We start from the raw sequence: 94,719 nt of genomic DNA, 5'->3' as shown, positions 1-94,719 counted from the left end.
CAATCTAACGGTCCAAGCCAGAGGTCTCTCAACTACTATGTAGAACTCGTCCAGTCCTCCACCGTAGGTGGAGGTTTATTTACTTCATAAAAAACCCGCCTTCCGGTGAAGAAGGCGGGCCTCTATTATGCGCCTATCCGTTTAGTGGCGGAAGTGGCGCATGCCGGTGAACACCATGGCGACGCCATGGGCATCCGCCGCATCGATCACTTCCTGATCGCGCATCGAGCCGCCGGGCTGGATGACCGAGGTGGCGCCAGCCGATATCATCGAGAGAAGACCGTCCGCGAAAGGCAGGAAGGCTTCCGACGCCGCCGCCGACCCACGGGTCTTCGGTTCCGCCCAGCCCGCCGCTTTCGCCGCATCCTCGGCCTTGATGGCGGCGATGCGCGCCGAATCGACTCGGCTCATCTGGCCGGCGCCGATGCCGGCGGTCTGTCCATCCCTGGCGTAGACCACGGCGTTTGATTTCACATGCTTGGCGATCGTATAGGCGAATTTGAGATCCTCGATCTCTTGAGCGGTGGGGGCGCGCTTGGTCACGACCTTCAGCGTCACATCGTCGATCACCCCGGCGTCACGCGCCTGCACCAAGAGGCCGCCGGATACGGTCTTGGCCGTCAGGCCGGGATGGCGCGGATCGGGCAGTGCGCCGGTGGTCAAAAGTCTCAGATTGGGCTTGGCGGCGATGATCGCCTTGGCCTCGTCGGACACGTCGGGAGCGATGATCACTTCGGTGAACAGCTTGACGATTTCCCGTGCGGTTTCCGCGTCGAGCAGCGAGTTCAGCGCGATGATGCCGCCAAAAGCCGAGGTCGAGTCGCAGGCCAGCGCCTTGAGATAGGCTTCCCGCAGCGAACCGCCGGTGGCGACACCGCAAGGATTGGCGTGCTTGATGATGGCGCAAGCCGGACCCTTTTCAGGCGCGAATTCCGCCACCAGCTCGAACGCCGCGTCGGTGTCGTTGATATTGTTGTAGGAGAGCTGCTTGCCCTGCAGAAGCGCGGCAGTGGCGACGCCCGGACGGTTTTCGCCGGTCACATAGAAGGCCGCCTTCTGGTGCGGGTTCTCGCCGTAACGCATTTCCTCACGCAATACGCCGCCGATGGTGCGGTAGCGCGGCGCGTCAACGCCGAGATCCCCAGCCATCCAATTGGCGATGGCCGTATCATAGGCAGCGGTGCGGGCGTAAGCCTTCTGCGCCATCAACTGCCGGAAGCGGTAGGGCGTCGCGCCCTCGGCCTTCAGATGTTCGACCAGCGTGGCGTAATCGGCCGGATCGGTGATGACGGTGACATAGGCATGGTTCTTGGCCGAGGCGCGGATCATCGCGGGGCCGCCGATATCGATATTCTCGACGCTTTCGGGATAATCGGCGCCCTTGGCCCGGACCTCTTCGAAGGGATAGAGATTGATGATCGACAGATCGATCGCGGAAATTCCGTGATCCGCCATCGCCTTCTGGTGATCGACGTCGTCGCGGATGGCGAGAAGGCCGCCATGCACATTGGGATGCAGCGTCTTGACGCGACCATCCATGATTTCCGGGAAGCCGGTGACCTGGGACACGTCGGTGACGGACACGCCCGCCTCCGACAGCGCCTTGAACGTGCCGCCGGTCGACAGAATGGCGACCCCGAGCGCAACCAGCTCGCGGGCGAGCTCCACCACGCCTGTTTTGTCCGATACCGAGATGAGCGCGGTCTTCACCGTGACCAGATCCGGCGCGGGAATTCGTTTCGATTGCACGGCCATGCCATGATCCCCCTGAAAGCGATGTCTGCCGCGCCGTTAGCACAGGCGGCGCGTGGTTTAAACCCCGCTTTCGGGCCAGTCAGGTCTTTCGACGGTCAGCCCGGGCCGCGATGGGTCAACACCCACTGGATTTCCGGCAGAAGGCCGGCGGTATAGGCAAGCTCCAGCATCCGACAGGCGCGCACGCCGCTCGGATCGGCGAAGAACACATCGTCCTCAATCAGCACTTCCGCGTCCATGCAGACGAAGGTCCACTGTTCGCCATCCGGCGCAAGCAAACGCACTTCGTTCTCGTCGATGCGGCGGATGTCGATCTGCGGATGGATATGGAAGCGGATCGACACCTTGTCGAGCCGGTCCTCGCCGACATCTGCGCCGTCGGCGGTCTTCAGCCGGTCCTTGCCACGCAACAACGCGCCGGTGGAATTGATGCTGATGGTCCTCTCATGCACCAGGCCGAACGGAGCGACATAGCCATCATGCGAGGCGGCCACCGCCTGGCCGCCTTCTTCGGCGTCATGACGGCGCAACGCAACCGCGCTCGGTCCCTCGAGAAAGGGCGCGCCTTCCGTCTTCTTCCTGACCATGCGGGCCGACGAGGTGTCGTTCAAGGTCAACGCCGAATGCGCCGCTGTGGCGCGGGCGAGCTGCCGATAATGATCGCCGGCGAAATGCGGCGAGCCGGAATTGATGATGAAGCGGTTTTTCCCAGACGACAGCTCGAAGGACAGACAGCCGGCATGCGCCTCGCGCGACATATCAGCAGAAATCGGCAAGCCGACATCCATCAATACCACCGCGCTGCCCGCGGACAGCCGCTGATAGCCCATATGCGGCAAGGCCCTGAACGGCGCGCCCGCCGTCTCGTCATAGCGCAGCGCCGACATCAGTTCGCGTGCGAGCGTCGAAGTCGCGCCGTTGAACAAGGCGAGTTCCCCGCCCTGATGACGAAAGAAACGCAACGCCGGAAACATTCGGTCGATGGTCGGCACGAGCCTTGCCGGCAAATCATGGCCGAGATTGACATAGGTCTGCCTGAGCGGCAGCAAGTCGAGCAAGATTTCGAGGCCTGCGCGCGGATTGCGGGAGATATGACCGCCATCGGGCAGGATCTGCCGTTCCAGCTCGGCGTCCAGGAGTTCTGCAGCCCGCGCCACCCGTTTGTCCGAGGTCGGCGTCGCCAGCGACGCCATCGCAAGCGCGATGCGCGCCGTCAGCCGCGGCATTCCGTCGGCGCTCGAAGGCGCCATGGCTTCGAGATAGCGGACGTGATCGGATATCGATCGCAGGAACCGCCTATAGAATGCCATGTCGGTGTTCTTAAGCAGCACTGTGGAATGAGACAACCAGGCAATCAGCCTTTGGGCGGCAAGGCCCGGCTCCCAGACGAAACCGGAAATCTGGCGGCCATGCGCGGCCAGCCATTCATCGGTCAACCGCCGGGCGACAGCAGCATGCGCATCATTCTTGGAGGCTCGGACATGCCGAAGCCAGGAAAACCCATGCAGGCGATTGGCGAATTCCTTCGACGGCAATTCGAGCAGGAACGGCGATCGTCCCTCGCTGACCAGCAACCGCCCCGCCAGGGGAAAACGCCCTTCGGCGATTTCCTCAGCGACGAAGGGATCCGCCGCGCGAAGATCGGTCGGCGCCACCAGCAGTCGATCCGGCGGACGGCGCAGGCTCGGAAGGGCGGCAATTCTCCAGGCGGTCAGCCGCCCCAAAGCCCGTCGCATGCGCTCACTCATGACCGAGGCGGCGTCCCATGTTTTTCCAACAGATGGTGATCCAGCATTCAGCCAATACAATTTTCCTAATACAGCGCGATGTAAAGACCTCGCTCCAATTTTTGGAAGATTCAGGCCCGATTCGAATGCTTACAGAGCCATGGACCGCGCCGCCATCGGCAAGATCAGTTATTCAGCCCTTTCGATAACGGCGGCATAGAAGCCGTCAACGCCGTTCATCATGTCAGGCGTGGTGCGAATCTGGCCGTTACGTATTATTTCGGTGGGAATATTCGGAAATTCTTCGGGGTTTACAGGGCGCATCCGGGCGGATGGCGTTTCCCTGAGAAAGCCTTCGATCAATTCCTCGCCCTCGATCGGATCGAGAGAACAATTGGCGAAGACCAGACGCCCGCCCTTTGCAAGCATTGCAAATGCGGCGTCGAGCAGGCGGCGCTGAACCGAAGCGAGCTTGGCGACATCGTCGAAACTCTTGGTCCAGACGACATCGGGATGCCTGCGAATGGTGCCGGTCGAGGAGCAGGGCGCATCGAGAAGGATGGCGTCGAAAAGTTCTTCCGGCTTGAGATCTTCGAGTTTCGAAACCACGAAATCGGCTTCGAAGCCAAGACGGGCGAGATTTCCCTTGAGCCGTTTCATGCGGCTGGCAGACTGTTCGACCGCCGTCACCTTTCCGCCTGCGAGAACGAGCTGCGCCGTCTTGCCCCCAGGGGCGGCGCAAAGATCAGCCACCCGCTTGCCGGATATGTCGCCCATCAGCTTGGCGGGAATCGCGGCTGCGGCGTCCTGCACCCACCAGTCTCCCGCGTCAAATCCTTGGAGTTCGGTAACGGCGCCATGGAGTTCGGTCAGCCGTACACTGCCTGTCGGCAAAACGGCGCCGCCCAGCTTTTCCGCCCAACCCTGCGGATCGGTCTTTACGGTGAGATCGAGAGGCGGCAGCGTGATGAAATTGCAGCCGATCTTGCGCGCCACATCCGCGCCATAGGCAGCGATCAGTCGTTTCTGAAACCAGGCGGGAAAGATCGGAACGTCGGCCGCGACGCGGGCAAGCGCCTCATCCTTTTCACGGCTCAGCCGTCGCAGCAGCGCGTTGACGAGATTGGCGAAACGCGTCGATCGCGGATCGAGGCGGGCCTGCTCGACCGCCAGATCGACGGCGGAGTGATCGGGCACGTCGAGAAACAGGATCTGGGCGGCGGCGACCGCGAGCACATAGCGCAAATGCCGCGCTCCATCTGGCAACGGCGTTTGCAGATAGCTGTCGAGAATGGCGTTGATCCAGGCGAGATGGCGAAGACCGGAGTTGAGAATGGCGCGAACCAGCGCCTTGTCGGCGCCTGACAAGGCGCGAAAGGCGGGATTTCCGTGATCATCGTCGATGACGCCATCCATCGGCGTCTTCTGGTCGACGATGGCCGCCATCATCTTGGCCGCCGCGGCGCGGGCGGCGTAACCCGGCTTGTCCGAAATTTCGGCCTCCTGTCTGTAGGACGTCTTGCGGGGAGGGCGGCCGGATGTTTTGGTCAAGAATAAGGTCCTTCGGGAGGTTTGCGGTCGCCGCGCCCCCAGGTGATGTTGGGCACGGAGCGACCTTTGCGACCGGGATTATCAGGCGCGGGCCGATCCGTCGAGGCCCCCCAAGGGCTGGGGCGCTGTTGCGATGGCTGAGCGGCGGGTTCCTGGCGCGGCGGGGAGGGCTGCGGACGCTCGGGCGCGGCCCGCATTCCCCGCGCCAACTCCTGCAAGGCTGCAATGCGGTTTTCGGTGTTGGGATGAGTGGAGAAGAGATTGTCCATCCGCTCACCCGACAGGGGATTGATGATGAACATATGCGCAGTGGCCGGATTGGCTTCCGCTCGCGGATTGGGAATCTGATGCGCCGCCGTGGCGATCTTTTCGAGCGCGGAGGCGAGCCAAAGGGGGTTTCCGCAAATTTCGGCGCCGCGCCGGTCGGCGGCATATTCGCGTGTGCGGCTGATCGCCATCTGCACCAGCATGGCGGCGAAAGGCGCGATGATCATCGTGGCCAACACGCCGATGAAGCCGAGAGGATTGCTGCGCTCGTCGCGATTGCCGCCGAACAGGAAGGCAAAATTGCCGAGCATGGAGATCGCCCCGGCCAGGGTGGCGGTGACCGTCATGATCAGCGTATCGCGATTTTCGATATGCGCCAGTTCATGCGCCATCACGCCCGCGACCTCTTCCGGCGTCAGCCGTTGCAAGAGACCGGTGGACGCCGCCACGGCGGCGCTGTCGGGGCTGCGGCCGGTGGCGAAGGCGTTCGGCTGGTCGGAATTGATGATATAGACGCGCGGCATCGGCAGATTGGCGCGGGCGGCGAGATCGCGGATCATCCGATGGAATTCCGGCGCGCTCGACTCATTCACCTCCTGCGCGTCATAAGAGGACAGCACCATGCTTCCGGAATTCCACCAGGAAAACAGGTTCATGCCGGCGGCGACCACCAGAGCGATCATCATGCCGCCACGTCCGCCGATCATGAAGCCGACGCCCATGAACAAGGCCGTCATGAAGGCGAGCAACATGGCTGTCTTGACGTAATTCATCCGTTTCTCCTTGATGCGGGTCTTGAATTCCGCCTGCGTGCAATGACATGGGAAGAGACGCGATAAAATTCAATCCGGGTAGAACCATGACCGAAGCCGATAATGACAATGACGAAACCGGCGGCAAGCCGCTGTCACCGGCGGCGCTTAGAGCCCTTCAGGAAGCCGAGGAACGCCGTAAGGCGGCCGAGGCGCAGGCGCAGCCGCCGGAAGTCGGCGGTCGCGGCGGCGCCGATCCCGCCCGCTTCGGCGATTGGGAAATCAACGGCCGCGCAATCGATTTCTGATCTGAAAGAATTCCTATTGATTGCGGTCTGAATTCGGAATATTTTCCTTTCATGTTCAGATCGCTTCGACTGCTCGTTCCATCACAGGTTCTCGCGCTCGCTCTGTTGGGGGCGAACTCTACACATGGCTGTGCGGAAGGCAGCCGCCGCTATCATGTCGACGGTCCTGTGGCGGCAGAGCTTGTGTCGGTCATCGATGGCGACACGGTGCTGGTCAATGCCCGCCCCTGGCCGCAGCAGACCATTTCTGTGATGGTGCGCTTGCGCGGCGTCGACACGCCAGAGCTGAAAAGCCGCTGTCCTGAAGAGCGGGACAGGGCGCGCGCAGCGCGCGATTTGCTCGAAGAGCGTCTGCAGGCTGGGGATCTGCAACTTTCCGATATCGACGCCGACAAATATTTCGGTCGGGTGGTGGCGCGCCTCACCTTCGGCGAGACGAGTGACGCCTCCGATCTCCTGCTCGCCGCCGGTCTGGCGCGGCCATACGGCGGCGGAAAGAAAGCACCGACTTCGTGCTGAGGTTGCGGCGCGTTGGTGGATTGTTCGCTTTTGGTGGTTAAGGCTCCGGCAGGAGTCCTGTCATGCCGTTGTTTCTTATCTTGTCTCTGTCGCTGATCCCGCAGCCCCTTGCGATGACCGCGCGCCCGCCGCAGCCCACTGTTCAAGCGATCAGACTAAGCTGTAAACAGATGTCGTCCTGCGAAGAGGCTGTCACGCTGTGGTGCGCGGGTTATCGTCGCGCTGATGGCGACAATGACGGCATACCCTGTGAGAATGTCTGTCATTCGATCGAACAGGTCGAAGAGATCGTTAGCCGGCAGGGTTGTTGAAAGGGGCCAGCGCAAAAACGCCAGCCCCTCTTCTATGTCATGACGCCTTTTTCATCTGCCGGTTCTGTCGATTGGCGATCAACTCGTCGACGACGCCGGGATCGGCGAGCGTCGAGGTGTCGCCCAACGCCCCGAAATCGTCCTCGGCGATCTTGCGCAGAATCCGGCGCATGATCTTGCCAGAGCGGGTCTTGGGCAGGCCCGGCGCGAACTGTATCTTGTCAGGTGAGGCGATCGGGCCGATTTCCGTCCTGACATGCTTGACCATCTCGGCCCGCAGAGCGTCATTGCCCTCGACGCCCGACATCAGCGTCACATAGCAATAGATCCCCTGGCCCTTGATATCATGCGGATATCCGACCACGGCGGCTTCCGAAACAAGATGGTGCGACACCAGCGCCGATTCGACTTCCGCCGTGCCGAGCCGGTGGCCCGAAACATTGAGCACGTCGTCGACGCGGCCAGTGATCCAGTAATAGCCGTCTTCGTCGCGCCGGCAGCCGTCGCCGGTAAAGTATTTGCCCTTGTAGGTGGCGAAATAGGTCTGGATGAAGCGGTCATGATCGCCGTAGACGGAGCGGGCCTGACCAGGCCAACTGTCGGTGATGCACAGATTGCCGTCCGCCGCGCCCTCGATTGGATTGCCGTCATTGTCGACCAGTTCAGGCTTGATGCCGAAGAACGGTCGCGTCGCCGAACCCGGCTTGAGGTCTGTGGCGCCCGGCAGCGGCGAAATCAGGATGCCGCCGGTTTCGGTCTGCCACCATGTGTCGACGATCGGGCATTTTCCTTCGCCGACGACATTGTAATACCACTCCCAGGCTTCCGGATTGATCGGTTCGCCGACCGAACCCAGAAGTTTCAGCGTCGAACGCGACGAGCGCTTCACAAAGTCGTCGCCAGCGCCCATCAGCGAGCGGATGGCGGTGGGCGCTGTGTAGAAGATATTGACCTTGTGCTTGTCGATCACTTCCCAGAAACGGCCCTGATCCGGGAAATTCGGCACACCTTCGAACATCAGCGTCGTGGCGCAATTGGCCAGCGGCCCATAGACGATATAGGAATGGCCGGTGACCCAGCCGACATCCGCCGTGCACCAGTAGATGTCGCCGTCATGATAATCGAACACATATTCATGCGTCATCGAAGCATAGACCAGATAGCCGCCGGTCGTGTGCATCACGCCCTTCGGCTTGCCGGTGGAGCCCGACGTATAGAGGATAAAGAGTGGGTCTTCGGCGCGCATCTTCACCGGCGGGCAGTCCGCCTTGACGGTGGAGACCTCCTGGTGATGCCAGAGGTCACGGCCCGGCGCCCAGCCGATCTTGCCGCCGGTGCGGCGCACGACCAGCACCTTGTTGACGATCACGTAGTTCTTCGCCGCGATATCGATGGCGATATCGGTGTTTTCCTTGAGCGGCACCGGCTTGCCGCCGCGCACGCCCTCATCGCAGGTGATGACGAAGGTGGATTCGCAGTCGACGATGCGGCCGGCCAGCGCTTCCGGCGAGAAACCGCCGAACACGACCGAATGGATCGCACCGATGCGGGCGCAGGCGAGCATCGCATAGGCCGCTTCCGGGATCATCGGCATATAGATGGTGACGCGATCACCTTTCTTGACCCCATGCTTCTTGAGCACATTGGCCATGCGGCAAACATGCTCGTAAAGCTCGTTATAGGTGATCTTCTTGTCGATATAGGGGTTGTCGCCTTCCCAGATGATGGCGGTGCGTTCGCCATGCGTCTTCAGGTGACGGTCGATGCAGTTATAGGAGACGTTGGTCTGTCCGTCTTCGAACCACTTGATCGGCACTCGTCCCTTGAACGAGGTGTTCTTGACCTTGGTGTAAGGCTTGAACCAATCGATGCGCTTGCCATGCTTGCCCCAGAACTTGTCGGGGTTCTCAACGCTTTCCTCATACCATTTCTGGTATTTTTCATCGTCGATCAGCGCGCGCGTTTTTGCCGGCTTTAGCACCGGATACACTTTGGCGGACATTGGCTCCTCCCAATTCGTTCGCTCGGAACCGCAACTCTTTTGCGGTTGGATGACAATAACATAGCACCGGAAATGGCCGCGGCAATGAGACTTTGGTCAACGGATTTGCAAACAATTGCAATTTCGCGACGCTTGGGCTATAAGCGCCCAATTCCCCGGACATTGTGGCAAACACAAACGGCCTGCGACCCCGGCGCAGGCGGCTCAGAAGGATTGTATCCATGGCTCAACAGCTGCTCATGCCGAAGGCGACTGCGATCTGGCTGGTCGACAATACGGCGCTGTCGTTCGACCAGATCGCGCAGTTCTGCAAACTGCATCCGCTCGAAATCAAGGCGATCGCCGATGGCGAAGCAGCCCAGGGCATCAAAGGCCTCGATCCAATTTCGACCGGCCAGTTGTCGCGCGAGGAAATTGCCCGCGCCGAAGCCAATCCTAACCACAAGCTGAAGCTTTCCGAACCCAAGGTTCGCGTTCCCGAATCCAAGCGCAAGGGCCCGCGCTATACGCCTGTCTCCAAGCGCCAGGATCGCCCCAACGCCATTCTCTGGCTGGTGCGCAATCATCCGGAGCTTAAGGATGCGCAGATCTCGCGCCTGGTCGGCACCACCAAGAACACCATTCAGCAGATCCGCGAGCGCACCCACTGGAACTCCACCAATCTGACCCCGATGGATCCGGTGACGCTGGGCCTCTGCTCGCAGATCGATCTGGACATGGAAGTCGACAAGGCCGCCCGCAATCGTCCGTTCCAGACGGAAGAAGAGCAGGGCGCCACGCTCGAATCGGCTCGCGAGACCGAACGCGTCGCCGACCACGACGATTTCAAGGAAATCGACGCCGACGCCGTCTTCGCCAAGCTCAAGTCGCTTTCGGCGAACCGCGTCGACGAAGACGACGATCAGTACTGATCGAAGACAATCACAGAAATTTGAAAAGGCCCGATCCTGGCGCGACGGGCCTTTTTCTATGCGTGCAATAAATAGTCGCCTCAAGCTCAGTGACCATGCGCCCTCAGCGCCGCCTCGATTTCGCCGAGAATGGCGGGATCGTCGATGGTGGCGGGCATTTTCCAGGGCTGACGGTCGGCGATCTTCTGCATCGTGCCGCGCAGGATCTTGCCAGAGCGGGTCTTGGGCAGCCTTGCGACCGGGATCACCATCTTGAAGGCGGCGACAGGGCCTATTTCCTGCCGGACGAGATTGACCACTTCCTTTTCGATCGCCGCGGCTTCACGTGAAACATTGTTCTTGAGCACCAGGAAGCCGCAGGGAATCTGCCCCTTCAACTCATCGGCCACGCCGATGACGGCGCATTCGGCGACATCCGGATGTGTCGCGCAGACCTCCTCCATCTGTCCCGTCGACAGGCGATGGCCGGCGCAATTGATAATGTCGTCGGTGCGGGCCATGATGAAGAGATAGCCGTCCTCGTCGCGATAGCCGGCGTCGGCGGTCTTGTAATAGCCCGGAAATTCCTCAAGGCAGCTTTTGCGGAACCGGTCGTCGGCGTTCCAGAAGGACGCGAGACAGCCCGGCGGCAAAGGCAGCTTGATGACGATATTGCCGAGCACGCCGTTGGCAACCGGATGGCCGGCGTCATCGACCACATCGACCTGATAGCCCGGCATCGGCAGCGCCGGCGACCCGTGCTTGACCGGCAGGAGATCGAGGCCGAAGGGATTGGCGGCGATCGCCCAGCCGGTTTCCGTCTGCCACCAATGATCGATCACCGGCACGCCGAGATGACGCTCGGCCCATTTGAGGGTTTCGGGGTCGGCCCGCTCACCGGCAAGAAACAGCGCCTTCAGCGCCGGCATCGGGTACTTGTCGACGAAATCCGCCTCGGGGTCTTCCTTGCGAATGGCGCGGAACGCTGTCGGCGCTGTGAACAGCGCAGTGACGCCATGTTCGGCGATCACCCGCCAGAAGGTGCCGGCATCCGGCGTGCCGACCGGCTTGCCTTCGAAGACGATGGTGGTCGATCCGTTGATCAGCGGCGCATAGACGATATAGGAATGGCCGACCACCCAGCCGATATCGGACGCTGACCAGAACACCTCGCCCGGCTTGACGCCATAGATGTTCTCCATCGACCAGGCGAGCGCGACCATGTGGCCGCCATTGTCGCGCACCACGCCCTTCGGCTGGCCCGTCGTCCCCGATGTGTAGAGAATATAAAGCGGATCTGTTGCCAGAACCGGTTCGCAGGCGATCTGGTCGCGCCCGGAGGCCTTAGCCTCTGCGCAGGCGGCGGCGAAATCCACATCCCGCCCCTCGACCATCTCGGCTATCGCCTGCGGCCGCTGCAACACCAGCACATGATCGGGCTTTACCGTGCCATCGGCAATCGCCTGGTCGACCATCGGCTTGTAGGGCACCACGCGGCCGGGCTCCAGCCCGCAACTCGCCGTGATCACCAGCCTGGCTTCAGAATCCTCGATGCGATGCATCAGTTCATGGGCGGCAAAGCCGCCGAACACCACCGAATGCACCGCGCCCAGCCGCGCGCAGGCCAGCATCGAGAACACCGCCTCTGGGATCATCGGCATATAGATGACCACCCGGTCGCCTTTGCCGATCCCGAGACTGCTTAAAACACCTGCGATCGCCTTCACCTCGGCAAGCGCTTCGGAATAGCTGTAGCGCGTGACGGAGTTGGTCATCGGGCTGTCATGGATCAACGCCAGCTGGTCCCCGCGCCCATCCTCGACATGGCGGTCGAGACAATTGTAGCAGGTGTTGGTCACACCATCCGGATACCAGCGGCCATAGACTCCCAGGCTCTTGTCGAATATCTTGGTGGGCGCGCGGAACCAGTCGATCTTCTCCGCAGCCTGTTTCCAAAAGAACAGCGGATCTCGCTCCCAAATCGCATAAACATCCCTGTATCCGCCCGTCATCGTTTCCGCCTCCCGATCGAAACCGCCTATTGCGCAATTATCGTGAAGGAGCGGATGGGGACAATCCGACCAAAGGGTTAGATGCGGCGCGATACAATCGTTTGAATTGACAAAGCGCAAGGCTGGAATGGCAAGCGCGCCCAGGAGGACATCATGAACACACTTTCGCGCAGCTGCTGGATCGCATCCGCACTCTATCTCACCATCGGCATGGTGCTCGGCATCTATATGGGCATCGCGCAGGATCACACGCTGGCGCCGGCGCACGCCCATCTCAATCTGGTCGGTGGCGTGCTTCTGGCGCTGTTCGGCTGCTACTACGCGCTGACGGCGGGGTCAGGCACGCGCCGCCTGGCGGTGATCCAAGTTATCGTCGCCAATCTCGCGGTTGTGATCTTTGCGCCCGGAATTGCGCTCGCGGTGCAAGGAGAGGGGGAGGGGCTGGCGATTGCCGGCAGCCTTCTGGCGCTTCTCTCCATGCTGCTGTTTCTGACGGTGGTGGCGACCCAGCCGCGACCAGTTTCAGCGTGAACCGAAGATCGCCGAGCCCACACGGACGCTCGTCGCCCCCATGGCCGTGGCGATCTCAAAATCGCCCGACATGCCCATCGACACTCTGTCGACGCCATTTTCCCGGGCCAGCTTGGCGAGCAGCGCAAAATGCGGACCGGGATTTTCGTCCGCCGGGGGAATGCACATCAATCCCTCGATAGCGAGGCCCAGGTCGTTGCGGCACAGGGAAAGGAAAGCGGGCGCGTCATCCGGGGCGACGCCCGCCTTTTGCGGCTCGAGCCCGGTGTTGATCTGCACATAGAGGCGAGGGCTGCGGCCTTGTTTGTCCATCTCGGTCTTCAGCGCCCGGGCGATCTTTTCGCGATCGACGGTCTCGATCACATCGAACAGGGCGACAGCGTCTTCGGCCTTGTTGGACTGCAACGGCCCGATTAGCCGCAACTCGATGTCCGGGAACTCCGCCCTCAGCGCCGGCCATTTCGCCTCAGCCTCCTGAACCCGGTTTTCGCCGAAGACACGATGGCCGGCCTCGATCACCGGTCGCACCTCTTCACCGGAAAATGTCTTGGTCACGGCCACCAGTTGTGGCGCGGCTTTTCCGGCCTCGTCAGCGGCTTTGGCGATGCGGGCGAGGATCTCGTGATAGCGGTCGACGGTCGACATGAACGGCTCCTTCTTTGATGCGCCTACCTAGCCTCCGCCCCCTGTCTTTGCCAAGAGCGGGAGGCGCTTCCAGCCGCCTAAAAACTTGACGCGACCCCGCTTTCATGATGAAGGTCACCCCCGATTTGATCGAGAATTCAGGGTCCCGGACAAGAAAAATGGCGTCAGAACGTTACAATCCGCGCGCGGTCGAACCCCGCTGGCAGCAACGCTGGAACGAAGAGAAAGTCTTCGAGACCGACAACAACGACCCGCGCGAGAAGTATTACGTCCTTGAGATGTTCCCCTATCCGTCGGGCCGCATCCATATGGGCCATGTGCGCAACTATGCGATGGGCGATGTCGTCGCACGCTTCAAGCGCGCCCGCGGCTATAATGTCCTGCATCCCATGGGTTGGGACGCATTCGGCATGCCGGCTGAAAATGCGGCGATGAAGAATAAGGTCCACCCCAAGGACTGGACCTACGAAAACATCGCGTCAATGCGCAAGCAGCTGAAAAGCATGGGCCTTTCACTGGATTGGTCGCGCGAATTCGCGACCTGCGACGTCGCCTATTACAAGCGCCAGCAGCACCTCTTCCTCGACATGATGGAAAAGGACCTGGTCTATCGCAAAAATTCCAAGGTCAACTGGGATCCTGTCGATATGACCGTGCTCGCCAATGAGCAGGTGATCGACGGTCGCGGCTGGCGCTCCGGCGCATTGGTCGAGCAGCGCGAACTGACCCAGTGGTTCTTCAAGATCACCGACTTCGCCCAGGATCTGCTCGACAAGCTGGACACGCTTGAGAACTGGCCGGAAAAGGTCCGGCTGATGCAGAAGAACTGGATCGGCCGCTCCGAAGGCCTGACCGTTCGCTGGGACGTCGTGGCGCATGACGGCTTTGCCGATCTCAAGGATATCACCGTCTACACCACCCGTCCGGACACGCTGTTCGGCGCTTCCTTCCTGGCGATCTCCGCCGATCATCCGGTCGCCAAGGCGGCCGCCGCCAAGGATGACAAGATCGCAGAATTCTGCGACGAATGCCGACGTGCCGGCACCTCGCTGGCTGCGCTGGAAACAGCGGAAAAGAAGGGCATGGACACGGGTCTGCGTGTTCGCCATCCCTTCGACGCAACTTGGGAAATCCCCGTCTACATCGCCAATTTCGTGCTGATGGATTATGGCACGGGCGCGATTTTCGGCTGCCCCTCGGGCGACCAGCGCGACCTCGACTTCGCCAACAAATACGGTCTGCCCGTTACGCCCGTGGTGATGCCGGACGGCGCCAATCAGGATGAGTTCCGCGTCACCGACGAAGCCTATATCGGCGACGGCGTGATGATCAATTCGCGCTTCCTCGACGGCATGAGCACAGAGAAAGCCTTCGACGAAGTGGCCAACCGCTTGGCCGCCACCGATCTGCATGGCGCGCCGCAGGCAGAGCGCAAGGTGAATTTCCGCCTGCGCGACTGGGGCGTTTCCCGCCAACGTTATTGGGGTTGCCCGATCCCCGTAATTCATTGCGAAGTCTGCGGCGTCGTGCCGGTTCCGAAGAAGGACCTGCCGGTGCAGCTGCCGGATGACGTGACATTCGACATGCCCGGCAACCCGCTCGATCGTCATGCGACCTGGCGGCATGTCGCCTGCCCGCAATGCGGCCATGATGCGCGACGTGAAACCGACACGATGGATACGTTCGTCGATTCATCATGGTATTACACCCGCTTCACCGCGCCCTGGGAAGATGCGCCGACCGATCCCGCCACCGCCGACGCCTGGCTGCCGGTCGATCAGTATATCGGCGGCATTGAGCATGCGATCCTGCATCTGCTCTATTCCCGCTTCTTCACCCGCGCCATGCGCGAAACAGGCCATGTGGGTCTGGACGAGCCCTTCAAGGGCCTGTTCACCCAGGGCATGGTGGTGCATGAAACCTATAGCCGCGGCGAGGGCGCCCAGCGCGAATGGATCGAGCCGGCGCAGATCCGCATCGAAGAGGTCGAAGGCTCGCGCAAGGCCTATCTGCTCGAGGGCGGCGCCGAAGTCGCGATCGGCTCGATCGAGAAAATGTCGAAGTCCAAGAAGAACGTCGTCGATCCCGATGACATCATCGCTTCCTATGGCGCCGACACCGCACGCTTCTTCGTGCTGTCGGACTCGCCGCCGGATCGTGACGTCATCTGGACCGAAGGCGGCGTCGAAGGCGCCCATCGCTTCGTACAGCGCGTCTGGCGCCTGATCTCTGAAGCCGCCGAACAGCTGAATACCGTCGAGGCGACTCCGGCTAAGCAAGGTGATGCGCTGGCGGTTTCCCAGGCCGCCCACAAGACCTTGAAAGCGGTCGAGGGCGATTATGAACGGCTGGCCTTCAACAAGGCCGTGGCCCGTATCTATGAACTGGTCAACGCGCTGGCCCAGCCGCTGACCACGGTCGCAACCGGGAAGGCGGATGCCGTTTATCTCGCGGCGGTTCGCGAGGCCGCCGAAATTCTGGTGCATCTTATCGCGCCAATGACGCCGCATCTCGCCGAGGAATGCTGGACTGTTCTCGGCAAACAGGGCCTGATGGCTGAAGCAGCCTGGCCTGTCTTCGACAAGGATCTGGTGGCGGAAAACGAAATCACCCTGCCGGTCCAGATCAACGGAAAGAAGCGCGCCGATTTGACAATCGCCCGCGATGCAGATCAAACTTCGATCCAACAGGCGGTGCTGGCGCTTGACGCGGTCCAGGCTGCTCTCGAGGGCAAAACGCCGAAAAAAATCATTGTGGTGCCGCAAAGGATCGTCAATGTCGTCGTCTGATAGGAAACTCGCCACGCCCCTGAATCGGATTTTTTCCGCTGCAGGCCTCGGTTTGTTGCTCATTTCGGCCGGATGTCAGGTCCGGCCCCTCTACGCCACAGGTTCGGGTGTTGACGAGGCGCTGAAATCGATCGAATTTTCAGAAGCCGATGACAGGATCGAGCTCGAAGTTCGCAACAACCTGATCTTCCTGACATCGGGCGGGGCAGGGGAACCGGCCAAGCCTGATTATGAGGTCGACATCGACGTGAAGACCCGCAATGTCGGCGTTCTCGTCGATAGTTCCGCCGATCAGGACCGTGCCGGCAGAATAGTCCTGAAGGCCGATTTCACGCTGACGAAGAAATCATCCGGAGAGGTCCTCAAGACGGGGCACCGCTCCGCAGTGGCGCTGGTTGACTTCAATACCCAGGAATACGCCAAGATCCGCGCGACGCGCGATGCGGAGAACCGCGCCGCCCGCGAACTGGCCGAACTCATTCGCGCCGATCTGGCCGCCTGGCTCGGCCGGTGACATGGCCGAAATCAAGGCGCATGAATTCGACGTCTTTATAAAGCGGCGGCTGGGCGACCACCGCCTCTTTCTCATTTACGGTCCGGATCGGGGCCTGGTGTCGGAGCGCGCGGACGCAGTGGCAGCCGCCACGAAAGTCGATACCAAGGACGCCTTTTCTTTCATGCGCCTGGACGCCTCCGCTTTGTCAGGAGATCCGGGACGTCTCTATGATGAAGCGCGTTCCACGGGCTTGTTCGGTGGCGAAAAACTTATCTGGATCAAAGGCGCCGGCGCAGACAAGGGCCTGGCGGACGCGGTCACCAATCTGGGGGGTGACAAAGACCTTTCCGCCTGGATCATCATCGAAGCCGGAGATCTCAAGAAAGGCGCAAATCTTCGGAAGGCGGCGGAATCGGCCTCTTCCGCAGTCGCCATACCATGCTACGCCGACGACGCGCGGGCGCTGAATGGCCTGATCGACGAAGAACTGGCTTCCTTCAGCCTGAAAATCAGTTCTGACGCACGCGCTCTTCTGGCTGACTCGCTTGGCGGCGATCGTTTGGCCTCGCGCGGTGAAATCCGCAAACTTGCTCTCTATGCTTGGGGACGCCAGACCATCGAGGCCGATGACGTGGTTGCGGTGATTGGCGACGCAAGTGCGATCTCTACCGATGACGCCGTGGATGCGGTGTTAAAGGGCGACCGCGATGGCTTTCTGCACGCGACGCAAAAGGTTATCGCCTCGAAAACCCCGGTTTTCCTGATCATGCAAGGCGTGATGCGGCAATTGCAACTGCTCGACCTGATGCGCTCCGATATGGAGGAACGCCGCTCCAGCGCCGCCGATGCGATTGCCGCTCACGGTCGGCATCTTCATTTCCGCAGAAAACCGATCATTGAAGCTGCTTTGCGCGCCTGGACCGGAGAGCTCATCGCACGTGAACTCAACCGACTTCATTTCGCCATTCTACAATGCCGTCGACGCAACAGTCTTGAAGATACCATCGCCCTGCAGACATTGCTCGCCACCACGCTGATCGCGGGTCGCGGCAAGCAGTCACGCAATTAATTAGCCGGATTCAATTTCTCTCCAGCAACCGGCACAGGTCTTCGAGCTGATCCAGGGTCTTATAGGCGATCATGATGCGACCGCCTTCTCCTTTATGCGCAACCTTGACCTCCAGGCCGAGCTTGTCGGTAAGGCTCCGCTCAAGCGCCAATGTATCCGCATCGGGTTCCACCGGCTTCGGCTTGTCTGAACCGCCATTCTGCCCCTTAATGTCGTTTTGGGCCATTCGCTCGGCATCGCGGACGGACAAGCCTTTGGATACGATCGCCCGCGCAAGACCCACCGGATCGGATGTTGGGATCAAGGCGCGAGCATGTCCAGCCGACAGTTTCCCGTCATAGAGCATGTCGCGAACGGGATCGGGCAGCTTCAACAGCCGCAAACTGTTGGCGACATGGGAACGACTCTTGCCGATGATTTCACCGAGGTCATTCTGAGTGTAGCCATGTTCCGCAATCAGCTGATCATAACCCATGGCTTCTTCGATCGGATTGAGATCCGATCGCTGCACATTTTCGACAATAGCAAGTTCGAGCGCCGTACGATCATCCACATCCCGAATGATGACCGGAATATCGACCAGTCCCGACAATTGGGCAGCGCGCCACCGACGTTCACCCGCAATAATCTCAAATTTGCCATCCGGCATCGGCCGCACCACAACCGGCTGGACAATACCGTGTTGGCGGATAGACGATGCAAGATCCTGAAGTTCTTCCTCGAGAAAATTCTTTCTTGGATTTCGAGGATTCCGCAGGACCATTTCGATCGGCACGCGCCGGTCGGAACCGACGATCGGTTTGCCTTGCTGAACCGACAGGGGTTGGTCCATTTCGCCAATCAAAGCAGCTAGACCGCGTCCCAGACGACGCTTTGAGGGATCTTCGTTCATATCAACACCAGACTATTTCGAAAACGAAATGTTATGCAGCACGGCTATGCTGCCGCTCCCGCTGAATGACTTCCGACGCCAATTGCAGATAGGCCTGGCTACCTGCACATTTCAGATCATAGAGAATCGCCGGCTTGCCATATGAGGGGGCTTCGGAAACTCGCACATTGCGCGGGATCAGCGTATGATAGACCTTTTCACCCAGGTGTTCGCGCACATCAGAGACAACCTGCTGAGCCAGATTGTTTCGAGAATCGAACATGGTCAACACAATGCCTTGAATGTCCAAACCGGGATTCACGGATCGGCGCACCTGATCGACTGTCTCCAGAAGCTGGCTTAAACCTTCCAAGGCGAAGAACTCGCATTGCAGCGGCACCAAGACAGATTGAGCGGCCGCGAGTGCATTCATCGTCAACAGGTTAAAAGACGGCGGGCAGTCGATAAGGATATAATCATATTGGCCAGCTTCTGGGCTACTTAGCGCCTGACGCAGGCGATACACACGGTCTGGCTGTTGACCAATTTCCATTTCGACGCCGAGGAGATCCATGGTTGACGGGGCAATCGCCAAATTGGGAACAACGGTCGGCATGACGACGTCATTGACACCGTGAGCGCCAACCAGAAGGTCATATGTGGAAAGCCGGCGGCTGCGTCGATCGATCCCCAGACCGGTGCTGGCATTGCCCTGCGGATCGAGATCGACGATCAAGACCCTCTCGCCGATAGCAGCCAATGCGGTCGCCAGATTGATCGCGGTGGTGGTTTTTCCCACTCCGCCTTTCTGGTTGGCAATGGTGATGATGCGATGCTTCGGCTTGTTCATTTGGCCCACCAAAAATGAGGTCAGGAGTTCTTTTGAAGCCGTCGAATTTCAAGGACCACGGAATCCGGCTCCACAATGCTGGTGTGTTTTACCAGATCATAGCACCAGCGCCTACGCGATTTTTCCACCTCACCGAGGTAATCCCGGCCTTTGTGCAGATAGCAGACAAGATCTGTATTCCTCAACGCCCAGGGATGGGCGTAGTCGAGAAGCAAATCCAGCTCGGCAAGGGCACGTGCCGACAGGAAGTCGCAAGAACCAATGAGATCGGGCGCCGTCTCGATCCGAACAGCATGCACTGAGCCACGCCCCCCGGTCGCCGCCAAAGCGGCGCGAAGGAAAGCCGCTTTCTTGTTGTTGCTTTCGACCAGATGCACATGACCTTCACCGAATTCAGCCAGAAAAATTGCGGTGACGACACCCGGAAATCCACCGCCGCTCCCCAGATCCACCCAAATGCCGGGCTTTGACTGGATCGTCATCAATTGTGCGCTATCCAGGATATGACGCTCCCATAACTCTGAAAGCGTCGAAGGCGCGACCAAGTTGATCGCCGAAGACCATTTTGTAAAGACTTCAGCAAAGGTGGACAAGCGATCCAGCGTTTCACGTGAAACACCCATACCGATCAGTTTGGCGCGGAGACTCTTCTGCATTGCAACCAAGGATCAACCAACTTTCCGCAATATTTCGCGCTTTTTGATTATCGTGAGGATGAGTGTGATAGCCGCTGGCGTCATGCCGTCAATTTTGGCAGCCTGGGCGATGTTTCTCGGTTTGAATCGGATCAACTTCGATTTCAACTCAGCAGACAGGCCGGGCAAATCGCTAAAATCCAGATCATCCGGAATAATCCGCTCTTCTTCGCGGCGTGTTTCTGACGCTTCCGACGCCTGACGATCAAGATAGACCGCATAGGCCGCTTCAATTTCAATCGCTTCGCGGCTCTTCTTTGACGTCGAATTCAATTCGGGCCAAATCTCTCCAAGACGATCCAACGTCACATCCGGATATGACAACAGCTCGTAGGCTGTACGTCGCTGTCCATCTTGATTGATGCGCAGTCCATGTTTAGCCGCTTCATTGGGAGTAAGCGCGTGCTCCTTCAGCTGAAAACGAACTGTATCAAGATCCCGCATGAAAGCGTCGAACCGATGGCGTCTTTCATGACCAACAAGCCCCAGTTCAATCCCCACAGGCGTCAACCTCTGATCGGCATTGTCAGCGCGAAGCGATAGACGGAACTCGGCGCGGGATGTGAACATACGATATGGCTCGCTGACACCGCGCGACGTCAGATCGTCAATCATGACGCCGATATAGGACTCCGTACGACTGAAGATATAGGCTTCCCGACCGCCGACCCGTCGTGCTGCGTTCAGTCCCGCAACAAGACCTTGTGCGGCAGCTTCTTCATAGCCGGTGGTTCCGTTGATTTGCCCCGCCAGGAACAGGCCTGGCAACCGCTTCACTTCCAGGCTCGGCAACAATTCGCGCGGATCAACATGGTCATATTCAATTGCATAACCGGGCTGAATGATTTTCACCGACTCCAACCCGGGAATGCTCCTGATAAAGGCGTCTTGAACATGTTCCGGCAGGGAGGTCGAAATCCCGTTGGGATAAACAGTCGGATCATCCAGGCCCTCGGGCTCCAGGAAGATCTGATGACCATCACGTTCCCCGAAACGAACGATCTTGTCTTCGATCGACGGGCAATAGCGCGGACCAACGCCTTCAATCTGACCCGAATACATTGCCGACAGATGAATATTGTCTTGAATGATTTTGTGCGTTTGCGGCGTTGTCCGAGTCACCCCGCAGTCAATCTGCGGATTGGTGATGTCATCAGTCATGAAAGAAAATGGCGACGGGTCTTCATCGGGGCCTTGCCGCTCCAGACCCGTCCAATCGATTGTCCGGCCGTCAAGTCGCGCCGGCGTGCCAGTCTTCAATCGCCCCAATGACAACCCCAATTTGGCGAGCGTCCCCGAAAGACCGATAGACGGATCTTCGCCCACTCGTCCGGCGGGGATCTTTCGATCGCCAATATGGATGAGCCCCCTCAGGAATGTACCTGTTGTCAGGACGACGGACCCGCAAGCCAACGTTTCTCCCGTGGCCAGAGAAATAGAGGACACGCCGCTCGCGTCATAAGTGAGATCAACGACATCGCCCTCGATAACTTCGAGATTGGCGTGATTCACTATCTCTGCTTGCATCGCCTCCCTGTAGAGCCGGCGATCGGCCTGAGTTCTGGGCCCACGTACAGCCGGGCCTTTACGCCGGTTCAGCATCCGAAATTGAATGCCGCCTTTGTCGGCGACGCGACCCATCAAACCGTCCAAGGCATCGACTTCTCGGACGAGATGCCCTTTTCCAAGGCCACCGATCGCCGGATTGCAGGACATGGCCCCAATCGTTTCGAATTTGTGCGTTACCAGGGCGGTTTGAGCACCCTGTCTGGCCGAGGCCGAAGCAGCTTCGACACCCGCATGTCCGCCACCAACCACGATGACATCATATCGGCGATGCATGTGAGTCTCCGTTCATTGCGCCTCCGAATCGGTTGCGCGTCAGTGTTTCACGTGAAACGTGAGACTCGCAATGCGAGAATCACCTTTCACTTACCAATGCAAAATTCCGAGAAGATTACACCTAGCAGATCATCGGGATCTACAAAACCAGTTATTCGCCCAAGCTCTCTTGCTGCGAGCCGTAAAGCTTCAGAACGGATCTCCAGTGGAAGATCTACCGATGCCCATGCCAGGTCGATTTGAGACAGCGCCGAAGCAAGGAGACTACGATGCCGCGCCCGCGCTGGAGCAAGATCAAACCCACCATCGCCCGCAAAGTTCCTGATGCGTTCAGCAATGACATTGGTCAAACGGTCCAGTCCGTATCCCGTCACGACAGAGATCGACAGCGCCTCGGGGTCGTTCGAATTATCGTCAGCCTTCGTTCGAATGTTTAAATGTTCCACATCCGAATCGACATGTTCATAAGCGCCTTGATCGGCATGTTCCCGAAGGCTTAACACCAGATCAGCCTGTTGTGCAGATTCCCGGGCGCGCTTGATCCCCTCCGCTTCCACCACATCTGGAGCTTCACGCAATCCCGCTGTATCGGTCAAGCGCACCAGATAGCCCTCAACATCGAGATCAACCGTAATCAGATCCCGCGTCGTTCCAGCGATATCAGTAACAATCGCGGCTGGGCGTTTTGCCAACGCATTGAGCAAGCTCGATTTTCCGGCATTTGGTCTGCCAATGATGGTGACGTGGAAGCCATCCCGCACCATTTCCGCAGATTTTCCCCTCGCCAGAAGGGATTTTATTTCGGTTCCGATTTGATTTACGTCACGCCAAACCTGATCGCTGATCGCACCCGGGATGTCATCTTCATCCGGAAAATCGAGTTCGGCCTCGATCAATGCCCTTGCCCGGGTCAACCGCTCCATCCAGTCACGATACAGCCGTGATTGGTCCCCTCTTGCCTGGGACAAGGCAAGCCTGCGCTGCATCTCGGTCTCAGCGGCAATCAGATCGGCAAGTCCTTCGGCCTCGCTCAGATCAAGCCTGTTGTTTTCGAATGCCCGGCGAGAAAATTCACCCGGCTCCGCATGCCGACATCCTGGGATAGCCGACAGTTCATCGAGAACCGCGCGCACGACGGCGCGGCCGCCATGCAACTGCAGTTCCAGCACGTCTTGCCCCGTAAAGGATCGTGGACCGACAAAGTAGAGAATGACCGCAGCGTCAATGAGATCGCCGCCAGGCCGCTTTACCGGCCGAACCAGAGCCCGTCTCGCTTCGAGATCGTCCAGGCAAAAGTGATCACGTACCCGATCCACGCCAGGCCCGCTGACACGCACCACCGCGACGCCGCTGGGAAGCGACCCGGAAGAGAGAGCGAAGATCGTATCGTGGGACGACGTCATATCCAGCCTGTGTAGAAAAATAGGGGCGCAAATAAAAACCGCCGGGCGCGCCCGGCGGTTGCCATACTGTATTTTTCAATGTTGCTCAAGCACGGGCAGGCAAGCGTGCCCCGCTGGGCTTGCTCAGGTGTTCATCGAATCGAAGAAGTCGCCGTTGTTCTTCGTCTGCTTGAGTTTGTCGATAAGGAATTCGATCGCGTCGGTGGTGCCCATCGGGGCGAGAATACGACGAAGCACGAAGACTTTTTGCAGGTCCTGGCGCGGCACAAGAAGGTCTTCCTTGCGGGTGCCGGACTTGAGGATATCCATAGCCGGAAAAATGCGCTTGTCCGCCACCTTGCGATCCAGCACGATTTCCGAGTTGCCGGTGCCCTTGAACTCTTCGAAGATCACTTCGTCCATGCGGCTGCCGGTATCGATCAGAGCAGTCGCGATAATGGTGAGGGATCCACCCTCCTCAATATTGCGGGCTGCGCCGAAGAAGCGCTTCGGCCTTTGCAACGCATTCGCGTCGACGCCGCCAGTCAGAACCTTGCCGGAAGAGGGCACCACCGTGTTATAGGCGCGGCCAAGACGGGTGATAGAGTCGAGCAAGATCACCACATCGCGACCATGTTCGACCAGCCGCTTTGCCTTCTCGATCACCATTTCGGCAACCTGAACGTGGCGCACCGCCGGTTCGTCGAACGTCGAGGAGACGACTTCACCGCGGACCGAACGCTGCATGTCCGTGACTTCTTCCGGACGTTCATCGATCAACAGCACGATCAGATAGCATTCCGGATGATTGGCGGTGATCGAATGGGCAATGTTTTGTAGCAGCACGGTTTTACCGGTGCGCGGCGGCGCGACGATCAGACCGCGCTGGCCTTTGCCGAGTGGAGCCACCAGATCGATCACACGGGGCGACATATCCTTGGTGGTAGGAATGTCGAGCTCCATCTTGAACCGTTCATTGGGGTAGAGCGGCGTCAGATTGTCGAAGTGGACCTTGTGGCGAATCTTTTCCGGATCATCGAAATTGATCGTGTTGACTTTCAGCAACGCGAAATAGCGTTCGCCTTCCTTCGGGCTGCGAATTGGACCTTCCACCGTATCGCCGGTTTTCAACGAGAAACGACGGATCTGCGAAGGTGAAATGTAGATGTCATCAGGGCCAGGAAGGTAGTTGGCATTGGCGGATCGCAAAAATCCAAAGCCGTCCTGAAGGAGCTCGACGACGCCCTCGCCGATGATCTCGACCTCTTGCGCTGCGAGATTCTTCAAGATCGCGAACATCAGTTCCTGCTTGCGCATGACGCTGGCGTTTTCGACAGCCACGGATTCGGCGAATGCCAGAAGATCTGTGGCGGTCTTGTTCTTGAGGTCTTGGAGTTTCATCTCGTCCATGAAGGGAACCATCAGAGCGTTGGGAAAAGAATAACCGGAGCGGTCAGGGGATCGGCATGTGGGAGGGAGAAAGCATGCCGCGATGCAGAATGAAGCAGAGTTGTCGCGTCATTGAGCGTGCGATTAGTGCTCTGCCAGACTCGAAGCGCTTTTTCAAGTCAAATCAGAAGGGCTTTACGATTACCAGCAAAACGATGGCGATCATCAACAGCGCCGGAGCCTCGTTGAGAAATCGCCAGCCGCGCTCGGTCATCGGCCGTTCATCTCGACCGAACGCCCGCATGGCGCGGCCGAAATAGACATGCACCCCCGTCATCGCCGCGACGGCGGCGATTTTGGTATGCAACCAGCCGCCGGTAAAGCCGAAACCATCCCAGGCGAGATAGAGGCCGAGTCCCCAGGATATCATCATCGCGGGGTTCATAATCACCCGAAACAGACGCCGCTCCATGGTCTTCAGCGTCTCGGACGTGCCGGAACCGGGCTGAGACTGATGATGATAGATAAACAACCGCGGCAAATACAACAGCCCGGCCATCCAGGAGATCACCGCGATCACATGCATCGCTTTGATCCAGAGATAGGCGTTGTCGGGTGCGAAAAAGAAAACCGCGCCAACCAGAAGCAGGAATACCGCGAGCGCCACGGCCGCCCGCCGCCCCGCCCCGGTTCCCGAATTCCTTTTCGCCTCAGCCATCGTTTTCTCCAGAGCCGCCGCGGATGATCGCCAGCAGCCGCGTAACATTTTCCGGGTCGGCTTGTGGCGTGATGCCATGGCCGAGATTGAAGATCAGCGGTCCATTGCCCAAACGATCCAGGATCCTCTTCACGCGACTGTCCAGCGCATCCCCGCCGGCAACCATCAACAGCGGGTCGAGATTGCCCTGAACGGCCCCATCCTTCTGCAATTCCGCTGCGAAATCCAGCGGCAATGTCCAATCGAGCCCGATCGCGTCAGCGTCGACGCCGCGACGATAGGTGCGGAGATTGGCCCCTGCGCCTTTCGCGAAGGCGATGACTTTCGCCGAAGGGCGCGCAGCTCTCAGCGTATTCACGATACGACGAACTGGCTGTACTGCATAGCGCTGGAATTCCTCATCGCCGAGCACGCCCGCCCAGGAATCGAAAATCTGCACGGCGTCGGCGCCGGCGTCGATCTGGCGGATCAGGTAATCAGCGGAGGCTTCGGCGATCACCGCCAAAAGCCGTTCGAAGGCTTGGGGGTAACGATAGGCAAAAAGCCGCGCCGGCGCTTGGTCCGGCGTGCCGTGACCCGCGATCATGTAGGTCGCGATCGTCCACGGCGCTCCGCAAAAGCCGAGCAGCGTCGTTGATCCCGGCAGGTCTCTCCGCAATCGGCTGACAGCCTCGAAAACCGGAGCGAGGCGCAGGGCAAGATCCGGGACGTCCAGAGCCTCGATTTCCTCAACTGAAATCGGGTCCATTTGCGGGCCTTCACCCTCCACGAAACGCACGTTTCGTTCCATGGCGTCGGGGATGACGAGAATATCCGAAAACAAGATCGCAGCATCGAAGCCATACCGCCGTATCGGCTGCATTGTCACTTCCACAGCGAGATCAGGCGAATAACAGAGATCGAGAAAGCCTTTCGCTTGCTGTCGGGTCTGCCGATACTCCGGCAGGTATCGTCCCGCTTGCCGCATCAACCACACCGGAGGCGGGCTGACGGTTTTGCCCGACAGAACGTCCATCACTTTGCGCGCCGTCTTTTCCACATCCCGCCCCATAAAAGAATAGATAGATAGAGATTGCTATTTCTTAAGAGTCGGTGGGTTTCAAGGATTATCAAAGCTCAACAGCTTTTTCATCCCGCGACCCAAGCGCACAGCTGGATGCGAGCTCATGGAGCCTTTGTTGTGGATAAATTGATTGAAGACCGATTCCAAACGTGATTCCAATATGTTGCGATCGATCTTGCGAAATCGGGTCTGTGGATGACGGATGGAGAAGATCGGGTAACCGTCAAGTCATGAGTCTTTTCCACACCCAGCCAATTCCGCTGTCCGCTCAGGCTTTCTCTGTGGACAAATCGGGGGTTTTCCCAGACAGCTAATCACGCCCGGCCGAAACAGGCCCTTTGTCCACACTGATCAACAGGGGGCCTCAAAACAGTGGAAAACAAGAAGAAATTCTTTCACTTGCACCTGATCTCCGATTCGACCGGAGAAACATTGATCGCCGCTGGTCGGGCCGCGGCGGCTCAATTCGGCGATTGCCTCGCCGTGGAGCATGTCTATCCACTGGTGCGCAGCCGCAAGCAGGTCAGCGATGTGCTCGCGGCCATCGATCAGGAACCGGGCATCGTGCTTCACACGATTATTGATCGGGAGATCGCGGCCGTCATAGATGAGGCCTGCCGAGAGATGGGGGTTCCCTGCGTTTCGGTCATCGAGCCGGTGCTTGAGATGTTCCAATCTTATCTCGGCGCCCCCAATCGTCGTCGGGTCGGCGCGCAGCATCAGCTGAACGCCGGCTATTTCGCCCGTATCGAGGCGCTCAACTTCACCATGGATCACGACGACGGTCAGTTGCCGCACAATATCGACGAGGCGGATGTCATCCTTCTCGGCGTGAGCCGGACTTCCAAGACTCCCACCGCAATCTATCTCGCCAATCGGGGTATCAAGACCGCCAATATTCCGCTGGTGGTTGGCGCCAAACTGCCGGAGAAACTGTTCGCCGCAAAACGACCGCTGATCGTCTGTCTCGTGGCCAGCGTTGATCATATCAGCCAGGTGCGTGAAAACCGAATTCTTGGATCCACCTCCGGCTATCAGGACAGCTACACCGACCGGGCGACCATCTCAGAGGAAATCAAATACGCGCGGCAACTTTGCGCCCGCAATAGCTGGCCGCTGATCGACGTGACGCGCAAATCGATCGAGGAGACAGCCGCAGCCATTGTTGCTCTTCGGCCGAAGCTTCGCTAACCCTCTGGCGGACAGAGGGAGATGATGTGATGGCCAAACTGATACTGGCGTCCAAAAGCGCATCGCGGCAGTCGCTGATGTCCGGCGCGGGACTCGATTTCCAGGCAATCAGCGCCGATATCGATGAGCGCGCCGTGGAAGAACCTTTGCTGACGCAAGGCGCGCGACCGGAGGATGTCGCGCGTGGTCTTGCTGAGGCAAAAGCGGTTTATGTATCGGCGCGTCATCCCGACGCCTATGTGATCGGTTCCGACCAGACCTTGTCGCTCGGCGAACGGATTTTCCACAAGCCGAGAGACATGGCTGAAGCCGCCGATCATATCAGGGCGTTTTCGGGCGCGACGCATCATTTGAATTGCGGCGTGGCGGTGGCGCACGCCGGTGAGGTTGTCTGGTCTGACGTCTCGATTGCACGGATGACGATGCGCCCAATTTCCGAGGACTTTCTGCGCCGCTACCTGACGATGTCCGGTGACGCCATTCTGCAGAGCGTCGGAGCCTATCAATTCGAAGGGCCGGGCGTTCAATTGTTCGACGCGATCGAAGGCGACTATTTCACGATTCTCGGCCTGCCGATGCTGAGGCTGTTGACGGGACTTCGAAATCTGGGAGCGATCGATGGCTGATTCACGTGAAACATCGTTAAACAAAGCTTTCGTCTGTGGCTTCCCAATTAAGCATTCGCGCTCGCCGATGATCCACAGCCATTGGCTGAAGATGCTGGCACTGGATGGATCCTATCAAGCGGTTGAGGTTGCGCCGGAATCATTCGCCGACTTCATCTCCACTTTGAAATCGGGAGAATCCGGCTATCGAGGTGGAAATGTCACCATTCCGCACAAGGAAGCCGCCTATGCGCTCTCCGATGCGCCGGACGAATTGGCGCGGGAACTCGGCGCGGCCAACACGCTCTATCGGGAAGAGGGGCGCCTGAAGGCGACCAATACGGACGGTTATGGCTTTCTGGCCAATCTCGACCAGCGGGCTCAGGCCTGGGACGCAAAGCGTGATCGGGCCGTCGTGCTTGGCGCCGGCGGCGCGAGCCGCGCCATCCTTCAGGCATTGCGCAACCGAGGCTTTGCCGAAATCCATGTGTTGAACCGAACTTTGGCCCGCGCCCAGGAGTTGGCCGATCGCTTCGGCGCAAGGATCCATGCGGCTCCGATGGAGGCCCTGGCTGAACGGCTTGTCGGCGCCGATCTCTTCGTCAACACGACGTCGCTCGGCATGGATGGGGCGGAAGCGATCGAGATCGATTTCTCCATGATGGCCGGAAGCGGCTTGGTCACAGATATCGTTTATGCGCCGCTGATCACGCCGATCCTCCAAATGGCCCAGGCGCAGGGACGGCCGATCTGCGATGGACTTGGCATGCTGCTGCACCAGGCCGTGCCGGGCTTTGAGAAGTGGTTTGGCCGCCGGCCAGAGGTGACCGATGAATTGCGCGCCCTGGTGATCGCCGATCTGGAGAAACATTGATGCTAAGGCTCGGTTTGACCGGATCGATCGGCATGGGCAAGTCGACCACGGCGGATATGTTCCGCGCCGAGGGGGTTCCTGTCATCGACGCTGATGCGATCGTGCACGATCTCTATCAGGGTGAGGCGGTCGCTCCACTCGCGGCGGCCTTTCCAGGTTGCGTGATCGATGGCCGGGTCGACCGCCAAAAACTGTCCGCCGCGCTGGCTGGGAATCCTGACCGGTTCCGCGAACTGGAATCGATCGTGCATCCGATGGTCTGGAAAAAGGAAAAGGCTCTTCTCGACGCATACTCGGAATCCGGCGAAACACTTGTCGTCATCGATATACCCCTGCTGTTCGAGAACGGGGCTGAGGCAAGAGCAGACAAGGTGGTGGTGGTGACCTGCAATGCCGATATCCAGCGCGCGCGGGTTCTTGCCCGACCGGGCATGAGCGAAGAAAAATTCGAACTCATCCTGTCCCGCCAGACGCCCGATGCGGAGAAGCGCAAGCGGGCGGATTTCATCATCGACACCGGACTCGGCCTGGATCATGCTCGCGCCGAGGTCAGGCGTGTCCTGTCGACGTTGCGAATGGGAGATCAGTGATCATGCGGGAAATCATTTTCGATACGGAAACCACCGGCCTCGATTCGCGCGAAGATCGCATCATTGAAATTGGCGGCGTCGAGTTGAGGGATCACTTCCCCACCGGGCGCACCATCCATCTCTATATCAATCCGGATGGCCGCAAGGTTCATCCCGATGCGCTCGCGGTTCACGGCATCACCGATCAGTTCCTCGTTGACAAGCCAGTTTTCGCCTCCCTCGTCGACGAAATTCTCGAATTCTTCGAGGGTGCGCATTGGATCGCCCACAACGCCAATTTCGACATGGGCTTCATCAATGCTGAACTGGCGCGGATCGGCCGGCCGGCTATTCCTGCGGAAAGAGTGGTCGACACGCTCCAGATCGCCCGCCGCAAGCATCCGATGGGTCCGAATACGCTCGACGCGCTGTGCAGACGCTACGGAGTGGACAATTCCCATCGTCTGAAGCATGGCGCTTTGCTCGACTCCGAACTTCTCGCTGAAGTCTATATTGAGTTGATCGGCGGACGACAGACCGCGCTTGGTCTTGCCGGCCCTGAAAGATCGCGCGCTCTCGAAGTCGCGGATCAATCCGACATCGTCGCGCTTACCCGGTCTCAGCCCCTGCCGTCGCGTCTCTCGACGCAGGAAGCCGAGGCCCACAAGGCGCTGGTCAAAAAGATGGGCGACAGGGCGATCTGGATGAAATATGGCCTCGGCGGGGAGCCGGGAGGACAATAACAAAACGCCCGGTCTAAACCGGGCGCTAGCTGTTACGAAGATCTCTGAGTTCTCGACGATCAGTTGTTGGCGGCCACGCGCGCCTTGGCTTGTTCTTCGGCCATGCGCTGATGGAACATCACTGCGAAATCGATCGGGTCGATCATCAACGGCGGGAAGCCGCCATTACGGGTGGCGTCGGCAATGATCTGGCGAGCGAAGGGGAACAGCAGGCGCGGGCATTCGATGAACAGCACCGGCAGCATATGTTCCTGCGCGAAACCCTGGACGCGGAACAGCCCGCCATAGGCAAGCTCGGCATGAAACACCACCTTGTCGCCTTCTTTAGCGGAAGCATCGAGCGTCAGCACCACGTCGAAATCGGTGTCAGACATCGGGTTGGCGTTTACATTCACCGAAATGTTGATCGCCGGCGCCTTGTCGCGGGCCTGCAGCGAACGGGGCGCGCCCGGGTTTTCGAAGGAAAAATCCTTCACATATTGCGCGAGAATGTTGATCGCGGGCTGAGCTTCGGCGCCATTCGCGTTTTCATTCGACATAATTTTTTCCTCATCGCCAGGGCGAAACGCATGGCCTCGCCGTCACAGATTCCATTGTCCGGGGTTCACGGCGACGGGCCGGCGGTGAAGTTCGACTTCTTTGACCGAAGCATAGGGCGCTGAGCCCCGGGGCTTGCCATCTAGCATTTAGCCCGGATGCTTACAACCCTCGGCGCCTCAGTCGGGTCGGTCGAGCCGGGTGACGTCGGGGTGATCGTCGCGATGAAAATCGTCCGGAGAAAGATCGACGAAATCGCCTTTCGACCGCCTGCCGCTTCTGTTCGGATCGGATTGTTGGCCAGAGGTGTAATAGGTCCGCATCTGGATGGAGCTTGCCCAACGTCGCCAGATAAGTTTCCGGATCGGCGGCAGAAGCAGAAACAGCGCGACGATGTCAGTCAGGAAGCCGGGGATGATCAGCAGCATGGCCGCCATCGCGATCAGGAAACCATCCGCCAATCCCTCTCCGGACAGGCTCTCCCGGCGCAGATTTCGGTTGAGTTTCTTCAGTGCCCCCAGGCCCTGCCGCCGCAGAATCAATAGGCCGGTGAAACCGGAAATCAGCACCAGAACAAGCGTCAGGCCGACGCCGATTCGTTGTCCGACCAGAATGAAAGTGGCGATCTCCAGGATCGGCGTGGCGAGAAACGCCAGAAGCGGCAGAGTGGTGCGCATTGTAATTCCCTTGTCTCCTCCGTTTGAATGATATTCATAGGACGACTATATGGGAAGCGAAGCAGGCAATTTAAGAACCGAGGGCACAGCCAGCCATGGGCACAGACAGTATCATCACCCTGTTTTTCCTGATCGTCGCGGCGTTGATTTTTCTAAATCTCCGTAGCGTTCTCGGAAAACGCACCGGGCATGAGAAGCCGCCCTATGATCCGCTTTCTCCGCGCGAAACTGCTCGCGAGACGCAAAAGCCGCAGTCGTCGGCTGAGGATGGCAAGGTCGTCACGCTGCCCCGACGCGGCGCGGCCGAACCTGAAAATCGCTACCATGCCATCGACGCCTTTGCGCCGCCGGGTTCGCCGTTGAACGAAACGCTGCGTCGCGTTTTCGACGCCGACCCGTCTTTCGATCCGCAACAATTCGCTCAAGGGGCTCAAGCCGCCTATGAGATGATTGTGACGGCTTACGCCGAGGGCGATCGCAAGACGCTGAAAAATCTGCTCTCCAGCGAGGTCTATGAGGGCTTCAACGCCGCCATTGCCGAACGGGAAAAGGCGGGCGAGAAGGTGAAGTTCAGCTTTGTCGGCATCGACAAGGCTGAAATGGTCGGCGCAAGCATCGAGGGCGCCGAAGTGACGATCACCATGAAGATCGTCAGTCAATTGATATCCGCCACCTATGACAAGGCCGGAACCCTGGTGGATGGCAATGCGGACGATGTCTCGGAAGTGAAGGATCGTTGGACCTTCTTGCGCGACACCCGATCGCGCGACCCCAACTGGAAGCTGGTCTCGACCCAGTCAGAAGGCTGAGCGCGATGAATTTCGGCCTGACCCCGGCGGCGTATTCCGATCTGCCCGGTTGGGCCGAAGACGATCCCACCGATCTGTTTTCGCCGATGCGGCGTTGTCTGGACCATATCAGCAAGGTCAAGCCCTATCGAACCGGGGCGCTTGGCCTGCGGTCCGAGCATCTGGCCTCGGCTTTCGAAGAGTCCCTGGCCGTACAGCCGAAGACCGCCGCCGAAGCGCGGCGGTTTTTCGAATCCCGTTTCAGGCCATTCCGGATCGACCCGCACAAGGGCGCCGGCTTCGTCACCGCATATTACGAGCCGATCGTGGATGTCTCGGACCAGCCGGATGAGCTTTTCCGGTTTCCCTTCCACCGCAGACCCGACGATCTCGTCGATCTTGATGAGTCCAACCGTCCGTTCGAACTCGATTCCTCCTACGCCTTCGGTCGTCGACTGCCGGAGGGCGGTATTGGCTCCTATTTCGATCGCGCCGACATCGACCGCGGCGCGCTCGCGGGCAGGGGGCTCGAAATCGCCTGGGCGCGGTCGCGCGTCGATGTTTTCTTCGTCCATGTCCAGGGCGCGGCGCGGCTGCGCTATCCGGATGGCGCCATTCGGCGCATTACATATGCCGCCAAGGCCGGGCATCCCTTCACCGGTATTGGCCGGCGTCTGATCGATCTCGGAGAGATCGCCGAGGCGGATGTTTCCATGCAATCGATTCGCGCCTGGCTCGCCGCGCATGAGGAGCGTCAGGACGAGATCCTTTGGACCAACCGCTCCTATATCTTCTTTCGTGACGCGGAGGTCAGCGATCCGACATTGGGGCCGGTGGCGGCCGCCAAGATCCCATTGCAACCGATGCGGTCGATCGCGGTGGACAGGCTGCTGCATACGTTCTCGTCGCTGTTCTATCTCTCCTCGGACAGTCTCACCCATCTCAGCGGCGGCAGGCCCTTTCGCCGGTTGATGATGGCGCTGGACACCGGCACCGCCATAGTCGGACCGGCGCGGGCGGATATTTTCACCGGCTCCGGCGATGAGGCGGGGGAGTTGGCGGGAAATGTTCGCAATGACGCCGATTTCTTCATCCTGCTTCCTGTCGAGGCTGCGCGGGAGCTCGGCCATGGCGACTGACAAGAAGCTCTCCACGGAGGATCGCATTCTCTGGGGAAAGGTCGCCCGGACCACCCGCGCTCTCCCCGGACGCATCCAGGAAATCGACGCGTTCGAGGCGTTGATGCGCGAGCAGGAATCGAACGAAGCCAACGCTCCTCCGGTCTTGATTTCGGCTCCTTCAGGCGGTGGTGAAGCCGCGCCTCCGCCCCGTCTTCAGCCAGCCCGGCATCATCCGCTGGAAAAACCGGTCAAGCGAAAGCTCGCCAAGGGACGGTTGGAGCTCGAGGCGCGGATCGACCTGCACGGCCTTTTCCAATCCGAGGCCCACGCCATTCTGCACTCCTTTTTGATTCGCGCCTATGAGCGCGGCCTCAGGCATGTGTTGGTGATTACAGGCAAAGGCGGCTCGATCGGCAGTGACGGCGCGCTCAGGCGCGCCGTGCCGATGTGGTTTTCCAAGCCGGATTTTCGTCCGCTGATATCGTCCTATGAGCCGGCCGCGGCCAATCATGGCGGCGACGGCGCGCTGTATGTCCGCTTGGCGCGGAGCCGTGGGGAGCGCGCATGACGCCGTTCGGCGAAGCGGTGCGCCGGCTCCGCCGGCAGCGTGGCGTCAGCCAGAAGCAGATGGCGGCGGCGCTGAGCGTGACGCCCGCCTATCTCTCGGCCTTGGAAAACGGCCATCGCGGCCGGCCAAGCTTTGATTTTCTTCAGCGGGTGGCGGGCTATTTCAACATTATCTGGGACGAGGCTGACGATCTCTTCCGGTTGGCCGCCCAGTCCCATCCCCGCGTCGTGGTCGACACCACCGGTTTGCCTGCGGAATATACCGCCTTCGCAAACCGGCTGGCCTGCGAAATTCGCAGCCTTTCACCCGAGGGACTGGCGGAACTGGCGCAATCGCTCGACCAGCTCGTTTTTCTCAGGGAAAAAGCCCGGTAACAGCCCGTTTTCCGCCTGAATTCCATGGGCAAGCTTTGGCCTTTCGGGGAAAAATCCTATAGTCGGTCACCTTCTGAAAAGTGATTCGCAAGGCTGATTTTTCGCCTTCGACGATTTTACAAGACAGCCAAGAGAAAGCCATCCATGACCGGACCCACCGAAGACGACGCACCGGCCTCCGCCGGCGAATATGGCGCCGACAGCATCAAGGTTCTCAAGGGCCTGGACGCGGTGAGAAAACGTCCGGGCATGTATATCGGCGACACCGACGATGGCTCGGGTCTTCACCACATGGTGTATGAAGTCGTAGACAACGCCATCGACGAGGCGCTGGCCGGTCATGCCGATCTGGTGACCGTGACGCTCAACCCCGATGGCTCATGCACAGTGACGGACAATGGTCGCGGCATCCCGACCGGCATTCATCACGAAGAAGGCGTCTCCGCCGCCGAAGTAATCATGACCCAGCTGCATGCCGGCGGAAAGTTCGACCAGAATTCCTATAAGGTTTCCGGCGGTCTGCATGGAGTCGGCGTCTCTGTCGTCAACGCGCTGTCGATCTGGCTCAAGCTGAAGATCCGCCGTGAAGGGAAAGTCCATGAAATGAGCTTCAGCCGCGGCGTTGCGGATGCGCCGCTCGCGGTGATCGGCGACTCCCCGAAGGAGACGGGCACGGAGGTGACCTTCCTTCCCAGCCCCGAAACCTTCACCAAGACTGTGTTTGATTTTGCGACGCTCGAACACCGCCTGCGCGAACTCGCTTTCCTGAATTCCGGTGTCCGCATCCTGCTGACCGACAAGCGCCATTCCGATGTGCGCCAGGAAGAACTGCTCTATAGCGGTGGCCTTGAAGCCTTCGTGGCTTATCTCGATCGCGCCAAGAAGCCGCTGGTCCAGAAGCCGATCTCTATTGTGAGCGAGAAGGACGGCATTACCGTCGAAGTCGCGATGTGGTGGAATGACAGCTATCACGAAAACATGCTGTGCTTCACCAACAACATCCCCCAGCGCGATGGCGGCACCCATCTCGCCGGCTTCCGCGCTTCGCTGACTCGCCAGATCACCAGCTATGCCGATAGCTCCGGCGTGCTCAAGAAGGAAAAAGTGTCCTTGACCGGCGATGATTGCCGCGAAGGCCTGACCGCCGTTCTCTCGGTGAAAGTGCCGGATCCCAAATTCTCGTCGCAGACCAAAGACAAGCTGGTGTCCTCGGAAGTTCGTCCGGTCGTGGAGAATCTCGTCAACGAGGCGCTCAGCCGCTGGCTTGAGGAACACCCGGCCGAATCCAAGATTCTTGTCGGCAAGGTGGTCGAAGCCGCCGCCGCGCGCGAAGCCGCCCGCAAGGCGCGGGAACTCACGCGCCGCAAGGGCGCGCTCGACATCGCCTCGCTGCCGGGCAAACTCGCCGATTGCTCCGAACGCGATCCGTCAAAATCCGAATTGTTCCTGGTCGAGGGTGATTCGGCAGGCGGTTCCGCCAAGCAGGGCCGCTCGCGCGAAAACCAGGCGATCCTGCCGCTGCGCGGCAAGATCCTCAATGTCGAGCGCGCTCGCTTCGACAAGATGTTGTCGAGCCAGGAAATCGGCACGCTGATCACTGCACTGGGCACCGGCATCGGCAAGGACGAGTTCAACGCCGACAAGCTGCGCTACCACAAGATCATCATCATGACGGACGCCGATGTCGACGGTGCCCATATTCGCACTCTGCTGCTTACCTTCTTCTTCCGGCAGATGCCGGAACTGATCGAGCGCGGTCATTTGTTCATCGCCCAGCCGCCGCTCTACAAAGTCAGCCGCGGTAAGTCCTCGACCTATCTCAAGGACGAGAAGGCGCTGGACGACTATCTCATCGACGCTGGACTTGAAGATGTGTCGTTGCGTCTCGGCGGCGGCGAAGTGCGCATCGGCGCCGATCTTCGCGACGTGATTCACGATGCGTTGCGTGTGCGCGCGCTGATCGACGGCCTTCATTCCCGCTATAACAGGTCGCTCGTCGAACAGGCGGCGATCGCCGGCGGCTTGAACGCCGAACTGATGAGCGATCGCGATCGCGCCGAGGCGGTCTCCACCGAGATCGCCCGACGGATGAATGTCATTGCCGAGGAAACCGAGCGCGGCTGGACTGGCGAGATGAGTGATGCCGGCGCTCTGCGTTTTGAGCGCATGGTGCGCGGGGTCAAGGAATCGCTGGTGATCGACATGGCGCTGATCGGTTCTCAGGACGCGCGCATGATCGACCAGATGTCGTCGCGTCTCGGCGAAATCTATGGCGTGCCGCCGGCGCTGGTCCGTCGTGAAGGCGAGACCGAAATTGCCGGGCCGCGCATGCTGCTCGAATCGGTGTTTACGTTTGGCCGCAAGGGCCTGTCGATGCAGCGATACAAGGGTCTTGGCGAGATGAACGCCGAGCAACTCTGGGAAACCACGCTTGATCCGAATGTGCGCTCGCTGCTCCAGGTCAGGGTCAATGATGCGACGGACGCTGATGGACTATTCTCCCGTCTGATGGGAGACGAGGTGGAGCCGCGTCGCGATTTCATCCAGGAAAACGCCCTCAGCGTCGCCAATCTCGACATTTGACCCCTCCACTGTCATGTGGTGCGTTAACGAACGCCCCTGACGACCGAAATCAAGCCGCCCGCGACAGGAATGTCGCGGGCGGTTTTTCTTTCAGCGGTTGCTAAGATCGAACACCACGCACGCTCGTTCTTCGGGGAATCCCCGTGCCCGATAACCTCGAAAACGTGGAAATCGGCGGCAAGCCCCAATTGACAAATTTTGAAAATTTGCCCTCCTTGTCGTGTCTCGACCTCAACTGGAAAGAGACATCCATGCACACATCCTTCTATGCGTCCCAGAGCCTCTACTCGGATCCCGGGCCCCATCGTGAAACACTGAGTCGAGCCGGCGATGAGCCAAATGCGGTCGCCCGGTGGATCAATTCTTGGATGCAACATCCGCGCGGCCCCGAATCCAGGCGGTGGGGTTTCCAGCCAGAACAGTTTGCGGATCTGGAACTTCGCTCTGTGGCGGAATTACTGTCTGCCGCTGTGAGCAGAGAACTGCTGGACGGGCCGCAGCACCGCAGCGCAAAAGTCGGTGGCTTATGCCGCGATTTCGCCCTTCTAGCCGTGAGCAGATTCCGTCTCGGCGGCGTGCCGGCTCGCTTGTGCGTCGGGTTTGCCGATTATCTTGCGCCCGGCTACTGGGAGGATCATTGGCTTTGCGAATGGCGCGACGGCGGGCGGTGGAAGCGCCTCGACGTTGAATTCGCCGGTCTTGAGGGAATTCCATTCGATGCCCAGGACGTGCCGGGCGAGCGGTTCATGACTGCGGATGAGGCATGGCTCCGATTGAAAGGCGAGCCGGGGATTGCCTTGCAGTTGGGGGTGGCGAGTCTTGGTCTTGCCGGTGAGTGGTTCGTCGCGGGCAGCTTGTTTCGGCAGATGGCGGCGCTACGCAAATTGGAGCTGAAACCATGGGACTATTGGGGTCTGTCTGCCGATCTTTCCCGGGATTCTCGCTCGTGGCCGCAAGAGGCGCACAAGACTCTCGACCAGCTTGCCGCACGGCTTACAAATGCGCATGTCGCCGGTGTTGGGGAACCGCGATCCGTTACCGACTGGTCTTTGCCGGGGAAGGTCGTAAGCTTTCCGAGAGGAGAGCCCGTAGAGGTGTTGATCGACGCTGGACATAATTGGTGCAACCGAGCGCCAGCGGAAAGATGAATTGGCTGTCGAGCCAGGCGGTCGCACTGGTTCACGCATAAGGCAGCGTTTCCCATGCCGGCGCTCTTCACAAATGCAGAAAACGCCGGGTTATCCCCGGCGTTTTCTCGTGATTCACGTGAAACATTCAGGCTTTCTTAAGCCTTGAATTCGCCCTTGAAGGCAAATTCGGAGATGGGCAGGCGATCGCTCTTGACTTCGCGTTCCTGGAGTTTTTCCGGCAGAGCGTCCTTGGGACCGAGCTTGCCGATCGCGATCGCGCTCTCGACCTTGTAGCCTTCGGGAATGGAAAACACGTCCATCGCCTTTTCGCCCTCGACGCCCCCCATCGAATGGGCGTGATAGCCAAGCGCTTCGGCCTGCAGCGCGATGGCGAGAGCGGCGGCGCCAGCGTCATAGGAATGCCAGCGCAGCGGGCTGACGGCGCCGTCGGCGTTCACCGCCTGGGTCTTCGACACCACCAGCAGCAGCGCGCCGGCCTTGGGCGCCCAGACCTGGTTGAAGCCCATCAGCACCGAAACCAGTTTGTCGAATTCAGGCGTGCCGTTCAGGCCGTAGACGAAGCGCCAGGGCTGGGTATTGCTGGCCGAAGGGGTCCAGCGCGCAGCTTCGAGTATGGTCATCAAAGCGGATTCCGGCAAAGCGTCGCCGGTGAAAGAGCGGGGCGACCAACGTTCGACGAACATCGAAGCTGCGGGATGGTCGGCGTGGCGGCTATCGGACATGTCTATTTCCTTATCAATATATTCTTCCGCGCCCGTTCCGGGGCGCAGTGAAGCGTTGACACTCGCACCGGGCCTGGCGTCGTGAGGCCCATGCGTCGGGGTTGGATCCCTGGGAGGATGACGCGCGGGCAAATACGACAGTCCTCAGCCTCGTTGAAAACTGAAGGCGAGGAATGTCCCGGATGCGGCTGCGATAAGAGTCGAGCCGGCGAAAAACTTCAACAGCCGGAACGGAGGACGCAGCATTTATTGAACGTTTTGGTCGGCTTTTCGGATCATATTTTCGAGAGTGGGGGCGCTTGCGCCCGTCCAATCCAGAAAACCACCGGCACGCCGTCGGATCTTTTCCAGGTGATTCTGTGCGATATCGGAAAGCCTGTGATCGAGGAACGGATTGCGGAAGCGCTCGATCGTTTGCAGTGCATAGGCCTCCGCCGCCTCTTTCATACCGCGATGGGCGAAGCCCGGAATAATCTCTTGGGCATAGAAATCTTCGAGGAAATCGAGATAGTCGGGTCGGGCCAGAAGTTCGCGCACCACCATGTCGCGCGGCAAATCCGAAGCCAACCATGTCTCGGTCAACACCGTGTGGCCGAGATTAAGGATGAACAGTTTCAGTCGCTCATAGGACGAAATGTCTGCGGCCGCCACGATGTCCGGATGAAGGCATGGAAGGGTCTGGCCGGGCCGGGTCTCGATAGCCCAGAGAGCATAGGGCTCGGCCACCGCGCCCGCCGGCTCGATTGGTTCGGAGACGATGCGATCGACCAGCGTGTTGGAAAACACCACATCTTGGTCCAGCCAGTCGCGAAAGGCCTGGGGAAGACGCCAGCGCCGCGCCAGCCCGATAACGATTGTTTTCAACGCATCGCCGTTGCGCGAGATCAGTTCGGCGGGAAGGATCGTCAGGGCCGCGCCGCCTTTCTCAAAACGGTCGAGCAGCAATTTTGTCAGCTTGCCGGGAAAGCTCTCTGGAACTCCGTCCGGCAGCCCGTTGGCTTCGGCGCCGATGTCATAGCCGGCGTCGCCGGTGTTGCAGATCACCACCAGCGCCTCATCCGAGAAAATCCGCGCCGTCTCCGTCCAGTCGTCATGGATCGACAGCGCCCGCCTCACCGAGGTCACGCGCCTGATGTCGTCGACCGTTTCCCCCTTGCTTAGTCCGCGAATGCGCACCGGAAAACCCTCTGGCGCGGCAAGCGCCGTCAGCCGCCGGCTGCGTTCGCCGGAGCGCGTGGTCTGAACGATGGTGATCGACCCGAGCGCCTCGCCGCGCTCCAGCGCCTCGCTGACGAAGAGATCGGCATGGGCCTGCAGAAAACGGCTGGTGCCAAATTGAAGAATGGGTGTGGTCATGGATGGTCTCAATGGGGAACGGAGGCGATCAGCGTTTCACGCGCTGAAGCAAGATGGATGCGGCAAGCGGCCTCGATCCGGGCGCAATCGCGAGAGCGCAGCGCGGCGATATAATCGAGATGTTCGAGCAGCGCCCGTTCGTTGCGCGCGCGAGCATGCGTCTTGTTCCACTGATAGTGATAGTGGAAAATGAAGGCGATTACGTCGTGAAAATCGATGACGAAGCGGTTGCCTGACGCGCGATGCACGAGCAGATGAAACCGTTCGTCGAGCGCGGAAAAATCCAGAAACCGCTTTTCGATGTCACCGAGAAGCGTGTGATGTTCGGCCTCAATCGCGTCGAGCTCGGCCCAGGCGGGGTGGTCGTCCGGCAGCGTCACAAAGGCCGCCGCCGATTTGACCTCGAACATCTCGCGCACCTCGCTAAGTTCAAGAGCGAAATTCAGGGTGAAGCCTTTGAGAACCCAATGGCTGTTGGGTCGCTTTTCGATCAACCCGAACCGGGAGAAGCGGATGAGGAATTCCCGCACGCTGGTCGTGCCGGCGCCCACGTCGCGAGCGATTTCCGCTTCGCTGATCTGAGCTCCCGGGCTGGCCTCGCCGGTCAGAATGCGCTTCATGAAAGCGCGTTCGATGATTTGGTTGAGCGAGTTGGTCTCTTCGTCGGGAAAGAAATCGTCGTCCTTGGGCGGCCGCAGCACGATCTTGTTGCGCTTGTCCCAGACGATCAGCCCATTGTCGCGCATACGGCCGAGAATTGCCCTGACCGTGGTGCGGCTGATGCCGTATTTTTCGCCGAGTTCCGGCTCTGATGGCAGGTTTGCCTGCTCCTCGATGTCACTCAGGCATCGGTTATAGGCTTCCTTGAACAGCGTGTTCTGCCGCGCCATGCGCTCTCCCGTCTGCGATCGTCGCCGCAAGCGGCGACCTGTCCTCCCATTGCGCAATCTGTATATTGTAGATAAAAGACAAAAGCAAATCGCATGACGCCGCAAGCAGCGGCGAGGGGAGGAATGATCATGAAAGCGATCCTGTGCGCCGAGCCGGGCCGTCTCGAACTCGTGGAGCGCGCCGAGCCAGCAGCCGCCAAGGCCGACGAGGTCAGGCTGAAGGTCAGCCATATCGGCATCTGCGGCACCGATTACCACATCTATGAGGGCAAGCATCCTTTCCTCGCTTATCCCCGCGTCATGGGTCACGAGATTTCCGCGCATGTGGTGGAGGCGCCTGCTGGCTCCGGCCTCGAGCCTGGCGATCTCGTCGCCGTCAATCCCTATATCGCATGCGGCCGCTGCATCGCCTGCCGGCGCGGAAAGCCCAATTGCTGCATGGCGATCGAGGTGCTCGGCGTTCATCGCGACGGCGCCTTTTGCGAAGAGATCGTCGTGCCGTCAGTCAATGTTTATCCGGCGAAGGGCCTGTCTCCGGAGCAGGCGGCGACGGTCGAATTCCTCGCCATTGGCGCTCATGCCGTGCGCCGCGCCGGCGCGGTCGAACCGGGCGCTCGGGCTTTGGTGGTCGGCGCCGGCCCCATTGGTCTGGGAACTGCGCTTTTCGCCCGCATCGCCGGCTTCCAGGTGACGTTGATGGATCTGAGCGAGGAACGCCTCGCGGAAGCAAATGGTCGTTTCGGCCTTGCGTCGTCGATCATGGTCGGCGCGTCTGCGCTCGATCAGGCCAAGACCATCACCGATGGCGAAGGCTTTGAGGCGGTGTTCGACGCCACCGGCAATGCGGTCTCGATGATGGCGGCGCTGCCGTTTGTCGCCCATGGCGGCGTCCTCGTCTATGTCAGCGTCGTCAAGGACGATATCAGCTTCGCCGATCCGGAATTCCACAAGCGGGAAATGTCGATCATCGGCAGCCGCAACGCCCAGAAGGCCGATTTCGACCACGTCATCGCCTCAATCCGCAGCGGAGCCATCGACACCGAGCAACTGATCACCCATCGCACCGATTTTTCCGGCGCGATCACCGACCTGCCGCGCTGGGCGCATCAGAAATCCGGGCTGATCAAGGCGGTCATCCAGGCGCAAGGCTGATGGGCGACACTCATCACGCGGATGGCCTGTTTTCCGCAATTCGTCACCAGATGTGATGAATTCGATCCACTTGGCGTAATCGCGTTTCTTGTCCATTAAGTCGGAACTGTTAGTGTCGATCACGAATTAGGATGCGTGACCGGCGGTCCGGCCCAGGAAGAGGTGCAGGTTTTACATGTTCTATCACATCTATGAGTTTGGCCATGCGGCCATGGCGCCCGCCCGGGCGACGGCCGAGTCAATGCGGATCGCTTGTTCCAATCCCTTCAACCCGCTCTCCTACACCGCCATGGGGCGGTCCATGGCGGCTGGTCTCGAAGTCTTCGAACGCGCCACCCGGCGCTATGGCAAACCGTCCTTCGATCTGCCGACCACGATGATTTCGGGCCGGTCAGTATCGGTTCACGAGCATGTGGTTCTGTCCAAACCCTTTTGCGACCTTCTGCATTTCGAGCGCGTTGTGCCATCAGGCCATGGTCGCGATCCCAAGCTGTTGATCGTCGCGCCGATGTCCGGCCACTACGCCACTTTGTTGCGCGGCACTGTGGAAGCCCTGCTTCCTCAGGCGGACATTTATATCACCGACTGGAAAGACGCCCGCATGGTGCCCCTGAGCGAGGGCTCCTTCGATCTCGACGACTATATTGATTACGTCATCGAGATGATCAGGTTCCTCGGCGAAGACACACATGTGCTCGCTGTCTGCCAGCCCTCGGTGCCCGTGCTCGCCGCGGTGGCCCGCATGGAAGAAGACAATGATCCCCTGGCTCCCGCCTCGATGACGCTGATGGGCGGGCCGATCGACACCCGCATCAATCCCACAGCCGTCAACCAGCTCGCCCAGGACAGGCCGCTCAGCTGGTTCGCAGACAATGTCGTCATGCAGGTGCCATGGCCGCAGCCGGGTTTCATGCGCACCGTCTATCCCGGCTTCCTGCAGCTGTCGGGCTTCATGTCGATGAATCTCGATCGCCATATGATCGCGCACAAGGATTTCTTCTTCCATCTCGTCAAGAATGACGGCGATTCCGCCGACAAGCATCGCGATTTCTATGACGAATATCTGGCGGTGATGGATTTGACGGCGGAATTCTATCTGCAGACGGTCGACACCGTTTTCATCAAACATTCCCTGCCCAAGGGCGAGATGATGCATCGCGGCTCCCGCGTTGATTGCTCCAAGATCCGCCGCACCGCGCTCCTCACTGTCGAAGGGGAAAACGACGATATCTCCGGCGTCGGCCAGACGCATGCCGCTCAGACGCTCTGCTCGTCGCTGACGGACGCCAAGCGCGCCCATTACGTCCAGCCGGATGTCGGCCATTATGGCGTCTTCAACGGTTCGCGTTTCCGCAAGGAAATCGTGCCCCGCATTGTCGCCTTCATGCGCGAACACGGCGTGAAGACGGAGGCGGTCAACTCCAATACGCCGGCGAAATCCGCCGCGCCCCGGTTGAAATTGCCGCGGCGTGCGCCGTCTTCATCTGCGAAGGTCTGATCCTCGCGTCTTGCGTGTTTAAGCGACTGTTGAAAAACGCAAGACGTTTCAGGCTCTTGTCCGATTTCGACGCAATTCTGCTTGAATGCGTCACACGCTTTCCCACATCGATTGCAATGGTCCGCGCTTTTGCGGGCCAGGCAATCGTGAGGAAACGACATCATGTACCGCACCGCCCCTCTCATACGGCCCGAATGGACGCCGGCCACCATCGCACTGATGGTCCTCGGTTTTGTTCTTTTCTGGCCGCTTGGATTGGCCATGCTGGCATATATCCTGTTCGGCGATCGTCTGAGCGCCTTCAAGCGCGACGCCACTCAGCGTTTTGACGGTTTCACGAGCGCCTGCCGCTCCGGCCGCTGGCGCGAAAAGGGCTTCCAGTTCGCCTCCGGCAATATGGCCTTTGACGACTGGCGCAAGGCCGAACTGGACCGTATCGAGGAAGAGCGCCGCAAGCTCGACGAGATGCGCGAGGAATTCGACTCCTATATGCGCGAATTGCGCCGGGCCCGGGATCAGGAAGAGTTCGACCGTTTCATGCGCGACCGTGAGGCGCGCCGTAACCAGGTCGATACGCCGGATCAGGGCTTTCCCGCCTAACCCGTGAACATCTCGATAAATCGAGCCGGCGCCCCTCGCGCCGGCTTTTGCTTTGACGCGTGAATCTGCTAGACGTCATTGCATGTTGTCGCGGCTGTCCTTCCTGCAAAAACCCGAGCGGCCCAATGCGCCGTCCACCCGCACCCATGAAGTCGCGGGCCGGTCGCTGCCGCTCACTGTCAAGCCTGATCGTCGCGCCCGCCGCATCACGCTGCGCATCGAGCCGGGTGGTCAGGCGCTTAAGCTGACTGTGCCCTTTGGCTTGAAGTCGCGCGAGATCGACGATTTCCTCGCCCGCCATGAAGGCTGGCTGATGACGCGGCTTGCCCGCTTTCCGAGCTCCAACGCCTTGACCGAAGGCCGCTATCTGCATCTGCGCGGCGTCGCCCATCGCATCAAGCGCACCGGAAAGCTGCGCGGCCTCACCGAAACATCCGCGATCGACGGCGAAGCGGTCATCCTGGTCGGCGGCGCGGAGGATCATCTCGCCCGCCGGCTGCGCGACTATTTCAAGGCCGAGGCGCGCAAGGATCTGGAAGCCCGCGCCGAGGCGCATGCCGCCACAGTCGGCGCGACGATCAAGAGCATCACGCTCAAAGACACCAAGAGCCGCTGGGGTTCTTGCTCGCATGACGGCGCGCTCAGCTTTTCCTGGCGCATCATCATGGCGCCGCCTTACGTGCTCGATTACCTGGCCGCCCATGAAGTCGCCCATCTCAAGGAGATGAACCATTCGGATCGCTTCTGGGCGGTTTGCGCCCGCCTTTGCCCCCGTATGGACGAGGCGCGTCATTGGCTGAAGCGCAACGGCGCCATGCTGCATGTGCATGATTTCGGCTGATTGCGCCGCATTTCCGGCGCGGGGATGGCGTAAAAACGGCTCGACTCTTACTCCATTTCATGCGAGTTGGGCCGGATGAAACTCGACATCAAAATCTGCGGATTGAAGACCGAAGAGGCTGTGGATCACGCCGTCCGTCTGGGCGCGACCCATATCGGTTTCATCTTTTTCGAAAAGAGCCCGCGCCATATCGAGCCCGCCGACGCCGGCCGTCTGGCCGATCGCGTCCGTGGCCGCGCCAAGATTGTCTCCGTCTCGGTCAATGCCGATGACGATGATCTCGACGAACTGATCGCCATGATCAAGCCCGACATTTTGCAATTGCATGGAACGGAGAGCCCCGACCGGGTTCTCACCGTAAAAGCCATGACGGGCCTGCCGGTGATGAAGGCATTGTCGGTGTCGACGTCGGAGGATCTTGCCCGGATCGAGGCCTATGACGGTCTTGCCAATCGCTATCTGTTGGACGCCAAGCCGCCCAAGGATTCCGATCTGCCGGGCGGCAATGGCGTGAGCTTCGATTGGTCGCTTCTCGCGGCGCTTGATCCCTCGGTGGATTATATGCTGTCCGGCGGCTTGACGAAAGACAATGTCGGCGACGCCATCCGCATCGCCCGTCCCAGGGGCATCGATTTGTCGTCCGGCGTCGAATCCGCGCCCGGCGTCAAGGACCTGGCGAAAATGGACGAATTTTTCGCCGCTGTGCGTCGCGCGACGCAGGCGGCCTGAGGAGAGAACGCGTGAACGAGATCGCAAAGCCCAATTCCTACCGCGCCGGACCGGACGAAGATGGTCGCTTCGGCATTTTTGGCGGCCGCTTCGTGGCCGAAACCCTGATGCCGCTGATCCTCGATCTGCAGGCGGATTGGAACAAGGCCAAGACCGATCCCGAATTTCAGGCTGAACTCGCCAATCTCGGCACGCATTATATCGGTCGCCCCAGCCCGCTCTATTTCGCCGAACGCCTGACCGCCGAACTCGGCGGCGCCAAGGTCTATTTCAAGCGCGACGAACTCAATCACACCGGCAGCCACAAGATCAACAACTGCGTCGGCCAGATCCTGCTTGCCAAGCGCATGGGCAAGACCCGTATCATCGCTGAAACCGGCGCCGGCCAGCATGGGGTCGCCTCGGCCACGGTTGCGGCCCGCTTCGGCCTGCCTTGCGTCGTTTATATGGGCGCGACCGATGTCGAGCGTCAGGCGCCCAACGTCTTCCGCATGAAGCTGCTCGGCGCCGAAGTGATCCCGGTCACCGCCGGCAACGGCACGCTGAAGGACGCCATGAACGAGGCGTTGCGCGACTGGGTCACCAATGTCGACGACACCTATTACATGATCGGCACGGCGGCCGGTCCGCATCCCTATCCGGAAATGGTGCGCGAATTCCAGTCGGTCATCGGCCGCGAGGCGCGCGAGCAGATGATGGCCGCCGAAGGCCGCCTGCCCGACATGCTGGTTGCGGCCGTCGGCGGCGGCTCCAACGCCATCGGTCTCTTCCATCCCTTCCTGGATGACGAGTCGGTCCGCATCGTCGGCGTCGAAGCCGGCGGCAAGGGCCTCGACGGCGAAGAACATTGCGCCTCGCTCACCGCCGGTTCGCCCGGCGTGCTGCATGGCAACCGCACCTATTTGCTGCAGGATGGCGACGGCCAGATCAAGGAGGGCCATTCCATCTCCGCTGGCCTCGATTATCCCGGCATCGGCCCCGAACATTCCTGGCTGAAAGATATGGGCCGCGCCGAATATGTGCCGATCATGGATGACGAGGCGCTCGCCGCCTTCCAGATGTTGACCCGCACCGAAGGCATCATTCCGGCGCTTGAGCCCAGCCATGCTTTGGCCGAGGTGATCAAGCGGGCGCCGAAAATGGGCAAGGACGAGATCATTCTGATGAATCTTTGCGGCCGCGGCGACAAGGACATCTTTACCGTCGGCAAGATTTTGGGAATGGGGCTCTGATCGCGATGACCGCACGCATGGACAAGAAATTCGCCGACCTCAAGGCTGAAGGCCGGCCCGCGCTCGTCACCTATTTCATGGCGGGTGATCCGGATTACCAGACCTCGCTCGAGATCATGAAGGCTCTACCGGGCGCCGGCGCCGACATTATCGAGCTCGGCGCGCCCTTTTCCGATCCGATGGCCGATGGTCCGGCCATCCAGCTCGCCGGCCAGCGGGCGCTGAAAAACGGTCATTCGCTCGCCAAAACCATTCAGATGGCGCGCGAATTCCGTGAGGGTGACCAGACCACGCCGATCGTGCTGATGGGCTATTACAATCCCATCTATATCTATGGCGTCGAACGTTTCCTCGATGACGCGGTGGACGCCGGCATCGACGGGCTGATCATCGTCGATCTGCCGGTCGAGATGGATGACGAGCTCTGCATCCCTGCTATCCGCAAGGGCGTCAACTTCATCCGCCTGACCACGCCCACCACCGATGACCGCCGCCTGCCCAAGGTGCTCACCAATACGTCGGGCTTCGTCTATTACGTCTCGATGAACGGCATCACGGGGTCTGCGTTGCCCGATCCATCGCTGATCGCCGGCGCCGTGCGCCGCATCAAGAGCCACACCGATCTGCCGGTTTGCGTCGGCTTCGGCGTCAAGACCGCCGAACACGCCCGCCTGATCGGCGCGGCCGCCGACGGCGTCGTGGTCGGCACCGCCATCATCAACCAGGTCGCGACCTCGCTTGACAAAGAAGGCCACGCCACGGCCGATACGGTCCAGGCAGTCGTCACCTTCGTCAACGGCTTGTCCACCGGCGTGCGCGCCGCTCGTCTTGCAGCCGCCGAGTAAAACAGCCATATCGGGGCGGAAACGCCCCCGGTCAGGAGTTTGAGCCATGAACTGGATCACCAATTTCGTCCGTCCGAAGATCAATTCCATGCTCGGCCGGCCCACCGCCGACGTGCCAGAGAATCTCTGGATCAAATGCCCGGAGACGGGCGAAATGGTCTTCCACAAGGATCTCGAAGCCAACAAATGGGTCATTCCCAATTCCGGCTATCACATGAAGATGCCGGCTAAGGAACGTCTGGTCGACCTGTTCGACGATGGTCGCTACGAGGCGCTGCCGCAGCCCAAGGTGCCGCAGGATCCGTTGAAATTCCGCGATTCCAAGAAATATGCCGACCGCCTCAAGGACGGTCGCGCCAAGACCAGCCAGGAAGACACGATCCTGGCCGGCGTCGGCCAGGTGCGCGGCGTCAAGATGGTCGGCGTCGTGCATGAATTCGCCTTCATGGGCGGTTCGCTCGGCCTCGCCGCCGGCGAAGCCATCATCAAGGCGTTTGAGCGCGCCATCGCCGAGCGCTGCCCGCTGGTGATCTTCCCGGCCTCGGGCGGAGCCCGCATGCAGGAAGGCATTCTATCGCTGATGCAGCTGCCCCGCACCACGGTGGCGGTGGAGATGCTGAAGGAAGCCGGTCTGCCCTATTTCGTCGTGCTGACCAATCCGACCACCGGCGGCGTCACCGCCTCCTACGCCATGCTCGGCGATGTGCATCTTGCCGAACCCGGCGCGGAAATCTGCTTCGCCGGCAAGCGCGTCATCGAGCAGACCATCCGCGAAAAGCTGCCGGAAGGCTTCCAGACCTCGGAATATCTGCTCGAACACGGCATGGTCGACATGGTTATCCGCCGTCACGACATTCCCGAGACGCTGGCGCGGATGACCCGCATGATGCTCAATCTGCCCGACATCGCCGAAGCCGCCTGATCGATAAGGCCGGGGAGGGCTGATGAACGCGACGCAACCAAGCCGCGCCGAGCAGGAGATCGAACGCCTCCTCGGCATTTATCCGCGCGGCTTCGATCTGTCGCTGGATCGCATCCGCCGGCTTCTCGACGATCTCGGTCGCCCGCAGGACCGGCTGCCGCCGGTGATCCACATCGCCGGCACCAACGGCAAGGGCTCCGCCACCGCGTTTTCCCGCGCCCTGATCGAGGCCGCCGGCCTGAGCTGCCACGTCCACACCTCGCCGCATCTGGTGCGCTGGCATGAGCGTTACAGGCTCGGCGCGCCGGGCGGCGGTCGTCTCGTTTCCGACGAGAAACTGCTGGAGGCGGTTCTCCGCGCTGAGCAAGTCAATGCCGGCCAGCCGATCACCGTGTTCGAATTGCTGACGGCGGTGATCTTCATCCTGTTTTCCGAACATCCGGCCGACGCCGCCGTGATCGAAGTGGGTCTGGGCGGCGAATTCGACGCCACCAATGTCTTCGATCATCCCGCCGTGTCGCTGATTATGCCGATCGCGCTTGATCATCAGGCCTGGCTCGGCGACACGATCGAACAGATCGCCGCCGCCAAGGCCGGCATCATCAAGCGCCGCCCAGTGGTGATCGGCAAGCAAGAAGACGCCGCCGCGCTCGACGTTCTCGTCGGCAAGGCCGAGCGCGCCGGCGTCGAACCGGCCATCTATGGCCAGGATTATCTGGCCTATGAAGAAAATGGCCGCCTCGTCTATCAGGACGAGGACGGGCTGATGGATCTGCCGCTGCCGGCTCTGCCGGGCCGTCACCAGTTCGCCAATGCCGCCGCCGCCATTCGCGCCGTCAAAAGTGCGGGCTTTGCGCTGAGCGAAGAGGTGGTGGCCAGGGCGATGAAGTCGGTCAGCTGGCCGGCGCGCCTGCAGCGCCTCAGAAACGGCAATCTCATTGCTTTCGCCCCGCCGGGCGCCGAGATCTGGCTGGATGGCGGCCATAATCCGCATGGCGGCCGCGCGGTCGCCGAGGCCATGGTCTCCTTCGAGGAGCGCGAGCCGCGCCCGCTCTATCTCGTCACCGGCATGATCAACACCAAGGATCCCAAGGGCTATTTCGAGGCCTTCGACGGTCTTGCCCACAAGGTCTATACGGTGGCGATCCGCAGTTCCGATGCGGGCCTCGATCCCGCTGCGCTCGCCCATGACGCCGCCGAAGCCGGTCTTCGCGCCGAGCCTGCCGCTTCCACTGCAGCCGCGCTGAGCCAGATTGCCGTCGAGACGGAAACCGATCCGGTCCCGCCGCGCATTCTCATCGGCGGCTCGCTCTATTTCGCCGGCACGGTGCTCGAAGACAACGGCACGCTGCCGGAATGACAAAGCCCGGCGCGAGGCCGGGCTTCATCGTCACATCTGCAAAACAGTTTTCAGGCGGCGCCGGAGATCCAGGCCGTCAATGCGGTCTTGGGCGATGCGCCAACCTTGATGTCGGCCACTTCGCCTGCCTTGAACAGCGCGAGCGTCGGGATCGAGCGAACGCCAAACTGGGCGGCGAGCTGCGGATTTTCGTCGATGTTCAGCTTGGCGATCTTCACCTTGCCGGCAAATTCCGAGGAGAGTTCCTCAAGCGCTGGCGCGATCATCTTGCACGGGCCGCACCATTCGGCCCAGAAGTCCACCACGACAGGCTCGGCGGAATTGAGCACTTCTTCCTGGAAATTGTTCACGTCGACTTTGACGGTGGCCATCGGAAATCTCCTTCTTGGGGCGGATCATGTGTGGCCGCCCAGGCTGGTTCGACACATATGTGGTCATGCGCCGGGATCGGTTCAATGAGGTAAATCATCGGGCCGAAATATCAAGCAGGGCTTTTTCAACTTCGGCCTCGGTGAGAGAATAAAGCTGTGGTCCTTCGGTGTAGAGCAGCAGGCAGCGGACGGTTTCCCCCGGAAAAATGGATTCCAATACCGAGCGATAGAGCGCGAGCTGGGCGCGATGGGCAAAGGGAATGTCCTCTCGGCGCTCCGGCGGCGACAGATTGGTCTTGTAGTCGAGGATAAACACGCCGTCGGCATTGCGTCCCATCCGGTCAATCCGGCCCGAGACGGCGAAAGTTCGTCCCCCAAGGCTGATCTCACCCATGATCGAGACCTCGGCCTTGGTGTCGGCGCGATGCAGGAAGGCAAGTTCGGGATCATCCAGAATGTCGAGCGCTTGGACGGCGATCCGCATCCGTTCCGGCTCGCTCCAATCCGGCGCCGCCCGCGACAGATAGCGCTCCGCAGCCTCGTCTCTCTCCATCTCGTCAAGCTCGGGCAGCGTCTGCAGCAGCCGGTGCATGATCTTGCCGCGCGTTTGCGCGCCCGATCCCGAGCGCTTCGGGTCAAACAGCAGCGATGTCACCTTTTCGTCGCCGGCGCTGTCATCGATCACCGCATGCGCGCCCGAGGGCGCGAGTGGTCGCGGCAAATCGGCGAGCGGCGGCAGGGGAGCATAAAGCCCCGGCGGCGGCTCTCTCGGCGCCAGCGGTCGCGTCTCAGGCTTTTCCTCCGCGACAGCAGCCTCGGCTTCGGCTCCTGCGTGGCGCCGCCAGGTCCAGCCCTTCCATTCCTGCGCCCCGGCGCGAAAGGTCTCGGGCTGGCAATGGTTCTCATCCGCTGTCAGCGCGGTGCGAACGATCTCCGACCAGGTGCCGGCATTCTCCCGCTTCTTCCGGTAGCTCGCCAGCACCAGCCGGTCCGACGCGCGCGTCATGCCGACATAGAGCAGCCGCCGATATTCCTCCTCGGCGCTCGCGCCCAGTCTGGCTTCGTCGGCGGTGATCACGGGGCATTGGAAATCGCGATTGGGATACCAGAGCGGCAGGCGAGGCGAAGCCGTTGCGGGATCGACGATCCGCATGCGCGGCAACAGCGTCTTGTCGAACGGCTTGCCGCCGCTATCGACCAGAAACACCACTGGCGCCTCTAGCCCCTTGGAGGCATGCACGGTCATGATGCGGACTTCGTCGCGGCCCTTGTCCTGCTCGCGCTTGATCTCGGGGGAATCCTCCTCCATCGTCGCGAGGAAGGTGGCGAGCCCCGGCAGTCCCGCCTGTTCGTGATCGAGCGCGAAGCTCAGGAATTCATCCAGCACGTCGCTGACTTCGGCGCCGAAGCGGGCCAGAAACAGCCGCCGTCCGCCTTCCGCGCCCAGGAGACGGGCATAGAAATCATGCGGGCGCAGCGAACAGGCCATCTTGCGCCAGCTTTCCAGCCGGTCGCGCGCTGTCCGCCAGCGCGCGGACGCCGCAGCCAGCGCGTTCAGTCTCTGCCATAGGCTTTCCGCCGGGCCGCGATCCGCTGCCAGTTCATAGAGCGCGTCTTCGTTCTCATTGATCAGCGGCGATTTGATCAGCGCCGCCAGCGACAGATCGTCTTCGGTGAGAATGAGGAAGCGGCCGAGCGCCATCAGATCCTGGATGGCGATATGGCTGGAGAGCACCAGCCGGTCGGCGCCGGCCACCGCCACGCGGCCGCCCTTCTTCAATTCGCGCGACAAAGTCAGCGCAAAGGCGTCGCGCTTGCGCACCAGCACCAAGATGTCGCCCGGCCGAATGAGACGCACGCTGCCATCGCGCTCGACCACGCTCTGTTTGCCGGCCATGGCCTCGATCGAGGCCGCCACGCGCCGGGCGAGCTCCGCCGCCGCCGAGCGTTCGGCCACCCGGTCGAAGGGCGCCAGCCAGTCATCATCTTCGTCCGCGCTCGTCTCCTCGGCGATGGTTTCCCAGAGATCGACGCGGCCGGCCTGGCCGATGCGGTTGGAGACATGCACGATCGCATCGCCGAGCGCGCTCAGGCCCTTTGCATTGGCGGGGTCGGTGAACACCTGGTCGACCGCCGTCAGCACATCCTCTGTCGAGCGGAAGGAGACGCGCAGATTGATCGGCCTGAAATCACGTCCTCCTGCTGCGGCGCGGCGCTCGGTCAGGCTGCGCTCTTCGGCGAAGCGCTCGGGACGCGCGCCCTGGAAGGAATAGATCGACTGCTTTTCGTCGCCGACCACGAAGATGGTGCGGTTCAGCGCCCGCGCGCTTTCGCCGGCGAAGAAATCCTCGGTCAGCGAGCGGATGATTTCCCATTGCGCCGGGCTGGTGTCCTGCGCTTCATCCACCAGAATATGGTCGATGCCCTGGTCGAGCTTGTAATGCACCCAGGGGCCAATGCCCTCTTTCTTCAGCAGCGCTTCGGTGCGGGTGATGAAATCTTCGAAATCGAGGAAGCTGCGCTCTTTTTTGAGCACCTCGTAATTGTCGATCAGCCTTTCGCCGAGGATCAAGGCCGACAGCGTCGCCTCATAGAGACGGGCGGTCTTGTAGTCCTGCCAGATACGCGCCAGCCATCCTGTCGCGCCCAGCAGCCGGTCGATGAGGTCTGCGTCGCGGTTGCGCATATCCTTGTTGGCATAGGTGCTTTCGGCATAGGGCGCTTCATCCGTCGCCTTCAGCAGCCCCTCGCGCAGCATGATCAGCCGCTTGACCGGATCGTCCTCGCGGTCGGCAAGGCCCAGCGCATAGGCGCAGCCTTGCGCCTTGGACCCGCCTTTGTCATTGGCGAGATTGATATAGGCCATGACATCTGCGGGCGAGAATCCGGCTAACGGCCATGCGCGGGCTGCGGTTGACGCGAGCGTTGCGCCCGGCTCCAACCCCAGCGCCTCAGCGAGGACAGATTCAAAGCCGCCCCGGTCGCGGCTATAAGCAAGAAATCGCCGGATGGCCGTGCGGTTTTGGATCAGGTCGTTCAGCAGCCGGTCGAGGCCGCTTTCATCGCCGATCGACAAAGCGTCGTGAAAGGCCCGCGCCAGCGCCTCATCGCCCTCGGCCTGCGTCGCCGTCAACAGCAAGCGCCGGGCTTCCGACAGCAGGCTCGCCGCCGCCTTGTCATCAAGCACGCTGAAATGGCCGGCGACATTGGCCTCCAGCGGAAACTGGTGCAGCAGTGATTCGCAAAAGGCGTGAATGGTCTGGATCTTCAGCCCGCCCGGCGATTCCAGCGCCCGGGCGAAGAGCTTGCGCGCCTCCGCCAGCTTGAAGGCGGAGGGCGTTTCGCCCTCCATCGCCGCGATATCGCGCGCCAGCTGCTCGTCGTCGAGCGCCGTCCAGCGCGACAGTTTCTCGAACACGCGGTTCGACATTTCCGACGCCGCCGCCTTGGTGTAGGTCAGGCAGAGAATGGCCGAGGGCCTGGTGCCGTTTAGCATCAGCCGGATGACGCGCTGGGTCAGCACATGCGTCTTGCCGGAGCCAGCATTGGCCGACACCCAGACCGACATTCCGGGCGAGGATGCGGCGTTCTGGAGAAGCGTCGTTTCGCTAAGCGGCGTCTTGGCAATAGCCTCACTCATCGCCGGCCTCCTCGTCGCTGTCGGCGGAGGACCATTCGGCCACCCGGGCGAGATGGTCGTAATCGCCGCCATGATCGCTGTCGCGGAACGGCGCGACGCGGGATTTGAATCCGGCTTTGCCCGTCTTCAGCGCCGCCGTCAGCTTGGCGAGCTGCAACAGCGCTTCGGTGGCCAGCTCATCGGCCGTGCGCCGGTCTTCCGGCTTGGTCTTGGTGGATTTCTCGTTGTTGACGCAATCGACCTTGAAATTGCGGCCCGGCCTCAGCCGCACATACAGCAGATCCTCGGCCTGACGCGCCTTGAGATCGGCAAAACCGCCCGCTTTCAGCACCGCCGCCTCCAGCGCAAGCTGCGGCTCAAGCAGCGTGCGCGCTTCCTTGGGCGAGGGGCCGAGCCCGGTTTTGTAGTCGATAATGTCGGCGCGGCCGTCCTTGCGCAGATCGATACGGTCGGCGCGGCCCGACACGGTCAGCCCCGGAAGCCTATGCTCGCCGCGGATTTCCACGAAGGACTTATCGATCAGCGGCCGACGCTCGGCCTCGTGGGTGAGAAATTCCCGCGCCACTTCCAGAAAGCGTGGTCGCCAGACGGCTTCGACATGCGGGGGCAGGGCAGCTTCCGCAAAGACCTCGGTCGTGATCCGCGCGATCACCTCGAATGCGCCGGGCGCGCGCGCATCATGTCCGGCCTTGATGAAGCGCTCGACCACGGCGTGATAGAGATTGCCGCGCTCCAGCGCCGCCGGCTCGCGGTTGAACGGCTCCAGCGGATCGAGCTTGAGAATGCGCCGGGCATAGATCTGGTAGGGATCGCGGCGCAGTCGGCCCGCTTCGCTGAAGGAATAGCGCTCCGGCTGTTTCTCCGCCGGCGGAAAAGGTTCGGGACGCGGCGAAAACGGCTGTTCGTCGCCATAATCAAGCGATTCCGCCAGCGCCCGATACGCGTCGCCGCGCTGTCGCATCGCCTCCGTCACGCTTTGGCCTGCAGCGGATTGCAAGCGTTGCAGGAAGCGCGAGGCGACCGAGGGCGCGCCGCCCTGGCGGAGCGCGCGGGTCAGGATCACCTTCTGCGCCCCCAGTCCCATCACGAAATCATGCGCCGCTTGCCCGATGCGCCGCTCCGGCGGCTCAAGCCCGATCTCGGTCTTCATCATGCGTGAGAGGAAGGGATTGTTGGCCGTCTGCGCCGGCCAGATCCCCTCATTGAGACCGCCGAGCACGAGCGTGTCCACCTCCAGAAGACGCGCTTCCAGCGTGCCCCAGATCATCACGCGCGGATGGTCGTTGGATTTCGGCTTCACCCCGACCCCGGCGATCAAGGCCGTCAGCGCGTCGATCCATTGCGGCCCGTCGGCCTCCAGCACATCGCCGGTCTCCTGCAACTCGCGCAACAGCCGCGCCAAGGTCACGCCCGCTTCGCTCGACCACAGGCTTTCGAGACTGTCGCGTTCATCCAGGCAGAAAGCTTCCAGCGCCTGTCCCGTCGCCTGAGCCCAGGCGGGCAGGGAATAACGCTGGATCGGCCGACCAAAGTGGTCGCGCGTCGCCATCTTGGTCAGCGGCTCGACCGCCTGTTCGATCCGCCGCGACAGGGTGATCAGCATCTCCAGCTGATCCTCGATCAGCAGAAGCTGCTGCCAATGGGTCTTGTGCGGATTGTCCTTCAGCCGGGCGATGGCTTCGGTCACTCGGGGCGTCAGCGCCGAGGGATTGGCGGGCGCCGTGCCGCCGCGCAATGTCAGCAGTTCCAGCCGGTTGACCTGCGTGGTGAGCGCGGCGCGGTCCATGCCCAGCCGGATGATCGGATGTTTGAGCAGGCTGATCAGCGCTGCGGGGTCGCCGGGCCTGAGAGTGGCTTCCAGCACCAGCCGCGCCAGCGCTCCCTGCGGCGCGGTCATCAACGGCGCGCCCGCCGAATCATCGGCCTCGATGCCGAAGCGCTTGAGTTCAGAGGCGACGCGACGGGCGAGATTGCGGTCCGGCGTCACCAGCGCCGCCCTTGTCCGGGCCGCGCCGTCGGTGGCGTTCAGCGCCAACTTGAGCGCGATCGCCGCGGCCAGCGCCTCTTCGCGCTCATTGGCGGCCTCGATCAGCGCCATGTCCTCAAAGGCCTCGGCCAGCGCCGGCTCGCCGGTCTCGTCGCGCCAGGCGCGGTGATTGGCTTCGGCTTCCGCAGGCGTGAAAGCCTGGCTGACGGCGCGGCCGCGCAGGCGCAGTCCGTCTTGCTCCAGCGCCAGCGGCGCGACGTCGCGCCGCTCGGTCTTCAGCCGGGCGAGCAGATGATAAAGCCCATATTGTGGATGGCTGCGGCTGGCCGGATCGCCGTCCTTTTTGCCGTCGGCGGCAAGGGCGCCCGCCAGCCGCCAATGGGTCTCGGGCATGTCGAGATCGAGCCCCGGCAGCACCACGCGTCCGCAATCGAGCCCGTGTATCGCCTCGATCAGCTCGGCGGTCGCAGGGATCGAGCCGGTCGAGCCGGCCACGATCACCGGATGCGGCGTCTGTTCGCGCATATAGCGCCGGGCTTCGGCGCGGATCGCCTCGGCGCGGTGGGCGGCGGGCGAGGAGCGATTGAGTTCAGACAGCCGCTCCGGCCAGAAGGCGCGGGCGATCTTCAGGAATTCCCCGGTTAGCTGCTGCCAGATGGCGCGGTCGCCGAGATCGATCCGATCGAGCCCATCCCAGCCGGTCTCCTCGGTCTCGATCGCATCGATCAGCTCCACCAGGCTGCGGGCTAGCCAGATGGCGTCGGCCGGGCTTGCCGGCGCCACCAGCGGCGAATCCGTATGGATGTCGCGCAGCATGGCCGGCAGCTTGTTTCGCCAGGCGAGAATCAGGCGAGACAATTCAATGAGCCGGCGAACAGGCGAGATCGGCGGCAAGAGATCGAGCGCCGCATCCGGCGTCTCGTCGAAATAGCCGGCGTCGTCGTCGATCTCGCCGAGCGGACGGATGACCGGCAGGATCGCCGCGCGTCCCGCCATCAGGTCGACGAATTCCGACCGAAGCGCGCGCGCCGCCCGCCGCGTCGGCAGATAGATCGTCGCCCGCGACAAAGACAGCGGATCCTCAGGCGTCAGGCGGAAGGAGGAGACGAGTAGCCCTTCGACGAGCGCCCGCGCCAGCGTCTTCAGAAACGGTGCGCCGGGCGGAATGGTGAAGACGCGGGGGTCGCTCATCTCACTGGCCCGCGCGATGGCGGCGCACCACAGCTTCGGCGGGCGCAATCGCCTCGGGCGTGCCGGCGGTCGCCCAGTCGCCGTCGAGCAGCAGGCCCTTTAGCCTGCCCGCCTTGATCGCCCGGTCGAAATAGATGTTGAGATTGAAAGCGCCCTCCGGCGCATCGGCAAACAGTCTGGAGTCCAGCACGATCGCGCCGGCATAGATCACGCCTTGCCCGCCCGTCTCTGCGGTCGCCTCGCGGGCGCGGATCAGATCGCCATTCTCGACCAGCCGGAAGTCGTCGCCGCCGTCATGGCCGGTGGCCTTTTCGGTCGGCGCCAGCAGCATCGCCATATCCATGGTTGCGGGATCAAAGAAGCGCGCCAGCCTGGCGAGATTGCCCGCCTCGCCCTTGCCGTCACCTGCCCAGAACAGATCGGCGTTCATCACATAGACAGGCCCTTCGGGCAGCAATCTCAAGCCCTTGACCAGCCCGCCGCCGGAATTCAGCAGCGCCGCGCGTTCGTCCGAGATCAGGATCTCCAGCTCGGAATAGGCGCTGAGATGCGCTTCCATCTGCTCGGCGAGATAATGCACATTGACGACGGTCCGGCGCACGCCGGCCTCTTTCAGCGCATCGAGCGCATAGTCGATCAGCGGCTTGCCGGCGATCGGCACCAGCGGCTTCGGCATCGTGTCGGTGATCGGGCGCATGCGGGTTCCAAGCCCCGCCGCCAGCACCATGGCGTTTTCGATCGTCATGATCTCAATCTTCGGGTGATTCGGCTGCGGGGATTCCAGCCTTCCTGATCCAGTCGCGCAAGGGGGCGCACACAGGATGTTCGAGCGCCATGCTCAAATGCCAGAGCGTGCGCGGCATATGCCGCATGTAATGAGCCATACCGTCGCGCTTGAGCAGCCGCACCCAGAGCCCGTTCAGCCGGCAGGCGCGCTGCGCCGACATGATGGCGAAGGCCTTGAGGAAACTGTCGCAGTCGAAATCGCCTTGAGCTGCGCGATCGTCCATATAGGTCTCGATCAGCTTTTCCATCAGCGGTCGTTTTACCGTCACCCGCGCGTCCTGGGACAGCGACACCACGTCATAGGCCGAAGGCCCGATGATGGCGTCCTGGAAGTCGATCACGCCGATGCGCTGGAAACCCTGGCGCTCCGGAAGCCACAGAAGATTGGGCGAATGGTAGTCGCGCAGCGCAAGCCGCTTTTCGACAGTGGCCAGTTCATCGATCAGATGATCCCAGATGGCGAGATAGTCAGCCTTCTCGGTCTCGTCGACTGCTGTGCCCCGCCGCCAGGGAATATGCCAGTCGATCAACACCTCGGCTTCGAATTTCAGTGTTTCACGTGAAAATTCAGGCAGCTGATGCCATTCGCCCGGCTGGATCTCCAGCCGTTCGGGCGTCGGATGCCGGTGGTAATCCGCCAGCAGCTTGACCGCCTCGACATAGCGCTCGGCGATCGGTCGGCCATTGTCGTCGAGCACGCCTTGCGAGCCGAGATCCTCGATCAGCAACAGACCGGCATCCATATCGGCGCCAAAGATCTCCGGCGCCGAGACGCCGAGCGAGCGCAGATAGCGCGCCACCGCCACGAAGGGCTTCACATCCTCGGCCAGATGCACGAGCTGCGAATAAGGCTTGCCGTCGCGGATCGGCGGACCGTTGGAGCGCCGGGGCGCGTCCATCAGCACCAGCGCTTCTCCTGCCGGCGTCGTCACCCGTTCATAGGCGCGGAAGGAGGAATCACCGGTCAAGAAGCGACGACGGGCCACTTCGCCGCGCTGGTCTTCGAGAAAATGCCGGATTGCCAGAACACGCTCGAGACGCGTGGCGAATCGTTCATTGGTCGTCTCGATCGTCAGCCGCCGCCCATCGCCCTCATGGATGATTGCAATGCGGATGGCGTTCTTCGGCAGGCGCGCGCCGGCGCGGTCAGGCCATTCGATCAGCGCCACGCCATCGCTCAGCGCTTCATCGAGGCCGAGTTCGTCCAGTTCGCTTTCGTCGCCGAGCCGGTAGAGATCGAAATGATGGATGGGAAACCTAAGCTCATAGCTCTGCACCAGCGTGAATGTCGGACTTGGCGCTTCCAGCTCATCGTCATCGGCGACGGCGCGAATCAGCGCACGGCTGAGCGCGCTCTTTCCCGCGCCCAGATCGCCTGATAGCGCCAGGCAATCGCCCGGCTTCACGGTCAGGGCAAGGTCTTCGCCAAGCCGCCGGGTGGCGGCCTCATCGGGCAGGAACAGGCTGATCAACGTCATAGAGCGACCTTGTCGAGCCGCGCCGCTGTCGCCCTGCCGGCCGGAATCCGGCAGGTGATGCGCGTTCCCGCACCCGGTGCGCTATCGACGCTGATACCGCCGTGATGCAGGCTGACGAAACTGTCGACAATGGCGAGGCCGAGGCCGGCGCCGGATTTGCGTCCGCCATGATTGGTGGATTCAAAGCGATTGAAAATCTTTTCCACGGCTTCCGCGCTCATGCCTGGACCGGGATCGCTAACGGTGAACAGGAAATCCTCGCCGTCGCGCCAGCATTTCAGCCCGATGGAGCTGCGTTCAGGGGCGAAATTGGCGGCGTTGGTCAAAAGCTTGATGAAGATCTGCTTGAGCCGCTGGTGATCGGCATGGACGACGCCGAGATCGTGATCGGCGGTGATCTTCAGCGTAACCTGGTTTTCCTGCAGTTTGTGCGCCACCTGCAGCGCCACCTCGTCGAGCAGATCGTTGATCGTCACCGGCTCGTAATGCAGCTCCATGATGCCGGCGTCGACGGTGGCGAGGTCGAGAATATCGTTGACCAGCGTCAGCAGCACCGAGGAGGAGTTGGAGATGTGGTCGAGATATTCGGCCTGGCGCGATGTCAGCGGGTCCATGCCCTGGGTGCGCAGCAGATCGGTGAAGCCGATGATATTGGTCAGCGGCGAGCGCAACTCGTAGGAGACATGCTGGACGAAGGCGTTCTTGATTTCGTCGGCCTTGTGCAGCGCCTCGTTCTTTTCCTTGAGCGCCCGTTCCGCCAGTTCGCTCGCCGTCACGTTCACGAATGTGAGCATGGTCTGGGCGTTGGGCAACGGAATGACCGCGTAATCGAGCACCAGACCAGTCTTCAATTCGAGCTTGCCGGATGCCTGCATGCGCTGGTCGTTGAAGCTGGTGATGATCCGGCTGAAATTCTTCCAGCCGTCGGTCTGGTCGTAGGACGGCAGACAGGCCTTTTCGATATCCTTGATATGCGTGCCCGGGACCGCCTCTTCGCCGGTAATGTTCCACAACGCCCGGAAAGCCGGGTTCGACAGCGTGATGCGTCCGTCTGGCGCAAACACCGCCACGCCTTCGGCCAGATGGTCGATGGTTTCGCCCTGGACTTTCAGCAGCGTGTTGTAACGGGTTTCGAGATCCACCTGTTCGGTGAGGTTCTCGAACACCCAGGTCGCGCCGCCCTGCGGCCGCGCCGTGGCGAAGACGCGCAGCGTCTGACCGTTCGGCATGTGCCAGAGATCGGTATGCGGATCGATGGCGCGGTAGACCGACAGGATCGTGTCCTTCCAGGCCTTCCAGTTCAACTGTTCCGGCAGCCGCCCGGCCGCCCGCAGCCGGTCCAGCAATTCGGCATGGTCAGGCGTCGATTCGAGGAAGGGAATGTCGAGATTCCACAGCTGGCGGAACGCCTGATTGTAATATTGCAGTTTTTGCCGCTCGTCGAAAATCGCCACTGGCGTCGCCAGCATGTCCAGCGTTTCGGCATGGCTCTTGATGGTGCGGCGCAGTTCGTCGCGCGCCGCTTCCGAGCGCGACACGTCAACAGCGATGCCGGCCGATCCCTCGCGGCTGGCCACATCCACCACGTCGTAGAATGTGCGGTTGCCATTGACGATGGTCGCCACTTTGTCCCGGAATGGATTGTCGGGGGTGGTCGTGGCCTTGATCTTTTCGCGCGTCAGCGTTTCCAGCAATTCGCGGCTTTCGCGCACGGCGATGTCGGGGGAGGGCGCGGCGACAGCTTCGCCATAGGCTTCGTTCACCCAGGTCAGGGCGCCGGTTTTGTCGCGCTGCCAGCTCGGCATGTCCACGGCGTCGAGCAGGGTCTGGAAAGAGCGGATCGAGCTTTGCAGCCTCTCGCGCTCGATCTGCAATTCGGCCAGTTCGGCGCGAAGATTGTTGAGCGCCAGGAAACGCACGAAGGCGCGGCCGCCGGACACCCGGCCCTGCGCTTCCAGCACCTCGTCGCGGGCGGTTTCGACCACGATGTCAAAGCTCGTCGCTTCGCCGCGCAGCGCTTCGACGGCGCGCTCCAGTTCGCCGGCCGAACGCGGCTTCAGCCAGCGGCCGAAGGCGAGGAAATCGCGATCGTCGCGCGGCGCGCCGGTTTCAATCGGCAATTCGCCGAGCACTTCCGCCTGGCCGGTCATGCCGTCCCAGATCACGATACGCCGGTTCTTGTCAGCGATCAGCGCCTCATAGCGCGAAATCTTGCCATGGGCGTCCGACAACGCGGATTTGATCTGGCGATTTTCATGTTCCACGGTGGCCCGGCGCCGGAGGAGCGCGAAAGCGCCGATCAGCAGCGCCGAAACCAGCCCGCCGACCGACGAAAGGGCCACGACATGACCGCTGGTCAAAGCATGGCCGGGGGCTTCCGCCGCCTGGGCGGCGGCCGGAAAAAGGCTTGTCGCCGAATAGAACAGGCTTTTGGTGCGCAGCCGTATGCGTTTCTTGCCCATGCCAGGATTGGTTCTGGCCCGCGGAGCGCGCTCGAATAGCCTGTCGTATTCCATCATGATCTAGACAAGTCCCCGTCACCTGTTCCGTCATTGTCATGGAGCTCGGCATTGAGCCCGATCCAAATGGATCGTGAAGTCCGCCGCGCATGCGCAAAGCGGATCGACCCCGGAGTCATTCGGGACCCATGATGGAAACCGCCCGCCGCAAAGCGCCGTTTCCGTCACGTTTCGGTTCGCCGCCGCTCGACCAGCCGTTCCGTGACATTCGAATCATGTTCAAAAACAATACAATCTTGCAGTTTCCTCGCAAATAGATTTGACCAAAAAAGAAGCCGCGCGGCTTTTTAACCGCGCGGCTTCAACATCTTGTGTGGTTAACGGCGTCTTATCAATAGCGGTAGTGTTCGGCCTTGAACGGACCGGTCTTTTCGACGCTGATATAGCCTGCCTGCTCGTCGGAAAGCTCCGTGAGCCTTACGCCGAGCTTGTCGAGGTGCAAACGGGCGACCTTCTCGTCCAGGTGTTTCGGCAACACATAGACCTGGTTTTCGTACTGGCCCTTGTTGTTGAACAGTTCGATCTGGCCGAGAACCTGGTTGGTGAACGAGGCGCTCATTACGAAGGAGGGATGGCCGGTGGCGTTGCCGAGATTGAGCAGGCGGCCTTCCGACAGCAGGATCATGCGGTTGCCCTTGGGGAACTCGACCATGTCGACCTGCGGCTTGATGTTGGTCCAGCGCAGGTTGCGCAGCGCAGCCACCTGAATTTCATTGTCGAAATGGCCGATATTGCCGACGATGGCCATGTCCTTCATTTCGCGCATATGCTCGATGCGGATGACGTCCTTGTTGCCGGTCGCGGTGATGAAGATGTCCGCCGAGGAGACGACGTCTTCGAGTTTCACGACTTCAAAGCCGTCCATCGCCGCCTGCAGTGCGCAGATCGGATCGATTTCTGTGACCTTGACGCGGGCGCCGGCGCCGGAGAGCGAGGCCGCAGAGCCCTTGCCGACATCGCCATAGCCGCAGACCACGGCCACTTTGCCGGCCATCATCACGTCGGTGCCGCGGCGAATGCCGTCGACCAGCGATTCCTTGCAGCCATATTTGTTGTCGAACTTCGACTTGGTGACGGAATCGTTCACATTGATCGCCGGGAAGGGCAGCAGGCCCTTTTCAGCCAACTGGTACAGGCGATGCACGCCGGTGGTGGTCTCTTCCGTCACGCCCTTGATGGCGTCGCGCTGCTTGGTGAACCAGCCCGGCGAGGCGGCCAGGCGCTTCTTGATCTGCGCGAACAGGATTTCTTCTTCCTCGGAGCCGGGCATGGACAGCACGTCCTCGCCGGCTTCGGCGCGGGCGCCGAGCAGGATATACATGGTGGCGTCGCCGCCGTCGTCCAGGATCATGTTGGACAGGCCGCCATCGGTCCACTGGAAGATCTGGTCGGTATAGGTCCAGTATTCCTCAAGCGTCTCGCCCTTGACGGCGAAGACCGGAATGCCGGCCGCTGCGATCGCGGCGGCGGCATGGTCCTGGGTCGAGAAAATGTTGCATGACGCCCAGCGGACATCGGCGCCGAGCGCCACCAGCGTTTCGATCAGCACGGCGGTCTGGATCGTCATATGCAGCGAGCCGCTGATGCGGGCGCCCTTCAGAGGCTTGCTCTCGCCATATTCGGCGCGGGCGGCCATCAGGCCGGGCATTTCGGTTTCGGCGATCGAGATTTCCTTGCGGCCGAAATCGGCGAGCCCGTAATCGGCGACCAGATAGTCTTGCTTGGCGGTCATTCTGTGCGTCTCCAGATGAATGAGGGACATGCCGCGCTCTGGCGGCCGGGTCGCGCGGCGCGCGCCCAGGATTGCATGGCGCGTGGTGTAGCACCCGCGGCCGCGCAAGGCAAGAATGACATAAACAAATCTTTATATGTTTATGAAGCGGTGGTTACCACTTCGTCACATCTCTTCGCCGAATTTGTCGGCGATCAGCGCTTCGATCGTGGCCAGCGCCTCATCCGCCTGCGCGCCGCTGGCCGCCACATGAATGGTGGAGCCAGGTCCGGCCGCCAGCATCATCAGGCCCATGATCGAGGTTCCGCCGACGGTCATGCCATCCTTGCTGACGCGGATCTCGGCGTCGAAACCTTCGACGGTCTGCACGAATTTGGCCGAGGCGCGCGCATGCAGGCCGCGTTTATTGATGATCAGGATTTCGCGTTCGAGCATTCTCCCCCCAGACCGCTCTTATTTACCGTTCAGCACGCGGCTGGCGACATAGATGTATTTTCGTCCGGCGTCGGATGCTTCCACCAGCGCCTTCTGCATGTTGTTTTCGGCGCGCACGCCGGCGAGCTTGATCAGCATCGGCAGGTTCATGCCGGCGATCACTTCGGTGTTGCCGCGCGCCATGGCCGAGATCGAGAGATTGGACGGCGTGCCGCCGAACATGTCGGTGAGGATGATGACGCCATGGCCGTCGTCATTGTCGGCGACGGCGTCCATGATGTCCTGCCGCCGCAGATCCATGTCGTCATCGGGGCCAATACAGATCGTTGCGAGGGCTTTTTGGGGGCCGACCACATGCTCCAGCGCTGAGCGGAATTCTTCCGCCAAGCGGCCATGCGTCACAAGCACCAGTCCGATCATACTCGGTACAGCTCCTAATCGTGGATCGTAGGGCGGTGCTGTTACCGAATAATCCCGCGCCCGTCCACCGTCAGCGCGCCATCATGGCAAGGAAAGCCGGAAGTTCAAGCCCCAAATTACGATTTGAGACAATCACACGCCGAAGCCCTGTCCCGAGCCGGGTCTGTTGTCTCGAACAGACGCATCAGCACTCCGAACGGATCGGCCAGTGTCCGATCGAGCGAAAACAGCGGCAGCGACGCCCCGCCCGAGCTTGTCCAGCGGCGGTTCTCCTCCGGAATCCGGTTTTCTGCGTTCACCGTCACCGGGTTGAGCGCGATGTCCATCACCGCCGCGTCGAGAGCGTCCATCCTCAGGACGCCCGCGCCCCGCGATTCGATCAGGCCGCGGATCACGCTCGGGCCACTTGCGATCAATCGTCCGTGAACCGCCTCGATGCGTGTCTGGTCGTCGCTGACCAGGCGCGCAAACCGGCCTCTGAGCAGGGCGCCGTCGATCAACCGAAGCGCCAGAGCGCTCTTGCCGGACCCTGAAGGGCCGATGATCAAAATGCCGGTCGACCCGACCACCAGCGATGTGGCGTGGACGAGTTCGCCGCTCATGATGGGCCTTTTTCCGGCAGTGTTAGGATGAAGCGCGCTCCGATCCTGTTACCGTCGCCGTCGAGAATATTCTCGGCCGTCAGCGAGCCGCCATGCGCCTCGGCGATCTGGCGGCTGATCGACAGGCCCAGGCCGGAATTCTGCCCGAAGGCTTCCGCGCCCGGACGATCGGTGTAGAAGCGTTCGAAGATGCGGTCGATATTCTCCGCCTCGATGCCGGGGCCGTTGTCCTCCACCAGAATCACGCATACGCCGCCGGCCTTGCGCATCTTGACGCCGATGCGGCCGCCTTTGTCGGGCACGAAGGAGCGGGCGTTCTCAATGAGATTGCTGATGATCTGGCCCAGCCGCAATTCATGGCCGGTAACGCTGAACTTGCCCTTGCCGGCGCTTTTGAGATCCACATCAAGCGCGATCTCCACCTGCTTGCCGCGGGCGCGCACCTGCCGGGACACATCCACCAGGCTTTCGAGCAGCTTGACGAGATCCACCGGCTTGGAATCGGCGCGGGCCAGTTCGGCGTCCAGCCGAGAAGCGTCGGAAATATCCGAGATCAGCCGGTCGAGGCGGCGGACATCATGCTGGATGACGTCCATCAGCCGCTTCTTGGAGTCGTCGCTCTTGGCGAGCGGCAGCGTCTCCACCGCGCTTCTGAGCGAGGTCAGCGGATTCTTGAGCTCATGGCTGACATCGGCGGCGAAGCTTTCGATCGCGGCGATGCGGTCATAGAGCGAATTGGTCATGTCGCGGATCGCCGCCGAGAGATTGCCGATCTCGTCCTGCCGGAAGGAGAAGTCCGGAATCTCCTCGCGCGATTTCACCCCGCGCCGGACACGGATCGCCGCCGCCGACAGCCGCCTGAGAGGATTGGCGATGGTGGAGGACAGAAGCAGCGACAGGATGACATTGACCATGGTCGCCACGCCGAACACCCGCATGATGGCGAGGCGCTCGCTATGGACGATCTGGTCGATATCTCCGGCCTGGGTGGAGAGAAGCAGCACGCCGACCACGGCGCGAAACCGCTGCACTGGCACCGCAACGGACACGATCAACTCGCCCTTTTCGGTCACCCGCACCACCGCGCCGCGCACGCCGGTCAGCGCGTTCTTGACTTCGGGATAGATCATGCCGTCGCCGCCGGGGCTCTCTTTATAGACAGGCAGGTTGGACGGCTGCAGCAGCCGGTTGATCCAGGAGGCGAAACGGTCTGAAAGCCCGGTCGATTCGCCTTCGACAGGGGCGAGGTCGAAGCGCAGCACCTGGCCGCGCGAATAGAGAAAGCGCGAATCGAGAATGAGATTGGCGTCGGGATCGAAAATGCGCGCCCGCGTATGGGTGGGCGAGATCAGCCGGCGCAACACCGGCGCGACGCGTTCGGGATCGATCGGAAATTCGAGATCTTCGTCGTTCGGCACCGGCGTGATCGATTGGCCGGCCTGCAGTTCGAGCAGTTTTTCCGGATCGATGGTGATCGAATTGGTGTCGACTTGGGCCGACGCCGAAATCGCCGCCGAGATGATTTCGCCCTGGGTCAACAGGCTCTCGACCTTGGCGTCGATCAGTCCTTCGCGGAACTGGTTGAGATAGAGGATGCCCCCTACCAGCACCACCAGCGCCACGAGATTGAAGAACAGGATCTGCCGGGTCAGCGAGGAGAAGACCGCATGCCCGAGCAGCTTGCGCAGATAGACAAATGGGCGGGACAGGCGCAGCCGCTTGCGCTGCCGAGGCTTCGCCGCCGCCTGCGTCCTTGTCTTGTCGCTGCCGATGTCCTCAGCGGTCATCGCCTGGTCTTCCCGCCGCTGTGCCGTTCGGCCGCGCTATGCCAGCATTCGGCCATGGCCGCAAGTTCACGCGCCCGCAGATTCGCGGAAGCGGTAGCCGACGCCATACAGCGTTTCGATCATGTCGAAATCGTCGTCGACCGCCTTGAACTTCTTGCGCAGCCGCTTGATGTGGCTGTCGATGGTGCGGTCGTCGACATAGACCTGCTCGTCATAGGCGGCGTCCATCAGCGCGTCGCGGCTTTTGACCACGCCGGGGCGCAGCGCCAGCGCATGCAGGATGAGGAACTCCGTCACCGTCAGCGTGACCGGCAGGCCTTTCCAGGTGCAGGTGTGGCGCTCCTGGTCCATCGACAGCAGGCCGCGTTCGAGCGATTTGGTCTGGACGGCGCCCGGTTTGGCCACGGCGACCGGGCCGGCGGCCGCTGCGGCTTCCCGGCTCGCCACGCGGCGCAGCACCGCCTTGACGCGCTCAACCAACAGCCGCTGCGAAAACGGTTTGGTGATGAAATCGTCAGCGCCCATCTTGAGCCCGAACAATTCGTCGATTTCGTCATCCTTGGAGGTGAGGAAGATCACCGGCAGGTCGGATTTCTGCCTCAGCCGGCGCAACAATTCCATGCCGTCCATGCGCGGCATCTTGATGTCGAAGATCGCCAGATGCGGCGGGCGCTGCAACAGCCCGTCCAGCGCAGACGCGCCGTCGGTATAGGTTTCCACCTTGTAGCCTTCGGCTTCGAGCGCGATGGACACCGAGGTCAGGATGTTGCGGTCGTCGTCGACCAGAGCGATTGTCGCCATGAATGTCTCCAGTTCCAGACGCCAATTGTGGCGGCCTCGCCTCTCATGAGTATAAAGGTGGAACAAATTGTGGCAAAGGCTTTTTCACATCCTGTTTTCTACGAGAAGGTGTGGAGTAGCCCGCGTTTCTGCGAACCGATTTAGGGCAAAAATTCAAACGATTTAAATCGTATGACAATTTTTTAAATCGATTAATGCATTGATCCTATTGGCTTAATTCGAACATTTCCACTTGTGGATTTAAAACATTTATGTCTATGTCCAGCTCATCTACGCTCTGTCTCACTGGGAAAGGACATCGTCATGCAAGAGCTCGGAACAACCAATCCGGACAATCGCCTCGCCGCCCTCGGTTTTGAAGGTCTCGTTTCCGTCCGGTATAACTATTCCGAGCCCGAACTGGTTGAGGACGCCCTGCGCAACGGCGAGGCTGTGCTCACCGCCCACGGCGCGCTCCGGGCGCTCACTGGCCAGCACACCGGCCGCTCCGCCAAGGACAAGTTCGTCGTTGACGACGCCTCCACCCATGACAAGATCTGGTGGGACAACAATAAGCCGCTGTCGCCAGAGCATTTCGCACTGTTGAAGGCCGACATGCTGGCTTTCGCCGCCGGCAAGTCGCTCTATGTCCAGGATCTGATCGGCGGCGCCGACAGCGCCAATGCGCTTCCGACCCGCGTTGTCACCCAGCTCGCCTGGCATTCGCTGTTCATCCGCAATCTCTTGATCCGTCCGGAGCGCGAGGCTTTGGAAAGCTTCGTCCCCAAACTCACGATCATCGATCTGCCGGATTTCAAGGCCGATCCGGACCGCCATGGCTGCCGCTCGGAAACGGTGATCGCCTGCGATCTGACCAACGGCCTCGTGCTGATCGCCGGCACCTCTTACGCTGGCGAGATGAAGAAGTCGGTGTTCACCGTGCTCAACTACCTGCTGCCGGAAAAGGGCGTCATGCCCATGCATTGCTCGGCCAATATGGGTCCGGAGGGCGACACCGCCGTGTTCTTCGGCCTGTCGGGCACCGGCAAGACCACGCTGTCGGCCGATCCCAATCGCACGCTGATCGGCGACGACGAGCATGGCTGGGGCGAAAACGGCGTCTTCAATTTCGAGGGCGGCTGCTACGCCAAGACCATCCGCCTGTCGCGCGAGGCTGAGCCTGAGATCTACGCCACGACCGAGCGTTTCGGCACTGTGCTCGAAAACGTGCCGCTTGATGAAAACCGCCTGCCGGATTTCAACGACGCCTCGCTCACCGAAAACACCCGTTGCGCCTATCCGCTGCATTTCATTCCGAATGCGTCGGACACCGGTCTCGGCAATCATCCGCGCACCATCATCATGCTCACCGCCGACGCCTTCGGCGTGATGCCGCCGATTGCGCGCCTGACGCCGGATCAGGCCATGTATCACTTTCTGTCTGGCTACACCGCCAAGGTCGCCGGCACCGAAAAGGGCGTCACCGAGCCGGAAGCCACCTTCTCGACCTGCTTCGGCGCGCCTTTCATGCCGCGTCATCCGGCGGAATACGGCAATCTGCTGAAGGAACTGATCGCGCGTCACGGCGTGACTTGCTGGCTGGTCAACACCGGCTGGACCGGCGGCGCCTATGGCCAGGGCTCGCGCATGCCGATCAAGGCGACGCGCGCGCTGCTGACGGCGGCGCTGTCGGGCAAGCTCAATGACGCGATCTTCCGTCGCGACGCCAATTTCGGCTTCGAAGTCCCGGTTGCGGTCGACGGCGTGCCGACCAAGATCCTCGATCCCCGCTCGACCTGGATCGATGGCGCGGCCTATGACGCCCAGGCGCAGAAGCTGGTCGACATGTTCGTCGCCAATTTCGCCAAGTTCGAGAGCCATGTCGACGGCGCCGTGCGCGACGCCGCACCCGGCATCCGTCTCGCCGCTGAATAGTCAACGGTTTGGATTCACGTGAAACCCGGCGGCGCCCCTCCGCCGGGTTTTGCTTGTCTGGGCCTGCCTCCCGTGGCAAAGCGAAGCCAGGAGATTGACAGCCATGGCCGCCGAACCGCTTTATATTGATGACCGGATTGTAATCGCCGGCTGGGAGCTGACGGAAAGTTTCGTCCTCGCCTCCGGTCCGGGTGGCCAGAATGTTAACAAGGTCGCCACCGCCGTCGAACTGCGCCTCAATCTGATGAGTTCGCCTTCGCTGCCGGATCGGGTCAAGGCCAATGCTCGCAGTGTTTTCGGCCGCAAGCTGACCAAGGATGGCGACGTCATCCTTTTCGTCGACGCCTATCGCTCGCAGGACCGCAATCGCGAGGAAGCCCGTGAACGTCTCAAGGCGCTGATCCTCGAGGCCAACCAGCCCCCGCCGCCGCCGCGCCGCAAGACCCGCCCCACCAAAGGCTCGATCGAACGCCGTCTCAAGGCCAAGGCCGGCCGTTCAGAGGTCAAGAAGGGCAGGGGCAAGATCGATTCGGATTGACGCCTGTCACGCCTGCGCGCTGCCCATGCGCTGCATCATCCAGGCCGTCGCATAGCCGATCGGCGCGCCGATGACTGCGCCATTGGCTTTTACCTTCGTGTCATTGATACACGCCTGCCGTCCCCGACAGACCCCAACTCGCAGTCCGTATCCTGCCTCCGTCACTCTCTCGTCCGTCATGCTCGGGCTTGTCCCGAGCATCTGCAACGCTCTGATTTTGCTCGATGGTTCCGATCCTCGGCACAGGGCCGAAGATAACGGCGGATGGCCGAGTCCTATTCGGTTGACGTCTTGCTCCGCCCCTCATCCCCCTGCCGGGACCTTCTCCCCGCGCCTGCGGGGAGAAGGAGGATGTGGCAATGCCGGCGCTCCATCGCCCTTCTCCCCGCAGCCGCGGGGAGAAGGTGGCGGCAGCCGGATGAGGGGCCGCGCACGCCGTCAATCATCACCCAAAACAACCCGCAAAAAAATTTCCCCTTATTTCATCCCCCACCATCCCACGCCGCTTATCCTCATCTCGTCCCATCATCGGCTACACCGCGAGGCGTCGCGGCGAGATGGGGCCGGCGCTGGGGAAAGGGGGACGACGTGAACTCTCTTTCTCCGGGGCTTCGAGAAACGACGACCCCCGAAGACTGGGGACTTGGCGTGAAAGCGTCCCCCAGGGTGGCGTCTCGAAATGGACGTTACAGTAAGGCCCGCTTTAGAGGCGGATTACCCGCAGGCTCGACCTGCGGCGACGAGCGTCAAGTTCGAAGCACAAACCGCCGAATGCGGGGCGCGATGAGCGTCATACTAAAACTAAACAAACGAGGCGTTCTTCGCGCCCCGGCCGAGCCCTTATGGGCGAAGCGAGACAATGAGGCGGAACTCCGGGCGTGATAACGCGGCGGAGGGTTTTGGCGCGTCTTGTGGCCTCGCTCCCGCCAAGCCGCGTATCATGGCCGAGAGGAGACTGATTCTGATGCTCGTTCTGCCAAAAGGCATTCGCCATATTCCCGGCTTTCTGTCCCGAAGCGCGCAGGAAGACCTCGTTGAAGCGATCCGGCTGATCGTGGCCGAGGCCCCGCTGTTCACCCCCGAAATGCCTCGCACCGGCAAGCCGATGAGCGTGCGCATGACCAATTGCGGTCCGCTCGGCTGGGTGACGGATAAGGAGCGAGGCTATCGTTATCAGCCTGTTCATCCGGTCACCGGCCGTCCCTGGCCCGCCATTCCCGCCCTGCTGCTCGATCTCTGGCGGGACATGTCCGGATTTTCTGGGCCGCCCGAAGCCTGCCTTGTCAATTATTACGGCCCGGACGCGAAAATGGGCCTGCATCAGGACCGCGACGAACAGGAACTCGCCGCCCCCGTCCTGTCGATTTCACTGGGCGACGCCTGCCTCTTCAGGGTTGGCGGCCTCCGGCGCGAAGATCGCACCGTATCCTTCCGGCTCGACAGCGGCGATCTCGTGCTGATCGGCGGCGAAAGCCGCCTGGCCTTTCATGGCGTCGACCGCCTCTATCGCGGCACGTCAACGCTTCTGAAACGAGAGGGCCGTATCAATCTCACCCTGCGGCGCGTGACGCCATGGCGGGAATGACGTCACAGCCGCCGAAGCGACACTTTCTCCACCAGGTGATTCTCGCCCTTCTGCAGGATGAGATCCGCCCTGGGACGGGTCGGCAGAATGTTCTGCCGCAAATTCTTGAGATTGATATTGGCCCAGAGACCCTCGGCGATCTCCAGCGCCGCTTCTTCCGAGATCGTCGCGTAGCGGTGGAAGAAGGAGGAGGGATTGCGGAAGGCAGTCTCGCGCAGCCGCATGAAGCGGTTCACATACCAGCGATGGATCATGTCTTCCTGGGCGTCGATATAGATCGAGAAGTCGAAGAAATCCGACACCATCGGCACGATCCGTCCATCGGCGGGCAGGTCGCGCGATTGCAGCACATTGATGCCCTCGAAGATCAGGATGTCGGGCCGGTCGATATCCTGATGCTGGTCAGCCAGCACGTCATAGGTCAGATGCGAATAGAGCGGCGCCGGCACATGGCTCATACCCGCCTTGATCGCCGAAAGGAATTTCAGCAGCGCCGGCATGTCGTAGCTTTCCGGAAATCCCTTGCGCTCCATCAGCTTGTCCTTCTGGAGCCGCGCATTGGGATAAAGAAAGCCGTCGGTGGTGACGAGATCGACCTTGGGGCTGGAGGGCCAGCGCGACAACAGCTCTTTCAGAATGCGGGCGGTGGTGGATTTGCCCACCGCCACTGAGCCTGCGACGCCGATGATAAACGGCGTCTTCTGGTCGCCGGCCAGATTGAGGAAGCGCTTGCGCTGGGCAAACAGCATTTGCGAGGATTCAACATGCGCCGACAAAAGCCGCGACAGCGAGAGGTAAATCCGCCGGACTTCGTCGAGATCGATCGGGTCGTTGAGCGATCGCAGCCGCGCCACTTCGTCCTCGGTCAGCGTCAGCGGCGTGGCGGCGCGGAAACGCGACCATTCCTCGGCCGTAAAGAAGCGATAGGGCGAGTAGGCGTCGTCAGCCATATGGTCGAGCGCGGCGAGCGCCTGCTTCTCCGCCGGGCTCATGCAGGCCGGCTCGCTTTTTCCGTGAGGCCGGATTGGCCGGTGCGGGCTTCCAGCACCGCCATCACCGCCGAAAGCGGAATATCGGCGATCTTCAGCACCACCAGCAGGTGGTACAGCAGATCGGCGGCCTCATCGGTGAGGTTTTTTCGGTCGCCTGAGATCGCTGCGATCACCGCTTCCACCGCCTCTTCGCCCAGCTTCTTGGCGGCCTTGTTCTGGCCGGCGGCGAACAGTTTGGCGGTCCAGGATTCCTCGGGCGCGGCAAGCGCCCGGCGCGCCACGATGGCTTCGAGATCCGACAGCGTGAAGTTGCTCATGAGGAGTCCCCCGTCAGGCGCGATCGAGCCGCATCGGCACGCCGCGTTCGGCCATGTAACGCTTGGCTTCGCCGACCGTATAGGTGCCGAAATGAAAGATCGAGGCGGCCAGCACGGCGGTGGCATGCCCGTCGCGCACCCCTTCGACCAGATGATCGAGCGTGCCGACCCCGCCAGACGCGATCACCGGCACATGCACGCTATCGGCAATGGCGCGGGTCAGCGCGATGTCATAGCCGGTCTTGCGGCCGTCCTGGTCCATCGAGGTCACCAGCAATTCGCCGGCGCCGCGCTTGACCATGGCGGTGGCGAATTCCAGCGCGTCGATGCCGGTCGGGTTGCGGCCGCCATGGGTGAAAATTTCCCAGCGGTCGGCCTCGCCTTCGCCGGAGACCTTCTTGCAATCGAGCGAGACGACGATGCACTGCTCGCCAAATTTGTCGGCGGCCTCAGCCACGAAGTCGGGCGTCTTCACCGCCGCCGAATTGATCGACACCTTGTCAGCGCCGCAAAGCAGCAGCTTGCGGATGTCGGAGAGCGCGCGGACGCCGCCGCCCACCGTTACCGGCATGAAGCAGTGATCGGAGGTGCGCGCCACCACGTCGAAAATCGTATCGCGATTGTCCGAAGAGGCGGTGATGTCGAGGAAGCAGAGTTCGTCGGCGCCCGCCGCGTCATAGGCGATCGCCGCCTCGACCGGATCGCCGGCGTCGATGAGATCGACAAAGGACACGCCCTTGACGACACGGCCGTCCTTGACGTCGAGACAGGGAATGACACGAGCCTTGAGAGTCACCCGACATCCTCATATGGTTGCGCTAGCTGAGGGGTTCATACGCACTCGAATGGAAAATGGCGAGTATATTTTTTATGCGGATGAAAGCGGCGACCATTCGCTGACGACGGTTGATCGGGGTTTCCCGATTTTCGTGCTTTCCATATGTGGGTTTCGAATTCCCGACTATTGCCGAAAGGTTGTGCCGGCCTTCCAGCAGTTGAAGTTCCGGTATTTCGGGCACGATATGGTCGTCCTGCATGAGCGAGAAATCCGCAAGCAGACAGGTGATTTCGTTCTCTTGTCGGATAGGGCGCTGCGTGAGCGCTTCCCGGATTTCAAATTAGATTTGCAAATAAGAAATCGAATTCGACAGGAATGCAACTCGCTGATTTAACCGCACGACCGATAGGAATGCACTATTTGCGCCCCTTTCAGCCAAATCGGTCTTTCGACACCATTCGAGATAAAATTCACAAGCACAAGGACGTCAGGCGATTGAGAAGCGGCGTGCTGTCCGAGATATGAAAACGAAAGGCCCCGGACAATGCCGAGGCCAGACGCCGACCGGGAACCCCCAATCCATGTCCTTATATATAGAACTTGTTTGGGAGAAAATCCACTGACGAATCAATGTGGTAACTCAAGCCCCCGCAAGTGATTCGTTTCGTTGGATTTTTTATGTCGCCTTACGCCTTACTCAAAATCTCCAGCGCCGCCGCCGGATCGATCCGGCCGTCATAAAGCGCCCGGCCGGAGATCGCGCCTTCGAGAATGGCGGCGTCCGGTAGGGCCAACCGCCTGATGTCGTCGAGCGAGGCGAGGCCTCCCGAGGCGATGACCGGGATGGAGACGGCGCGGGCCAGTTCCAGCGTCGAGGCCCAATTGATGCCGGCGAGAATGCCGTCGCGGTCGATGTCGGTATAGATGATCGCCGCCACGCCCGCGCCTTCGAAGCGCTCAGCGAGTTCGATCACGCCGAGTTCGGAGGCCTCGGCCCAGCCTTCGACGGCGACCTTGCCGCCCTTGGCGTCGATGCCGACGGCGACCTTGCCGGGAAAGAGCTGGCAGGCTTCCTTGACCAGCGCCGGATCGCGCACGGCGATGGTGCCGAGGATGACGCGGGAGAGCCCTTTCGCAAGCCAGGCTTCGATATGGGCGAGCGTGCGGATGCCGCCGCCGAGCTGCACCGGATTCTTCGTCGCCTTCAGGATCGCCTCGACGGCTGCGCCATTGACGCTTTCGCCGGCGAAGGCGCCATTGAGATCGACCACATGCAGCCATTCGAATCCCTGGTCTTCGAAGGCGCGGGCCTGGGCGGCCGGGTCGGGATTATAGACGGTGGCCTGCTCCATGTCGCCGAGCTTCAGGCGCACGCATTGACCGTCCTTGAGATCGATAGCCGGGAAAAGAATCATGTCAGGGGTTCCAGCTCAAAAAGTTTCCGATCAGGCGCAGGCCGAGAGTCTGGCTCTTTTCCGGATGGAACTGCGCGCCGGCCATGTTGTCGCGGGCGACGAAGGCGGTCATCGGACCACCATAATCCGTTGTCGACACGACGTCGTCGGCGCGCTCGGCCGCTAAGTGATAGGAATGGACGAAATAGGCGTGCAGCCCGTCTTCGCCGGTGGGGATGCCGTCAAACAGCGCATGGTCGCGATGCAGCGTCAGCGTGTTCCAGCCGATCTGCGGGATCTTGAGCGCGGGATCGGCAGGTGTCATCAGCGTGACGTCGCCCTTGATCCAGCCAAGACCTTCGGTGACCGTCTTTTCCAGCCCGCGCGACGACATCAGCTGCATGCCGACGCAGATGCCGAGAAAGGGCTTGCCCTTGGTCTCCACGCTGTCGCGCAGGGCGTCGACCATGCCGGGCACGGCGTCGAGGCCGCGGCGGCAATCGGCGTAAGCGCCGACGCCCGGCAGCACGATGCGGTCGGCGCTGGCGACGCGGTCAGCCTTGTCGGTCAGTTCGATCTCGGCGTTGACGCCTGTTTCACGTGAAGCGCGCTCAAAGGCTTTCACCGCCGAGCGGAGATTTCCGGAACCGTAGTCGATGATCGCGACGCGCATCAGCGTCCTCCATAGGGTTCGATGAGGCCGAGCGCCACGCTGGGTCTGGGCGCGTCGGACTTCGCTGTCGGCATCATGGGGCGAGGCGCCGGCTGTGCCGGCGTCTTGTCGGCGCGGGCTTCGAAATAGATGGCTTCGGCGGTGTCGAGATCAGGGGCGTTGATCACGTCCTCGATCCGCCAGCCTTTCTTTTCCAGATGCATGGCGCGGAGATGACCGCCCTCGAACCCGGTCCACAGGGACAGGATCAGCCCGAAAGCGACCGACAATCCCTCCAGCTCGAACTCTTCCGCCGCGAGTCCCGCCGCAAAAAGCGCTGCGACGGAGAGGGCGGCGATAAGCCAGAGCCGGCGATAGAGCATCCAGGGCAGGGGCAACAAAAAAGCGCCCCAGGAAAAGCCGTCGCGGATGAACAGTGTCTCCACTGCCGGGTCGCGGCAGGTTTTCGGCGTCAAGGCGTAGAAACTGGCCATGGAACCTCAGAGAGCGCCCTTGGTGGAGGGAATGCGTCCCGCCTGGCGCGGATCGATTTCGAGCGCCGTCCGGAGCGTGCGGGCGACGGATTTGAAGCAGGTCTCGGCGATATGATGGTTGTTGGCGCCGTAGATATTCTGGATATGCAGGGTGATGCCGGCATTCATGGCCAGCGCCTGGAAGAATTCGCGCACCAGTTCGGTGTCGAAGGTTCCGATCTTCGGCGCGCTGAAGGCGACGTTCCAGACCAGGAAGGGACGCCCCGACACGTCGATGGCGGCCTTGGTCATCGTCTCGTCCATGGCGAGATCGAGCGAGGCGTAGCGGGTGATGCCGCGACGATCGCCCAGCGCCTTGGAAATGGCCAGCCCGATGGCGATGCCGGTATCCTCGACCGCATGGTGGTCGTCCACATGCAGATCGCCTTTGGTCTCGATCTCCATGTCGATCAGCGAATGGCGCGACAACTGGTCGAGCATATGGTCGAAAAAGCCGACGCCGGTGGAAATCGTGTTGGCGCCGGTTCCATCGAGATTGACCGAGACGGAGACCGAGGTCTCGTTGGTCTTGCGCGACACGCTGCCGATGCGTTGGGATTGTTGCTGGGACATGGTTCTACTCGCCGCCACCCGTTTGCCTTGCCGGCTCCATAACAGTCCGCTGGCCAAGAATCCAGCCGATAACGCCCTTGGCGACCGCCCGACCCGCCGGGATTGTATTTCAAAGCCTCTCGATTACATAAAGCCGGACAAGCGGCGCAAATTCGCGCCGGAGAGAAGAAGAACAAGAGACAGTTATGCGTGAAGACAATCCCTATCAGTCCATGCACGCCACCACCATCATCACCGTTCGCAAGGGCGGCCAGGTGGTCATGGCGGGCGACGGCCAGGTCTCGCTGGGCCAGACCGTGATGAAGAGCAACGCCCGCAAGGTGCGCCGCCTTGCCAAGGGCGAGGTCATCGCGGGCTTCGCCGGCGCCACAGCCGACGCCTTCACCCTGCTTGAACGGCTTGAAGCCAAGCTAGAGCAGTATCCGGGCCAGCTGATGCGCGCCTGTGTCGAACTCGCCAAGGACTGGCGCACCGACAAATATCTGCGCCGGCTGGAGGCCATGATGCTGGTCGCCGACAAATCGATCACGCTCGCCGTCACCGGCCAGGGCGACGTGCTGGAGCCGGAACATGGAACCATCGCCATCGGTTCGGGCGGCAATTACGCCTATGCGGCGGCGCGGGCGTTGATGGATAGCGAACATTCGGCCGAAGAGGTCGCCCGCCGCGCCATGACCATCGCCGGCGACATCTGCGTCTACACCAACCACAATTTCGTGGTGGAAACCCTTGAAGCCGCCTGACAAGGTCTATCGCTTCCGCCCAATGGAACGCGCCGATCTCGCGCTGGTCGGCGGCTGGCTGCTGGCTCCGCATGTCAGCCAGTGGTGGGGCGAGGCGGCGACGGCGCTGGAGGAGATTTCCGAGATTCTCGATCTCGGATTGGTCAGGCCCTATATCGGCGAGTTTCTGGGGCGTCCGGCCGGATACTTCCAGGCTTACGATCCTCATGAGGACTACGGCCATCCCTATGCCGACCAGCCGATGGGAACCTTCGGGATCGACCAGTTCATCGGCGCTTCCGAGCTGACAGGCCTTGGCCATGGCACGGCGATGACGCGGGCCTTCTGCCAGATGCTGTTCACGAATGGCGCGCGCCGTATCATCGCCGACCCTGACGCGGAAAACGCGGGCGCCATCCGCATGTATGAAAAGGCCGGCTTCTCGCGGCTCGACCAGAGAGACACAGAATATGGCGTGGTGCTTCTGATGCATCTCGACGCCCAACAGGAAACGGAAAGACAATGACGACATTCACCCCCAGGGAAATCGTCTCCGAACTGGACCGCTACATCATCGGCCAGAAAGAGGCCAAGCGCGCGGTCGCAATCGCGCTGCGCAATCGCTGGCGCCGCCAGCAACTGTCGGATGATCTGCGCGACGAGGTCATGCCCAAGAACATTCTGATGATCGGCCCGACCGGCGTCGGCAAGACGGAGATCTCCCGTCGCCTCGCCAAGCTCGCCGGCGCGCCCTTCATCAAGGTCGAAGCGACCAAATTCACCGAAGTCGGCTATGTCGGCCGCGATGTCGAACAGATCATCCGCGATCTCGTCGAAGTCGGCATCGGTCTGGTGCGCGAAAAGAAGCGCGCCGAGGTCAAGGCCAAGGCGCATCAGAATGCCGAGGAGCGGGTGCTCGACGCATTGGTCGGCGCAACCGCCTCGCCCGGCACACGTGATTCCTTCCGCAAGAAGCTGCGCAACAACGAACTCGACGACAAGGAAATCGAGGTCGAGGTTGCAGACGCCTCATCCTCCGGCCCGACGCTCGAAATGCCGGGCATGCCGGGCGCCAATGTCGGCGTGTTCAATCTTTCCGACATACTCGGCAAAGCGATGGGCAGCCGCTCCAAGAAGGTCAAGACGACTGTCAAGGACTCCTACGACCTGCTGGTCGCCGACGAATCCGACAAACTGCTCGACAATGACCAGATCGCGCGGGAAGCGGTGAAGGCGGTGGAAAACGACGGCATCGTCTTCCTCGACGAAATCGACAAGATCGCTGCCCGTGACGGCGGCGTCGGCGCGGGCGTATCCCGCGAAGGCGTGCAGCGCGATCTCTTGCCGCTGGTGGAAGGGACAACGGTGGCGACCAAATATGGGCCGGTCAAAACCGACCATGTGCTGTTCATCGCCTCGGGCGCCTTTCATGTTTCCAAGCCGTCGGATCTCCTGCCGGAGCTTCAGGGCCGTCTGCCGATCCGCGTTGAACTCAAGGCGCTGACCAAGGAAGACTTCCGCCGGATCCTGACGGAGACCGAAGCCAGCCTCATCCGCCAGTATATCGCGCTGATGGCCACCGAAGAGGTGACGCTCAATTTCACCGAAGACGCCCTCGACGCGCTGGCCGACGTTGCCGTACAGCTCAACTCCACCGTCGAGAATATCGGCGCGCGCCGCCTGCAGACGGTGATGGAGCGAGTGTTGGACGAATTGTCGTTCGAAGCGCCGGATCAGCCGAATCGCGAGCTCACCGTGGATTCGGCCTATGTGCAGAAGCATGTTGGCGAACTGGCCCAGAACGCCGATTTGTCGCGTTATATTCTCTGAAGCCTGGCAAGGGGTTGGGAGAAATCGGAGCCGGGCCTCGCGCCCGGCACTTGATTTTGACACGATTGCAGGCCATCGGCATGTGATATTTCCATCATACACACTGCGGAACCGTGACCTTGCGCCTGTTGCTGCTCTCTCTCACCACTGCCTTGAGCTTTACCTTCGCCGCGTCGGCCTATGCCGATGATGTGACGCTGGTGCCCAAAGGCAACCGCAATGCAGAGCAGCCGGACATTCCCGGCGCTTCCAAGCGCCGCACCAAGGCCGGTCGCACCACATTCGACGACAAATATGAGAAAGTGCGCGATCTGCTGGCCAATGATCGCAAGCTGATGGACAAGATCAAGGCGACGGCGCGCGAATATCGCATCGATCCGATCCATATGGTCGGCGCCATCGTCGGCGAGCACACTTACAATGTCGACGCCTATGATCGGCTGCAGTCCTATTATGTGAAGGCCGCAGCCTATGCCGGCAACACGTTTCGTTTCGCCTATGACGGCGTCAAGGTGGACGAATTCGTCTCCCGCGCCGAATTTTCGGCCTGCGCCGATGAGAAGGGGTCCTATGATCTCTGGACCTGCCGCGAGCGCGTCTGGGAAAAAAGCTTCCGCGGCAAGACGGTCGATGGCGTCGATTATCCGAACAACCGCTTTTCGGCGGTGTTCTTCCAGCCCTTCTATGCCGGCCAGACCTTTGGCCTGGGCCAGATCAATCCGCTGACCGCGCTGGAACTGTCCGACATGGTGAGCAAGACCTCGGGCTATCCCAAGCTCGACGAAAACGACGCCAACGCGGTCTATGAAGCGATCATGGATCCGGACAAATCGCTCGCCTATATGGCCGCCTCGATCCGCATGTCGATCGACGACTACCGGCGAATTGCAAAAATGGACATTTCCAAAAATCCAGGCGTGACCGCGACACTGTATAATGTGGGCAATTCCGACGAACGGGCCGCAAGGCTCGCCGCCAGGAACCGCTCGCGCGGCGAGGGCGTTGCGCCCATACTGCCGGAAGAGAATTATTACGGCTGGCTGGTCAACGACAAGCTGGCGGAACTCGAAAGCCTCCTCTGACGATTGCGCGGCGGGGGCGAGGAGACGATCATGGACATCCGCCCCGAACCCTTCGAGCCGCCGGCCCCGTTCCCGCGCACCGTGCCGCCCTCGCGGCTCGAGATCATCAAGGTGATGTTCCGCAATCCGCTGGAACTCTGGGGCGCGCCGAGCTATTCGCTGCCCTATATCCAGGTGAAATTCTTCGGCCGGCTCACCACCATCGCCAATCACCCCGGCCTCATCCGCCATGTGCTGGTCGAAAACGCCGCCAATTACGCCATGCAGCCGATCCGGCAGCTGGTGCTCAGGCCGATCCTGCGCGACGGGCTGCTGACCGCCGAAGGCGCGGTGTGGAAACGGTCGCGCAAGGCCATGGCCCCGGTCTTCACGCCCCGCCATGCCCGCGGCTTCGCCGGCAAGATGTTGCGGATCTCCGAAACTTTCGCCGAACGCTATGATGCGGCGGCGCGAACGGGTGAGCCGGTCAACATCGCCGTCGGCATGACCGAACTCACCTATGAAATCCTCGCCGACACGCTGTTTTCAGGCGAGATCGCCACGGGAACCGAAGGTTTCGCCGATCGCGTCGATTCGCTGCTTCATAATATGGGCCGGATCGATCCGCTCGATCTGCTACAGGCCCCGGCCTGGATCCCGCGCCTGACCCGCATCCCGGGAAAGCGGGCGCTATCGGCCTTCCGCAAGATCGTCTCCGACACTATGAACGCCCGCCGCGCCCGGATGACGGCCGATCCGGACGGCGTGCCCGACGATTTCCTGACGCTCTTGTTGCGGCTCGAAGGCCCTGAGGGTCTGACGCGCGACGAGATCGAGGACAATATCCTCACCTTCATCGGGGCTGGCCACGAAACCACGGCCCGGGCGCTGGCCTGGACGCTTTATTGCGTGTCGGAAAGTCCGCATTTCCGCTTGCTGATGGAAGAGGAGATCGACCGGGTCATGGCCGAAGGCCGCGATCCCGTCGAATGGCTGGAGGCGATGCCGCATGTCCGCGCCGCCTTTGAAGAAGCGCTGCGGCTTTATCCGCCGGCGCCGTCGATCAACCGCGCGCCCATCGAAGACGACCAGTGGACGGATGAAAACGGCCGCACCATCACGCTGCCTAAAGGCACATCGGTGCTGATCATGCCCTGGACGCTGCATCGCCATGTGCTCTATTGGGAAAAACCCCGGCATTTCATGCCCGAGCGCTTCCTGCCCGAACATCGCGACCGCATCGGACGATTTCAGTATTTGCCGTTCGGGGCGGGGCCGCGCATCTGCATCGGCGCGACCTTTGCGCTGCAGGAGGCGGTGATTGCGCTCGCCGTGCTGATGAAGCGGTTCCGCTTCGATGTGTTAGCCGGCGAAAGACCCTGGCCCGTTCAGCGGCTGACCACCCAGCCGCTCAACGGGATTGCGATGCGGGTTTCGGCGCGCCCGGCTTGACCTCGGGCCGGTCGATGGCCTTGATGCGGGCGCAGGCGCTTTCGCCGACATTGTCGCAGGGACGATAGGTGATGATCTCGCTGCCCGCGCCGTCGTCCCACACCGCCTGCACTGTCACCGTTTCGGCTTCGCCCGGCTTGAGCTTGAGATAGACATATCTGTTGTCGGGATCATCCGGCACGTTGAAGGGTTGCTGCGGATTGCAGGGGCCGAGCGGAAAGCGCTGGTCGAGCGCGGTGGAATTGATCGAATAGCGCACCTCCGACAGGCGGCAGCGCATCACCTGCAGCATGGTGAAATAGAGATACTGGCCGCCAGCGAAATTGCGGAACTGCACCCAGCCGCTCGGCTTGTTGGCCTCCAGCATCGCCACATAGATGCTGCGCTCGGGTAATTTCGGGGCGAATTCGTCCTCGCTCTGGTCCTGCGCGTAAGAGGATACGGCGACAGAGACAAGCGTCGCCATGAGCGAAAGACGGAGAAGGGAAGGGCGCAATGATTGGTCCTCGCTTGATTTTGCTCAAATTCACCGCGGATCTGCCGCAGCCTGACCTTTCGTTGACGGATGAAATCCCATAATCGAAGGCTCGGCGCAACTCGGCTTCAGGCGACCTTCGCCTGCTTATGGGGATGTAACGGCGTGACCTCGCAATTTCTTCTCGGCATCGATACCGGCGGCACTTACACGGATGCGGTCATCTTCAGCCCCGGCGACGGGGTGAAGGCCCGCGCCAAGGCGCTGACCACGCGGCACGATCTCGCCGAAGGCATTCGCGGCGCCGTCGACCGCGTGCTGGCCGAAACCGGTGTCGACGTTTCCGCCATCCGGCTCGCCTCGCTGTCGACCACGCTGGCCACCAATGCGCTGGTCGAGGGACAGGGCGGCCGCGTCGGCCTGATCATGATCGGCTTCGGCCCGGAGGATCTCGAGCGCGACGGCTTGAAGGCGGCGCTCGGCGCCGATCCGGTGCTCTTCCTGCCCGGCGGCCATAATGTGCATGGCCATGAGACGCCGCTCGACATGACCGCGCTTGAAGAGGCGATCGAGACGCTCGGCTCAAACGTGACGGCTTTTGCCGTGGCCGGCTATTTCGCCGTCCGGAATCCGGCGCATGAAATTCGGGTGCGCGATTTCCTGCGCGATCACACCCATCTCCCCGTCACCTGCAGCCATGAACTCTCCTCCAAGCTCGGCGGCCCGCGCCGGGCGCTGACGACGCTGCTGAATGCGCGTCTGGTGTCGATGATCGACCGGCTGATCGGCTCGTCGGAGGATTTCCTGAAAGCGCGCGGCGTGGAAGCTCCCTTGATGGTGGTGCGCGGCGACGGCGCGCTGATCTCGGCGGCGGAAGCGCGGCTCAGGCCGATCGAGACCATTCTGTCCGGCCCTGCCGCCAGTCTTGTCGGCGCGCGATTCCTCACGGGGCTCGATGATGCGGTGGTCTCCGATATCGGCGGCACCACCACCGATGTCGCCATTCTCGACAAGGGCAAGCCGCGGCTGGACGGCGAGGGCGCCGTGGTCGGCGGCTATCGCACCATGGTGCAGGCCGTGGCGATGCGCACCTTTGGCCTCGGGGGCGATTCGGAAGTGCATGTCTCCACGCGCGGCCTTGAGGGCGCCTTGACGCTCGGCCCCCGCCGCATTGTGCCGCTCAGTCTGGCGGCGCATCTGCATGGTCCCGAGATCAAGGAGATGCTCGATCGCCAGCTGAAAGCCACGCATGCGGGCCGGCATGACGGACGTTTCGCATTGCGCTCCGGCCTGCCGGACCGGTTTGCCAGCGGGCTCTCGGCTGCCGACGCTGGCCTGTATGAACGAATCACCGGAAAGCCGCAGGCGCTCAACGATCTGCTGCTGTCTTCGATGCAGCGCGCCTCGCTCGACCGGCTGGTCAGTCGTGGTCTCGTGCATGTCTGCGGCGTCACGCCCTCCGACGCCATGCATGTGCTGGGCCGCCAGGGTCAGTGGGATGCGGACGCCGCGCGGCTGGGTCTGGAACTCGGCGCTCGCGCCCGCACCGGGGCCGGCAAGCCCATCGCCGAGTCAGCCGAAGCCTTCGCCGAACTGATCGCCGACCGTATGACGCGACAGTCTTCAGACGTGATTCTCGCCGCAGCCCTCAGCGAAGACGGCGTTGACGGCGTGGATCCAACCCAGTCGGCTGCCGTTGACCGGGCGCTGAAGCGCAAGCCCGGCGTCGTCCGCTTCGCCGTCAGCCTTGACCGTCCGCTGATCGGTCTCGGCGCTTCGGCGCATGTCTATTATCCCGCTATAGCCGAGATGCTCTCGGCCGAATCGGTGATCCCTTCTGACGCCGGCGTCGCCAACGCCATCGGCGCGGTGGCGGGCGAAATCAGCCAGACGGTGCAGGTGACGGTGACCGCGCCTGAGGAGGGCGTGTTCATGGTGTCCGGCGGCGGCCAAACGGAGCGGCGCACCAATGAGGCCGCCACGCTCGATTACGCCCGCGACCGGGCCCGCGCTGCCGCCATCCAGGCCGCTATCGACAGCGGCGCGGACGAACCCGTTGTGCGGATGATCGAGGAGATCGACCGGCCAGACATCGAGGGCAGCCCCAAGCTCGTGGAAGCCCGCTTCATCGCCACCGCGTCCGGTCGACCCAAAATCACCTGAGATTATTTCCATAAAAGGAAATAATCCTGTCTCGCCCGATCCGATTGACGCTGGGCTGCTGTTACAGCACTGTTGCCGCGCCAGTTTTTGACGCGGGAGCATGCGCATGACCGACCGGATCGACATTCACGGCCTGAAGATGGCCGCCGACCTCCATGATTTCATCCGCAACGAGGCGGCGCCGGGGACGGGCGTGGATGTGGACGCGTTCTTCGCCGCCTTTGCCGCGATTGTTCATGATCTCGCGCCCGAAAATCGCACGCTGCTCGCCAAGCGAGACGCCATCCAGGCTGAGATAGACGCCTGGCATCGGGAAAACCGCGCGCCCAGCGATCTCGCCGCTTATGAAAGTTTCCTGCGTGAGATCGGCTATATCGTTGCCGAAGGCGGCGCCTTCTCGGTCGTCACCAGCGATGTCGATGCCGAAATCGCCTCCATCGCCGGGCCGCAGCTCGTCGTGCCGGTGATGAACGCCCGTTACGCGCTGAACGCCGCCAATGCCCGCTGGGGCTCGCTTTATGATGCGCTTTACGGCACCGACGCCATTCCGGAAACCGACGGCGCGGAAAAGGGCAAAGGCTACAACCCGGTGCGCGGGACCCAGGTCATCGCCTGGGCCAAAGCCCTTCTCGATGACGCCGTGCCGCTCGCCGGCGGCAGCTGGAGCATGGCGACCTCGCTGAGCATTGCCGATGGCGGTCTGTTCGTCGAAAACGACATCGGCGTCACCGGGCTCAAGGATCCCTCGCAATTCGCCGGCTCCTCTCTGGGCAAGACAAGCGAGCCGCGCATCCTGCTGCGGCACAATGGCCTGTTGATCGAGATCGTCATCGACAGCCAAAGCCAGATCGGCGGCTCCGATCCGGCCCATATCGCCGATGTCAGGCTCGAATCGGCCATCACCACCATCATGGACTGCGAGGATTCGGTCGCCGCCGTCGATTCAGAGGACAAGATCACCGTCTATCGCAACTGGCTCGGCCTGATGAAGGGCGATCTGACCGAAGAGGTCAGCAAAGGCGGCAAGAGTTTCACGCGAAGGCTTAATCCGGACATGGAGTTTACCGGTCCCGATGGCGAGCCGGTGCGCGTGCGCGGCCGCTCGCTGATGCTCATCCGCAATGTCGGCCACCTTATGACCAATCCGGCCATTCTCGACAAGAATGGCGATGAGGTTCCCGAGGGAATCATGGATGCGCTGGTCACCGCGCTGATTGCGCTGCACGATGTCGGTCCTGATGGCCGCCGCATGAACTCGCCCGCAGGCTCGATGTATGTGGTCAAGCCGAAGATGCATGGACCCGAGGAAGTCGCCTTCGCGGTGAAGATTTTTGATCGCGTCGAGCAGGCGCTCGGCATGCGCGCCAACACGATCAAGATGGGCATCATGGACGAGGAGCGCCGCACAACGGTCAACCTCAAGGAATGCATCCGCGCCGCCCGTTCGCGCGTCGTCTTCATCAATACCGGCTTCCTCGATCGCACCGGCGACGAGATCCACACCTCGATGGAAGCCGGCCCGATGATCCGCAAGGGCGACATGAAGCAGGCCGCCTGGATTGCGGCCTACGAGAACTGGAATGTCGACACGGGCCTCGAATGCGGCCTGTCCGGCCGCGCCCAGATCGGCAAGGGCATGTGGGCCATGCCCGATCTGATGGCGGCGATGCTGGACCAGAAGATCGCCCATCCCAAGGCCGGCGCCAACACCGCCTGGGTTCCCTCGCCGACAGCGGCGACGCTGCACGCCACCCATTATCACAAGGTCGATGTGATCAGGGTCCAGTCCGATCTGAAATCCCGCCCCAAGGCGAAACTGTCGGATATTCTCTCCGTGCCGGTCGCGGTGCGGCCCAACTGGACGGCCGAGGAAATCCAACGCGAGATCGACAACAATTGCCAGGGCATTCTCGGCTATGTCGTGCGCTGGGTCGATCAGGGCGTCGGCTGCTCGAAAGTGCCCGACATCAATAATGTCGGCCTGATGGAAGACCGCGCCACGCTGCGCATCTCCGCCCAGCACATGGCCAACTGGCTGCATCATGGCATCATCACCGAAGCGCAGGTGACTGAAACGATGAAGCGCATGGCGGCGGTTGTCGACGGACAGAACGCCGGCGATCCGCTCTATCAGCCGATGGCCGCCGATTTCGACGGCTCGATCGCCTTCCAGGCGGCGCTCGAACTGGTGTTCAAGGGCCGCGCTCAGCCGAATGGCTATACCGAGCCGGTTCTTCATCGCCGTAGGCTGGAACTGAAGGCGAAAAGCGCGGCGTAAGCTGCGCGCCACACGGGTCACCAAACGAAAAAGCCGCCTCGGTTTCCCGAAGCGGCTTTTTCAATGCCTTCGATCCATCGCGGGCGATGGATCTTCATATCCTGCTATAGAACCACCACGCGGGTGCCCTTGCCGGGACGGACGCGATTGTAGAGGTCGATCACGTCCTGGTTCATCAGGCGGATGCAGCCCGACGATGCGGCGGTGCCGATGGAGCTCCATTCCGGCGTGCCATGCAGACGGAACATCGTGTCCCGGCCTTCATCGTTGAACAGATACATGGCGCGCGCGCCGAGCGGGTTGGTCAGGCCAGGCCCCATGCCCTTTTCGACATATTTGGCGACTTCCGGCTTGCGCTCGGCCATCTCGGCCGGCGGATGCCAGGTTGGCCATTCCTGCTTCCAGGCCACATAGGCTTCACCCTTCCAGGAGAAGCCCTGCTTGCCGACGCCGATGCCGTAGCGCATCGCCTTGCCATTGCCCAGAACATAGTAGAGGAAGCGATTCTTGGTGTCGACGATGACGGTGCCACGCTTGCGGTCGGTATCGTAACTCACGACCTGACGATGGAACTTCTTGTCGACGCGGTTGATCGGGATGGCCGGCAGCGCATAACCTGAGTCGGTGGTCTTGCCGTAGGAGTCGGTGAAGATCTCTGCGGTTTCGACCGTGGCGGGCGCATTTCCGGCCGTCTTGGTTTCGGAGGTGGTGGTGCAGGAAGCAAGGCCCATGGCGAGGAGCAAGCCAAAAGCCGTAGTCGCAGTGCGAAAGCGCATCTTTGTCTCTTGTGTCGGTTCTCGGAGGAAGGATGGCGTTACGCCCACCATCTCTGTGGGCGTGTTATTTTCGATAAATCCGGGCATTGCAAGCGGCCCCAAACCCCTGTCCCCTACGCTGGCGGGCAAATAGAAACAGAATGGTTTTTTTGCAACATTCCGCAGGATCTGGACCAGGAAACGTCGATGTCGATCATATCCGTGCATGGGGATAATCCGCTGAAGGATGGGAGGCAGTCTCAGCGCGCGCTGTCGGTTCGACGCGGCATGCAGCGCCTGCTCATGGATATGAGGCACTCGACCTTGCCCGAGCTTGGATTGGCGAGCGGACGCCGCGCCGATCTCGTCTCGCTGACGCCGAAGGGCGAGATCTGGATCATCGAGATCAAGTCGTCGATCGAGGATTTCCGCGTCGACCGCAAATGGGGCGACTACCGCGCCTTTTGCGACCGGTTGTTCTTCGCCACCCTGCCGGATGTGCCCTCGGAGATCTTTCCGGAAGACTGTGGTCTGTTCGTCTCCGACGCCTATGGCGCGCATATGCTGCGCGAAGCGCCCGAACATCGGCTGTCGCCGCCGCAGCGCAAGGCCATGACGCTGTCGATCGCCCGCATCGCTTCTCACAGGCTGATGCAGGCGGAATGGGCGGCCGAACGGCTGGGACTCGCCGATCCGCAAGCCATGGGAGAAGACTTCGCCTGAACGCCCGCTTACTTCGGCGCGCGCTTGGCGAGGATGCGCTGCAGCGTGCGGCGATGCATGTTGAGCCGGCGCGCCGTTTCCGACACGTTGCGCTCGCAGATTTCATAGACGCGCTGGATATGCTCCCAGCGGACGCGATCGGCCGACATCGGGTTTTCCGGCAGTTCGACCTTTTCGCCCGCCCGGCGCGTCAGCGCTGCATAGACCTCGTCGGCGTCGGCGGGCTTGGCGAGATAATCGACCGCGCCGAGCTTCACCGCAGTCACGGCCGTGGCGATATTGCCGTAGCCGGTCAGCACGATCATATTGCTGTCGTCACGCTTGGCGCGGATCGCCTCGATCACGTCGAGACCGGAACCGTCGGCGAGGCGAAGATCGACCACCGCGTATTTCGGCGGCCGGGCCTTGGCCTTGGCGATGCCTTCGGTCACGGTTTCTGCGGTTTCGACCTTGAAGCCCCGCGTTTCCATGGCGCGGGCCAGGCGCTTGAGGAACGGCGCGTCGTCTTCCACGATCAGGAGCGACGCGTCGGCGCCGATGACGTCCTGTGGAGCCGTTTTGGATGCTGCGTCCATTGTTCTTGCCTTTTTTCAATCTCGGTCGCGCACTATCTCTACGAATATAATGCGCTTTGGGATTTGCCAAATGGTCTCAGGGGGTGAATCACGCCTTCTGATCCATGAATTCACGTTTCCAGATCACCGTGATGCGGGCGCCCGGCGCATTCTCGAATGTCAATTCGGCCCCCGAGCGCTCAAGCAGCGTCTTGGCGATGAACAGGCCGAGGCCGAGGCCGCCGGCCTTGTCATGCGGCGAACGCCTGGTGACATAGGGTTCGCCGATGCGCTGGAGAATGTCGGGCGCAAAACCCTCGCCATTGTCCTCGATCGACAGCCGCACGAAATCCTTGTCGTGATAGACCCGCACCACCACTTCGGAGCGGGCGTAGTCGACGGCGTTCTCGATGAGATTGCCGAGCCCATAGACCACCCCGGCATTGCGGCGACCGAGCGGCTCCTCGGCGCGCGGGCTTTCCTCGATGACCTTGATGTCGATGCCGAACTCGCGATGCGGCGCGATCACCTCCTCGATTAGCGACGACAGCGGCATGTTGCGCATATGCTCCTCACTGCCGGAGGAGAGGGTTGTCAGCCTCTTCATGATGTCGCGGCAGCGCTCGCTTTGCGAGATCAACAGATGCACATCGTCATGGAAGCGCTCGCCCTGGCCGATCTCGCGGCTCATTTCCTTGGCGACCAGCGCGATGGTGGCGAGCGGCGTGCCGAGTTCATGCGCCGCCGCCGCCGCCAGCCCATCCAGTTCCGACAGGTGCATTTCCCGCTGCAGCACCAGTTCGGTGGCGGCGAGCGCTTCCGACAACTGGCTGGCCTCGAGCGACACGCGATAGGAATAGAAGGCGGCGAACGACGTGGTCAGCACGATGGCGAACCACATGCCGGCGAGAAACAGCGGCTCGAACGGCACGGTGACGCCCTGATACCAGGGCAGCGGATAGGGCGTAAAAGCGAGCGCAGTGATGCAGAGGATCGCCACCGCCACCAGCGCCAGGCTGTAGCGCAGCGGCTGCGAGGCGCTGGAAATGATCACCGGCACCGAAATCAGCGGCGCAAAGGGATTGGACAGGCCCCCCGTCACATAAAGCAGCGCGGCAAGCTGCAGGAGGTCGAAGGCGAGCAGCGCCAGCGCCGGCTCCGGCGCCAGCCGCTGGGTCGAGGGATAGCGGATCTGCAGGAAAGCGTTGACCACGGCCAGAAGCGCGATCAGCGCCGCACTGATTTTCAGCGGCAGCGAGAATTGCAGCACCAGCGCGACGATCAGCACAGCGGCGGTCTGGCCGACCACCGACAGCCAGCGCAGCCGCACCAGCGTTTCCAGCCGCAGCCGGCGGCTGTCATCGCCTTGGGAAAAAGCTTCGATCGCCATTCTCTCTCCTTTCGCGCCTCATGTGCCTCGCGGCTTGGCCCGCGCGGTCGGAGCCGCCTCCGCCGGATCCTCCGGCCACGGATGTTTTGGATAGCGCCCGCGCATATCGGCGCGCACATCCTTCCACGAGCCTTTCCAGAAACCCGGCAGGTCCCGCGTCGTCTGTATCGGCCGGTGCGCCGGCGAGGTCAATTCCAACACAAGCGGTATACGGCCGTTGCCGATGGCGGGATGGTTCTTCATGCCGAACAATTCCTGCACCCGAATGGTCAGCATCGGCTCTTCACCCGTATAGTCGATCGGATGACGGTTGCCGGCGGGCGAATCGAAATGGGTGGGGGCGGCTTTGTCGAGATCGCGTCTGAGGTCGTGCGGCACGAGGCTCATCAATCCTTCATAGAGCGTGTCGGCCCCGATCGAATCGACGCCGCGTGGCTCGAGGACGAAGGGCATCAGCCAGTCGTCGAGTCCGGCGAGCAGCGCCTCCTCCGTCATGTCAGGCCAGGGCGCGCCGAGCATGCGATGAAGAAAGCCGATGCGATCGCGCAATTGCCGCGCCGCTTTCGAAAACGGCAGGGCGTCGAGCCCGAGCGCGCGAATGCCTTCGGCCAGCGCTTTCGCCGCCTCTTCCCCGCTCGGCCGCGGCAAGGGCTGTTCTTCCAGAACGATCGCGCCGAGCCGCGTCGCCTTGCGGGCGCGGACCTGCCGCGACGCCATGTCGAAGAAACACTGGGCGCCGGTTGTGATCGCATCCGGCAGTTCCTCCTCGATCTCCGCCCGGCTGATGCTGGCGGCCGAGAGAATGCGTTGCGCCGCAGCGCGGCCGGTGAGATCGGCGATCACCAGCATGTCCGAGCGCGCCAAGGCCTCGGTGTCGGCCAGTTCGCCGCCCCGGCCATTGGCCATGACATAACGGCCGCGCGCGCCGCGCTGAGCGGCGATGCGATCTGGAAAGGCGTGCAGCAGCAGCCGACCGGCCGTGACGGGCTGATCCGACGCCGCCGTCTTGGGAAGAGCCTCGGCGATTCGCCGGGCCAGACCCCGCGCCGCCTGCGCCCGTTCGGAGCGTTCCGAGCGGAACCGCGACAGCCGCGCGTCGAGATCCACGGCATTGCCGCCGAGCCCCTGTTCGGTGATCAGCACGGCGAGCTCCGCCGCCTGACGGCCCAGGCCCTGGGACGCGGCGCTCGCGGTCATGGCCGCCAGTCGCGGCGGCAGCGCCAGCCGGCGCATCATCCGGCCTGTTACGGTCAGGTCGCCCTGGCGATCCAGCGCGCCGAGCCTGACAAGCAGCGTCTTGGCCTCGGCAAACGCCGCCTCGGGCGGCGCATCGAGAAAAGCGAGCGTGGCGGGATCCTTGACGCCCCAGGCGGCGAGATCGAGCGCCAGCCCGGCAAGATCGCTGGCGAGAATCTCCGGCGGCGTGAAGGCCTCCAGCGCCGCATTCTGGCCGGCGAGCCACAGCCGGATGGCGATGCCCGGCTCGGTGCGGCCGGCGCGGCCGGCGCGCTGATCGGCCGAGGCGCGGCTGACCCGCCGGGTTTCCAGCCGGGTGATCTGCGTGGCCGGCTCGAACACCGGCAGCCGCTGCAGGCCGGAATCGACCACAATGCGCACGCCGTCAATGGTAATCGCCGTCTCGGCGATCGAGGTGGCCAGCACGATCTTGCGCTGGCCGGCGGGCGCCGGCTTGATGGCGAGATCCTGCTCGCTCTGGCTGAGCGCGCCATAGAGCGGCGCGAGGATCGTCTCCGGCCCGAACCGGTCCGTGAGCCGCTCGGCGGTGCGGATGATCTCGCGCTGGCCGGGCAGAAAGGCGAGGATCGAGCCCGTTTCGGACCGATGCGCCTCCGTGATCACCCGCGCCATGACATCTTCGATCGGCAAGGACGAGTCGCGGACCTGATGGCGGATGTCGATCGGAAAGCCGCGGCCCAGGCTCTCGATCATCGGCGCATCGCCCATCAACCCGGCGATGCGCGCGATGTCCAGCGTCGCCGACATCACCAGAATGCGCAGATCTTCGCGCAGCGCGCCCTGTACATCCAGCGCCAGCGCCAGACCGAGATCGGCGTCGAGCGAGCGTTCGTGGAATTCGTCGAAGATCACGCAAGCCGTGCCTGACAGTTCGGGATCGTCGAGGATCATCCGGGCGAACACGCCTTCGGTGACCACCTCGATCCGCGTCCGCGCCGAAACCTTCTGGTCGAGGCGCATGCGATAGCCGACGAGACCGCCGACCTCCTCGCCGATCAGCGAGGCCATGCGCCGGGCGGCGGCCCGCGCCGCGAGCCGTCGCGGTTCGAGCAGGATGATCCGGCCGTCGCCGCGCCAGGCCGCGTCGAGCAGATGGAGCGGAACCAGTGTCGTCTTGCCGGCCCCCGGCGGCGCCGACACCACTGCGCGGCCCGCTTGATCGAGCGCAGCTGAAATATCGTCGAGAACCTCGGAGACCGGATAATGCGGCAGGCTGAACGGCATGGCGGCGATCACAATTCCTCGGCGGCCTTGCGCTGGATCTGTTCGAGCGCCAGGATCGCGCCCGCCAGATCCTCGATGCTCGCGCCCACCGATTTGAACAGCGTGATGTCATCGTTATCTGTGCGACCGGAATGCTGGCCCGCGCACAGGTCGGCCAGATCGGCTTTGAGCGCTGCTCTATTGATGACGCCCGCCTTGAGCGGCTGCAGGATGTCGCCAGCTTCCGCAAGCGCTCCTTCATAGGTGTCGACGAACAGGCTGGCGCGAAGCACGGCCTGATCGTCGCTTTCGCGCATGCCCGGCTTGAAAGCGCCGACGAGATCGAGATGCGCGCCTGGCTTCAGCCAGTCTCCCCGGATCAGCGGTTCCTCCGACAGGGTCGCACAAGAGATGATGTCGGCCTGACGCGCCGCGCTTTCGAGATTGTCCACAGCCTCCACGCAAAGCCCGAGGCCTGCGGCGTCATGGGCGGCGACTTCCGCCTTGGCGCGGTCCCGGCCCCAGATCAGCACACGGCTCAAGGGACGGATGACCGCATGCGCCTCGATCAGATTGAGCGACAGACGACCGGTTCCAACCATCAGCATGGTGGAGGCGTCAGGGCGCGACAGATAAGAGGATGCGAGCGCCGAGGCCGCCGCCGTCCGCCGCGCCGTCAGTTCGCCGCCATCCATGACCGCCAGCAATTCGCCGGTCAGTCCCGAAGACAGAAGATAGGAACCGAAGATGGCCGGAAGCCCGCGCGCGCCATTGCCCGGAAATACCGACACCATCTTGACGCCGAAATAGCGTCCGGACACCCAGGCCGGCATCAGCAGCAGCGTTGCGGCAGCCTCTCCGGGAACCTCTATGTCATGATGATGACGGGGAGGGGCGTGGCCTCCGCCCTTGAACATGCTCCTGAGCGCGTCGATCAGTTGCGGGAGGGGGAGAGCATTGCGCGTTTCGGCGCTATCGAGAACCAGCATATCAGCCTCATTCCTATGCCGCTTGCGGCGGCCTTTTATATCCTGACGTCCAATAGCACTGGGCGCGCCTGCTTTCACCGCCGAAAAGTGGGAGGGCGATGTCTGAGCCGCCTGATATTTCGGCAGCTTCGGATCGAATTTTGAGCATTCATAGAACCGTCACGGAAACTTCATATAAATATCAATCACTTATCATCTTTCTTCATTGTCATGGAATTTTGTTATTGACGATAAGGGGGTCGGTTTGTATAAGCCGGGACATCGACGGGGGCGGCGGTTGCTTCTAGCGGCAGGCGCGCTCGTCTCTGAATTCGGATCGAAACTTCGGTTTTGGTGTTGGGTTTAGGATAGCAGAGAGACTGGCTTTCACGGATATGTGGGGTAGGTTTCGACCGGGTGGTCAGCTTTGGTTGTCCGGTGACGGTTTTGGCCGTCGGATCTTTGACATTGTTGGTTAAGAAGAAAGAGAGACGTGGACGG

87 protein-coding genes are annotated in these 94,719 nt (G+C 61.6%); 40 read left to right on the top strand and 47 right to left on the bottom strand.

Features of this window, described 5'->3' with window-relative positions; translation table 11 throughout:
• Window positions 1-141: 141 nt before the first annotated feature.
• The 4 genes from purH to htpX form a co-directional block, all read right to left on the bottom strand.
• Complete coding sequence (purH, locus tag M2360_RS23860) at window positions 142-1,755, bottom strand: bifunctional phosphoribosylaminoimidazolecarboxamide formyltransferase/IMP cyclohydrolase (protein WP_280777893.1); 1,614 nt, start codon at window positions 1,753-1,755, stop codon at window positions 142-144.
• Between the two features lie 95 nt (window positions 1,756-1,850).
• On the bottom strand, window positions 1,851-3,491 hold the full coding sequence (locus M2360_RS23855) for a heparinase II/III family protein (protein WP_280777892.1): 1,641 nt from the start codon (window positions 3,489-3,491) through the stop codon (window positions 1,851-1,853).
• Window positions 3,492-3,671: 180 nt separating this feature from the next.
• A complete protein-coding gene (locus M2360_RS23850; RefSeq protein WP_280777891.1) occupies window positions 3,672-5,033 on the bottom strand; it encodes an RsmB/NOP family class I SAM-dependent RNA methyltransferase in 1,362 nt (453 codons plus the stop codon).
• Window positions 5,030-6,073: a zinc metalloprotease HtpX gene (gene htpX, locus M2360_RS23845; protein ID WP_280777890.1), complete on the bottom strand. Its 1,044-nt coding sequence runs from the start codon at window positions 6,071-6,073 to the stop codon at window positions 5,030-5,032. Before htpX ends, M2360_RS23850 begins: the two co-directional genes overlap by 4 nt.
• Before the next feature lie 86 nt (window positions 6,074-6,159).
• On the opposite strand from htpX, the gene M2360_RS23840 reads away from it, so the two are divergent.
• The 3 genes from M2360_RS23840 to M2360_RS23830 all read left to right on the top strand — a co-directional run bounded on the left by M2360_RS23840 (window position 6,160) and on the right by M2360_RS23830 (window position 7,190).
• Window positions 6,160-6,360 (top strand): DUF1674 domain-containing protein, encoded by a 201-nt coding sequence (locus M2360_RS23840; protein WP_280777889.1) that lies wholly within the window; start codon window positions 6,160-6,162, stop codon window positions 6,358-6,360.
• A gap of 51 nt (window positions 6,361-6,411) precedes the next feature.
• Window positions 6,412-6,879: a thermonuclease family protein gene (locus M2360_RS23835; RefSeq protein ID WP_280777888.1), complete on the top strand. Its 468-nt coding sequence runs from the start codon at window positions 6,412-6,414 to the stop codon at window positions 6,877-6,879.
• 62 nt (window positions 6,880-6,941) lie between these two features.
• Window positions 6,942-7,190 (top strand): excalibur calcium-binding domain-containing protein, encoded by a 249-nt coding sequence (locus tag M2360_RS23830; RefSeq protein WP_280777887.1) that lies wholly within the window; start codon window positions 6,942-6,944, stop codon window positions 7,188-7,190.
• Window positions 7,191-7,227: 37 nt separating this feature from the next.
• Here M2360_RS23830 and acs read toward each other — a convergent pair whose 3' ends face one another.
• The gene (acs, locus tag M2360_RS23825; protein WP_280777886.1) at window positions 7,228-9,192 is read right to left on the bottom strand and encodes an acetate--CoA ligase; all 1,965 of its coding nucleotides are present in this window, start codon (window positions 9,190-9,192) and stop codon (window positions 7,228-7,230) included.
• A gap of 221 nt (window positions 9,193-9,413) precedes the next feature.
• Here acs and M2360_RS23820 point away from each other — a divergent pair, with 221 nt between their 5' ends.
• Window positions 9,414-10,103, top strand: coding sequence for a DUF1013 domain-containing protein (locus M2360_RS23820; RefSeq protein WP_280777885.1), 690 nt, complete (start codon window positions 9,414-9,416; stop codon window positions 10,101-10,103).
• 86 nt (window positions 10,104-10,189) lie between these two features.
• Here M2360_RS23820 and M2360_RS23815 read toward each other — a convergent pair whose 3' ends face one another.
• Window positions 10,190-12,094 (bottom strand): propionyl-CoA synthetase, encoded by a 1,905-nt coding sequence (locus M2360_RS23815; RefSeq protein ID WP_280777884.1) that lies wholly within the window; start codon window positions 12,092-12,094, stop codon window positions 10,190-10,192.
• Window positions 12,095-12,247: 153 nt separating this feature from the next.
• Here M2360_RS23815 and M2360_RS23810 point away from each other — a divergent pair, with 153 nt between their 5' ends.
• Window positions 12,248-12,625, top strand: coding sequence for a hypothetical protein (locus M2360_RS23810; RefSeq protein WP_280777883.1), 378 nt, complete (start codon window positions 12,248-12,250; stop codon window positions 12,623-12,625).
• On the opposite strand, the gene M2360_RS23805 is transcribed toward M2360_RS23810, so the two are convergent.
• Window positions 12,617-13,270 (bottom strand): YggS family pyridoxal phosphate-dependent enzyme, encoded by a 654-nt coding sequence (locus M2360_RS23805; protein ID WP_280777882.1) that lies wholly within the window; start codon window positions 13,268-13,270, stop codon window positions 12,617-12,619. The two genes, M2360_RS23810 and M2360_RS23805, sit on opposite strands and share 9 nt — an antisense overlap.
• 158 nt (window positions 13,271-13,428) lie before the next feature.
• Here M2360_RS23805 and leuS point away from each other — a divergent pair, with 158 nt between their 5' ends.
• From leuS to holA, 3 genes are read left to right on the top strand one after another with little or no spacing between them, the layout of a single operon-like run.
• On the top strand, window positions 13,429-16,059 hold the full coding sequence (gene leuS / locus M2360_RS23800; protein ID WP_280777881.1) for a leucine--tRNA ligase: 2,631 nt from the start codon (window positions 13,429-13,431) through the stop codon (window positions 16,057-16,059).
• A complete protein-coding gene (lptE, locus tag M2360_RS23795; protein WP_280777880.1) occupies window positions 16,046-16,573 on the top strand; it encodes an LPS assembly lipoprotein LptE in 528 nt (175 codons plus the stop codon). The genes leuS and lptE overlap by 14 nt, the downstream gene beginning before the upstream one ends.
• A 1-nt stretch (window position 16,574) precedes the next feature.
• Window positions 16,575-17,624 (top strand): DNA polymerase III subunit delta, encoded by a 1,050-nt coding sequence (holA, locus tag M2360_RS23790; protein ID WP_280777879.1) that lies wholly within the window; start codon window positions 16,575-16,577, stop codon window positions 17,622-17,624.
• A 10-nt stretch (window positions 17,625-17,634) separates the two neighbouring features.
• On the opposite strand, the gene M2360_RS23785 is transcribed toward holA, so the two are convergent.
• The 8 genes from M2360_RS23785 to hemE all read right to left on the bottom strand — a co-directional run bounded on the left by M2360_RS23785 (window position 17,635) and on the right by hemE (window position 26,410).
• Entirely contained in the window at window positions 17,635-18,516 is an 882-nt protein-coding gene (locus tag M2360_RS23785) for a ParB/RepB/Spo0J family partition protein (RefSeq protein WP_280777878.1), read from the bottom strand.
• Between the two features lie 31 nt (window positions 18,517-18,547).
• Window positions 18,548-19,345 (bottom strand): ParA family protein, encoded by a 798-nt coding sequence (locus M2360_RS23780; RefSeq protein WP_280777877.1) that lies wholly within the window; start codon window positions 19,343-19,345, stop codon window positions 18,548-18,550.
• Window positions 19,346-19,365: 20 nt separating this feature from the next.
• Window positions 19,366-20,001: a 16S rRNA (guanine(527)-N(7))-methyltransferase RsmG gene (locus M2360_RS23775; RefSeq protein WP_280777876.1), complete on the bottom strand. Its 636-nt coding sequence runs from the start codon at window positions 19,999-20,001 to the stop codon at window positions 19,366-19,368.
• A 12-nt stretch (window positions 20,002-20,013) separates the two neighbouring features.
• Window positions 20,014-21,882 carry a tRNA uridine-5-carboxymethylaminomethyl(34) synthesis enzyme MnmG gene (mnmG, locus tag M2360_RS23770; protein ID WP_280777875.1) on the bottom strand — a complete coding sequence of 623 codons (1,869 nt, stop codon included), beginning with the start codon at window positions 21,880-21,882 and terminating at the stop codon, window positions 20,014-20,016.
• An 86-nt stretch (window positions 21,883-21,968) separates the two neighbouring features.
• Window positions 21,969-23,285, bottom strand: a complete 1,317-nt coding sequence (gene mnmE / locus M2360_RS23765; protein WP_280777874.1) for a tRNA uridine-5-carboxymethylaminomethyl(34) synthesis GTPase MnmE — start codon at window positions 23,283-23,285, stop codon at window positions 21,969-21,971.
• Between the two features lie 123 nt (window positions 23,286-23,408).
• Entirely contained in the window at window positions 23,409-24,674 is a 1,266-nt protein-coding gene (rho, locus tag M2360_RS23760; RefSeq protein ID WP_280777873.1) for a transcription termination factor Rho, read from the bottom strand.
• Window positions 24,675-24,837: 163 nt separating this feature from the next.
• Entirely contained in the window at window positions 24,838-25,371 is a 534-nt protein-coding gene (gene hemJ / locus M2360_RS23755; RefSeq protein WP_280777872.1) for a protoporphyrinogen oxidase HemJ, read from the bottom strand.
• On the bottom strand, window positions 25,364-26,410 hold the full coding sequence (gene hemE / locus M2360_RS23750) for a uroporphyrinogen decarboxylase (protein ID WP_280777871.1): 1,047 nt from the start codon (window positions 26,408-26,410) through the stop codon (window positions 25,364-25,366). The genes hemJ and hemE overlap by 8 nt, the downstream gene beginning before the upstream one ends.
• 396 nt (window positions 26,411-26,806) lie before the next feature.
• On the opposite strand from hemE, the gene M2360_RS23745 reads away from it, so the two are divergent.
• From M2360_RS23745 to dnaQ, 5 genes are read left to right on the top strand one after another with little or no spacing between them, the layout of a single operon-like run.
• Window positions 26,807-27,625 (top strand): pyruvate, water dikinase regulatory protein, encoded by an 819-nt coding sequence (locus M2360_RS23745; RefSeq protein WP_280777870.1) that lies wholly within the window; start codon window positions 26,807-26,809, stop codon window positions 27,623-27,625.
• Between the two features lie 26 nt (window positions 27,626-27,651).
• Window positions 27,652-28,251, top strand: a complete 600-nt coding sequence (locus M2360_RS23740) for a Maf-like protein (protein WP_280777869.1) — start codon at window positions 27,652-27,654, stop codon at window positions 28,249-28,251.
• Window positions 28,244-29,104, top strand: coding sequence for a shikimate dehydrogenase (locus M2360_RS23735; protein ID WP_280777868.1), 861 nt, complete (start codon window positions 28,244-28,246; stop codon window positions 29,102-29,104). Before M2360_RS23740 ends, M2360_RS23735 begins: the two co-directional genes overlap by 8 nt.
• Window positions 29,104-29,694 carry a dephospho-CoA kinase gene (coaE, locus tag M2360_RS23730; protein ID WP_280777867.1) on the top strand — a complete coding sequence of 197 codons (591 nt, stop codon included), beginning with the start codon at window positions 29,104-29,106 and terminating at the stop codon, window positions 29,692-29,694. The genes M2360_RS23735 and coaE overlap by 1 nt, the downstream gene beginning before the upstream one ends.
• Window positions 29,695-29,696: 2 nt before the next feature.
• Window positions 29,697-30,416 (top strand): DNA polymerase III subunit epsilon, encoded by a 720-nt coding sequence (dnaQ, locus tag M2360_RS23725; RefSeq protein WP_280777866.1) that lies wholly within the window; start codon window positions 29,697-29,699, stop codon window positions 30,414-30,416.
• Window positions 30,417-30,475: 59 nt separating this feature from the next.
• Here the strand turns inward: dnaQ and secB are convergent, their stop codons facing one another.
• Complete coding sequence (gene secB, locus M2360_RS23720; protein WP_280777865.1) at window positions 30,476-30,955, bottom strand: protein-export chaperone SecB; 480 nt, start codon at window positions 30,953-30,955, stop codon at window positions 30,476-30,478.
• Window positions 30,956-31,132: 177 nt separating this feature from the next.
• Window positions 31,133-31,630 (bottom strand): FxsA family protein, encoded by a 498-nt coding sequence (locus M2360_RS23715; RefSeq protein WP_280777864.1) that lies wholly within the window; start codon window positions 31,628-31,630, stop codon window positions 31,133-31,135.
• 95 nt (window positions 31,631-31,725) lie between these two features.
• Between M2360_RS23715 and M2360_RS23710 the strand changes: the two genes are divergently transcribed.
• The 6 genes from M2360_RS23710 to M2360_RS23685 all read left to right on the top strand — a co-directional run bounded on the left by M2360_RS23710 (window position 31,726) and on the right by M2360_RS23685 (window position 38,212).
• The gene (locus M2360_RS23710) at window positions 31,726-32,439 is read left to right on the top strand and encodes a Tim44/TimA family putative adaptor protein (RefSeq protein WP_280777863.1); all 714 of its coding nucleotides are present in this window, start codon (window positions 31,726-31,728) and stop codon (window positions 32,437-32,439) included.
• 5 nt (window positions 32,440-32,444) lie between these two features.
• A complete protein-coding gene (locus M2360_RS23705) occupies window positions 32,445-33,557 on the top strand; it encodes a murein transglycosylase A (protein ID WP_280777862.1) in 1,113 nt (370 codons plus the stop codon).
• Window positions 33,547-34,107, top strand: coding sequence for a Smr/MutS family protein (locus M2360_RS23700; RefSeq protein ID WP_280777861.1), 561 nt, complete (start codon window positions 33,547-33,549; stop codon window positions 34,105-34,107). Before M2360_RS23705 ends, M2360_RS23700 begins: the two co-directional genes overlap by 11 nt.
• The gene (locus tag M2360_RS23695; RefSeq protein WP_280777860.1) at window positions 34,104-34,481 is read left to right on the top strand and encodes a helix-turn-helix transcriptional regulator; all 378 of its coding nucleotides are present in this window, start codon (window positions 34,104-34,106) and stop codon (window positions 34,479-34,481) included. The genes M2360_RS23700 and M2360_RS23695 overlap by 4 nt, the downstream gene beginning before the upstream one ends.
• Before the next feature lie 144 nt (window positions 34,482-34,625).
• Window positions 34,626-37,064, top strand: a complete 2,439-nt coding sequence (gene gyrB, locus M2360_RS23690; protein ID WP_280777859.1) for a DNA topoisomerase (ATP-hydrolyzing) subunit B — start codon at window positions 34,626-34,628, stop codon at window positions 37,062-37,064.
• 143 nt (window positions 37,065-37,207) lie between these two features.
• A complete protein-coding gene (locus tag M2360_RS23685; protein WP_280777858.1) occupies window positions 37,208-38,212 on the top strand; it encodes a transglutaminase domain-containing protein in 1,005 nt (334 codons plus the stop codon).
• Window positions 38,213-38,349: 137 nt separating this feature from the next.
• Here M2360_RS23685 and M2360_RS23680 read toward each other — a convergent pair whose 3' ends face one another.
• The 3 genes from M2360_RS23680 to M2360_RS23670 form a co-directional block, all read right to left on the bottom strand.
• Window positions 38,350-38,937, bottom strand: coding sequence for a nitroreductase family protein (locus M2360_RS23680; RefSeq protein ID WP_280777857.1), 588 nt, complete (start codon window positions 38,935-38,937; stop codon window positions 38,350-38,352).
• A 246-nt stretch (window positions 38,938-39,183) separates the two neighbouring features.
• Window positions 39,184-40,293, bottom strand: a complete 1,110-nt coding sequence (locus tag M2360_RS23675; protein WP_280777856.1) for a mannitol dehydrogenase family protein — start codon at window positions 40,291-40,293, stop codon at window positions 39,184-39,186.
• 8 nt (window positions 40,294-40,301) lie between these two features.
• A complete protein-coding gene (locus M2360_RS23670) occupies window positions 40,302-41,183 on the bottom strand; it encodes a GntR family transcriptional regulator (protein WP_280777855.1) in 882 nt (293 codons plus the stop codon).
• Window positions 41,184-41,312: 129 nt separating this feature from the next.
• On the opposite strand from M2360_RS23670, the gene M2360_RS23665 reads away from it, so the two are divergent.
• The 9 genes from M2360_RS23665 (at window position 41,313) to M2360_RS23625 (ending at window position 50,362) form a co-directional block, all read left to right on the top strand.
• Entirely contained in the window at window positions 41,313-42,335 is a 1,023-nt protein-coding gene (locus M2360_RS23665) for a zinc-binding alcohol dehydrogenase family protein (RefSeq protein WP_280777854.1), read from the top strand.
• Between the two features lie 175 nt (window positions 42,336-42,510).
• Window positions 42,511-43,833, top strand: coding sequence for a polyhydroxyalkanoate depolymerase (gene phaZ / locus M2360_RS23660; RefSeq protein WP_280777853.1), 1,323 nt, complete (start codon window positions 42,511-42,513; stop codon window positions 43,831-43,833).
• A gap of 162 nt (window positions 43,834-43,995) precedes the next feature.
• Window positions 43,996-44,433, top strand: a complete 438-nt coding sequence (locus M2360_RS23655) for a DUF2852 domain-containing protein (RefSeq protein WP_280777852.1) — start codon at window positions 43,996-43,998, stop codon at window positions 44,431-44,433.
• 82 nt (window positions 44,434-44,515) lie between these two features.
• The gene (locus tag M2360_RS23650; RefSeq protein ID WP_280777851.1) at window positions 44,516-45,274 is read left to right on the top strand and encodes a SprT family zinc-dependent metalloprotease; all 759 of its coding nucleotides are present in this window, start codon (window positions 44,516-44,518) and stop codon (window positions 45,272-45,274) included.
• A gap of 75 nt (window positions 45,275-45,349) precedes the next feature.
• Entirely contained in the window at window positions 45,350-46,003 is a 654-nt protein-coding gene (locus tag M2360_RS23645; protein WP_280777850.1) for a phosphoribosylanthranilate isomerase, read from the top strand.
• An 11-nt stretch (window positions 46,004-46,014) separates the two neighbouring features.
• Window positions 46,015-47,235 (top strand): tryptophan synthase subunit beta, encoded by a 1,221-nt coding sequence (gene trpB, locus M2360_RS23640; protein ID WP_280777849.1) that lies wholly within the window; start codon window positions 46,015-46,017, stop codon window positions 47,233-47,235.
• Between the two features lie 5 nt (window positions 47,236-47,240).
• Window positions 47,241-48,080, top strand: coding sequence for a tryptophan synthase subunit alpha (gene trpA / locus M2360_RS23635; protein ID WP_280777848.1), 840 nt, complete (start codon window positions 47,241-47,243; stop codon window positions 48,078-48,080).
• Window positions 48,081-48,126: 46 nt separating this feature from the next.
• Entirely contained in the window at window positions 48,127-49,002 is an 876-nt protein-coding gene (gene accD, locus M2360_RS23630; protein WP_280777847.1) for an acetyl-CoA carboxylase, carboxyltransferase subunit beta, read from the top strand.
• 22 nt (window positions 49,003-49,024) lie between these two features.
• A complete protein-coding gene (locus M2360_RS23625) occupies window positions 49,025-50,362 on the top strand; it encodes a folylpolyglutamate synthase/dihydrofolate synthase family protein (RefSeq protein ID WP_280777846.1) in 1,338 nt (445 codons plus the stop codon).
• A 50-nt stretch (window positions 50,363-50,412) separates the two neighbouring features.
• Here M2360_RS23625 and trxA read toward each other — a convergent pair whose 3' ends face one another.
• The 12 genes from trxA to M2360_RS23565 all read right to left on the bottom strand — a co-directional run bounded on the left by trxA (window position 50,413) and on the right by M2360_RS23565 (window position 68,111).
• Window positions 50,413-50,733 (bottom strand): thioredoxin, encoded by a 321-nt coding sequence (gene trxA, locus M2360_RS23620; RefSeq protein WP_280777845.1) that lies wholly within the window; start codon window positions 50,731-50,733, stop codon window positions 50,413-50,415.
• 94 nt (window positions 50,734-50,827) lie between these two features.
• Window positions 50,828-54,373: a double-strand break repair helicase AddA gene (gene addA, locus M2360_RS23615; RefSeq protein ID WP_280777844.1), complete on the bottom strand. Its 3,546-nt coding sequence runs from the start codon at window positions 54,371-54,373 to the stop codon at window positions 50,828-50,830.
• Window positions 54,366-57,551 (bottom strand): double-strand break repair protein AddB, encoded by a 3,186-nt coding sequence (gene addB / locus M2360_RS23610; protein ID WP_280777843.1) that lies wholly within the window; start codon window positions 57,549-57,551, stop codon window positions 54,366-54,368. The genes addA and addB overlap by 8 nt, the downstream gene beginning before the upstream one ends.
• Before the next feature lies 1 nt (window position 57,552).
• On the bottom strand, window positions 57,553-58,296 hold the full coding sequence (locus M2360_RS23605; protein ID WP_280777842.1) for a nucleotidyltransferase family protein: 744 nt from the start codon (window positions 58,294-58,296) through the stop codon (window positions 57,553-57,555).
• 4 nt (window positions 58,297-58,300) lie between these two features.
• Window positions 58,301-59,815 (bottom strand): tRNA (adenosine(37)-N6)-threonylcarbamoyltransferase complex ATPase subunit type 1 TsaE, encoded by a 1,515-nt coding sequence (tsaE, locus tag M2360_RS23600; RefSeq protein ID WP_280777841.1) that lies wholly within the window; start codon window positions 59,813-59,815, stop codon window positions 58,301-58,303.
• Entirely contained in the window at window positions 59,812-62,277 is a 2,466-nt protein-coding gene (locus tag M2360_RS23595; RefSeq protein ID WP_280777840.1) for a PAS domain-containing sensor histidine kinase, read from the bottom strand. Before M2360_RS23595 ends, tsaE begins: the two co-directional genes overlap by 4 nt.
• Before the next feature lie 388 nt (window positions 62,278-62,665).
• Window positions 62,666-64,066, bottom strand: coding sequence for an adenosylhomocysteinase (ahcY, locus tag M2360_RS23590; protein WP_280777839.1), 1,401 nt, complete (start codon window positions 64,064-64,066; stop codon window positions 62,666-62,668).
• 165 nt (window positions 64,067-64,231) lie between these two features.
• Complete coding sequence (locus M2360_RS23585) at window positions 64,232-64,501, bottom strand: HPr family phosphocarrier protein (RefSeq protein WP_280777838.1); 270 nt, start codon at window positions 64,499-64,501, stop codon at window positions 64,232-64,234.
• An 18-nt stretch (window positions 64,502-64,519) separates the two neighbouring features.
• Window positions 64,520-64,921, bottom strand: a complete 402-nt coding sequence (locus tag M2360_RS23580; RefSeq protein WP_280777837.1) for a PTS sugar transporter subunit IIA — start codon at window positions 64,919-64,921, stop codon at window positions 64,520-64,522.
• A 116-nt stretch (window positions 64,922-65,037) separates the two neighbouring features.
• Window positions 65,038-65,523 carry an HPr kinase/phosphorylase gene (locus M2360_RS23575; RefSeq protein ID WP_280777836.1) on the bottom strand — a complete coding sequence of 162 codons (486 nt, stop codon included), beginning with the start codon at window positions 65,521-65,523 and terminating at the stop codon, window positions 65,038-65,040.
• On the bottom strand, window positions 65,520-67,310 hold the full coding sequence (locus M2360_RS23570) for a sensor histidine kinase (RefSeq protein ID WP_280777835.1): 1,791 nt from the start codon (window positions 67,308-67,310) through the stop codon (window positions 65,520-65,522). Before M2360_RS23570 ends, M2360_RS23575 begins: the two co-directional genes overlap by 4 nt.
• 66 nt (window positions 67,311-67,376) lie before the next feature.
• Complete coding sequence (locus M2360_RS23565) at window positions 67,377-68,111, bottom strand: response regulator transcription factor (protein ID WP_280777834.1); 735 nt, start codon at window positions 68,109-68,111, stop codon at window positions 67,377-67,379.
• 303 nt (window positions 68,112-68,414) lie between these two features.
• Here M2360_RS23565 and M2360_RS23560 point away from each other — a divergent pair, with 303 nt between their 5' ends.
• Both M2360_RS23560 and arfB read left to right on the top strand, forming a co-directional pair.
• Window positions 68,415-70,025 carry a phosphoenolpyruvate carboxykinase gene (locus M2360_RS23560; protein WP_280777833.1) on the top strand — a complete coding sequence of 537 codons (1,611 nt, stop codon included), beginning with the start codon at window positions 68,415-68,417 and terminating at the stop codon, window positions 70,023-70,025.
• A gap of 103 nt (window positions 70,026-70,128) precedes the next feature.
• The gene (arfB, locus tag M2360_RS23555) at window positions 70,129-70,563 is read left to right on the top strand and encodes an alternative ribosome rescue aminoacyl-tRNA hydrolase ArfB (protein WP_280777832.1); all 435 of its coding nucleotides are present in this window, start codon (window positions 70,129-70,131) and stop codon (window positions 70,561-70,563) included.
• A 6-nt stretch (window positions 70,564-70,569) separates the two neighbouring features.
• On the opposite strand, the gene M2360_RS23550 is transcribed toward arfB, so the two are convergent.
• Complete coding sequence (locus tag M2360_RS23550; RefSeq protein WP_280777831.1) at window positions 70,570-70,743, bottom strand: hypothetical protein; 174 nt, start codon at window positions 70,741-70,743, stop codon at window positions 70,570-70,572.
• Window positions 70,744-71,527: 784 nt separating this feature from the next.
• Here M2360_RS23550 and M2360_RS23545 point away from each other — a divergent pair.
• Window positions 71,528-72,148: an alpha-ketoglutarate-dependent dioxygenase AlkB gene (locus tag M2360_RS23545; protein ID WP_280777830.1), complete on the top strand. Its 621-nt coding sequence runs from the start codon at window positions 71,528-71,530 to the stop codon at window positions 72,146-72,148.
• Between the two features lie 2 nt (window positions 72,149-72,150).
• Here the strand turns inward: M2360_RS23545 and coaA are convergent, their stop codons facing one another.
• From coaA to hisF, 3 genes are read right to left on the bottom strand one after another with little or no spacing between them, the layout of a single operon-like run.
• Window positions 72,151-73,140: a type I pantothenate kinase gene (coaA, locus tag M2360_RS23540; RefSeq protein WP_280777829.1), complete on the bottom strand. Its 990-nt coding sequence runs from the start codon at window positions 73,138-73,140 to the stop codon at window positions 72,151-72,153.
• Window positions 73,137-73,457, bottom strand: coding sequence for a phosphoribosyl-ATP diphosphatase (locus M2360_RS23535; RefSeq protein ID WP_280777828.1), 321 nt, complete (start codon window positions 73,455-73,457; stop codon window positions 73,137-73,139). Before M2360_RS23535 ends, coaA begins: the two co-directional genes overlap by 4 nt.
• Window positions 73,458-73,470: 13 nt before the next feature.
• Window positions 73,471-74,253, bottom strand: coding sequence for an imidazole glycerol phosphate synthase subunit HisF (gene hisF / locus M2360_RS23530; protein WP_280777827.1), 783 nt, complete (start codon window positions 74,251-74,253; stop codon window positions 73,471-73,473).
• A gap of 49 nt (window positions 74,254-74,302) precedes the next feature.
• On the opposite strand from hisF, the gene M2360_RS23525 reads away from it, so the two are divergent.
• Entirely contained in the window at window positions 74,303-74,629 is a 327-nt protein-coding gene (locus tag M2360_RS23525; RefSeq protein WP_280777826.1) for a DUF3800 domain-containing protein, read from the top strand.
• A 292-nt stretch (window positions 74,630-74,921) separates the two neighbouring features.
• Here M2360_RS23525 and hisA read toward each other — a convergent pair whose 3' ends face one another.
• The 4 genes from hisA to hisB are packed head-to-tail and all read right to left on the bottom strand — an operon-like array spanning window position 74,922 to window position 77,387.
• Window positions 74,922-75,650, bottom strand: a complete 729-nt coding sequence (hisA, locus tag M2360_RS23520) for a 1-(5-phosphoribosyl)-5-[(5-phosphoribosylamino)methylideneamino]imidazole-4-carboxamide isomerase (protein WP_280777825.1) — start codon at window positions 75,648-75,650, stop codon at window positions 74,922-74,924.
• 1 nt (window position 75,651) lies between these two features.
• Window positions 75,652-76,302, bottom strand: coding sequence for an imidazole glycerol phosphate synthase subunit HisH (gene hisH, locus M2360_RS23515; RefSeq protein WP_280777824.1), 651 nt, complete (start codon window positions 76,300-76,302; stop codon window positions 75,652-75,654).
• The gene (locus tag M2360_RS23510; protein WP_280777823.1) at window positions 76,302-76,775 is read right to left on the bottom strand and encodes a DUF2628 domain-containing protein; all 474 of its coding nucleotides are present in this window, start codon (window positions 76,773-76,775) and stop codon (window positions 76,302-76,304) included. The genes hisH and M2360_RS23510 overlap by 1 nt, the downstream gene beginning before the upstream one ends.
• Before the next feature lie 6 nt (window positions 76,776-76,781).
• Window positions 76,782-77,387 carry an imidazoleglycerol-phosphate dehydratase HisB gene (gene hisB, locus M2360_RS23505; RefSeq protein ID WP_280777822.1) on the bottom strand — a complete coding sequence of 202 codons (606 nt, stop codon included), beginning with the start codon at window positions 77,385-77,387 and terminating at the stop codon, window positions 76,782-76,784.
• 185 nt (window positions 77,388-77,572) lie between these two features.
• Here hisB and hslV point away from each other — a divergent pair, with 185 nt between their 5' ends.
• The 5 genes from hslV (at window position 77,573) to M2360_RS23480 (ending at window position 82,452) form a co-directional block, all read left to right on the top strand.
• Window positions 77,573-78,130 (top strand): ATP-dependent protease subunit HslV, encoded by a 558-nt coding sequence (gene hslV, locus M2360_RS23500; RefSeq protein WP_280777821.1) that lies wholly within the window; start codon window positions 77,573-77,575, stop codon window positions 78,128-78,130.
• On the top strand, window positions 78,117-78,635 hold the full coding sequence (locus M2360_RS23495) for a GNAT family N-acetyltransferase (RefSeq protein ID WP_280777820.1): 519 nt from the start codon (window positions 78,117-78,119) through the stop codon (window positions 78,633-78,635). The genes hslV and M2360_RS23495 overlap by 14 nt, the downstream gene beginning before the upstream one ends.
• Window positions 78,632-79,939 (top strand): ATP-dependent protease ATPase subunit HslU, encoded by a 1,308-nt coding sequence (hslU, locus tag M2360_RS23490; protein WP_280777819.1) that lies wholly within the window; start codon window positions 78,632-78,634, stop codon window positions 79,937-79,939. Before M2360_RS23495 ends, hslU begins: the two co-directional genes overlap by 4 nt.
• Window positions 79,940-80,091: 152 nt before the next feature.
• Window positions 80,092-81,021: a DUF1402 family protein gene (locus tag M2360_RS23485; RefSeq protein ID WP_280777895.1), complete on the top strand. Its 930-nt coding sequence runs from the start codon at window positions 80,092-80,094 to the stop codon at window positions 81,019-81,021.
• Between the two features lie 30 nt (window positions 81,022-81,051).
• Complete coding sequence (locus tag M2360_RS23480; protein WP_280777818.1) at window positions 81,052-82,452, top strand: cytochrome P450; 1,401 nt, start codon at window positions 81,052-81,054, stop codon at window positions 82,450-82,452.
• Here M2360_RS23480 and M2360_RS23475 read toward each other — a convergent pair.
• Window positions 82,412-82,948, bottom strand: coding sequence for a hypothetical protein (locus M2360_RS23475; protein WP_280777817.1), 537 nt, complete (start codon window positions 82,946-82,948; stop codon window positions 82,412-82,414). The genes M2360_RS23480 and M2360_RS23475 overlap by 41 nt on opposite strands.
• 144 nt (window positions 82,949-83,092) lie before the next feature.
• Here M2360_RS23475 and M2360_RS23470 point away from each other — a divergent pair, with 144 nt between their 5' ends.
• Window positions 83,093-85,090 (top strand): hydantoinase/oxoprolinase family protein, encoded by a 1,998-nt coding sequence (locus tag M2360_RS23470; RefSeq protein ID WP_280777816.1) that lies wholly within the window; start codon window positions 83,093-83,095, stop codon window positions 85,088-85,090.
• A 106-nt stretch (window positions 85,091-85,196) separates the two neighbouring features.
• Window positions 85,197-87,368, top strand: coding sequence for a malate synthase G (locus M2360_RS23465; protein WP_280777815.1), 2,172 nt, complete (start codon window positions 85,197-85,199; stop codon window positions 87,366-87,368).
• A gap of 104 nt (window positions 87,369-87,472) precedes the next feature.
• Here the strand turns inward: M2360_RS23465 and M2360_RS23460 are convergent, their stop codons facing one another.
• Complete coding sequence (locus M2360_RS23460; protein ID WP_280777814.1) at window positions 87,473-88,144, bottom strand: L,D-transpeptidase; 672 nt, start codon at window positions 88,142-88,144, stop codon at window positions 87,473-87,475.
• Between the two features lie 186 nt (window positions 88,145-88,330).
• On the opposite strand from M2360_RS23460, the gene M2360_RS23455 reads away from it, so the two are divergent.
• Window positions 88,331-88,846: an MmcB family DNA repair protein gene (locus M2360_RS23455; RefSeq protein WP_280777813.1), complete on the top strand. Its 516-nt coding sequence runs from the start codon at window positions 88,331-88,333 to the stop codon at window positions 88,844-88,846.
• An 8-nt stretch (window positions 88,847-88,854) separates the two neighbouring features.
• Here M2360_RS23455 and M2360_RS23450 read toward each other — a convergent pair whose 3' ends face one another.
• The 5 genes from M2360_RS23450 to M2360_RS23430 all read right to left on the bottom strand — a co-directional run.
• On the bottom strand, window positions 88,855-89,421 hold the full coding sequence (locus M2360_RS23450; RefSeq protein WP_280777812.1) for an ActR/PrrA/RegA family redox response regulator transcription factor: 567 nt from the start codon (window positions 89,419-89,421) through the stop codon (window positions 88,855-88,857).
• Between the two features lie 88 nt (window positions 89,422-89,509).
• Window positions 89,510-90,790, bottom strand: a complete 1,281-nt coding sequence (locus M2360_RS23445) for an ActS/PrrB/RegB family redox-sensitive histidine kinase (RefSeq protein ID WP_280777811.1) — start codon at window positions 90,788-90,790, stop codon at window positions 89,510-89,512.
• Window positions 90,791-90,808: 18 nt separating this feature from the next.
• Window positions 90,809-93,271, bottom strand: coding sequence for an ATP-dependent helicase HrpB (hrpB, locus tag M2360_RS23440; RefSeq protein WP_280777894.1), 2,463 nt, complete (start codon window positions 93,269-93,271; stop codon window positions 90,809-90,811).
• Between the two features lie 8 nt (window positions 93,272-93,279).
• Window positions 93,280-94,239 (bottom strand): ornithine cyclodeaminase family protein, encoded by a 960-nt coding sequence (locus M2360_RS23435; RefSeq protein ID WP_280777810.1) that lies wholly within the window; start codon window positions 94,237-94,239, stop codon window positions 93,280-93,282.
• A gap of 221 nt (window positions 94,240-94,460) precedes the next feature.
• Window positions 94,461-94,719, bottom strand: a 259-nt coding sequence (locus M2360_RS23430; RefSeq protein ID WP_280777809.1) for a hypothetical protein, incomplete at its 5' end; no start/stop codon positions are given.

This window comes from Rhizobium sp. SG_E_25_P2 (assembly GCF_029892285.1).
In the GTDB taxonomy this organism is placed as follows: domain Bacteria; phylum Pseudomonadota; class Alphaproteobacteria; order Rhizobiales; family Rhizobiaceae; genus Rhizobium_E.
The sequence above is the reverse complement of the archived record's forward strand: the minus strand, read 5'-3'. Positions and strand labels throughout refer to the sequence as shown.

Coding starts and splice junctions, on each gene's coding strand:
- M2360_RS23545 (WP_280777830.1), top strand. CDS start 71,528: ATGCTCGTTCTGCCAAAAGGCATTCGCCATATTCCCGGCTTTCTGTCC.
- hisH (WP_280777824.1), bottom strand. CDS start 76,302: ATGCGCGTCGCGATCATCGACTACGGTTCCGGAAATCTCCGCTCGGCG.
- M2360_RS23675 (WP_280777856.1), bottom strand. CDS start 40,293: ATGACCACACCCATTCTTCAATTTGGCACCAGCCGTTTTCTGCAGGCC.
- M2360_RS23775 (WP_280777876.1), bottom strand. CDS start 20,001: ATGCAGAAGAGTCTCCGCGCCAAACTGATCGGTATGGGTGTTTCACGT.
- arfB (WP_280777832.1), top strand. CDS start 70,129: ATGGCCGCCGAACCGCTTTATATTGATGACCGGATTGTAATCGCCGGC.
- hemJ (WP_280777872.1), bottom strand. CDS start 25,371: ATGGCTGAGGCGAAAAGGAATTCGGGAACCGGGGCGGGGCGGCGGGCG.
- M2360_RS23815 (WP_280777884.1), bottom strand. CDS start 12,094: ATGACGGGCGGATACAGGGATGTTTATGCGATTTGGGAGCGAGATCCG.
- M2360_RS23535 (WP_280777828.1), bottom strand. CDS start 73,457: ATGAGCAACTTCACGCTGTCGGATCTCGAAGCCATCGTGGCGCGCCGG.
- M2360_RS23805 (WP_280777882.1), bottom strand. CDS start 13,270: ATGTCGACCGTCGACCGCTATCACGAGATCCTCGCCCGCATCGCCAAA.
- acs (WP_280777886.1), bottom strand. CDS start 9,192: ATGTCCGCCAAAGTGTATCCGGTGCTAAAGCCGGCAAAAACGCGCGCG.
- rho (WP_280777873.1), bottom strand. CDS start 24,674: ATGGACGAGATGAAACTCCAAGACCTCAAGAACAAGACCGCCACAGAT.
- M2360_RS23840 (WP_280777889.1), top strand. CDS start 6,160: ATGACCGAAGCCGATAATGACAATGACGAAACCGGCGGCAAGCCGCTG.
- M2360_RS23580 (WP_280777837.1), bottom strand. CDS start 64,921: ATGATCGGACTGGTGCTTGTGACGCATGGCCGCTTGGCGGAAGAATTC.
- M2360_RS23780 (WP_280777877.1), bottom strand. CDS start 19,345: ATGAACAAGCCGAAGCATCGCATCATCACCATTGCCAACCAGAAAGGC.
- M2360_RS23575 (WP_280777836.1), bottom strand. CDS start 65,523: ATGAGCGGCGAACTCGTCCACGCCACATCGCTGGTGGTCGGGTCGACC.
- M2360_RS23665 (WP_280777854.1), top strand. CDS start 41,313: ATGAAAGCGATCCTGTGCGCCGAGCCGGGCCGTCTCGAACTCGTGGAG.
- leuS (WP_280777881.1), top strand. CDS start 13,429: ATGGCGTCAGAACGTTACAATCCGCGCGCGGTCGAACCCCGCTGGCAG.
- M2360_RS23710 (WP_280777863.1), top strand. CDS start 31,726: ATGGGCACAGACAGTATCATCACCCTGTTTTTCCTGATCGTCGCGGCG.
- M2360_RS23645 (WP_280777850.1), top strand. CDS start 45,350: ATGAAACTCGACATCAAAATCTGCGGATTGAAGACCGAAGAGGCTGTG.
- M2360_RS23700 (WP_280777861.1), top strand. CDS start 33,547: ATGGCGACTGACAAGAAGCTCTCCACGGAGGATCGCATTCTCTGGGGA.
- M2360_RS23820 (WP_280777885.1), top strand. CDS start 9,414: ATGGCTCAACAGCTGCTCATGCCGAAGGCGACTGCGATCTGGCTGGTC.
- tsaE (WP_280777841.1), bottom strand. CDS start 59,815: ATGACGTTGATCAGCCTGTTCCTGCCCGATGAGGCCGCCACCCGGCGG.
- lptE (WP_280777880.1), top strand. CDS start 16,046: ATGTCGTCGTCTGATAGGAAACTCGCCACGCCCCTGAATCGGATTTTT.
- mnmE (WP_280777874.1), bottom strand. CDS start 23,285: ATGACGTCGTCCCACGATACGATCTTCGCTCTCTCTTCCGGGTCGCTT.
- M2360_RS23525 (WP_280777826.1), top strand. CDS start 74,303: ATGGAAAATGGCGAGTATATTTTTTATGCGGATGAAAGCGGCGACCAT.
- M2360_RS23565 (WP_280777834.1), bottom strand. CDS start 68,111: ATGGCGACAATCGCTCTGGTCGACGACGACCGCAACATCCTGACCTCG.
- M2360_RS23705 (WP_280777862.1), top strand. CDS start 32,445: ATGAATTTCGGCCTGACCCCGGCGGCGTATTCCGATCTGCCCGGTTGG.
- M2360_RS23510 (WP_280777823.1), bottom strand. CDS start 76,775: ATGGCCAGTTTCTACGCCTTGACGCCGAAAACCTGCCGCGACCCGGCA.
- M2360_RS23625 (WP_280777846.1), top strand. CDS start 49,025: ATGAACGCGACGCAACCAAGCCGCGCCGAGCAGGAGATCGAACGCCTC.
- addA (WP_280777844.1), bottom strand. CDS start 54,373: ATGAGTGAGGCTATTGCCAAGACGCCGCTTAGCGAAACGACGCTTCTC.
- M2360_RS23550 (WP_280777831.1), bottom strand. CDS start 70,743: ATGACGGACGAGAGAGTGACGGAGGCAGGATACGGACTGCGAGTTGGG.
- M2360_RS23830 (WP_280777887.1), top strand. CDS start 6,942: ATGCCGTTGTTTCTTATCTTGTCTCTGTCGCTGATCCCGCAGCCCCTT.
- hisA (WP_280777825.1), bottom strand. CDS start 75,650: ATGATTCTTTTCCCGGCTATCGATCTCAAGGACGGTCAATGCGTGCGC.
- hrpB (WP_280777894.1), bottom strand. CDS start 93,271: ATGCCGTTCAGCCTGCCGCATTATCCGGTCTCCGAGGTTCTCGACGAT.
- trpA (WP_280777848.1), top strand. CDS start 47,241: ATGACCGCACGCATGGACAAGAAATTCGCCGACCTCAAGGCTGAAGGC.
- hisB (WP_280777822.1), bottom strand. CDS start 77,387: ATGTCCCAGCAACAATCCCAACGCATCGGCAGCGTGTCGCGCAAGACC.
- coaE (WP_280777867.1), top strand. CDS start 29,104: ATGCTAAGGCTCGGTTTGACCGGATCGATCGGCATGGGCAAGTCGACC.
- phaZ (WP_280777853.1), top strand. CDS start 42,511: ATGTTCTATCACATCTATGAGTTTGGCCATGCGGCCATGGCGCCCGCC.
- M2360_RS23455 (WP_280777813.1), top strand. CDS start 88,331: ATGTCGATCATATCCGTGCATGGGGATAATCCGCTGAAGGATGGGAGG.
- M2360_RS23855 (WP_280777892.1), bottom strand. CDS start 3,491: ATGCGACGGGCTTTGGGGCGGCTGACCGCCTGGAGAATTGCCGCCCTT.
- M2360_RS23680 (WP_280777857.1), bottom strand. CDS start 38,937: ATGTCCGATAGCCGCCACGCCGACCATCCCGCAGCTTCGATGTTCGTC.
- M2360_RS23605 (WP_280777842.1), bottom strand. CDS start 58,296: ATGACGATCGAAAACGCCATGGTGCTGGCGGCGGGGCTTGGAACCCGC.
- M2360_RS23595 (WP_280777840.1), bottom strand. CDS start 62,277: ATGGGCAAGAAACGCATACGGCTGCGCACCAAAAGCCTGTTCTATTCG.
- M2360_RS23670 (WP_280777855.1), bottom strand. CDS start 41,183: ATGGCGCGGCAGAACACGCTGTTCAAGGAAGCCTATAACCGATGCCTG.
- M2360_RS23715 (WP_280777864.1), bottom strand. CDS start 31,630: ATGCGCACCACTCTGCCGCTTCTGGCGTTTCTCGCCACGCCGATCCTG.
- M2360_RS23650 (WP_280777851.1), top strand. CDS start 44,516: ATGTTGTCGCGGCTGTCCTTCCTGCAAAAACCCGAGCGGCCCAATGCG.
- M2360_RS23695 (WP_280777860.1), top strand. CDS start 34,104: ATGACGCCGTTCGGCGAAGCGGTGCGCCGGCTCCGCCGGCAGCGTGGC.
- addB (WP_280777843.1), bottom strand. CDS start 57,551: ATGAGCGACCCCCGCGTCTTCACCATTCCGCCCGGCGCACCGTTTCTG.
- M2360_RS23655 (WP_280777852.1), top strand. CDS start 43,996: ATGTACCGCACCGCCCCTCTCATACGGCCCGAATGGACGCCGGCCACC.
- M2360_RS23570 (WP_280777835.1), bottom strand. CDS start 67,310: ATGACCGCTGAGGACATCGGCAGCGACAAGACAAGGACGCAGGCGGCG.
- coaA (WP_280777829.1), bottom strand. CDS start 73,140: ATGAGCCCGGCGGAGAAGCAGGCGCTCGCCGCGCTCGACCATATGGCT.
- hslV (WP_280777821.1), top strand. CDS start 77,573: ATGCGTGAAGACAATCCCTATCAGTCCATGCACGCCACCACCATCATC.
- M2360_RS23435 (WP_280777810.1), bottom strand. CDS start 94,239: ATGCTGGTTCTCGATAGCGCCGAAACGCGCAATGCTCTCCCCCTCCCG.
- accD (WP_280777847.1), top strand. CDS start 48,127: ATGAACTGGATCACCAATTTCGTCCGTCCGAAGATCAATTCCATGCTC.
- secB (WP_280777865.1), bottom strand. CDS start 30,955: ATGTCGAATGAAAACGCGAATGGCGCCGAAGCTCAGCCCGCGATCAAC.
- purH (WP_280777893.1), bottom strand. CDS start 1,755: ATGGCCGTGCAATCGAAACGAATTCCCGCGCCGGATCTGGTCACGGTG.
- trxA (WP_280777845.1), bottom strand. CDS start 50,733: ATGGCCACCGTCAAAGTCGACGTGAACAATTTCCAGGAAGAAGTGCTC.
- mnmG (WP_280777875.1), bottom strand. CDS start 21,882: ATGCATCGCCGATATGATGTCATCGTGGTTGGTGGCGGACATGCGGGT.
- M2360_RS23560 (WP_280777833.1), top strand. CDS start 68,415: ATGCAAGAGCTCGGAACAACCAATCCGGACAATCGCCTCGCCGCCCTC.
- M2360_RS23585 (WP_280777838.1), bottom strand. CDS start 64,501: ATGCTCGAACGCGAAATCCTGATCATCAATAAACGCGGCCTGCATGCG.
- M2360_RS23445 (WP_280777811.1), bottom strand. CDS start 90,790: ATGGCGATCGAAGCTTTTTCCCAAGGCGATGACAGCCGCCGGCTGCGG.
- M2360_RS23460 (WP_280777814.1), bottom strand. CDS start 88,144: ATGCGCTTTCGCACTGCGACTACGGCTTTTGGCTTGCTCCTCGCCATG.
- M2360_RS23835 (WP_280777888.1), top strand. CDS start 6,412: ATGTTCAGATCGCTTCGACTGCTCGTTCCATCACAGGTTCTCGCGCTC.
- holA (WP_280777879.1), top strand. CDS start 16,575: ATGGCCGAAATCAAGGCGCATGAATTCGACGTCTTTATAAAGCGGCGG.
- gyrB (WP_280777859.1), top strand. CDS start 34,626: ATGACCGGACCCACCGAAGACGACGCACCGGCCTCCGCCGGCGAATAT.
- M2360_RS23735 (WP_280777868.1), top strand. CDS start 28,244: ATGGCTGATTCACGTGAAACATCGTTAAACAAAGCTTTCGTCTGTGGC.
- hslU (WP_280777819.1), top strand. CDS start 78,632: ATGACGACATTCACCCCCAGGGAAATCGTCTCCGAACTGGACCGCTAC.
- M2360_RS23465 (WP_280777815.1), top strand. CDS start 85,197: ATGACCGACCGGATCGACATTCACGGCCTGAAGATGGCCGCCGACCTC.
- ahcY (WP_280777839.1), bottom strand. CDS start 64,066: ATGACCGCCAAGCAAGACTATCTGGTCGCCGATTACGGGCTCGCCGAT.
- M2360_RS23810 (WP_280777883.1), top strand. CDS start 12,248: ATGAACACACTTTCGCGCAGCTGCTGGATCGCATCCGCACTCTATCTC.
- M2360_RS23480 (WP_280777818.1), top strand. CDS start 81,052: ATGGACATCCGCCCCGAACCCTTCGAGCCGCCGGCCCCGTTCCCGCGC.
- M2360_RS23450 (WP_280777812.1), bottom strand. CDS start 89,421: ATGGACGCAGCATCCAAAACGGCTCCACAGGACGTCATCGGCGCCGAC.
- htpX (WP_280777890.1), bottom strand. CDS start 6,073: ATGAATTACGTCAAGACAGCCATGTTGCTCGCCTTCATGACGGCCTTG.
- dnaQ (WP_280777866.1), top strand. CDS start 29,697: ATGCGGGAAATCATTTTCGATACGGAAACCACCGGCCTCGATTCGCGC.
- M2360_RS23785 (WP_280777878.1), bottom strand. CDS start 18,516: ATGAACGAAGATCCCTCAAAGCGTCGTCTGGGACGCGGTCTAGCTGCT.